The sequence below is a fragment of the Streptomyces albireticuli genome (assembly GCF_002192455.1).
In the GTDB taxonomy this organism is placed as follows: domain Bacteria; phylum Actinomycetota; class Actinomycetes; order Streptomycetales; family Streptomycetaceae; genus Streptomyces; species Streptomyces albireticuli_B.
In genome coordinates this window covers 3,451,950-3,563,874 of record NZ_CP021744.1, presented here as the reverse complement: position 1 = coordinate 3,563,874, position 111,925 = coordinate 3,451,950, and the positions used below count along the sequence as shown (strand labels likewise).

The following is a 111,925-nucleotide window of genomic DNA, read 5'->3' as shown; positions in this document are numbered from 1 at the left end:
CGGCACACCCAGCCATAACTCCACCGGGGTGCCGAGGGCCAGTTCCACGAACTCAGCGGCCGTAGCCGCCTCTTGCCCTGCAACAATGTGCTTCACGGTCGTACGCCTCTCATCCAGGCGGAAACGGCCCAGCGGCCCCGGTGTGTCAGCACCGGGGCCGCGCCGTTGAAGTCGGAACCTCCGGCTCCCCTCAACCCCGCCCGTACAGCCGCCGCGCGGTGCGCGGGCCGGACGGGCGGAGGAGGCAACCGGCCGCAGCACCCTGTGCCGCGGTCCCGTCGGGCATCACAGCCGGACCCGTGCTCGGGCGGCCGGTGATGGTGACGCGAAGGACGTCCTGCCGGGCCGGTCCAGCCCGGCAGGCGTCTCAGATCTTCGTCGGAACACTCTGTCCTCCCGATCGGGGAGCGGTCACGGGCTTCTCCGGTCGGCCGTTGCCACGGCTGGCCAGCCCCGAGCCCGGGAACGTCGGGTGCGTCATCGTCACTGCTCTGACGCGAGCAGGGCAGCGCGTATCAGGTGGCAACCAAGGGGTTGTCCTCCAGCAATGAAGGGATGATCCCCAGGGCTGTTCCCCAGAGCTGACACGCGGGCAGGACAGGTTCACCTGCCACGAAGTGGCTGCCGGCGGCCATCACCCGGGCCGCTGCGGGGACGGGGGCTCTCACCCCGTCGACTCGACACACTGTTCAGTTCTCAAGGCGCAGTCACTCCCCGGCAGCGTGGTAACCCCTGATCAAGGGGGCTCCCGTCCTCACGGGACTCGCCGGGCATCGGTGCAGGTCAGGAAGATATTTCGTCGGCTTGCGCCGTCCCGAACGAGACTGTGCTTGCCGATGAGACTGTTCTAGCATGACTGGCACAGCTGCAACAAGGGGTTGTGTCGGCAGTGCTAGTTGGATCAGCAAGAGGGCCGTTAGCATCGGGGCATGACGCCTACCGCTGACGACGCACGCCGGGTGAACGAGCAGATCGCGCACGCCCTTCGCGCCGAGATCGTCTCGGGCAAGCTGAGGCCGGGGGAGAAGCTCCCGGCGGTCCGTCAGATCGCCGCCCGCTTTCAGGTCGCTGTCGGAACGGCGAGCAAAGCCCTTCAGCTGCTTGTGAAGAGCGGGTTCATTCGGGCCGACTCCACCCGTGGCTACTTCGTGAGTGATCGACCTGAGGGAAGCGGTGGGCAGGGCCCTAGCTCAGAGTTCCTGACGATCATGCGTGAGATCGAGTCGCTTCGGGAGCACCTGTCTCGTTTGGACGACCGGCTTCAGCAGCTGGAGAGCGTGACGCGTTCAGGCTGACGAGCTGAGCGTCGAGGCGCCGTTCCAGCTCATGAACATCCTCCGAGAGTTGGCGCAAGGCCAGCGTCAGCTGATGCCGCTCAGCAGCTGTTAATCCCATCGCTCTTCCTCACCTGGCCGACGCCGATAGGTTGGGGCTTTCGCTATGCGTCGTTTGTAGCGAGGGCGCTTGCCTGGCTACCAGGTACGAGATGTGGCCGCCCCATGGCGGCCACATGGGCCACATGGGGAGGATGGATGGGACAGCGTCCAAACGAGTTAACGCCGCACGTGAGCCCCCTGCATGAACTCGGCTCCACCATGCGGTCGTGGCGTGTTCGGCGCGGTCTGTCTTTAGGGAGGCTGAAGGCCCGGATCAGGTATGACAGCAGCTACATGGCCCGTGTTGAGCGCGGAGATCAGGCGCCCTCGGAAGCTTTGGTGCAGGCATACGATCAAGAACTCGACGCCGGCGGTACCTTGATCGGGTTCTATCGGGGGATCCACGGCACGGGCGCCGCGGGCGGATTGTCGCGTGGCCATGTGGCCAAAGCGGGGCCTCATGTGGCTAAGGGGTCAACGGCCCTGGCTGATGTCACGGACGTCCAGGCAATGTCGGATGAGGAGGGGATGACCGTCCCCTGCCGTACGTCCGACGGAAGGATCATCTTCGTGTCTGTGCCTCGCAGGATCTTCCTGGGTGGGCTCGGCGCTGCGGCGGCGAGTATCGCGAGTGCCCCATTAGCGGAGGCTGGGGTTTCAACGTCGCGGATGCCCGCCATGGACCGGAACCCTGTCGAACATCTCCAGGACATCCGTCGCGTTCTCATCGACTCGGACAACTTGTTCGGCCCGCGCCAGCTGATCCCGAAGGTGCACGACCAGATCAACGCCATCACCGCGCTCCGAGAGGGCAAGCGCGGCGCAGACCGACGCAATCTGCTCCAGGTGCAGACGCAGTTCGCCGAGCTCTGCGGCTGGTTCCACCAAGACGCGGGGGACCATCGCGCCGCGCAGTACTGGACGGACCGGGCACTCCAGTGGTCGCACATGGCTGGTGATCCAGATCTCACGGTCTACATCCTGGCGCGCAAGAGCCAGCTCGCCGGCGACATGCGGGACGCGATCGAAGCGGTTGACGTGGCGGAGGCCGCAGAAGAGGCGGCGCGGCCAGGTACGAGGCTGGCTGCCGTGGCCGCAACGTACGCGGCGCACGGGCACGCGCTCCGTGGAGACACCCGGGAGTGCATGCGTTCGTACGACCGAGCCCGAGAGCTGTTGCACGGCGCGCACGGTGGCTCGGCTGGGAGCTGGGGCGTGTGGCTGGACGATGCATACATCGATGTGCAACGCGCCCGTAGCCTGTCGATCCTTGGTGACCACCACGCAGCTGCTGAAGGATTCCGAACGGCGATCACGGCTCTGCCTGCTGGCTACCACCGTGACCACGGCGTCTACCTTGCGAGGGAAGCCCTGGCTCACGCTGGAAGCCGGGACCCTGAGCAAGCTGCCACCACCGGACTTCAGGCTCTCGACATCGGCAATGAGACGGGCTCCGCGCGAATCTTGAGTGAGCTGGCGCGGCTTGAAACTGACCTGAACCGGTGGCGTACGGTCCCATCCGTGCGCGAGTTCCACGAGGCGCTCAACGCCTCTGTCCTTCACGAAGTATGACCTCTCACTCTGCCATTGCTGCTGCAACCAGGGAGACCACAGTGCCCCGCCCATACGTCTTGCTGAGCGTTGCCACCTCTGTCGACGGGTACATCGATGACGCGAGTCCCCAGCGTCTCCTGCTGAGCAACAGTGCCGACTTCGACAGAGTCGATCAGGTCCGCGCCGAATCCGACGCCATCCTCATCGGCGCCGGGACCATCCGGGCAGACAACCCTAGACTGCTGGTCAACAGCGACAAGCGTCGGGCCGACCGCGTTTCCCGGGGCCTCCCCGAATACCCGCTGAAGGTCACGATCTCCGGGAGTGGTGATCTCGACCCGGAAGCGAAGTTTTGGCATCACGGTGGGGCCAAGGTCGCCTACACCACCGACGAGGGTGAGAAACGGCTCGGCGCTCGGCTTGCTGGGCTCGCCGACGTCGTCTCCCTCGGGCCGGACATCGACTTCGGCATGCTCTTGGACGACCTGGGCGGGCGCGGCGTCAAGCAACTGATGGTGGAGGGCGGCGGCAGTATCCACACCGCGTTCCTCTCTCAGGGCCTGGCCGACGAGATCCATCTAGCCATTGCGCCTTTGCTCGTGGGTGACGCTGATGCTCCCCGGTTCCTCAGCCCGGCTTCCTACCCGGGCGGATCGACCCGCCGCATGGCGCTCGCTGAGGCGCGCACCATTGGTGATGTCGTCTTGCTGCGCTACCTTCCGAACCTGGTGAGCGCCCAGTGAGTACCGACACTGATCGCGTCTGGATGGCGGCCGCCATCGAACTTTCCCGCCGGTGCCCGCCAGCAGGAGGCGCGTATTCCGTGGGCGCTGTCATTGTTGGCGCAGACGGCAATGAGATCTCCTACGGCTACTCACGGGAGACGGATCTCCACGTCCACGCGGAAGAGTCCGCGTTGTCCAAGCTGTCGGGCAGCGACGCGCGACTCGTGAACGCCACGCTCTACAGCACGCTGGAACCCTGTTCGGAGCGCAAGTCGAGGCCCCTGACATGTACCCAGCTCGTACTCCGGTCGGGCATTCGTCGCGTTGTTATTGCCTGGCGAGAGCCGGATCTCTTCGTGGGCGACTGTGTCGGCGTGGAGGCCCTCCGTACCGCGGGGGTGGAGGTGGTGGAGCTCCCCGATATGGCGGAGGAAGCCCGCACGGTGAACGTCCACCTGTTGGGCTGATAAGACAAGCCGTTGGAGCAGCGCGCCACGTGGTGCACTGCTGAGGCCCTCGGGGGCATACTCGCGCGAGTATGCCCCCGAGGGACACTCCGATCGTGAGCCGAAGGACCACTGGGGCACCGTTGACCGATCAACGGAGCCTCATGGGCGCGTGTGGGTCTCAGTTGTGGTCTCACTTGCCATCTCGTCCGGGGGCGTTCGCCAGTGTCCACCATCGTCTGCGGCTCACGCTGACCAGCGGCGCAAGCCGTCCTGCGGATGTCCGTGGACGCCGGTGGAACGGGACCGGACAACTCGTAATGCGTAGGTCTCGGGTTCGAATCCCGAAGGCGGCTCAGGGAAAGGCCAGGTCACCTCCGGGTGACCTGGCCTTCTTTGTGTTCCCAGGGGCTGTGGCGGCTCCTCAAAGGGGACCTTCCGCGGCTCTCTTCGTGCGGTTCTCGCGGTGCGGCGCCGGTGCGGACGGGCGTAACCCCCCGGCGTCGGGGAAAAAGGGGCGGGCCGCGTTGCACGTTGGTGGGGGCTCGGGGCACTCATCAGTGAAGGCGGCGGGCAGCGGCCGTCGGGGGACGGGGGTCTCCTGGCGGGCGGTGCGGTCGGTCGCCCTTGCTGTGGTGGGTTGCTGCTCCGGAGAGGAAGGTCATGCGCGGACGGCCTCGGGGGTGGTTGCCTGCGTCGGCGGGCGCGGAGATCTGCGTGGGCCGGCGAAGTTCGAACGTGCTGACGGGGCGTTCGGGCCGATTTCCGACAGGGTTCCGAGTCGATCATAGATTTATGCGACGTACTGGATATGGTCGCGGTTCGCATCACACGATTGCCCTTCCTCGTGTCACTCCCCTGCATCAGCAGCGGCTGAGAATTGAGGAGGGATATCTCGTGCAGCATCGCAGGGGCCCCGACGGGAATGATTTCGACGCCTTCTTCCGGTCGGACTACCGGAAGCTGATCGGCTTTCTCAGGTTCATCGGTGCCACGCGGGAGGAAGCGGAGGATTCCGCTTCTGCCGCGATGATCAAGGCGCTGGAATGCTGGACCGGGATCGAGCACCCGCTCGCGTGGGTGCGCAAGACCGCCGAGCGGCACTACCTCCGGTCCGCCGCCCGTGATCTGGACGCACCGGCCCGGGCCCTCAGGGGCGGCTGGGCGGTCGGTGAGTCGCTGCCCGGCCCCGACTCCCCCTCGCGCCACGAGGAGGAGGAGGTCCTCGCGCTGATGAGCAATCTCGGATACAAGCAGCGTCAGGTCATTGCCTACACGTACGACGGATTCAGTCCTTCCGAGATCGCTGAGATCACGGGTGATATCGCGGCAACGGTACGGTCCAATCTGCGGTCGGCGAGAGAGAAGCTCTACCGCATTCTTCAGGAGAGCCGCGCCACAGCTGATAGGTACGGTGAGGAGGAGTAATGAGCGCACATGGCGACGAAGGTATCGTCGAGACGATCAATGATCTTATGACCGCGATCAATGGGCATGCCCTGGTATGCAGTCCGGACAATGCGGCGGCCGACAGGCGGCTGAGGGAGTTCAAGGATGCCTTCGACGCCGGGCTCGCGGCGGAGATCCCTGAGGAGTCGGTGGAGCGCAAGCTCATCGAGATCAAGGTCGAAGCCGCCCGCCGGGCCGTGGTCCGTGGCCACCCGGCGGGCAGCGCCGGTCTTCAGGAGTTCCTGAGCCTGGCCGCCCTGTCAGGCGGCCGGGCAGTGGATCCGGACACCGGCGACCCCGGGGCGGCGGCCGGGCGCGGCGGCCGCCGTCGCCGCCGCTGGTGGTGCCGTCTCGGGACGGGCTTCGTGCTGGTCGTGGCGCTCGCCCTGGCGCTGGTTTCCTTGCCGGACAACGGAGTGCCCCGGTGGGTCCAGACGCTCCTCCAGTCCGTCGGCGCCGGGATGATCGCCTCGACCGCCCTGTTCACGGCGATCCATCTGCGGGACCTCCGCGAGCATCGGCCGGACGGCCTCCAGCCCGACGCCCTGGCGTGCCTACGGCCGCAGGACGTCGAGGTCGCCGATCCGCCGGCCCCGATGAGCAGGAGCCGGCGCGCGCTGGACGTCGTCGTCGGTGCCGCCCTGCTGTGGCTCTCGCTGCCCATGCTGGCGTCCGTGACGCTGTGGATCCGCCTCACCTCGCACGGCCCGGCCCTCGTGCGGCATCCGAGGGTCGGGGCGGCCGGCCGGGTCTTCCGGCTGTACGACTTCCGGACCCGGGACGCGGCCGGGCGGCAGACCAAGGCGGGGGCGTTCCTGGAGGAGCTCGGCCTGGAGACGCTGCCCCGGCTGTGGAACCTCTTCCGGGGCGACGTCACCCTGCTGGGCCCACCGGCCGAGCATCCGGCGATGGCCGCCTCGTACCCGGAGCAATGCCGCTGGGTGTTCTCCTACCGGCCGGGAATCGCGGGCCCTTTGTGGGACGGATACGTGGGACCCGACGACGACCTGGAGCCCGGATCCGACGCCTGGCGGCACTATCTGGACGTCGTCGTACCGCAACGCGTCATGGTCGACCGGGGTTTCTACGATTCCCTCTCCGCCTGGGGCACCTTCCGGCTCCTCTGCGGAATGCTCTTCAGCTCCAATTCCTTCACGACGTACTCCGCGGGCGGACAGGAGGAGACCGCGGGCGGAACGGGGGCGGCGGTCGCCGAACCCGCCGCCGCCACTCCGCAGCCGCTCCGGGAGCCCTTGGAGAAGCGCTGCCTCGTCAGTCTCACGGTCTGGCAGTGAGAAGTGGGTATCGGGGCATTTCGATGGAGAAGCGGCCGGCGGGGAAACCGGACCACGTGGAATTCCGGTGGGGGATCGCCCACGGGATGCCGTACGCGATCCCCCGGAGAGCGAGCGGGGTCAGCGGGCGATGAGGAACACCGCCATGAGCAGCGCCACGACGACCAGCCCGAGCCCGCCGGCGACGCATGTGATCAATACGGACCCGGTGGCCACGTAGGCGCTGCTGACGCCCACGGTCACGGAACCGAAGGTCGCGCCGACCGAAGTGGGGGTGATTTTCGAGGGAGTGGACTTTCCGGTCGCACCACGCCGGTTCATTCCCATGAACAGCCTTTCCGTCGGGGGGCCCGGGCCCTGGCCGGCCCGGGCCCCCTCGTTTCCCTTTTCGTAGGTGAGTGCCGCGAGCGGGCGGATACGTGCGACCCCGCCCGCCCTCTCCGCGCCCCCTGCCGGACCACGGACCGGGGGAATGTGGGCGTCACCTCGGGAAGACCGAAAAGGCCCGGCCGCTAGGCCGTCGGCGCCGAAGCGCCCGGGAGGCTCCCGCCGGTGCCGCTCTCCTCGGCCGGCGCCGGTGACGCCTCCAGCGCGATCGCCGTGACCACCAGCCCCCGGTCGGCGAGCCAGCGGCCCGTGAAGCCGTCGAGGCGGCGGCCGCCGACCACCGGGCCGGGGACCAGGAGGCGGGCGGAGAAGGTCCCGGCGTCCGGGTCGGCCTCCAGCTCCGCCTCCACGAAGTCCAGCTCCCGGCCGGTGAGCGGGTACCAGGTCTTGAAGACGCTCTCCTTGGCGCTGAACAGCAGCCGGTCCCAGCTCACCTCGGGCCGCCGGGCGGCCAGGGCGCGCACCCAGGCGCGCTCGCCCGGCAGGGCGATGCTCTCCAGCACCCCCTCCGGCAAGGGGCCGTTGGGCTCGGCGTCTATGCCGATCGAGGTGGCGTCGGCCGCCCGGGCCACCACGGCCGCGCGGTAGCCCTCGCAGTGGGTCATGCTGCCCACCACCCCGTCCGGCCACTGCGGCGCGCCGCGCCGGCTGGGCAGCAGCGGGGCGGGCGGGTGCCCCAGCCGGCCGAGCGCCTTGCGCGCGCACAGCCGTACGGTCGTGAACTCGCGCTGCCGCTTGGGCACCGCGCGCGCCACGACCGCGGCCTCCTCGGGGAAGAGGGCGTCGGCCGCGCCGGCCGGGTCGGCGAAGGTCTCCTCCGTGACCACGGCGGCGGGCAGGATCCGCTCGATCACCGTGCCGCTCCCGGGGTCTCGCCGACCGGGCGGGGCAGGATCTGGCGCAGCGGGCGGCGTGGCGGCCGGGGCCGCCACTCGCGCGGGTAGCCGACCGAGACCTCCTCGAAGCGGACGCCGTCGTGCCAGGTGACGCGGGGGATGTGCAGATGGCCGTAGACCGCGGCGGCGGCGCGGAAGCGCACGTGCCAGTCGGCGGTCAGCTCGGTGCCGCACCACTGGGCGAAGTCGGGGTAGCGCAGGATCCGGGTGGGCTCGCGCACCAGCGGGAAGTGGTTGACGAGGATCGTGCGGTGGGCGGGGTCCACGGCGGCCAGGCGGCGCTCGGTGAGCTCGACCCGGGCGCGGCACCAGTCGTCCCGCGTGGGGTAGGGGTCCGGGAAGAGGAAGTGCTCGTCGGTGCAGACCACCCCGGCCTCGTAGGCCAGGCGCAGCGACTCCTCCTTGGTGTGCGCGCCGGGCACCCGGAACGAGTAGTCGTAGAGCACGAAGAGCGGGGCCACGGCCACCGGGCCGCCCTCGCCGTGCCAGACGGGGTAGGGGTCCTCGGGCGTGTCGATGCCGAGGCTGCGGCAGAGCTCCACCAGGTGCAGGTAGCGCTTCTCACCGCGCAGGTCCACCGGGTCCTTCGGGTGCGTCCACAGCTCGTGGTTGCCCGGTGCCCAGATCACCTTGGCGAAGCGCTCGCTGAGCAGGCGCAGCGCCCATTCGATGTCCGCGTACTGCTCGGCGACGTCGCCGGCCACGATCAGCCAGTCGTCCTCGGATTCCGGCCGCAGCGTCTCGACGAGATCGCGGTTCTCTTTGTAGACGACATGCAGATCGCTGATCGCGAGCAGTTTCCCGTTGGGCATCTGACGTCCTCCCCAGTCCGTACCTATATACGATCACACGCGCGGTGAAACCCCTAGCAGGCCCCGCGACATGACGACCTCCGGAACACCGGGCGTACGCGCCCCGGGGCCGTGGCTGTAAGCGGCGTCACGGTCCGGTAGTTGCCCACACCACGTTCCCGGGCGCGGCCGGTCAGTAGTGTCGACGGGCGCCCGGACGGGGGCGTTCGGCACGGGTGGACAGGAGAACGCATGAATCGGCAAGGGCGTATCGCCCCGACGTCCCGGTGGATCGCCGGAGGGGCCGCGCAGCAGGCCCCGCTGCGGCTGTACTGCTTCCCGCACGCCGGGGGGTCGGCCGCCGAGTACCTGCGCTGGGGCCGGCACATGCCCGGTGTGCAGGTGCACGCGATCCAGCTGCCGGGCCGGGCGACCCGCTTCGGTGAGCCCGCGGTGACCTCCATGGACGGTCTGGTCGGGGCGCTGGTGGAGGAGGAGTTCACCGGCCCGTACGCCTTCTTCGGGCACAGCATGGGCTCCCTCGTGGCGTACGAGCTGACGTGCGCGCTCCGGGACGCCGGGCGGCCGCTGCCGGAGCGGCTCGTCGTCTCCAGCGGGCCGGCGCCCGACGCGCCCCGGCGGCGTACCGGCGTGCACCGGCTGCCGGACGACGAGCTGCTGTCGGCGGTGAACGGGCGGCACAACGGCATCCCGCCGGAGGTGTTGGACCACCCCGAGCTGCGGGCGATGGCGACGGCGGGGCTGCGCGCCGACTACACGGTGCTGGAGGAGTACGAGTGGCGTGGCCACGCGCCGCTGCCCGTGCCGCTGACCGTGCTGGCGGGGGACGGCGAGACCGCCCTGGCCGAGGACGGCAGGCTGACCGGGTGGGCGCGGCACACGACGCGTGGCCCGGTGGAGGTGCGGACATTCTCCGGCGGGCACTTCTATCTGCGGGAGCAGGAGACGCAGGTCGTGCAGGAGACGCTGGCGGAGCTGCTGGGGGCGGGGGCCGTCTCGTAGCGGTCGGCACCCGTCCGCGGCGACGACAGTGACCGGTGCTGCGCATGCTCAGTTCCGGTGCGTTGTGCTGAGTGAGGCCGCGGACAGGTTGCCGCCGTTCAGGGAGATCATGCGACCGTCCGGAAGCCAAGTCAATCCTATGGGGAGGCTCGAACTCCCCAAGGAATGCCTTGTATGTTGGGCGGGTGACGCTTGATGACCTGAAGGTGTTCGTCATGGTGTGCGAGGCCCGCAACCTCAGTGCCGTGGCCCGCGAGATGAATTGCAGTCAGTCGGCCGTCAGTCAGCACGTCCGCCGCCTGGAGAAGGAGGTCGGCCTCACGCTGATGGAGCGTCAGTCCCGGGGCGTGGCGCCGACCGAGGCGGGCCGGATCCTCCAGCGCGCGGCCTCCGACGGGCTGACCGCGCTGGGGGAGGGCCTGCGGCTGCTGGAGGAGCTGCGGACCGGGCAGGGCGGCGGCGTCGTCATCGCCACGGGCGCCACGACCATCCGCAACTTCCTGGGCGCGGCCATAAAGGAGTTCTGCCGCGAGTACCCCGAGGTGGGGCTGGAGTTCCACACCGAGCGCTCCAGCCACCGCTGCCTGGAGGCGCTCCGGACCGGTGCCGTCGACCTGGCCTGGGTGACGATCACGGAGGAGGCGGCCGGCACCCAGGGCGTCGAGCAGCGCCCCGTCATCAGCCTGGAGTGGGTGCTGGCCGTACGGGCCGACGACCCGCTCGCGGCGGAGGCGGCCCTGGCGGCGGAGGACCTGGCCCGCACCCGGCTCATCAGGCCGCCGACGGGCACGAGTTCGGGCCGTCAGGTCGAGCACTATCTGGGCGCGCACGGCCTGCCGCCGCGCGCCACCACCACCCGGGCCACCGACTGGGACACCGCGCTGCTGCTCGCCGAGATGGGCCTGGGGCACGCGCTGATACCCGCGGTGCCGGGGCTGGTCGGGCAGTGCGCCGACAGCGTCCGGCTGATCCCGGTCGCCGGGATCCCGTCACTGGACGTGGGCTGGGCCGCCCGCCAGTGGTCGGCCCTCTCGCCCGCCGCCCGGCAGTTCGCCGACACCGTGGTCCGCCACGTCGCCCGCGACTGAGGCGTCCAGGGCGCACAGCGTCCCGTAGGCCGCCTGGACGAAGGGGGCCAGCGGCGTCGGCGAGGTGTTGGCGAGGGCCGCGACGGCGGTGCCGGAGCCGGGCAGGAAGCCCGCGAAGGCGGTGAAGCCGCGGGTGCCGCCCGAGTGGTGGAACAGCGGCCGGCCCGCGCGGGGGCGGAGGTTCCAGATCAGGCAGAGGCGGCGTCCCGTGCGGGGCAGCGCCAGCCGTGGCCGCTGGACGTCCTGGAGCGCGGCCCGCAGGCTCGGCGGGCCCGTGACCGGCGGGGTGAGCAGCGCCGCCAGCAGCCGGAGCAGGTCGCGGCCGCTGGTGCGCAGGGCCCCGGCGGCGGGCAGCGCGGGGATGAGCCAGGGCGGCCGGGGCCGCCCGCGCCAGTGGCCGGTCGCCTGGGGCCGCAGGGGGTCGCAGTCGGTGTCCGTCAGGCCGAGCGGTACGAGCACGCGCTCGGCGAGCAGCCCGGCGTAGTCGCCCTCCTCGGCCCCGCCGCCCGCCGCCCGGGCCAGCGCGTGGCCCAGCAGTCCGGCGCCGTAGTTGGAGTAGCGCACGTGGGTGCCGGGCGCGTGGTGCAGCCGGGTGCGGGGCAGCGCGGCCATGAGGTCGGCGGCGGAGAAGCCCGCGTAGGGGTTGCTGAACCAGGCGTGCCGCGCCGAGCGGGTGACGAGCCCCGGGGGCAGCCGTGGCAGCCCGGAGGTGTGGGTGGCCAGGTGCAGCAAGGTGATCGGCGGGCCGGGGACCCGCCGGGGCAGATAGCGGTCGACGGGGTCGTCGTAGCGGACCTCGCCCCGGGCGGCGAGCTCGGCGAGCAGCAGGGCCGTGTACGTCTTGGTGAGGGAGCCGGTCTCGAAGCGGGTGCCGGGGCCGGCGGCGCCCCGGCGGGCCACCAGCCGCTCGCCGCCGCGCACGGCCGCCACCGCCACGGCGTCCGCGCCGCGGGCGGCGGCGAGGAGGGGAGCCAGGAAGGACTCCAGCGGTGCGGACGTCACCGGCCCGCCGCCCGCGCGAGGGCGACGGAGCCCGCGACGGCGGTGACGACGACGGTGTGCTGGTGGTCCGTGAACCGCTCCTGCGGGTCGTCGTCCACCGGGTCGCCGTCGCGCGGCACGAGGCCGTCCTCGTGCTGGAGGGCCGCGACGGTCTCCCAGTCCTCGGGCCGGCAGTACGGCTCGTCCAGGGAGGCGCCGACGATGAGGAGTTCGACGACCAGGTCCCACTGCTGGACCTCGCGCCAGATGTCGATCCACACCGGCAGCCACGTCCGTACGTACGCGGTGAGGTCGGGCGGCAGGCCGTGCGGCAGGCGGCCCCAGTCGGTGAGGTGGAAGACCGTGTGGGTCATCGCGTAGGCGGTGATCCAGTTGATGGCCCAGGGCTCGGGGCGGGCGCCCAGCCAGGTGGCGCGGGCCAGCGCGTCCCAGTCCGGCTGACCGCCGGGTTCCCGGTCGAGCCCGACGACGCGGGCGGCGTTGGCGGCGGCGAGCCTGCGGTTGGGCAGCAGCTCCACGCCGTCCACCGAGCGCAGCCGCGCGCGGTGGGCCAGCAGCCGGTCCAGGTCCGCGTGGCGGTAGCCGCAGCGGACGAAGGGGCGTAGACCTCCAGCGGGTCGGTCATCAGGGTGTGGCGGAGCTGCCGCTCGTAGAGCATGTCGCCCTGGCGGAACTGGTCCCAGGTGAAGTCCATGAGGCTCTGGGCGGCCGCCAGCTGGCCGGGGCCCGCGACGCCGTCGCGCAGGAGCAGCGAGGCCGCGAGGGTGGTCTCGCCCAGGGGTTTGTAGACGCTGTCGGGGTCGGCGAGCTCCTCGGTGGTGCCGGGCGGCAGGGCGCCGAGGGCGCGGTTGGCGTGCAGCCAGGACAGGGCGCGGTCGGCCATGCTCCGGGCGGCCGCGGCCACCGGCTCGGGAACCGTCATGTCCGTACCGCCTCCGGGGGTCTCGCGGTGAGCAGGTGGTCCGTGACGGCCAGGTCCAGGGCCGTGCGGGGGCTCGCGCCGCCCAGGAGGCGGACGTGTTCGTGCACGGGCGCCGGGTCCAGCGGCAGGGCGACGCCTTCGTGGCCGAGCCAGGCGAGCCAGCGGACGAGCCTTACGGCCGTCGGGAAGTCGCGGCGCAGGACCGAGCGGGTGACGCCGCGGGCGAGCGGGAGCGCCGCGCCGCGGGCCACCTCGTGGACCGAGCCGTCGAGGCCGGGGGTGGCCAGCGTGGCGAGTTGGGCCATCCTTACGGACCAGCCCTGCCAGTCGGTGGTGTCGGCGAGGTCTTCCGCCGCCCCGGGCGGTGCCGTTGTCACCGACGGTGCGCCGTTCCCACCGAAACGGGCGAGGAGTTGGGCGGTGGCCCAGTCGCGCCAGGCGACGGTCCGCTCCTCCGGGCGTGCCGAAGGCCCGGCCGCCGGCGTCGGGAAGGCGTCGAAGGACCGGGCCACGGCGGCCGCGTCGTCGGCGTGGAAGGGGGCGCCGGCGATCAGGTGGGGGGAGAAGGTGTCCGCGCCCAGGACCCTTACGGCGGCGAGGGCCGCCAGGGCGTCGGGCGCGCTGTCGATGTGCCGGGCGACGAGAGCCGTGCCCCCGGCGCCGCGCAGGGCGCCGAGGACACGGTTCGCGAGTTCGTCTGTGGCCGCGGCGAAGTCCGCCCGGGTGGTCACTTGCCCTTCGGCTCCTTCGGCTCCTTGGGGGACATGAGGAGCAGCGCGAGGATGAAGCCCGCTGCCTCCGGTGCGGGAAGTGGCGGGTCGCTGACGGTGGCCTCCGGCTCCACCATCATCGAGCCGATCGCTGCCGCCTCGGCCGGGGTCGCGACGATCCGGGTCGTCTTCTGAGCGAGCATCACGCCTCCTTGAGGGGAAATGTCATCACTTGTGAGGTGATGCCGGTTTTGACTCTAGGGTCGGCTCCGGGGTCCCGCAGCTCGGGGGAGGGCGAACGGGGGACGCGGGCGTTCGAGCGCACTGAGGGCGCGAGGGGCGCGGGCACCGGAGAGCGCGCGGGCGCACAGCCGGGGGAGGCGGGCGCGGGGCGGCGCCCAACTGAGCGAGCAGTGCGGGGGGAATGGGAAATTAAAGGGGAAAAAGGGGCTGGAGAGCGGGATGCGGCGGGCGATTCATAGAAAAATCCATCATTTGGGTGAACTGTGAATGCTTGTGTGTGGCGTGCCGGAAGTTGCGGCATGGTCAGAAAATAGGCTGGCACGCCATCGGCGGGGCCCTGGGCTTGAGGGAGTGCTGCGATGACCACTTCGGACTCCGTTCGAACGTGTCCCTTCCGACATGACGAGGCCCTGGAGCCCGATCCGTTCATGACCCGGATGCGCACCGAAGCGCCCGTCACCCGCGTCCTCATGCCGTACGGCGAGGGCGACTGCTGGCTCGTCACGCGCTACGCGGACGTCCAGACGGTGACGTCGGACAAGCGCTTCAGCCGCGCCGCGCTGATCGGCCGGGACTTCCCGCGGATCACCCCCGCGCCCATCGCCCAGTCCGAGGCGATCAATCTCATGGACCCGCCCGCGCTCAACCGGGTCCGCAAGCTGATCATCAAGGCCTTCACCACCCCGAAGGTCGAGGCCCTGCGCCCCTGGACGCAGCGCACCACCGACGCCCTGCTGGACGAGATGGCCGCGCACGGCTCGCCGGCCGACGTGGCCGAGCACCTGGCCGGCCGCATCCCGCTGATGACGATCAGCGAGCTGCTGGACGTCCCCGAGGCGGACCGCCCGCAACTGCGCCGCTGGGCCATGGCGATGATGTCCATGAGCGCCGCCGACAGGGAGTCCGCGGCGGAGGCCAAGGCCGGGCTGCGCGGCTATTTCGACGAGCTGACCGCCGAGCGGCGCCGGAATCCGGGCGAGGACCTGATCAGCGCGCTCGCCACCGCCCGCATCGGCGACGAGGCGCTGGAGCCGGCCGAGTTGTCGGTACTGGCCATGCTGCTGGTCGTCACCGGCCACGACACCACCACGTACGACATCAGCAACATCGTCTACACCCTGCTGACGTACCCGGAGCACCTGGCCCAGCTGCGTGCCCGTCCCGACCTGCTGCCGCGGGCCATCGAGGAGCTGCTGCGCTACATCCCCTTCCGCCAGGGGGTCGGCATCCCCCGGGTGGCCCTGGAGGACGTCGACTTCGACGGCGTCACCGTGAAGGCCGGAGACACGGTCCACGTGTCGTACCTGACGGCCAACCGCGACGAGCTCGCCTACGACCGCCCGGACGACCTCGACTTCGAGCGCGCCGAACCGCTGCCCCACATGGCGTTCGGGTACGGCAGCCACCACTGCCTCGGGTCCCATCTGGCCCGCATGGTGCTCCAGGTCTCCATCGGTTCCCTGCTCCACCGATTCCCTGAACTGCGGCTCGCCGTACCGGTGGAGGAGGTGCGGTGGAACACCAACTCGATCTGGCGCTATCCGCTCACCCTGCCGGTCGCCTGGTAAGGAGTGCGTCATGGCAACTCTGTGCAGACCGGCCATCGCGGTCCCCGAGCACATCATCACCAGGGAGCAGACCCTGGAGCTCGCCCGCACCCTGCACGCCGACCATCCTCAGCTACCGCTCGCGCTGCGCCTGATCGCCAACACGGGTGTGGAGACCCGCCATCTGGTGCAGCCCATCGAGGACACCCTCAAGCACCCCGGCTTCACCGCCCGCAACGCCCGCTACGAGGCCGAGGCCAAGGCGCGCGTCCCCGAGGTGATCCTCCGGGCGCTGGACCACGCCGAACTCACCGCCCGCGACATCGACATGATCGCCTATGTCTCGTGCACGGGCTTCATGATGCCGTCGATGACCGCCTGGCTCATCAACACGATGGACTTCCGGCCCGAGACCCGGCAGTTGCCGATCGCCCAGCTCGGCTGTGCCGCGGGCGGCGCGGCGCTCAACCGCGCCCATGACTTCTGCAACGCCTACCCCGGGGCGAACGTGCTGATCGTGGCCTGTGAGTTCTGCTCGCTCTGCTATCAGCCCACCGACCTCGGCGTCGGCAACCTCCTCTCCAACGGCCTCTTCGGCGACGCCATCGCCTGCGCCGTGGTGCGCGGCGAGGGCGGCGTCGGGGTCCGGCTGGAGCAGAACGGCTCGCACCTGGTGCCCGACACCGAGGAGTGGATCTCGTACGGCATCCGGGACACCGGATTCCACTTCATGCTGGACAAGCGGGTGCCCGGCACGATGGCCATGCTCGCCCCGGCCATGCGCGCCATGGCCGAGCCTCACGACTGGGACGTCTCCGGGCTGGACTTCTACATCATCCACGCCGGCGGCCCCCGGATCCTGGACGACCTGTGCAAGTACCTGGACCTGCCACCGGAGATGTTCCGCTACAGCAGGGCCACGCTCACCGAGCGCGGCAACATCGCCAGCGCGGTCATCTTCGACGCGCTGGAGCGGCTGTTCCTGGACGGCGGAGCCGACCACGCGGCGCGCGGCGTCATCGCCGGCTTCGGGCCGGGCATCACGGCCGAGATCGCGCTGGGCACCTGGACCGAGCCCGGCAGGGCCGCCGGCCGCGGGGGCCTGCGGCCGGTGGGGCTGCCGGTCTGACGGAAAAGCGCGGACCACCGTAAGGGTGGCCCGCGCTTCATCTGCCGGGAGTGCCTAGAGGTCGAACTCCGCCGGGTCGATGCCCACCGCGAAGCACGCCTCGCGGACCACGGCCTGCTCCGTCTTGTCGAAGTCGCCGTCGGCGCCGCCGATCACAATGCCGATCTGAATGACCGCACGCGCCTCGGTGGGCTTCTTCTGCACCTTGCCGATGGTCTGAAGAATGCTGACCTTGCCGAAGTCGAAATCCGTCGACAGCTTCTGGCAGTAGTCGTTGAACCGCGCCTGAAGGTCGTCGGCGGGGAAGTTCTGGAGCACGTCGTTGGTGGCGATCAGCGAGGCCACGCGCCGCCGCTCCGAAGCGTCGATCGAACCGTCAGCGGCGGCCACCAGTGCGCACATTGCCATGCTCGCGTCACGGAATGCGCCGCTCTTCAGGTCGTTCTTCTTCGCCACCAGCTGACCCTGCATCGTCACCGCGGAGTCCTTGAGCCGGTCCCAGAGCGCCATCTGTGTATCTCCTCGTCAATCAGGGGTGCACAGACAGAACTGTTCCGAGCGGTAAAGAAGTTCCCAAAGGGGCAAAAAGGCGGCGGCGGACTTTCAGGAGCGGGTGGGGGAGGGGGTGTACGTGCGGTGCCCGGTGTACGTGCGGTGGGCGGTGTGCGTGCGGTACTTGGCGTACGCGCGGTGCGGGCCGTGCGGTCCGTGCCGGCTCAGGTGCGCAACTGCTCCAGGTGGAGCGGACGGATCTTGCCCTCCAATATCGCGCCCAGACCGACCACGGCGCACACGTCCGGGTTCTCCGCTATGCGGACCGTCATCCCCGTGGCGTCCGCGATCATGCGGTCCAGGCCCGGCAGCACCGCGCTGCCGCCCGCGAGCATCACCCCGCGCTCCACCAGGTCCGCCACCAGGTCCGGCTGGCAGGCGCGCAGCACCCGCCCGATCGCGTCGATCACCCCGGTCAGCGGCGTCTGGATGGCCTCGCGGACCTGGGCGGTGCTCACCATGACCGTACGGGACAGCCCGGTGGCCACGTCGCGGCCGCGGACCTCCGCGCCCTCCTCCACCGGATCCGCCGACAGCGCCAGGTGCAGCGGGTGCAGGCCCTGCGTCGGCAGCATCAGCTCGTGCCGGCTGCGCAGGTGCTGGACCACCGCGTAGTCGATGGCGTCCCCGCCGACCAGCACCTTCTCCGCCGCCACGATCGCGCCCAGGGACAACACCGCCACCTGCGTGGACGCCGCCCCGCACACCACGATCATCGTCGCCTCGGGCTGCTCCACGGGCAGCCCGCAGCCGACGGCCGCCGCGACGAGGGTGTCGACGAGCTCGACGCGCCGCGCGCCCAGCCCCGTCAGGGTCTCGATGGCCGCGCGCTGGGCGATCGGCTCGGCGTCGTGCGGCAGGCAGACGGCCGCGCGCAGCAGCGGCCCGCGCCGCCAGGCCCGGCGGATCTTGTGATGGACGAGGAAGCGCAGCATGCGCTGGGCCATCTCGATGTCGACGACGGTGCCGCCGGAGATGGGGCGTACGACCTGGATGTGGTGGGGTGTCCGGCCCGCCATGCCCTGGGCCATGGCACCGACCGCGATCAGGGAGCCCGTGCGGGTGTTGACGGCCGCGATGCTGGGTTCGTCCACGATCAGCCCGGTGTCCCTGACGTAGACGCGGGTCCGCGCGGCCCCGAGGTCGACGGCGACGGTGCAACGGCGCAGCTGGTCAAGACTGTAGGACAGCACGACGGGTCCTCCCCAGGGGGCCGGCGGAACGGGCCGTCCGGGTGTCGACGACCCACCGGCAATCCTGCGCGGCCCGGCGTGTCGCTGCCCGCTGAACTGGGCCGCATGGGGGAGGGGCAGTGACGTGCCGTCAGCGCGAGTCGGCGCGCGCCCGGCCGGGGGGCGTCCGCCGGGGTGGGCCGGGGCGCTCAGCCCTTGGCGTCGGCGTAGCACTCCACGACGGCCGTGGTGAAGGGGAAGCGGGCCGGGACATCGCCGAAGCAGACCAGGCCGGCGCGCTCGGAGGCGGTGCGGACGGCCGCGGTCACGACGGGCGCCTCCTCCTCCGGGCAGTGCACGATGACCTCGTCGTGCTGGAAGAAGACCAGCTCGGCGCGGAGGCCGGCGAGCTCCTGGCGCAGCGCGGCGAGCATCGCCAGCGCCCAGTCGGCGGCGCTGCCCTGGACGACGAAATTGCGGGTGAAGCGGCCCCGGGCGCGGCTCGCGGCGCCGCCGCCGTGGGCCCGCGGGTCGTCCGTGGTGTCCTCCTCCTGGGGGATGCCCGCCTCGTCGGGCGTCGCGGTGGAGGCGGGCGGGCAGGTGCGGCCGAGCCAGGTCCGGACGAGCCGGCCCTCCTCGCCCGCGCGGGCCGCCTCGTCGACCAGGGCGACGGCGGCGGGGAAGCGGCGCCGCAGGTCGGCGAGGTTCTTCAGGCCGTCGCCGGACGTCTGGCCGTAGACCGCGCCGAGCAGCGCGAGCTTGGCCTGCTCGCGGTCGCCCGAGAAGGCGCGGTCGGACAGGCTGGTGTAGAGGTCGCGGTCGTCGGCGGCGACCTCCATCAGGCCGGGGTCCCGGGAGACGGCGGCGAGGATCCGCGGCTCCATCTGGTCGGCGTCGGCGACGACGAGCCGCCACCCGGGGTCGGCGACGACCGCGCGCCGGACCACCCGGGGGATCTGGAGGGCGCCGCCGCCGTTGGTGGTCCAGCGGCCGGTGACCGAGCCGGCCGGGACGAACCCGGGGCGGAACCGCCCGTCCCGCACCCAGGTCTGGAGCCAGGACCAGCCGTGCGCGGTGTGCAGGCGGTACAGCTTCTTGTAGCGCAGCAGGGGCTCCACGGCCGGGTGGTCGAGCCGCTCCAGCTCCCAGGCGCGGGTGGAGGAGATCCGGATGCCCTGCCGGGCGAAGGCCTTGACGATGTCGGTCGCCAGATCGGGCCGGACGCGGACGTCCCCGCCGAAGGCCCGCGACACCTCCTCGGCCAGCTCCGTCAGCCGCCGGGGCTCCAGGCCGCCCGGATAGCGCTCGCCGAGCAGCTCCGTGAGCAGCTCGTGGTGCAGGTCGGCCCGCCAGGGCAGGCCCGCGCGGTTCATCTCGGCCGCGACCAGGGTGCCCGCCGACTCCAGCGCCATCAGCAGCCGCATCCGGCCCGGGTGCTCGGTGGCGTCCGCGCGGGCGAGCTGCCCGGCGTGCACCGCGACCAGGGCCTCCAGCGGGTCGGTGCCGGCCGGGAGCGGCACCGGGCCGGGCTCGAACAGCGACGGCTGGCCCCCGGCCGCCCGCGCGGGCGGATCGGCGGGCACGGCCAGGCCGTGCAGCCGCGCCCAGGCCGCCGCGAGCGACCGGGACTGGCCCGACTGGCCCTCGGCGTGGCCCATGAGCAGCGCCTCGGCGGCCTCCACGTCATGACAGCGGTCGACCCGGACGCCGGCCGCGAGCAGCCGGGGATACGCCTCCGCGGTGGACCGCCACACCCACCGCTCGGCCTCCGGCCGGGACCGCACGGCCTCGGCCAGGCCGGCCGCGGACTCCACCGGGCCGGCCGGTGCTCCCGAGGGGTCGACGGGGCGGAGACGGACACCCCCGTCGCCCGTCTCCGCCACCGCCCACCTCATGTCCGTGAGTCTGCCAGCGGGGTCTGACAACGGGCCCTGACCTCGGCTTCCGCCGCGCGCGGTGCCGCCGTCCGGCCTAGGGTGAAAGGTATGAGCGAGCCGACCGGCCGCCCGGCCTGGCAGGTCACCGCCGACGTCGAGGGCCGGCCCACGGACCGTGCCTGCGCCCACCTGGGCGAGGCACGCGAGGTGGCGCCGAGCACGACGGAGGGCTGTGAGGACTGCCTGCGCACCGGCGGCACCTGGGTCCATCTGCGCGAGTGCCTGACCTGCGGGCACATCGGCTGCTGCGACAGTTCGCCGAACCGGCACGCGGCGGGGCACGCGCGTGCGGAGCCCGGGCACGATCTCGCGCGGTCGTTCGAGCCCGGGGAGGACTGGGCTTGGTGTTACGCGGATCAGTTGCTGCTGCTGCCGACGCGGTAGGGGTGGGCGGGGGTGGGGGTTCTCCCCTACCCCCCTTCCCGTAACCGGGGGCTGCGCCCCCGGGCCCCCCTTTTCCGCGCTGCCGCGCGGTGTCCTCAAACGCCGGACGGGCTGAGACGCGGTGTCCTCGAACGCCGGACCGGCCGAGACGGGGGCCCACAAACGCCGGACGGGCTCGATCCGCCGAGGTCGCCCTCATCCGAAGGGCCGGGGCGGCCAGCGCAGAGCCCGTCCGGCGCCTCGGCGGCTACCAGCTGGACTTGCGCACCCCCGGCAGGTACCCCGCGTGGGCCTGTTCGCGGAGGTTGACCCGGGACAGCCCGAAGGAGCGGAAGTAGCCGCGTGGGCGGCCGTCCACCGCGTCCCGGTTGCGGATCCGGGTCGCGCTCGCGTCACGCGGCTGGCGCCGCAGCTCGCGCTGGGCGGCCAGGCGCTCCTCCTCCGGTGCCCGCTGATCGCGGACGACCGCCTTCAGCAGGGCGCGGCGGGCCGCGTAGCGGGCGACCGTCAGCCGCCGCTGCTCGTTCTTCGCGATCTTGCTCTTCTTCGCCATCAGACCTTCCCCCCTCGGGCACGGATGCGGGCCACGGCCGCCTCGACGCCGATCGTGTCGACCGTCTTGATCCCCTTCGCGCTCAGCGTCAGCCGCACATGGCGGCCCTCGCTCGCGAGCCAGTAGCGCTTGCGCTGGATGTTGGGGTCGAAGCGGCGGGAGGTGCGCCGGTGGGAGTGGGAGATGGTGTTGCCGAAGCCGGGCTTGCGGCCGGTGAGTTGACAGTGGGCGGACATGGTCAGACCTCCGGATCGGGGGCGGCCCTCACGAGCCTAATGAAAATGGAAACCATTTCTGTATAGTAGCCCCCATGGCCCGCAACGAGCTACGCCCCGTCATCAAGCTCCGGTCCACCGCGGGGACCGGCTACACCTACGTCACCCGAAAGAACCGCCGTAACGACCCCGACCGCATGGAACTGCGCAAGTACGACCCGGTCGCCGGCCGTCACGTCACCTTCCGAGAGGAGCGCTGAGCGCCATGCAGCCCGGCATCCACCCGCCCTACGGCCCGGTCGTCTTCCGTGACCGCGCCGCGAACTTCGCCTTCCTCACCCGTTCCACGGCCACCAGCGACAAGACCGTCGAGTGGGAGGACGGCAACACCTACCCGGTCGTCGACGTGGAGATCTCCTCGGCGAGCCATCCCTTCTACACGGGCACGGCCCGCGTCCTGGACACCGCCGGCCGGGTCGAGCGCTTCGAGCGCCGCTACGGCGGCCGCGGGACCCGCTGATGTCGTCCGGCCCGCTGTCCGTGGTGCTGGTGGGTGGTCTGCACGCGGACGCCCGCCGCGCCACGGTCGACCGGCTGCTGCACACCGTGCCGGGCAGCGTCGCCCTCCACCACGACCTGGCGACCGCCGCCGCCGGAACGGTTCGCCGGACCGTACGGGACCGCTCGGGCACCCTCGACGAGGGGGAGACGCCGCTGGTCAACGACTGCGCCTGCTGCGCCCTGCGCGAGGACCTGGTGCCCGAGCTGGAGCGGCTCGCCGTCGGCGGCGGGTGCCGGCTCGCCGTCGTCGAGCTGTGGGACTCCGTCGAGCCGAAGGCCATGGCCGAGGTCGTGGCCGCCCACGGCGGCGAGCGCGTACGGCTCACCGGGGTCGTCACGGCCGTGGACCCGGCCCTGGTGCTGCCCGCCCTCGGCTGCGGTGACGACCTCACCGAGGCCGGCCTTCAGGCCGCCGCCACCGACCGGCGGACGGTCGCGGACACCTTCGCCCGTCAGCTGGAGTACGCGAACGTGCTCGCGCTGGTGACGGACACCTCCGCCCCGCGCCCCGGTGCCCCGTCCGACGAGGAGCCCACCGCGTTCGGCACCCCCGTCGAGCCCGCCGACGCCGTCGACTTCGCCCTGCTCGACCAGCTCGTCCCCACCGCCCGCAGGATCCCGGCCGAGTCCGTCGACCTGGCCGCCGCGGCCGTCGCCGGGTTCGACGTGGAGGCGGCCGCCGACCGGCAGCACCCCGCCTGCGCGCTGCTGCCGCAGGAGGCCGACGCGGACGGCGTCACCACGCTCGTATGGAAGGAGCGCCGCCCCTTCCACCCCGGGCGGCTGTACGCGGCGCTGGAGGATCTCACCTGCGCCGCCGCCCGCAGCCGGGGCCGGTTCTGGCTCGCCGACCGGCCGGACACTCTGCTCGCCTGGGACGCGGCCGGCGGCGCCCTGTGCGTCGAGGGCGCCGGGCCCTGGCTGGCCGCCCTGCCGGACGCCGCCTGGGAGATGGAGCCCGCCTCCCGCCGGGTGGCCGCCGCGCTGGACTGGCACCCCGAGCACGGCGACCGGATCCAGCACCTCACCTTCACCTCGCCCGGTCTCGACCGCGAAGGGCTCCGCTCGCTGCTGGAGTCGTGCCTGCTGACCGACGCCGAATACGCGGCGGGCCCGGATGCCTGGCGCCTGCTCTCCACCGCTTTCGACGCACTTCTCGATCCCGTTTCCTGAAAGGACTTCTCCGTGCCCCGCCGCCCCGAACACCGCAAGAACCTCAAGCCCCGCCCGAATCCCCTGGAAACCGCGGGCATCACCTACATCGACTACAAAGACACCGATCTGCTGCGGAAGTTCATTTCGGACCGCGGGAAGATCCGTAGCCGCCGGGTGACCAGGGTCACCGCACAGCAGCAGCGACAGCTGGCGCGTGCGATCAAGAATGCCCGGGAGATGGCGCTCCTGCCGTATTCGGGCAACGGGAAGTAGGCGGGAAGTCTTCCGGTAGCGGCACCGGGAAGTAGTGGTGGGAACACCGAAAGTGCACGTGCATTCGCCCATGCAGAAGCACATGAACGCGGCTATGATCCGGAGTAGTTGTCATCCCCACCATTCGTGCCGGGGTGCCCCCTGCAATGCTCCGGGAGAGTCCTGTGCCTCACGCGTACAACGGCATGGCTGCCGCGGACCTCGACGGCGTCGTCTGGCGGAAGAGCCGGCACTCGAACTCGCAGGGTTCGTGCGTGGAGTTCGCGAAGCTGCCCGGCGGCGGGGTCGCCGTGCGCAATTCCCGTCATCCGGACGGCCCGGCCCTCGTCTACACCCCGGCGGAGATCGAGGCGATGCTGCTGGGCGTCAAGGACGGCGAGTTCGACTACCTGGTGAGCGACTGAGCCACCGGGCGGGAAGCTGAGCATCCTGTTCCGGACGATTTCCGGCGGTGCCGGGGAGTTCCGGACGGACGCGCCGTCAGTCCCGGGCGTCCGGCACCCGGAAGAGCGCCCATACGACCTTGCCGCGCAGCGCCCCGGCCAGCGGGTGCCAGCCCCAGGTGTCGCTGAAGGACTCCACCAGGAACAGCCCCCGCCCGCACTCGGCCCCGGCGTCCGCCTCGCCCGCGACGGGGCTCTCCTCGCTCGGGTCCCGCACGGCGCACACCAGCCGCGACGTCCAGCGCATCAGGTGCAGCCGCACCGGAGGCTCACCGGCCGTGCCTATGGGGTCGGCGGGAAGGGCGTACCGCATGGAGTTGGTGACCAATTCCGAGACCACGAGCGCGACATCGTCGAATAGCCCCGGGAGATCCCACTGCTGAAGCGTGGACCTGGTGAACCGCCGGGCGGTCCGGACCGCCTCGAAGCGGGGAGGAAGTGCACAGGAGGCCGAGTTGGAGACGGCGGAGGGGGCGATCGGTGGCAGCCCTCGCCACAGAGGTGAGAGCACGGTCGATCCTTCGGTACCCATCCGAGGCACTCCTGGCAATCGTGGACGTGACACGCACGTGTGCGTCCCCCATGGTTCCCAATGGAGGGGGCGGATGCAAGGGCAGATGCACGTGCACGTGGGGGTTTTGGGGGCGCACGATCCCGTTAGGGAGTAATTCTTCCTACGCCCTCCTGCGTACGTTGTCCGAACTGCACACGGCTGGGTAATCGGATGCACACTCAACGGAGCCCGAAGATGGCAGACTTCACGGCCGGGGGTAGCGGGGGTCGCCCCGGAAGGGTGCGGAAGCGGCACGACCGGTGCAGGAACCGGAAGAGGAGGAGTCGCAGAGATGGCCACGAGCGAGTCGAGCGGTTCTGTGGTGCGCCGCATACTCCTGGGCTCCCAGCTCAGGAGGCTGAGGGAGTCGCGGGGCATCACCCGCGAGGCGGCCGGCTACTCGATCCGGGCGTCCGAGTCCAAGATCAGCCGCATGGAGCTGGGGCGGGTGAGCTTCAAGGCCCGGGACGTCGAGGACCTGCTCACGCTCTACGGCGTCACGGACGAGCAGGAGCGCGAGGCGCTGCTGGGCCTGGCCCGTGAGGCCAATGTCGCCGGCTGGTGGCACAGCTACGGCGACGTGCTGCCCGGCTGGTTCCAGACCTATGTCGGCCTGGAGGGCGCCGCCTCGCACATCAACATCTACGAGGTGCAGTTCGTGCACGGCCTGCTCCAGACCGAGGGCTACGCCCAGGCCGTCGTGGTGCGCGGCCAGCCCACGGCCGAGGAGGCCGAGGTCGAGCGCCGGGTGTCGCTGCGCATGGAGCGCCAGAAGCTGCTGTTCTCGGAGCGCGCCCCGCATTTCCACGCGGTCCTCGACGAGGCCGCGCTGCACCGCCCGTACGGTGGCCGGGACGTGATGCGCGGGCAGCTGGAGCACCTGATCGACATTTCCGAGCAGGCCAATGTGACGCTCCAGGTGATGCCCTTCGCGCACGGCGGGCACGCGGGGGAGAGCGGCGCCTTCACGATGCTGCGCTTCCCCGAGTTCGACCTCTCCGACGTGGTGTATCTGGAGCAGCTCACCAGCGCGCTGTACCTGGACAAGCCCGACGAGGTCGCGCAGTACGGGAAGGCGATGGAGCGGCTGCACGAGGACAGCCTTCCGCCCGCCGGTTCACGGGACTTGCTGAGGCGCCTTCTTCAACTCGTCTGACACATCAGTACGATGACGTCCCATCAGGAGTCGCATACCGGTTCGGGCGCCATGAGCGCCCCCGTAATCTCCAGGCAGGGATGGCGCATGTCCTACTTCGACGAATTGGCTTTCCAGTACATCGACGGCGAATGGCGGGCCGGCACCGGCTCCTGGGACATCGTGGACTTCAACCCCTACGACGGGGAGAAGCTCGCCTCCATCACCGTGGCCGGGGTGACCGAGATCGACCAGGCGTACCGCGCCGCCGAGCGGGCCCAGCGGGAGTGGGGCGCCACCAGCCCGTACACCCGCCGGCTCGTCTTCGAGCGGGCGCTGCGCGTCGTCGACGACCGGGAGGCGGAGCTGTCCGCCGCGATCACGGCGGAGTGCGGCGGCACGGCCGTCAAGGCGGCCTTCGAGCTGCACCTGGTCCGGGAGTTCCTGCGCGAGGCGCTGCACCTCGCACTGCGGGCCGAGGGCCGCATCCTGCCCTCGCCCGACGACACCAAGGAGAACCGGCTCTACCGGCTGCCGGTCGGGGTCGTGGGCGTGATCAGTCCCTTCAACTTCCCCTTCCTGCTCTCCGTGAAGTCCGTCGCCCCGGCGCTCGCGCTGGGCAACGCCGTCGTCCTCAAGCCCCACCAGAACACGCCGATATGCGGCGGGGGCCTGGTCGCGAAGGTCTTCGAGGAGGCCGGGCTGCCCGCCGGGGTGCTCAACGTCGTCGTCACCGACATCGCGGAGATCGGCGACGCGCTGATCGAGCACCCGGTGCCGAAGGTGATCTCCTTCACCGGCTCCGACAAGGTCGGCCGCCATGTGGCCACCGTCGCCGCGTCCCACTTCAAGCGCGTCATCCTGGAGCTGGGTGGCAACAGCGCCCTGATCGTCCTGGACGACGCCGACATCGACTACGCCGTCGACGCGGCCGTCTTCAGCCGTTTCATCCACCAGGGCCAGGTCTGCATGGCGGCCAACCGGGTGCTGGTGGACCGGTCGGTCGAGCGGGAGTTCACGGAGAAGTTCGTCGCCAAGGTCAGGACGCTCAAGGTCGGCGACCCGGGCGACCCGGCGACCCACATCGGCCCGCTGATCCACGCCGGCCAGGCCGACGCCATCAACGCCCTGGTGGAGCAGACCATCGCCGACGGCGCCACCGCGCTGCTGAGGGGCGGCACGGACGGCACGCTCGTCGAGCCCACGGTGCTGACCGGTCTGCCGGCCGACTCGCCGGTCCTGTGTCAGGAGATCTTCGGCCCGGTCGCCCTGATCGTCCCCTTCGACGGGGAGGAGGAGGCGATCAGGATCGCCAACGCCACGCCGTACGGGCTGAGCGGGGCCGTCCACACCGGGGACGTCGAGCGCGGCGTGCGCGTCGCCAAGCGGATCGAGACCGGCATGATCCACGTCAACGACAGCACCGTGCACGACGAGGCGATCGTGCCGTTCGGCGGTGAGAAGCACTCGGGCGTGGGGCGGCTCAACGGCGAGTCCATGGTCGACGCCTTCACCACCACCAAGTGGATATCCATCCAGCACGGGCGCAGCAGATTCCCCTTCTGATCCCCTCCCCACCCCTGTCGCCCTCGGGCACGCCGGTCCCGGAGGGGGTGCCCGGGGAAATCCAGGTGCTTGAGGGCGCGTCAGGACGTATATAGGACGGGAACTGTCCTCATGGGGTCCTAGCCTGTGGTCCACGAGGCCGACGCACCACGAAAGGCGGATCCCATGGTGACGCACGTGATCGAGAAGAACCCCTCCGACGAGCGCGGCACGCTGCTGGCGTTCGTGGAGGCCCAGCGCGGCGGCCTGCGCAGGGCGCTGCTCGGGGTGACGGACGAGGAGGCGGCGCGGCGTACGTCCGCCAGCGAGCTCACGCTCGGCGGCCTCCTCAAGCACGTCGCGGAGACCGAGGACACCTGGGTGCGGCGGGCCCGGGGCGTGGACCCGGAGATCCCCCGCGACCCGTCGAACTGGGGAGACAGCTTCCGGATCCTGGAGGGCGAGAGCGTCGCCGGCGTGCTCGCCTACTGGGAGCGCGTCGCCGCCGAGACCGAGCGGTTCATCCGCGAGGTCCCCAGCCTGGACGACACCTTCCCGCTGCCGGAAGCCCCCTGGTTCCCGCCGTCCACCCGGGTGTCGATGCGCTGGCTGCTGCTGCACCTGGTCGAGGAGATCGCCCGGCACGCCGGGCACGCGGACATCATCCGCGAGTCCCTCGACGGGAAGACGGCGTTCACGCTCGTGGCGGAGGCCGCGGAGGCCGCGGAGGCCGCGGAGGCCGCGGAGGAGGCGGCGGCGCGGGCGGAGTGACGCCCTCCCCCTCCGCCGGGCCCCGCGCCGCCTAGTCTGGGCCGCGGAAGCGCGGCCGGAGCGGCGCGGAGCGGTGGAATGAGGAGACGATGTCGGCGATCCGGCTGCTGGTCCTGGGGGCGGTGCGGCGGCACGGGCGCGCGCACGGCTACCAGGTGCGCCACGACCTGGAGGACTGGGGCGCGCACGAGTGGTCCAACGCCAAGCCCGGCTCGATCTACCACGCGCTCAAGACCATGGCGAAGCAAGGACTGCTCGTCGCCCACGACGTCGCGCCGAGCGAGGCCGGCGGCCCGCCGCGCACGGAGTACGAGCTGACGGCCGAGGGCGGGGCCGAGTACTTCCGGCTGCTGCGGGAGGCCCTCTCCTCCCACGACCAGAAGGTCGACGTCCTTACGGCGGGCGTCGGCTTCCTCGTCGACCTGCCGCGCGCCGAGGCCGTCGCCCTGCTGGAGCGGCGCGTCGAGGCGCTGCGCGCGTGGCGCGAGGAGATCCGCCGTAACTGGACTCCCTCCGAGGGGGAGGACTGGGGACACATCGCCGAGATCATGGGGATGTGGGCGCACACCGCGGAGAGCGGGGAGGCGTGGACCCGGGGCCTGATCGGGCGGCTCAAGGACGGGGCGTACGTGATGGCGGGGGAGGAGCCGGAGCGATCCGGGGAACCCGGCCCGTCCGGGGCTTGAGGGCGTCCCCGAAGGGGCGGGGAGAGACCCGCGCCGAAGGCCTCAGTGGTGGAACGCCGACGCCTTCGACTCCGGTCTCCGCAGCGGCCCCGGCTGCTCCCGCAGCTCCGGCAGCAGCGCCCGCAGGTCCTCCAGGAACAGGTCCGCCAGATCGTGCGAGAACCCGTTCCGGCAGACGATCCGCGGCACCGACAGGTCCTCCCGGTTCGGCGGGAACGTGTAGGCGGGCACGAGCCAGCCCCGCTCGCGCAGGCGCCGAGAGACGTCGAAGACGTCGAAGGAGCCGATGCCCTCGGCCGTGGTGAAGGCGAAGACGGGCAGCTCGTCGCCGCGCGTCAGCAGGCGGAAGTCGCCCGTCTCCGCGATGTGCCGCGAGAGCCGGCACGCGACCTCCTGGGCGTCGCGGCGGTGGGGCGGGCCAGGAGGCCCCGGCCCGCCCCATCGCCGTTCGTCACGCCCGGGGCGAGATCACGACGGCCGTGCCGTAGGCGCAGACCTCCGTGCCCACGTCCGCCGCCTCCGTCACGTCGAAGCGGAACATCAGGACCGCGTTGGCGCCGCGCGCCTTCGCCTGCTCGACGAGGCGCTCCATCGCCTGGTTGCGGGTCTCGACCAGCGTCTTGGTCAGGCCCTTGAGCTCGCCGCCGATCAGCGACTTCAGGCCCGCGCCGATCTGGCTGCCGACGTGCCGGGAGCGCACTGTCAGCCCGAAGACCTCGCCGATCACCCTGTCGACGCGGAAGCCCGGTACGTCGTTGGTCGTGACCACGATTACATCCGACTGTGACTGGCCGCCGCCGTACTCCTCGATGCCCATCGCATCCACCTCCGTGTGTGCAGTTTTGTCGGTTGTTGTCCGGGACGCATGCGGGGCTGCGCCGGTTGAGTGGGAACTGGAGTACGAATCGAAAGGGGCTCTGGAACCAGGGGCACGGCGGGCACGTTGATAACTTGGGGCCGCACACCACCCCACCCCGCCTGTGCCCGCGGGCCTCGCACGAGCCTGCGCCCACGACTCAGGAGCCACCTACCCGTGACCCCCATGACCACCCTCGCGCTCGGCCCGCAGTGGCTGGACGCGAACTATCTGATCGAGCAATTCGGTCTGATCGGCGTCCTGGCCATCGTCTTCGCGGAGTCCGGCCTTCTGATCGGCTTCTTCCTGCCGGGCGACTCGCTGCTCTTCACCACCGGCCTGCTGGTCACCACCAACCAGATCGACAAGCCGCTGTGGCTCGTCGCCACGCTGGTCGTGCTCGCCGCCGTCCTCGGCGACCAGGCCGGCTATCTCTTCGGCCGTAAGGTCGGACCCGCCCTCTTCAAGCGACCGGACTCCCGCCTCTTCAAGCAGGAGAACGTCGAGAAGGCGCACGAGTTCTTCGAGAAGTACGGGCCGAAGTCGCTGGTCCTGGCCCGGTTCGTGCCGATCATCCGCACCTTCACGCCGATCATCGCCGGCGTGAGCCGGATGAACTACCGCTCGTTCCTGACCTTCAACATCATCGGCGGCATCCTCTGGGGCGCCGGCGTGACGCTGCTGGGCGCCGCCCTCGGCAAGGTCGACTTCGTCAACAAGCACATCGAGCTGATCCTCGTCGCCATCGTGCTGATCTCGGTGGTGCCCGTCGCCATCGAGCTGCTGCGGGCCCGCGCCAAGGGCAAGAAGACCCCGGCCGCCCCGGGCGGTCCCGGCGAGGGCCGCCCGCCGGTCCAGCGCGGGCGGCACGCCAAGCGCTGAGCTGCTCCGATCCCCGGAGCCCCTGGCCTCCCGCCGCCCGCGAAAGTGTGCCCAGGACCACGCTGGGCACACGAGCCACTGATCAGGCATGGTGGCCATAGCAGGGCGGCAGGAGGCGTAAGAGGAGTCGCGTGGTGGCGGATCGCAAGAGGGGCGGCAGGTCCGCGGACGCGGATCAGGTCGAGGACCGGAAGCCGCAGTCCGACGAGGCGCACAGCGCCTTCACCCCGCCGCTCGGGGTCCCGCTCCCGCCACCGCCCGAGGACGACCACCCGACCTCCGAGTTCGCCGTTCCCGAGGGCATCGCCCCGGAGTCCGGCACGGAACCGGAGGGCTCGGCCTTCACGCTCCCGCCGGGCACCGTCGCCCCCACCGCCCCGCAGGCCGTCGTCTACCCCGCCTTCACCCCGCCGCACGGCATACCCAGGGTCAGCCTGACCAAGGAGGCGCCCTGGCAGGACCGGATGCGCACGATGCTGCGGATGCCGGTCGGCGAGCGGCCCGCCCCCGAGCGGGCCGAGAAGCAGGACGAGCCGGGGCCGCCCGTCCCGCGCGTGCTCGACCTCACCCTGCGCATCGGCGAGCTGCTGCTCGCGGGCGGCGAGGGCGCCGAGGACGTCGAGGCGGCCATGTTCGGCGTCGCGCACGCCTACGGGCTCGACCGCTGCGAGCCGACCGTCACGTTCACCCTGCTGACCGTCAGCTACCAGCCGTCCCTCGTCGACGACCCCGTCACCGCCAACCGCACGGTCCGCCGGCGCGGCACCGACTACACCCGGCTCTCGGCCGTCTTCCGGCTCGTCCACGACATCACCTCCCGGGGCCTGACCCTGGAGGAGGCGTACGGCCGCCTCGCCGAGATCCGCCGCAACCGCCACCCCTACCCGGGCTGGGCGCTGACCGCCGCCTCCGGGCTGCTCGCCGGCGCGGCGAGCATGCTCGTCGGCGGCGGGCTGCTGGTCTTCGTGGCGGCCGCCGTGGGCGCGATGTGCGGCGACCGGCTGGCCTGGCTGGCCTCGGGGCGCGGACTGCCGGAGTTCTACCAGTTCGTGGCGGCCGCGATGCCGCCCGCCGCGATGGGCGTGGCGCTCAGCGCCAGCCACGCGCACGTCCAGGCGTCCGCGGTGATCACCGGCGGGCTGTTCGCGCTGATCCCCGGGCGGGCGCTGGTGTCGGGCGTGCAGGACGGCCTGACCGGCTACTACATCACCGCCGCGGCCCGGCTGCTGGAAGTCGGCTATCTCATCGCCGGCATCGTCTGCGGCGTGCTGATCGTCCTCTACGGGGGCGTGCACATCGGCGGCGGCACCCTCAACCCGGAGGCGGCCCTGGAGCGGCAGGAACGGCCGGTCCTCCAGATCATCGCGGCGATGCTGCTGGTCTTCGCGTTCGCCGTGCTGCTCCAGCAGGAGCGGCACACGGTGTGGGCGGCGACGCTCAACGGCGGCGTCGCCTGGGTGATCTACGCGGCGCTCGCGGACACCGCGAAACTCGACCCCGTGCCCGCCACGGCCATCGCCGCCGGGCTCGTCGGCCTCTTCGGCCAGCTGCTCTCCCGCTACCGGTACGCGTCCGCGCTGCCGTACGTCACGGCGGCGATCGGGCCGCTGCTGCCCGGTAGCGCCACGTACTTCGCGCTGCTGAACTTCGCGAAGAACGAGATGAACGCGGGCATCTCCAGCCTCACGAAGGCGGCGGCCCTCGCGCTGGCGATCGCGATCGGGGTGAACCTGGGCTCCGAGGCGGCCCGGCTGTTCATCAAGGTGCCGGGCGGTGCGGGGACGCGTCGCGCGGCGAAGCGGACGCGAGGCTTCTGACCTCGCGTCCGGTCACGGGCGGGCCGGCGGAACCGGCCCGTCCGGGGCGGAGCCCCGCGCGGCCGTGCCGCACGGGATCCGCCGGAGCGAGCCGTCAGGCTCAGTGGTGGGCGCCGCCCGCGGCCTCAAGGCGCTTGTAGGACGCCTCGATCTCCGCCTCGGCCTCCGCGCGGCCGACCCAGTCCGCGCCCTCGACCGACTTGCCCGGCTCCAGGTCCTTGTAGACCTCGAAGAAGTGCTGGATCTCCAGGCGGTCGAACTCCGACACGTGGTGGATGTCGCGCAGGTGCTCCACGCGCGGGTCGTTCGCCGGGACGCACAGCAGCTTGTCGTCGCCGCCGGCCTCGTCCGTCATGCGGAACATGCCGATGGCGCGGCACTTGATGAGGCAGCCCGGGAACGTCGGCTCGTCCAGGATGACGAGGGCGTCCAGCGGGTCGCCGTCCTCGCCGAGGGTGTTCTCGACGAAGCCGTAGTCGGCCGGGTAGCTGGTCGAGGTGAAGAGTCGACGGTCCAGGCGGATGCGACCCGTCTCGTGGTCCACCTCGTACTTGTTCCGCGAACCCTTCGGGATCTCGATGGTGACGTCGAACTCCACGGGTGGCTCCTCCATGATCAACACATACGTCTGGTGGTTAAGTGTCTCTCACGCGGGTGTGTGGTGGCGAAAGGGGCTGGTCCGACGTGCCTGAGGCCAGGTCGTGGCAGATCGGGTGGTGGCGTGACGCCCCGCCTGTACAACGCCGGACCGTGCGATTCGTCGCGGTTTCCGCCTTGGCCGGGCTGGTGGCCGCCGGAGGCGCCGTGGGCGCCGCGGGCCCGTGGGAGGGCGGCCGGCGCGTCGCCGAGCGGGACCGCGCGGCGGCGGGCGCGGACCGTCCGGACGGCCGGGGCGAGGCCCGACCGGACGGGCCCGGACGCCTGGCCGCGCCCCCCGTCCTGCTGGGCGCCGGCGGGCGCGGCGCCGCCCGTGAGGCCGGCCCGGCCGGCCTCGCCGCCGCGCTCGAACCGCTCCTGAAGGACCCCGCGCTGGGCGACCGGCACTCGGCCGCCGTCTACGACGCCGCCACCGGCAAGCGGCTCCACGGCTCTGACGAGGGCGCCGGCCGGACCCCCGCCTCCACGATCAAGCTGGCCACCGCGGCGGCGGCGCTCTCGGCCCTCGGCCCGGACCACCGCGTCGACACCACGGTCGTGACCGACGGCGACGACGGGATCGTGCTCGTCGGCGGGGGAGACCCCACCCTCACGGCGCGCGACGACGCCGGTTCCGGCCCGCAGCGGCCCGCGAGCCTGAAGGAGCTGGCCCGGAGCACCGCCCGGGCGCTCAAGGCGCGCGACAAGGACCGGGTCCGGGTCGGCTACGACACCTCCCGCTACGCCGGCCCCGCCCTCCACCCCATCGGCACCGACGAGAACCTCGCGCCCGTCAGCGCCCTGATGGTCGACGAGGGCCGCCTCGACGGCTCCGACCGCGGCACGGCCGAGCGCTCCACGGACCCGGCCGCCGACGCGGCGGAGAAGTTCGCCGGCCTGCTGCGCGACGAAGGCGTCGGCACCGAGGGCGGCGTGACGTCCCGCCGGGCCGGCGACCGGGCGGAGCGCCTCGCCGCGGTGTCCTCGCCGACCGTGGCCGCGCTCGTCGAGCGGACCCTCACCTACAGCGACAACGACATCGCCGAGGCACTGGCCCGGCAGACCGCGCTCGCCTCGGGGCAGGAGGCGAGCTTCGAAGGCGCGGCAAGGGCGGTCACCGCGCGCCTGGACGCGCTGGGGCTGCCCGGCGCCAAGATCGCCGACGGCAGCGGCCTGGACCGCGCCGACCAGGTCTCCGCGGACCTCCTCGCCCGGCTGCTCGTACGCGCCGCCGAGCCCGGCCGCCCGGGGCTGCGCCCGCTCCTCACGGGCCTGCCGGTGGCGGGCTTCACCGGCACCCTGCGCGGCCGGTACGGGCACGAGGCGGCGGGCCGCGGCCTCGTCCGGGCCAAGACCGGCACGCTGACGGGCGTGAACACGCTGGCCGGGACCGTGGTCGACGCCGAGGGCCGGGTCGTGACGTTCGCGTTCATGGCCTCCGGCACCGGCGACGCGGACGCCGCGCAGCGGGCCCTGGACCGGCTGGCCGCCAAGGTGGCGGACTGCGGCTGCCGGAGCTGACCGGCCCCGCCGGTTGTCCACAGGCCGCCGGACCGCGCTACCCCGAGCGGAGCGGTGCACGTACCGTGAAGCCATGACGAGCATCGGTGGTGCGGAGATGGTCGACTGGAAGCTCGCGGTGGCGACTGCGACCCGGCTCGTACGGCCGGGGCCCGAAGTCGGCCGTGACGAGGCGCGGGAGGTCGTCGCCGAGCTGCGGCGGCACGCGAAGACGTCGGAGGAGCACGTCCGGGCGTTCACCCGGATGGCACCGCCGCCGGGGGACCCGGACGATCCGGCGGTGCGCGACACCCCGGTGCTGGTGGTGGACCGGGCCGGGTGGATCAAGGCGAACGTCGCCGGTTTCCGGGCTGTTCTCGGCCCGCTGCTGGAGAAGATGCAGGACCGGCGGGGCAATGTGCCCGGCGGCGCGGTGCTGGGTGCCGTCGGCGGCAAGGTGACCGGTGTGGAGCTGGGCATGCTGCTGTCGTTCCTCGCCTCCCGCGTGCTGGGCCAGTACGAGACGTTCGCGCCCGCCACGGGCGACCTGCCGGGGGCGGCGAACGGCGGCCGGCTGCTGCTCGTGGCGCCGAACATCGTCCACGTCGAGCGGGAGCTGGAGGTGGATCCGCACGACTTCCGGCTGTGGGTGTGCCTGCACGAGGAGACGCACCGGACGCAGTTCACGGCCGTGCCCTGGCTGCGCGACCACATCGAGGGCGAGATCCAGGCGTTCCTCGGCGAGACCGAGGTCGACCCGGCGACACTGCTGGGGCGTGTCCGCGAGGCCGCGCAGTCGCTGGCGGGCGGCCGCCCGGCCGACGAGGAGGCCGGTGAGGCCGAGGAGCGGGGCGGCCGGAGCATCGTCGACCTGGTCCAGACGCCCGCCCAGCGGGAGATCCTGGGCCGGCTGACGGCGGTGATGTCCCTGCTGGAGGGGCACGCCGACTACGTGATGGACGGTGTGGGCCCGCGGGTGGTGCCCTCGGTCGCCGAGATCCGGGAGAAGTTCCAGCAGCGGCGGGCGAACGGCGCGGGGCGGCTGGACGCGGCGCTGCGCAGGCTGCTGGGCCTGGACGCCAAGCTGCGGCAGTACCGTGACGGTGAGCGTTTCGTACGGGCGGTCGTGGACGCGGTGGGCATGGACGGCTTCAACCGCGTGTGGACCTCCCCGAACACACTCCCGACCAAGGCGGAGATCGCCAAACCGGCGGACTGGGTCACGAGGGTGCACGGCAGGTCCGAGCAGTGAAGCGGAAGCTCCTCCTCCGGGTAGAAGGACTCCGTAATCACCCTTCCGAGGGACCGTGAGCCAGGGGTGGGCGTGCGATGCTCGGGTAATGGCTCGCTTCTGTCACCATCGACGCACACAGCGTGACTGAGGCCATCGAAGCTCGAGCAGCTCCGAACGATCTCCATATGGAACGATTGGACACACGGACATGGGTCCACATCCCGCGGTCGCCGCGATACGCCTGGCGGTCCGCCGCGTACTCCACGACGTCCTCACCCCCACCTCACCCGCATCCGTACCCCCCGCTCCCTCGGACCGGCCGCCGCTGGTCCTGGTGGCCTGCTCCGGCGGCGCCGACTCCATGGCGCTGGCCTCCGCCCTGGCCTTCGAGGCCCCCAGGCTCGGCATCCGGGCCGGCGGGGTCACCGTCGACCACGGCCTCCAGCACGGTTCCGACATCCGCGCCGCCGAGGTCGTCAGCCGGCTGGCCGCCTTCGACCTCGACCCCGTCGAGGCCGTCACGGTGACGGTCGGCCGGGACGGCGGCCCCGAGGCCGCCGCCCGCGACGCCCGCTACGCCGCGCTGGACGCCGCCGCCGAGCGGCACGGCGCCGCCGCGGTCCTCCTCGGCCACACCCGGGACGACCAGGCCGAGACGGTCCTCCTCGGCCTCGCTCGCGGCTCCGGCATCCGCTCGCTGTCCGGCATGGCCGTGGCATCCGGCGTCGACGGCCGCTACCGCAGGCCCTTCCTGGGCCTCGACCGCCAGACCGCCCGCAAGGCCTGCATGGTGCAGTCCCTGCCCGTCTGGGACGACCCGCACAACGCCGACCCGGCCTACACCCGCTCCCGGGTCCGCCACGAGGCCCTCCCCGTCCTGGAGAAGGCGCTCGGCAAGGGCGTCGTCGAGGCCCTCGCCCGCACGGCCCAGCTCTCCCGCGACGACGCGGACGCCCTCGACGGCTGGGCCGCCGCCGTGGAGCCGTCCGTGCGCGACGACACCGGCGCCCTGGAGGCCGCGAAGCTCTTCGCGCTGCCCCCCGCGGTCCGCCGCCGGGTGCTGCGCCGCGCGGCCATCTCGGCGGGCTCTCCCGCCGGTTCGCTCTTCGCCCGGCACATCGAGGAAGTCGACCGGCTGATCACCGGTTGGCGCGGCCAAGGAGCCATCAACCTCCCCGGGCGGGTCGCGGTCCGCAGGCAGGGTGGCAGACTGGTGCTCCGGCAGGGCTGATTCGAACGAGTGCGGATGAGCCTTGGCTCGCCTCGAATCAAAGCCGGATGAGCCGTAACCAAACGAGAGTGACGCGGGTGGACGACAAGGACATGGGCACCGACCTCAAGTCGGTGCTCATCACCAAGGAAGAGATCGACGCGAAGCTGGCGGAGCTGGCCGCGAAGATCGACGCGGAGTACGCGGGCAAGGACCTGCTCATCGTCGGCGTCCTGAAGGGCGCCGTGATGGTGATGGCGGACCTGGCGCGTGCGCTGTCCACCCCCCTCACGATGGACTGGATGGCGGTGTCCTCGTACGGCGCGGGCACCCAGTCCTCCGGGGTGGTGCGCATCCTGAAGGACCTCGACACCGACATCAAGGGCAAGCACGTCCTGATCGTCGAGGACATCATCGACTCCGGCCTCACGCTGTCGTGGCTGCTGTCGAACCTGGGCTCGCGCGAGCCCGCCTCCCTCAATGTCGTGACGCTCCTGCGCAAGCCGGAGGCGGCCAAGGTCGCGATCGACGTGAAGTGGGTCGGCTTCGACATCCCCAACGAGTTCGTGGTCGGCTACGGCCTGGACTTCGCCGAGAAGTACCGCAACCTGCCCTTCGTGGGCACGCTCGCGCCGCACGTCTACGGCGGCTAGGGTCCACGGCCCGGACGGGCCGCTCCGGCGGGCGGGAACCGAACAGCGGTTTCCGCCGTTGGAGCAGGGGAAGGCGGGTTGGTTGACCGTCTGCGGCAGCGTCGGGTGACAATGCTGGGGTACCGTCCGAAGGTCAGTCTTTTCAAGCATTCTGTTTTCGAGCACCGCAAGGTCGAGCAGAACACCGTACGCACAGGCACCCCCCGAGGGGCAGCCGTGCCTCACTGTGGCAGGAGGGACGGGGCGCCCGCGCCCCGTATGGATGGACGTGAAGCGCTACTTCCGTGGGCCGGTCATGTGGATCGTGCTGGCCGTCCTCGCCGTGGTCGTGTTGATGCAGGTCGTCGGCTCGTCCGGCGGCTACAAGTCGGTGGACACCAGCCAGGTCGTGCAGGCGATCGCCAAGGACCAGGTGAAATCGGCCGAGCTGACGACCGGCGACGAGAACAAGATCAAGGTCGAGCTCAAGGACGGCCAGAAGGTCAAGGGCAGCAGTAAGGTCCAGGCCAACTACATCGACGTCCAGGGCGTCGACCTGGCCAAGACCCTTCAGGCCAACTCCGAGAAGAACATGATCCCGGAGGGCTACAACGTCTCGACGTCCAAGCAGAACCCCTTCATCGGGGTGCTGCTCTCGTTGCTGCCGTTCGTCCTCATCGTCGTGGTCTTCCTGTTCCTGATGAACCAGATGCAGGGCGGCGGCTCCCGGGTCATGAACTTCGGGAAGTCCAAGGCCAAGCTGATCACCAAGGACACCCCCAAGACGACCTTCGCCGACGTGGCCGGGTCGGACGAGGCGGTCGAGGAGCTCCACGAGATCAAGGAGTTCCTCCAGGAGCCGGCGAAGTTCCAGGCCGTCGGCGCCAAGATCCCCAAGGGTGTGCTGCTCTACGGCCCGCCCGGTACGGGCAAGACCCTGCTCGCGCGCGCCGTCGCCGGCGAGGCGGGCGTGCCCTTCTACTCGATCTCCGGCTCCGACTTCGTCGAGATGTTCGTGGGTGTCGGCGCCTCGCGCGTCCGTGACCTCTTCGAGCAGGCCAAGGCCAACGCCCCGGCCATCGTCTTCGTCGACGAGATCGACGCCGTCGGCCGGCACCGCGGCGCGGGCCTCGGCGGCGGTCACGACGAGCGCGAGCAGACCCTCAACCAGCTCCTGGTCGAGATGGACGGCTTCGACGTGAAGGGCGGCGTCATCCTGATCGCCGCCACCAACCGCCCGGACATCCTCGACCCCGCGCTGCTGCGCCCGGGCCGCTTCGACCGGCAGATCGCCGTCGACCGCCCCGACATGCAGGGCCGTCTGGAGATCCTCAAGGTCCACCAGAAGGGCAAGCCGGTCGCCCCGGACGTCGACCTTTCGGCCGTCGCCCGCCGCACCCCCGGCTTCACCGGTGCCGATCTCTCCAACGTGCTGAACGAGGCCGCGCTCCTCACGGCCCGCAGCGACAAGAAGCTGATCGACAACCACTCCCTGGACGAGGCGATCGACCGCGTCGTGGCCGGCCCGCAGAAGCGGACCCGGATCATGAGCGACAAGGAAAAGAAGATCACCGCGTACCACGAGGGCGGTCACGCCCTGGTCGCGGCGGCCTCGCCGAACTCCGACCCGGTCCACAAGATCACGATCCTGTCCCGCGGTCGCGCGCTCGGCTACACCATGGTCCTGCCCGACGAGGACAAGTACTCCACCACGCGCAACGAGATGCTCGACCAGCTGGCGTACATGCTGGGCGGCCGCGCGGCCGAGGAGCTCGTCTTCCACGACCCGACCACCGGTGCGGCCAACGACATCGAGAAGGCCACCGCCACGGCCCGCGCGATGGTCACGCAGTACGGCATGACCGAGCGGCTCGGCGCGATCAAGTTCGGCTCGGACAACAGCGAGCCGTTCCTGGGCCGCGAGATGTCGCACCAGCGCGACTACTCGGAAGAGGTCGCGGGCCTGGTCGACGAAGAGGTCAAGAAGCTCATCGAGACCGCGCACAACGAGGCGTGGGAGATCCTCGTCGAGAACCGCGACGTCCTCGACAACCTGGTTCTGGCCCTCCTGGAGAAGGAGACGCTGAACAAGGAGGAGATCGCCGAGGTCTTCAAGCACATCGTGAAGCGCCCGGCCCGCCCGGCGTGGACCGGTTCCTCGCGCCGTACGCCGTCCACCCGCCCGCCGGTGCTCTCCCCCAAGGAGCTCGCGCCGAGCAACGGCGGCCAGACCGTCGAGTCCGTCGACCTCCCCGACGACTCGCGGCCGGAGGCCTGAGCACCCCAGAGCTCGATCCGGACCCCGCCGGGGACCGGAATGGATGCCGCGTCCCCCAGGTTATTAGCCTTGGGGGCGCGGCATTCCGCATGTCCGGCGGCCGCCGGCTGAACGTACGAGAGAACGAGGCAACCCCATGACCGACCCGGTGACGCTGGACGCCGAGAACTCCATCGGTGAATTCGACGAGAAGCGTGCCGAGAACGCCGTCCGCGAGCTGCTGATCGCGGTCGGTGAGGACCCGGACCGCGAGGGCCTGCGCGAGACGCCCGCCCGGGTGGCGCGGGCGTACAAGGAGATATTCGCGGGCCTGTGGCAGGAGCCGGAGGACGTGCTGACCACCACGTTCGACCTCGGCCACGACGAGATGGTGCTCGTCCGCGACATCGAGGTGTACAGCACCTGTGAGCACCACCTGGTGCCGTTCCACGGCGTGGCGCACGTCGGCTACATCCCGTCGACGAGCGGGAAGATCACGGGGCTGTCGAAGCTGGCCCGGCTGGTCGACGTCTACGCCCGGCGCCCGCAGGTGCAGGAGCGGCTCACGACGCAGATCGCCGATTCGCTGATGGAGATACTGGAGCCGCGCGGCGTCGTCGTGGTCGTCGAGTGCGAGCACATGTGCATGTCCATGCGCGGTATCCGTAAGCCCGGTGCCAAGACGCTGACGTCGGCGGTGCGGGGCCAGCTGCGTGACCCCGCTACCCGGGCCGAGGCGATGAGCCTGATCATGGCCCGCTGAGCGGGCCGGGCGCCCTAGGCGCTCAGGCGGCTGCCCATCCACTGGAGGGTGGGGTTCAGCTCACGGCGCCACGTGTTGAAGTTGTGGCCGCCGCTGTCGAGGATGATCGAGGAGACCCGGGCGGAGCCCTTGGCCTCCTCGATGAACTTCAGGGTGTCCTTGTAGTTGTGCTCGCCCTGCTTGCTGCTGGTCACCAGCACCGAGATGGGCGGGGTCTTCTCGTGCTTGAGGCGCCACATCACGTCGTTCTCGTTCTCCAGCTTCTTGCTGCCGCCGAAGAGGGAACCGGTCGTGGGGTCCTGGAGGGCCTTGTAGTAGCCGGAGAGCGAGGCCGCGGCGCCGTAGGCGTCGGGGTGGCGCATGGCGATCTTCAGTGCGCAGTAGCCGCCGGTGGAGTTGCCGATGATGCCCCAGTTCTCGGCCTTGTCACCGACGCGGTAGCGCTGGGATATCGCCTTGCGGATGTCCTTGGCGAAGAAGGTCTCGGCCTGGGGGCCGTTGGGTATGTCGATGCATTCGGTGTCGCGCTGGCCCACGACGGACGGGCGCAGCATCACCAGGATGGTCGGCTGCATCTTCTTGGCCTTGGCGAGCTTGTGCGCGCGGACCGGGTAGTCGAGGCCCTTGATCAGGGCCTCGGAGGTGCCGGGGAAGCCGGTCAGCACGACGGAGGCGGGAAAGTTCTTCTGCGCGTACTCCGGCTGGAAGTACTCCGGCGGCAGGTAGACGTACGCCGGGCCGTTGATCTTCGAATCGACGCCCGCGACCATGATCTTCTCGATCTTGCCGCCGACCCGGGGCACGTCACCGCGCGGGACCTTCACCGCCTGGGTGCTCACGACCTGCACCCGCTTGCCGCTGGCGCTGTGGTCGACGACGACGCCCTCCGACTTCACCTGGCCGAAGAGGTCCGCCCAGGAGCCGTAGAAGCCGAAGGACTGGTTGGCCCAGAGGCCGATCGCCGCGAACAGCGTGAGCTGGGTGGCGAACATCATGCCGATCCGTCCGAGGACGGACCCGATACTCTTCTTGCCCAGGCGGGGCCAGAGCCAAATGGTCAGAGCGAAGAGCACTACCGCCGCCGCTATGGCAAGCAGCAGAACCGCCATGCTGGTGAGACCCATGAGGTGCTTTCTGCCGAGCGACCCGGCAGAGGGTCGCGGAATGGTTACTTCTTTCCGGGCTCGGCCCCCGGCGGAACCTCAACCCCGAAACCGTCGTCCTACAGGGCGCACATTGTCCGGGCGCTGCCGCCAGATGGCGCAGGACCACTCGACAGGACGACGGGAAGAGATGTCTGTCAGGGTAGATGGCAAAAAGTCCGATGGGGTTCCCGAGGGGACCAAGCGACTGTCGAGGCTTGCGCGCATCCTCAAGGGGCCACGGCCTGAGCACGTGCCCGCGGTCGTGGGTACGGTCGCGGCCGTCATCGGCCTGCTCGACATCCTGGCGGGGGTCGTCCCCCGGTGGCGCTGGAGCCGCGTCCACAGCTTCGCCGAGGTCCTGCCCGGTTCGGTGACCCAGCTGGCGGCCGCCGGCTCGATCATCGTGGGCATCCTGCTCCTGATGCTGGCCCACGGCCTCAAGCGGGCCAAGCAGCAGGCCTGGCTCGCCGCCGTCGTGCTGCTGCCGATAGGCGCGGCCGCCCAGCTCATCTACCGCCACTCCTACCCCGGCGCCGGCCTGTCCCTGCTGGTCTTCGCCTACCTGGTGTGGCACCGCAAGGCGTTCTTCGCGCTGCCCGACCCGCGCAGCCGCTGGAAGGCGCTGGCCAACTTCGTCCTCATGGGCGCGGCCAGCTTCGGCCTCGGCTGGGTGATCGTCGGCTCGCACCCCAAGCAGATGATCGGTGACCCGCCGGTCCTGGAGCAGATCGAGCACGTGATCTGGGGCCTCTTCGGCTTCGAGGGTTCGATCCGCTACACCGGCGGCGTCGACTACACCGTCGGCTACTCCCTGGGCGCCCTCGGTCTGCTGACCGTCGCCACCACCGCCTTCCTCGCCTTCCGCCCGGCCTACCCGGCCGCGGTCCTGACCGAGGAGGACGAGGACCGGCTGCGCGAGCTGCTGGACAAGCACGGTGCCCGCGACTCGCTCGGCCACTTCGCGCTGCGCCGTGACAAGAGCGTCGTCTTCTCCCCGTCGGGCAAGGCCGCCGTCTCCTACCGCGTCGTCTCCGGCGTGATGCTCGCCAGCGGTGACCCGATCGGTGACGTCGAGGCGTGGCCCGGCGCGATCGAGAAGTTCATGGAGCTCGCCAAGCGCCACTCCTGGACCCCGGCGGTCGCCGGGTGCAGCGAGACCGGTGGCGAGGTCTGGACCCGTGAGACCGGTCTGGACGCCCTGGAGATGGGCGACGAGGCCATCGTGGACGTCGCGGACTTCTCCCTCACCGGCCGCTCCATGCGCAACGTCCGCCAGATGGTCAAGCGCATCGAGCGCAACGGCTACAGCACCAAGGTGCGCCGCGTCGGCGACCTGGGCCCCGAGGAGCTGGAGGCCGTCCAGAAGGCCGCCAACGCCTGGCGCGACACCGAGGACGAGCGCGGCTTCTCCATGGCCCTGGGCCGCATCGGCGACCCCAAGGACCTGGACGCCATCATCGCGACCGCCCACAAGGACCCGGAGGAGGGCGAGGACTGCCCGTTCGGCGACCTCCGCGCCATGCAGCACTACGTGCCGTGGGGCCCGGACGGCAGCTCGCTGGAGCTGATGCGCCGCGACCGCAGCGCGGACCCGGGCATGAACGAGCTCCTGATCGTGGCCTTCCTCCAGTCCGCGCCGGAGCTGAAGATCAAGCGCCTGTCGCTGAACTTCGCGTTCTTCCGCTCCGCCCTGGAGCGCGGCGGCAAGCTGGGCGCCGGCCCGGTCGTCCGGATCCAGCGCACCGTGCTGGTCTTCCTCTCGCGCTGGTTCCAGATCGAGTCGCTCTACAAGTTCAACGAGAAGTTCCGGCCGCGCTGGGAGCCGCGCTTCGTGGTCTTCCCGAACAGCCGGGACCTGCCGCGCATCGGCTTCGCGATGATGCAGGCCGAGGGCTTCCTGGAGCTGCCGCGCCTGCTGCGCCGCCGCCCGGCCGAGCCCAAGCACTCCGTGCACGACGAGGACACCGTCTCCGCCTCGGAGGTCACCCGCGCGGCCTGACCGTGTCAGTGGCCCGAAGGCCCCGCCCCGAGCGCCCCCCGGCGCCGAGGCCGGGGCCTTCGGCGTTTTCCGGCCCGGGCACCGGTCGCGACCGGATCCGGCCTCCGGGCGGGCGGCGCACCCTTGGCGGCACGCCCTAGGCTTGTCGGCATGAGTACGTTGCGCGGTCGATTCGGGCCCGTCGGTCTGCCGGAGTGGGACCGCTGTGCGGTGATGGGCGTGGTCAATGTCACGCCTGATTCGTTCTCCGACGGCGGTCGCTGGTTCGACACCGAGGTGGCGGTCAAGCGAGGTCTGGACCTGGTGGCCCAGGGCGCCGATCTGGTCGACGTGGGCGGCGAGTCCACCCGGCCGGGCGCACCCCGGGTGGACGAGCGCGAGGAGCTGCGCCGGGTGATCCCGGTGGTCAGGGGGCTGGCGGGCGAGGGCGTGGTGGTCTCCGTGGACACCATGCGCGCCGCGGTCGCGGAGGCGGCCGTCGAGGCCGGCGCGGTGCTGGTCAACGATGTGAGCGGGGGCCTGGCGGACCCCGCGATGGTGCCGGTGGTGGCCACGGCCGGGGTGCCGTTCGTGGTGATGCACTGGCGGGGGTTCAGCGCGGACATGAACAGCCGGGCGGTCTACGGCGACGTGGTCGGCGAGGTCCTCGACGAGCTGCGGCAGCGGCTGGACGCGGTGGTCGAGGGCGGGGTGTCCCCGGACCGGCTGGTGGTCGACCCGGGCCTCGGCTTCGCGAAGAACGCCGACCACGACCTGGCGCTGGTGGCCGGGCTGGACCGGCTGGGCCGGGAGCTGGGCCGCCCGATGCTGGTGGCGGCGTCCCGCAAGCGGTTCCTGGGCCGGGTGCTGGCCGGGTACGAGGGCAGCCCGCCACCGGCCCGGGAGCGGGACGCGGCGACGGCGGCCGTCACGGCGATCGCGGCCCGCGAGGGCGCCTGGGCCGTCCGGGTGCACGAGGTCCGGGCGAGCGCGGACGCGGTGAAGGTGGTGCGGGCCGTGGAGGAAGCGGCGGCACAGGCGGCCGGGGCCGGAGCCGGCGCCGGGGAGGCCGTGTGAGCGCCGCTCGTACGGACAGCGAGCGGGTCGAGCTGGCGAACACCGCCCTCTACGAGGCGGTGGAGCGCGGCGACACCTCGGCCATGGGTGACCTGTGGCTGGACGATCCGGACGTCGTGGTGTCGTGCGTGCACCCCGGATGGCCGGTGCTGCGCGGACGGAGCGAGGTGCTCCGCTCGTATGCGCTGATCATGGCGAGCACGGACTACATCCAGTTCTTCCTGACGGACGTCGAGGTGTCCGTGACCGGTGACACGGCGCTGGTGACGTGCACGGAGAACATCCTCAGCGGCGGCCCGGCGGAGTCGGAGGGCGAGCTGGGGCCGCTGGTGGGCCAGCTGGTCGTGGCGACGAACGTCTTCCGGCGGGTCGGCGAGGAGTGGAAGGTGTGGTCGCACCACGGCTCGCCGGTGCTCGCGGGCCGCGAGGACGAGGACGGGCCGGAGGAGGGGGAGGACGAGGGGGCGTAGCGGGGTGGCGCGCCTGCGGCGGGCCTTTTCCCCTACCCGCCCCTTCCCGAATGTCCTCAAGCGCCGGACGGGCTGATTTGTCGCCCGGAACCGGGCGAATCCAGCCCGGCCGGCGCTTGAGGCCACCGCGCGTCAGCGCGGAACCGGGGGCCCGGGGGCTTGCCCCCGTTCGGGAAGGGGCGGGTAGGGGAAAAATCACCGCCCATGCCCAGGCGTAACCCGTCCTCCGGCGGGTATGCGCGGCCAAAATCCCCGCCCCTACCCGCCGCGTGAGATTCCTTGCCCCAGACGCCCGAGCTGTCATCGAATATCCGTAAACACACCCGATGTCCCCAGATATCTCCAGCACCCTCGGCGTCCATGTGCGAGCGGTGTCGGCGCTCGCAGGTAGATTCGAAGTGGGTACCCCGGCCGACGGCGGGGGACGGGCGACGCGCCGGCCGGTCCGGAGCGCACTCGCCGTACCGACGACCAGCAGGAGTGATTCGTGTGGATCGTGTCGCGCTGCGCGGCTTGAAGGCTCGCGGGCACCACGGGGTGTTCCCCCGGGAGCGCGAGGAGGGCCAGACCTTCATCGTGGACCTGGTGCTGAGCCTGGACACCCGGCCCGCCGCGGCCGACGACGACCTCGCGAAGACCGTGCACTACGGCATCGTGGCGGAGGAGGTCGTCGACATCGTCCAGGGCGAGCCCGTCGACCTGATCGAGACCCTCGCCGAGCGGATCGCCGAGCAGTGTCTGAAGCACGACGCGGTGCGGGAGGTCGAGGTGGTCGTGCACAAGCCCGACGCCCCGATCACCGTGCCTTTCGACGATGTGACGATCACTATTACCCGGAGCCGAGTATGAGCAGCAGCGACCCGACCGTGCAGCCGGTGCCCGCCTCCGTGGTGGCGCAGGTGGACGCGGCCGATGTGACCCTGAGCAACCCCAAACGGGCCGTGATCTCCCTGGGCAGCAATCTCGGCAACCGCCTGGAGACCCTCCAGGGCGCCATCGACGCGCTGGAGGACACGCCGGGCCTGCGGGTCAAGGCCGTCTCCCCGGTCTACGAGACGGAGCCGTGGGGCGTCGAGCCGGGCACCCAGCCCGCCTATTTCAACGCCGTGGTGCTGGTGAAGACCACCCTCCCGCCGGACTCGCTGCTGGAGCGCGGGCACGCGATCGAGGAGGCCTTCGAGCGGGTGCGGGACGAGCGCTGGGGCCCCCGGACGCTCGATGTCGACATCGTCGCCTACCAGGACGTGGTCTCGGACGACCCGGTGCTGACCCTGCCGCACCCGCGGGCGCACGAGCGCGCCTTCGTGCTGGCGCCGTGGCACGACGTGGACCCGGAGGCCGTGGTCCCGGGCCGGGGCGCGGTCGTCGAACTGCTGGCCGCGGTGGGTCTCGACAGTGTGGCCCCGCGGGTGGACCTGGAACTCCGGCTCCCGGAGTAGGCGTTGGTCCCATGGAATTCCGGCGCGCCCCGGTGCGCCGACGGACGGATGAGACGAGGGGCGACGGCTCGGTGAAGCAACTTCGGATCGGGGTGCTGGTCGGACTGTTCGCCGCGGCCGGGATCGTGTCCTGGGCGGGCGCCCGGCTGTGGGACTCCCTCGGCACGCTGCCGAGCGTCCCGGTGGCGGCGCCCATCGTGCTCGCGGTCATCGCCGCGGTCCTCGTGGCCACGGCCTTCCCGCTGCGCTCCCGGCTGCGCGCCCAGCGCGAGCGCCGCCCCGGCGCGAAGGGCGTCGACCCGCTGCTGGCCGCCCGCGCGGTCGTCTTCGGCCAGGCGAGCGCGCTGGTCGCGGCGCTGGTCGCCGGGATGTACGGCGGGGTCGGCGTCTTCCTGCTCATCGACGGCGTGGACACCACGGTCCGTCGTGACCAGGTGATCTACGCCGGGGCGTCGGTGCTGGCGGGCGCCTGTGTGGTCGCCGCCGCGTTCTTCCTGGAGCGCGTGTGCAAGCTGCCCGAGGACGACGACGAGAACCACGGCGGCCCGGGCGCGGCACCGGCGTAGCCGCGAGCACGGACCGGGCCTCGGACCCCGGACGGGCCGGATCCACCGGCCCGTCCGGGGTTCACGCGTTTCCGGGCGCCCGGCCGTGCCCGTACGCGTTCCTACGCGTCCGCGACGGTCTCCACCTCGACCTCCGTGCGCGCGGCGCCCACCGCGTCCGCGGCCGTCGAGCGCCGCAGCGCCTCGTGCAGGCGGGCCGGGGTGAGGACGCCCAGGAAGTGGTCCGCGTCGGCCCCGTCCAGGACGGCGATCCAGCCCGCGTCGTGCTGGAGCATGGTGCTGAACGCCTGCTTGAGCGAGGCGCCCACCGGCAGCCAGGCGTCCATGTGACGGGCGTGGTCGCGGACCGTCCCCTCGCCCTTCCGCGGGCCGCCGGCGGTGCTCGCGCCGGTGAGGGCGTCCGCGGAGACCCAGCCGTGGAGGTGCTCGGCGTCGTCCAGGACGACGGCCCAGCGGGCGCCCTCCGCGGCGAGCCGGGCCGCGGCGCGGCCCACGGTGTCGTCGAGGTGGACGACCGGCGGCTGTTCGAGGTCGCCGGGCTCGATGGAGGTGACCGAGAGCCGCTTCAGGCCCCGGTCGGCCCCGACGAAGTCGGCGACGTACGGCGTGGCCGGGGAGCCCAGCACCGCCGCCGGCGGGTCGAACTGCTCGATGCGCCCCTCGCCGTAGACCGCGATGCGGTCCCCGAGGCGGACGGCCTCCTCGATGTCGTGCGTGACGAAGAGGACGGTCTTGCGGACCTGGGACTGGAGCCGCAGGAATTCGTTCTGGAGGCGCTCGCGGACCACCGGGTCGACCGCGCCGAAGGGCTCGTCCATCAGCAGCACGGGCGGGTCGGCGGCCAGCGCCCGGGCCACCCCGACGCGCTGGCGCTGACCGCCGGAGAGCTGGTCGGGGTAGCGGTCGCCGTAGACGGAGGGGTCGAGTCCGACGAGGTCGAGGAGCTCGGCCGCGCGGGCGCGGGCCTTCTTCCGCTGCCAGCCCAGCAGGTGCGGGACGGTCGCGGTGTTGTCCAGCACCGTCTTGTGCGGGAAGAGGCCGACCTGCTGGATGACGTAGCCGATGCGGCGGCGCAGCTCGACCGGGTCGACCGTGGCGATGTCCTCGCCGTCGAGGAAGATCCGGCCGTCGGAGGGTTCGATCAGCCGGTTGACCATCTTCATCGTGGTGGTCTTGCCACAGCCCGAGGGCCCGACGAGCGTGACCAGCTCGCCCTCCGCCACCTCGAAGGACAGGTCGTCGACGGCGGTGGTGCCGTCGGCGTAGCGCTTGGTGACGTGCTCGAAGCGGATCATGGCTCCCCATTCTTGCCGTTCTGCCTGCGGACATTGTGGCCGTTGTGTGGCGACGGACTCGAATGTCAGTGCCCGGGGTTAGGGTCGCCAGTAACCGACGGTCAAGGCCCAGGGGGAGGTGAGAGCGTATGGCGGAGCAGAGCTGTCTGGTCGACAACGACTGGATCTGCGGCGAATATCTGAGCACCCGCGGCCAGGAGCTGGTGGACGCCACGCTCCAGCACATCGGCATCACGCTCGCGTCGGTCGCGATCGGGCTGCTCGTCGCGTTCCCGCTGGCACTGCTGGCCCGCGCCCGGCGGGGCGTGCGCGGCCCGGTGCTCGGGCTGACCACGGTGTTCTACGCGATCCCGTCGCTCGCCATGTTCTCGCTGCTGGTGCCGGTCCTCGGTCTGTCGGTGTCCGTCGTGGTCACGGGCCTGGTGCTGTATTCCCTCACCATCCTCGTGCGGAACATCCTGGCCGGCCTGGCCGCGGTGCCCGAGGAAGCCCGGGAGGCGGCCCGCGGCATGGGGTACGGGCCGGTGCGGCTGCTGTTCGGGGTCGAACTCCCGCTGGCGCTGCCCGCCCTGATGGCCGGTCTGCGGATCGCCACCGTCTCCACCGTCTCGCTCACCACCATCGGCGCCATCATCGGCTACGGCGGCCTGGGCAATCTCGTCCTGAGCGGCCTGCGCAGCTATTTCAAGGCGCAGGTGCTCACTGCCTCCGTGCTGTGCGTGCTGCTGGCGGTCGTCGCCGACGTCGTCCTGCTGCTCGTCCAGCGGCTGCTGACGCCCTGGACGCGGACCCGGCGAAGGCGCGCGCCGCGCGCGGGAGCGGCGAAGACCCCGGCCGGGCAGGCGGTGGCCTGATGGACGTCGTCGAGCGGACGTGGACGTGGCTGGCCACCGGCGCCCACTGGACCGGTGGGGACGGTGTCTGGCACCGCCTCGACCAGCACCTCTACCTCACGGCCGTGAGCCTGCTGATCTCCTGCGCGGTCGCGCTGCCCGTCGCCGTGGTCCTCGGCCACCTGGGCCGAGGCGGCGCGCTGGCGGTGAACCTCTCCAACGTGGGCCGGGCGGTGCCCACGTTCGCGGTGCTCGTGCTGTTGCTGCTCAGTCCGCTGGGGCAGTACGGCTCCTGGCCGACCGTCATAGCGCTGGTGCTCTTCGCGATCCCGCCGGTGCTGACCAACGCCTATGTGGGCATGCGCGAGGTCGACCGGGACATGGTCGAGGCCGCGCGGGGTATGGGCATGACCGGCCCTCAGGTGGTCGCCCGGGTGGAGCTGCCGCTCGCCTTCCCGCTGATCATGACGGGCGTGCGGTCCGCCGCGGTGCAGATCGTGGCCACGGCCACGCTCGCCGCGCTGGCCGGCGGCGGTGGCCTCGGCCGGGTCATCACGGCCGGCTTCCGGCTCACCGACACCGCGCAGGTGGTGGCCGGGGCGCTGCTGGTGGCCGTGTTCGCGCTGCTGGTGGAGGGCGTCTTCGTCCTGCTGGCGCGGCTGCTGGACCCGGTGCGCCGCCGTGCGGGGCGGACGGCGGGAAAAGTGGCGCCCACCCCCGTTTCCGACGTCTGATCAAGGGGCGCCCCGGACCGCCGGACGTGCCACCGAAATGAACGGAGTTCCCATGAGCTGGACCCCGCGTCGCGCACGGACCGGCCGTGCCCTGCTGGCGGCGGGCGCCGTCGCCGCCCTGACCGCCGGCCTCGCCGCCTGCGGAGGCGACAGCCTGGAGAAGTCCGGCGGGGGCGACGGCTCCGCGAAGCCGGGCCAGGGCTCGCTGGTGATCGGCTCGGCTTCCTTCACCGAGTCCAAGGTGCTCGCGGAGATATACGCGGGCCTGTTGAAGGACGCCGGATATTCGGTGTCGATCAAGACCGTGGACGCCCGTGAGCTGTATGAACCGGCGCTGGAGAAGGGCGAGATCGATGTCGTCCCGGAGTATGCGGCGACGCTCGCCGAATTCCTGAACAAGAAGCAGAACGGCAAGGACACGCCGCCGGTCGCCTCCGCCGATGCCGACGCCACGGTGAAGGCGCTCCGGAAACTCGCCGAGCCGCGCGGTCTCAAGGTGCTCGACCCCGGTCGCGCCGTCGATCAGAACGCCTTCGCCGTGACCAAGGAGTTCGCGGAGAAACACCAGCTCAAGACGCTTTCTGATCTTGGAAAGTCGAAGCAGCCGATCAAGCTCGCGGCGGGCGACGAATGCCCCCAGCGGCCGTTCTGCCAGCCCGGTCTGGAGAAGACCTACGGCATCGACGTCACGGGCATCGACCCGCTGGAGGTCGGCAGCACGCAGGCCAAGCAGGCGGTCAAGCAGGGCAAGGACCAGCTGCTGCTGACCACGACCACGGACGCGACGCTCGAACAGTTCGGCCTCGTCCTGCTGGAGGACGACAAGAAGCTCCAGAACTCCGACAACGTCCTGCCCGTGGTGAATGCGAAGAAGGCGGGTTCGCAGAAGATCACGGACGCTCTCGCCAAGCTCACCAGGGTGTTGACCACGGAAGATCTCACGGAACTCAACAAGAAGGTGGACGCGCGCCGGCTCAAGCCCGCCGATGTCGCCGCCGGATACCTCAAGGACAAGGGACTGTTGACGAAGTAGAGGTAACAGGGACGGCAGAGGGAGTAGCGGCGTAGGGGAGAAGTAAGATCAAGGGAAGAGTTTGGTGGTGGAGTCACACTCCCGAGGCGACGCACGGTAAGTTTCAGGCCATGCCACGAGGACGCCACCGCCATTCGCCGCCCCTGCACAGGCTTCTTCCCCCATCGACGGTCGCCGCGACATCGGTCGCCGCTGCCGCCGGTGCCTGGGTGGTAGGTGAAACGGTCGTCATCCGGGGCCTCGCCGCGGCGGCGGCTGCCGCCGCGGTGGTCGGCGCCGTGCTGATGCGCCGTTGGGACCGCTCCGCCGGAAAGCGGGTCGCCCAGCTCACCGCCGCCCGGGTGCGGGACGAGTGGAAGACCGAGGAGCGCATAGCCGAGCTCGAGTCGGAGCTGGAGGAGGTCCGCGCGATCCGGGCCAAGCTGGAGGGCAAGCTGCGCGGCAAGCGCTCCGAGCTCGCCCGGCTCCGCACCGAACACGCCGATCTGCTGCGCCGCTACGCCACGGCCGAGACCGAGCGGGCCAGCGCGCTGGAGGGCCGCCGGGTCGCCCGGGGCTCCGTGCCCCGGCCCGCGAAGGCCCTGGAGTCCACCGCGCCCGCGGGCACGCCCGGCTCGATCGTCGCCGCGGCCGCCTACCGCAAGGCCGCCGAGGCCCTCCGCGACCTGGAGCGCAACGCCGCGCTCCAGCAGGCGGAGGCGGACGCGGAGGCCGCGGAGGAAGCGGGCGAGGACGCCGAGGACGCGCTCGCCGAGGACGTGCTTGCCGAGGACGGCGCGGCCACCGCGACGGCCGACGCCACCGCCGGGACCCCGGCGGCGGACGCCGCGAAGCCGGCCGGGACGGACAAGGCGGCGGGAACGGCCAAGGAGACGGCCAAGGGGATGGACAAGGCGCCCAGGGCCATCGGCCCCGCCGCCGCCCCGGCCGGCCCGAAGGCCGTCCTGCCGCAGCAGCCCGCCGCCGCGCGGCGCCCCGCGTCCCGTGCCCAGGGCGGCTTCGACTTCTTCGGCACCCAGCAGCCCCTGCCCCCGCGCCCCGTCGAGGAGACCGACCTCGCGGACGTCGTCGGCGAGGAGGCCCTCGCCGAGGTCGAGGCCGGTGCCGACGGCGAGGCCGAGGGCGACGTCATCGACCTGACCGCGCACGACGAGACCGAGCAGATAGACATCGCGGAGCTGCGCACCGCCATCTCCTGACGGAGCCTCGCGGCGCGGCCCGCACCGGAAACGGCCCCCGGCGGATCTCCGCCGGGGGCCGTCGTCGTGCGCGGGCGAGTCAGGCCCCTCAGGTCACCCGCCGGCCCCGCCGGTCACTTGTCGATGTCGCCGACGACGAAGAACAGCGAACCCAGGATCGCCACCATGTCGGCGACCAGCGTCCCCGGCAGCAGCTCGGTCAGCGCCTGGATGTTGTTGAAGGACGCCGACCGCAGCTTCAGCCGGTACGGCGTCTTGTCGCCCTTGGAGACCAGGTAGTAGCCGTTGAGCCCCAGCGGGTTCTCGGTCCACGCGTACGTCGCGCCCTCCGGAGCCTTCAGCACCTTCGGCAGCCGCTGGTTGATCGGGCCGGGCGCGAGCTCCCCGATCCGCTCCAGACACGCCTCCGCCAGCTCCAGGGAGTTGTGCGTCTGCTCCAGCAGGCACTCGAAGCGGGCCAGGCAGTCCCCGTCCTCGCGGGTGACGACCCGCAGGGTGTCCTGGAGCTCGCCGTACGCGAGGTACGGCTCGTCGCGGCGGAGGTCGAAGTCGACGCCGGACGCGCGGGCGATGGGCCCGCTGACCCCGTACGCGTGCACGGCGTCCCGCGAGAGCACGCCGACGCCGCGGGTACGGCCCCGGAAGATCTCGTTGCCGAGGACCAGCCGGTCGTAGACGTCCATCCGGGAGCGGACCTGGGCCACCGCGTGCCGGGCCCGGCCGAGCCAGCCGGCCGGCAGGTCCTCCTTCAGGCCGCCGACGCGGTTGAACATGTAGTGCATCCGGCCGCCGGAGACCTCCTCCATCACCGCCTGGAGCTCCTCGCGCTCGTGGAACGCGTGGAAGACGGGGGTGATGCCGCCCAGCTCCAGGGGGTAGGAGCCGAGGAACATCAGATGGTTGAGCACCCGGTTGAGCTCGGCCAGCAGCGTCCGCGTCCACACGGCACGCTCCGGCACCTCCATGCCGAGCATCCGCTCCACGGCGAGGACGACGCCCAGCTCGTTGGAGAACGCCGACAGCCAGTCGTGGCGGTTGGCCAGCATGATGATCTGCCGGTAGTCGCGCGCCTCGAAGAGCTTCTCCGCGCCGCGGTGCATATAGCCGACGACCGGCTCGGCGCGCTGGATCCGCTCGCCGTCCAGGACCAGCCGCAGCCGCAGCACGCCGTGCGTGGACGGATGCTGCGGCCCGATGTTGAGCACCATGTCGGTGCTCTCCGCCGCGCCGCCCACGCCGACGGTCGTCTCGGAGAGACCCGTGCGGCCGGGGATACCGGTGGAACCAGGGGAACCAGGAGGAGGGGCCATGGGGAGTAGTTTGTCAGCCCTCCGCCCCGGGGTGGTCGCCGCCGGTCCGCAGCAGGTCCGCGCAGGCGCCGCCGACCGGCTGGAGCAGCCAGCCGAACCCGCCCAGCCCCGCCGGGGCCGTCAGCTCCGCCGCCTCGCCGGCCGCCCCCAGGGCCCGTACGTACGCCGCCGGGTCCGAGGAGGCCAGGGACAGCGGCGGCCGGGCGCCGTCGACGCCGAGCGCGCGCAGCGCCACGCGCTGGGTGAGCAGGGAGCCGCCGCGCCGGACGCACGCGTCCAGGGCGACATGGGCGGTGATGTCGCACGAGCCGTCCGGCACCGGCCGCACCTCGCGGCCCTCGCGGAAGCCGGCGAGCGTCCCGAAGGGCGGCCGGGCGTCGCGCCGGTGCGCGTAGTCGACGGCGACGGCCAGCCCCGCCCGCAGGCTGCCCACGGCCCGCGCCCAGGCGGCGTCCCGCGGCCGGCCGATCTCGGCGCGGCTGCCGGGGGGCGCCCCCTCCAGCGGCCACCAGCGGGCGAGCCACTCGGCGTCCTCGCCCGACACCGGCTCGCCGAGCAGCTCCTCGCCGTCCTCCTGGACGAGCACCTGGCGGGCGGTGCCGTCCGCGTCGGCCTCGGCGACGTCCACCGGGACGTTGTCGAGCCACTCGTTGGCGAAGAGCAGCCCTTCGACGCCGTCCGGGACGTCACTCAGCCAGGTGATGCGCGCGTCCAGCCCCGGCGGGCGCGCGGCCCGTTCCACGGCGTACGGGCGCAGCCGCGCGCCCAGCCCGGCCGGCACCCGCGCCAGCACCCCGGTCAGCAGCTCGCCCCGGCCCGCCCCGACGTCGGTGAACGCCAGCTCCGCCGGGTGCCCCAGCGCGTCGTCGACCCGGCGCAGCAGCTCGGCGACGGCCCCGGCGTACAGCGGGGAGGCGTGCACAGAGGTACGGAAGTGCCCGGCGGGGCCCTCCGGGCGCCGGTAGAAGCCGTTCGGGCCGTACAGCGCGACCTCGGTGGCGGCCCGCCACGTTCGTGTTCCGCTTGCCATACGCACACGCTATGCGCCCTTCGTGGGCACACCGCCTCCACCTTGGGGAGTAGGCGGGGCGTCGCCGGATCGATCGTCCGATTGACCCCAGCACGTACGCGACGTGCCTACGCTGGGTGACGTGCAGCGCCTCTACGACTTCCTCCGCAGGCACCCGACGGGTGTGGACAGCTTCTGGGCCGTGTTGCTGTTCGGCCTCAGCGGCGTGGTGATCGCCGAGGAGGGCGGCAGAGGCGCCATCGGCGACCTGGGCGTCGCGGCGTTGCTGTGCCTGGTGGTCGCTCTGCGGCGGCGCTCCCCGGTGAAGATGCTGCTGCTGGCGACGGCGGCCGGGGTGGCGCAGCTGATCCTCGACTCACCGCAGCAGCTGGCCGACTTCGCGATGCTGGTGATCATCTACACCGTCGCCTCGGGACCGGTCCGCTGGGCGTCGCGGTTCGCCCTGATCGGCGGACTGCTCGCACCGCTCATCGCCAACCTCCGCTGGAGCGATTCCGGGCGCGGGATCAACCAGGAGATCATCGGCACGGTCTTCATGACCGTCCCGTTCGCGCTCGCCTGGGTCCTCGGCGACTCGATGCGCACCCGCCGCGCGTACTGGGCGCAGCTGGAGGAGCGCACCGGCCGCCTGGAGAAGGAGCGCGAGCAGCAGGCGAAGATGGCGGTGACGGCGGAGCGGGCGCGCATCGCGCGGGAGCTGCACGACGTCGTCGCGCACAACGTCTCGGTGATGGTGGTGCAGGCGGACGGCGCCGCGTACGTCCTGGACGCCTCGCCCGAGCAGGCCAAGCAGGCCCTGGAGACGATCTCCGGCACCGGCCGCCAGGCGCTGGCCGAGATGCGCCGGCTGCTGGGGGTGCTGCGCACGGAGGAGGGCGCCGAGGGCGGCGAGTACGTCCCGCAGCCCGACGTGGAGCAGATCGGCGACCTGGTGGAGGAGGTGCGCGGGGCCGGACTGCCGGTGGACTTCCAGGTGGAGGGGGCGCCCCGGCCGCTGCCGAGCGGTGTGGAGCTGACCGCGTACCGCATCGTCCAGGAGGCCCTCACCAACACCCGCAAGCACGGCGGTCCGGACGCCGGCGCCAGCGTCCGGCTGACGTTCTTCGACGACGGGCTGGGCCTGCTGGTCGAGGACGACGGCCGGGGCGCGCAGCACGAGCTGTACGAGTCGGGCGGCGCGGACGGCATGGGCCACGGCCTGATCGGCATGCGCGAGCGCGTCGGGATGGTCGGGGGCACGCTGGACGCGGGGCCGCGGCCCGGGGGCGGTTTCCGGATCAGCGTGCTGCTGCCGATCAAGCCGGGCGGCCGCTGACGGGGTCGTCCGGCCCCGCGGCGGACCGTCGCCCCGGCGTCGCCCCGGCCGCTGTCCCGACCCGCTTCCCCGCCACTGAGCGGACCGTTCCGTTCCAGTGCCCGACGACCGCCTACGATCCGAACAGCCACGATCCGCACTGCCAGATCCGCACAGCCACGATCCGACCGCTAGAGAGGGACGACCGCATGTCGATCCGCGTGATGCTCGTCGACGACCAGGTGCTCCTGCGCACCGGGTTCCGCATGGTGCTGGCCGCCCAGCCGGACATGGAGGTCGTCGCCGAGGCCGGGGACGGCGCGGAGGCCCTGGAGGTGCTGGCCGGTACGGAGGTGGACGTCGTCCTGATGGACGTGCGCATGCCGAGGCTGGACGGGGTGGAGGCGACCCGGCGCATCTGTCTCCAGGAGAACGCCCCGAAGGTGCTGATCCTGACCACCTTCGACCTCGACGAGTACGCCTTCTCCGCGCTGAAGGTCGGGGCCAGCGGCTTCATGCTCAAGGACGTGCCCCCGGCCGAGCTGCTGGGCGCGATCCGGGCCGTGCACAGCGGCGACGCGGTGGTGGCGCCCAGCACGACGCGCCGCCTGCTGGATCGTTTCACCCCCATGCTGCCCAGCACCACGAAGGAACCGGCGAGCGCCGAGCTGGCCCGGCTGACCGGGCGGGAGCGCGAGGTCATGCTGCTGGTGGCGCAGGGGCTGTCCAACGGTGAGATCGCGGCCCGGCTGGTGCTGTCGGAGGCCACGGTCAAGACCCACGTGGGGCGGATCCTCACCAAGCTGGGGCTGCGGGACCGGGTGCAGGTGGTCGTGCTCGCGTACGAGAGCGGCCTGGTCCGCGCGGGGGGCGGGGCGGGGCAGTGAGCGACGCGTAAGGGGCGCGGGGCGAGTGGTCCGGGTGCGGCGGGTCCCTCCGGCGGTCCTTCCCCGGCCCCGCCCCTTCCCGTAACCGGGGGCTCCGCCCCCGGGCCCCCTTTTCCGCGCTGACGCGCGGTGTCCTCAAGCGCTGGACGGGCTGAAATCAGCCCGTCCAGCGTTTGAGCCCCGGGTCGGCGAGCGTCACCGCAGCACCGTCTCCAGGAAGTCGCTCCCGATCCGCGCCACCACCGTCAGGTCCAGCTGGTGCAGCACGTACCGCCCCCGCCGCCGTGTGCTCAGCAGCCCCGCCTTCTTCAGCACGGCTATGTGCCGGGACACCTCCGGCGGCGTCAGGTCGTAGGCGGTGGCCAGCTCGCCCGTGGTGTGCGGGCCGCGGGCCAGGGTGCGGCACAGCCGCATCCGCACCGGGTGGGCGAGCGCCTCCATGCGCTGCTGGACCAGGCGCGGGGCGCTGACCTGGGGGAGGTCGGGGCCGGCGATCGGATACTGCACCACCGGCCGCCAGCCGGGGCGGTAGACGAGGAGCAGGTGCGGCCAGCCGAAGGCCGTCGGCAGGAACGTCACCGAGTCGCCGTAGGCTCTGGTCCAGCCGTTGGCCAGCTTGTCGATGACGATGCGGGATCCGTCCTCGGCGAGCGACACGGCGGGGGAGACGGCCGTGAGGGCCTCCGCGAGCCCCTTGCGGTGCAGCAGGTCCGCCTTGTGCCGGGCGTCGGCGGCGAGCTGCACCCGGACGCGCTGCCAGTTGTCGGCGAAGAACGCCTCCTCGCAGTCCTCGAAGAGGCGGCGCAGCCAGGCCCGCAGCGCCGTCGGGTCCTTCAGCATCCGCTCGGTGAACTCCGCCTGGCGCGGTCCCCGGGCGGCGGACAGCTCCCGGACCCGCGCCCGCTGCCGGGGATCGACCAGCGGCGAGGGGGCGGGCCGGCCGTAGTCGCCCGAGCAGGTGATCTCGAAGGCGGCGGAGACGAAGGTGTCGTCGTCCATCCGGTCGAGGTCGTCGAGCTCCTCGGCGAGCGTGGCCCGCGGGACCGCGGGCAGCAGGATGTCCGCGCGCATCGAGCGCCACAGGAAGTCGGCCTCGGTCAGCCGGTCGGCCAGGTCCGGCTTGAGGGCGGAGGCGGTCGCCGTGGCCCAGCCGTGCAGCCCGGGGTGGTGGGCCGGCTCGGACAGCGCGTGCAGCATCGCGCCCAGCTCGGCCAGCGGCGACAGGTGGAAGCCGACGCGCTCGTGCGGCAGGCCGGTGATGTCGATGTCCACGCTCATGGCCTCATCCTCGCTTCCTTTCCGCAGGTCGGGAGGTCATTTGACGGTCCTCGTCAATCGACGGGGCGGCCGGGCCGAAGGCGGCGCAAGGTGGGCCGCATGGACGCCACACAGCAGCACCTCCTCGATCTCTACCGCGCCGCACAGCACGGGGACCCCGCCCCGCCCGCCCCGGGAACGGGGGAGCGGGCCCTCGCCCGTGAGGTACGCACCTGGTGGGACTTCCGGGCCGTCGTCGACCGGCGGGCCGCCGAGCGCCGGGCCCGCCGACGCGCGCTCCTCGCCTTCCTGCGGCCGGGTGCCACCGCCGCCCGTACCTCCACGACCCCGGCGGCCCCCATGACCCCGGCGACTCCCGCGCCGCGGCCCACCGCCCCACTCCCGACGTGCTCCACTCCGCCCATGCGTCGAGCATGACGCCTCCGGCGGGCCGCCCCCGGGTTTTCCACAGGTGGGTCCGGGTCCGCTTCCCCGGGTTTTCCACAGGGCTGGGGACGTCCAGAAGCGGTCTTCTTCCACTCGCGTAGCATGACGAGGGAATCGTCCGGTACCCCCCGCGGACTGGAACGGAAGGCCATCGCCGCGTGAACGCACATCCCCTCCCGGAGCACCCGAGCCCCCAGGACCGACCCGCCAGGCTCACCGTCGGCGTCGTCGGCGCGGGCCGTGTCGGCCCCTCGCTCGCCGCCGCGCTCAAGCTGGCCGGGCACCGCCCGGTCGCCGCCTCCGGAGTCTCGGACGCCTCGGTGCGCCGGGCCGCCGCCCTGCTCCCCGACGTCCCGCTCGTCCCGCCCGCCGAAGTGCTCGCCCGCGCCGAGCTCGTCCTCCTCACCGTCCCCGACGACGTCCTGCCCGGCCTCGTCACGGGGCTCGCCGAGACCGGCGCCGTCCGCCCCGGCCAGCTCCTCGTGCACACCTCCGGCCGGCACGGCACGGCCGTCCTCGACCCGGCGCGCCGGGCCGGCGCCCTGCCGCTCGCCCTGCACCCGGCCATGACCTTCACGGGCACCCCGGTCGACGTCGAGCGGCTGGCCGGCTGCTCCTTCGGAGTCACCGCCCCCGACCAGCTGCGGCTCGCCGCGGAGGCCCTGGTCATCGAGATGGGCGGCGAGCCCGAGTGGGTGGCGGAGGAGGCCCGCCCGCTCTACCACGCGGGCCTCGCCATGAGCTCCAACCACCTGATCACCCTGGTCGCCCAGGCCATGGAGCTGCTGCGGACCGCCGGGGTCTCGGCCCCCGACCGCATGCTCGGCCCCCTCCTCGGCGCCGCGCTCGACAACGTCCTGCGCTCCGGCGACGCCGCCCTCACCGGCCCGGTGGCGCGCGGTGACGCGGGCACCGTGGCCGCGCACATCGCGGAGCTGCGCGTCCACGCCCCCCAGGCCGTCGCCGGATACCTGGCCATGGCCCGTACGACCGCGGACCGCGCCCTCGCGCACGGCCTGCTCAAGCCCGAACTGGCGGAGGACCTGCTCGGCGTCCTCGCGGACGGAGGCACCGCATGACCACTCAGCTCCCGCGCACCGCGGAGGAGCTCCAGGCCCTCCCGCGCGACGAAGGCCGACGGGCCGTCGTGATGACGATGGGCGCCCTCCACGAGGGTCACGCCACCCTGATCCGCACCGCCCGCCGGCTGGTCGGGCCCGAGGGCCAGGTCGTCGTCACGGTCTTCGTCAATCCGCTCCAGTTCGGCGCCGGCGAGGACCTCGACCGCTATCCGCGCACCCTCGACGCCGATGTCGAGCTCGCCGAGGCGTCCGGCGCCGACGCCGTCTTCGCCCCGTCGGCCGACGAGGTCTACCCCGGCGGCGAGCCCCAGGTCCGGATCACCGCCGGGCCCATGGGCGAGCGGTTGGAGGGCGCCGCGCGCCCCGGCCACTTCGACGGCATGCTCACCGTCGTCGCCAAGCTCCTCCACCTCACCCGGCCGGACGTCGCGCTCTTCGGGCAGAAGGACGCCCAGCAGCTCGCGCTGATCCGCCGCATGGTCCGCGACCTCAACTTCCCGGTCGAGGTCGTCGGCGTCCCCACGGTCAGACAGGGCGACAACATCGCCCTCTCCAGCCGCAACCGCTATCTCTCCGAGGCCGACCGGGCCACCGCGCTGGAGATCTCCCGCGCCCTGTTCACGGCCGCGACGGCGGAGGAGCTCGGCGCCGGGGCCGTCCGCCGCTCCGCCCAGGTGATCCTCGACGCCGCCGCGGACATGGAGCCCCCGCTCGTCCTCGACTACGTGGCCCTCGTCGACCCCGCCGACTTCACCGAGGTCCCCGACGACCACACCGGCGAGGCCGTCCTCGCGGTCGCCGCCCGGGTCGGCACCACACGCCTCATCGACAACATCCCCCTGACCTTCGGAGGCCGGCGATGACCGGGATACGCCTGCACGCGCCGCACCCCGGCTGGGCGACCCGGGCCGACGTCGTCGTCATCGGCTCCGGCGTCGCCGGCCTGACCGTCGCGCTGCGCTGTGCCGCCGCCGGCCGTAAGGTCACCGTCGTCACCAAGGCCCGCCTGGACGACGGCTCCACCCGCTGGGCCCAGGGCGGCATAGCGGCGGCGCTCGGCGAGGGCGACACCCCCGGGCAGCACCTCGACGACACCCTCGTCGCCGGTGCCGGCCTCTGCTCCGAGGAGGCCGTCCGCGCCCTGGTCACCGAGGGCCCCGACGCCGTGCGCCGGCTCATCGCCACCGGTGCCCGCTTCGACGCCGACGCCGACACCGGCGAGATCCTGCTGACCCGCGAGGGCGGCCACCACCGCCGCCGGATCGCCCACGCCGGCGGCGACGCCACCGGCGCCGAGATCTCCCGGGCGCTCGTCGAGGCCGTCCGCGACGCCGGCATCGAGACCATCGAGCACGCCCTCGTCCTCGACCTCCTCAAGGACGACGAGGGCCGCGCCGCCGGCGTCACCCTGCACGTCATGGGCGAGGGCCGGGTCGACGGCGTCGGCGCCGTCCACGCCAAGGCCGTCGTCCTGGCCACCGGCGGCATGGGCCAGGTGTTCTCCGCGACCACCAACCCCGCCGTGTCCACCGGCGACGGCGTCGCCCTGGCCCTGCGCGCCGGGGCGGAGGTCTCCGACCTGGAGTTCGTCCAGTTCCACCCCACCGTCCTGTGGCTCGGCCCCGACGTCGAGGGCCAGCAGCCCCTGGTCTCCGAGGCGGTCCGCGGCGAGGGCGCCCACCTCGTCGACGCCGACGGCCACCGCTTCATGGTCGGCGCCCACGAGCTCGCCGAGCTCGCCCCCCGCGACATCGTCGCCAAGGGCATCATGCGGCGGATGCGGGAGACCGGCGCCGCGCACATGTACCTCGACGGCCGGCACTTCGGCGCCGAGATGTGGGCGAGCCGCTTCCCCACCATCCTCGCCGCCTGCCGCGCCCACGGCATCGACCCGGTGACGGAGCCCGTCCCCGTCGCGCCCGCCGCCCACTACGCCTCCGGCGGCGTCCGCACGGACCTGCGCGGCCGCACCACCATCGAGGGCCTCTACGCCTGCGGCGAGGTCGCCTGCACCGGCGTCCACGGCGCGAACCGGCTCGCCTCGAACTCCCTGCTCGAAGGCCTGGTCTTCGCCGAGCGCATCGCGGCGGACATCGCCGCCCTCCGGCACGCGCCCGGCCCGCACCCCGTGGCGGCCGAGGACGGGCTGCCCGGCACCCCCGCCGCGGCGGAGACCGCCGGACACCTCGTACCGCCCAAGGCGCGCCTGGAGATCCAGCGCGTCATGACGGCGGGCGCCGGCGTCCTCCGCTCGGCCGAGAGCCTCCGGCGCGCCGCCGCCGAGCTGGACCGCATCGACACCGAGCGGGCGAGCACCCTGGAAGCGCCCGGCACCGAGAGCTGGGAGGCCACCAACCTCCTCCTCGTCGCCCGCGTCCTCGTCGCCGCCGCCCTGCGCCGCGAGGAGACCCGCGGCTGCCACTGGCGCGAGGACTTCCCCGACCGCGACGACACCGCCTGGCGCCACCACCTCCGGGTGACCCTCCGTCCGGACCGCACGCTCGCCGTCTCCCGCACGGACTCGGCCGCATTCCCGCCCGTCATCCCCTCCGCCCCCAAGGAGACCAGCGTGAGCACCCCCGAAGACCTCGCCCTGCACCGGATCGCCCTGCCCGGAGAGGAACCCGTCGTGGCCACGGCCGGCGGCTGCGGTGACGGCTGCGGCTGCGGCGAGACCTTCATGGAGGACGCCATGGAGTGCGGGCTCGACCCCGCCCTCGCCGCACTCCTCACCGAGGCCGGCCTGAACCCCCTCCAGGTCGAGGACCTCGCCCACCTCGCGATCGAGGAGGACCTCGACGGCGGCGAGGACGTCACCACCGTCGCCACCATCCCCGAGGACGCCGTCGCCACCGGCGACTTCACCGCCCGCGAGGACGGCACCGTCGCCGGGCTGCGCGTCGCCGAGGCGATCCTCTCCGTCGTCTGCACCGACGAGTTCGAGGTCGAGCGGCACGTCGAGGACGGCGACCGCGTCACGGCCGGCCAGAAGCTGCTCTCCGTGCGGACCCTCACCCGCGACCTGCTCACGGCCGAGCGCAGCGCCCTCAACATCCTCTGCCACCTCTCCGGCATCGCCACCGCCACCCGCGAGTGGAGCGACATCCTCAAGGGCACCAAGGCCGCCGTCCGCGACACCCGCAAGACCACGGTCGGCCTGCGCGCCCTGGAGAAGTACGCCGTGCGCTGCGGCGGCGGCGTCAACCACCGGATGTCCCTGTCGGACGCCGCGCTCGTCAAGGACAACCACGTCGTCGCCGCGGGCGGGGTGGCCGAGGCATTCCGGGCCGTCCGCGCCCGGTTCCCGGACGTTCCCGTCGAGATCGAGGTGGACCGGCTCGACCAGATCCCGCCGGTGCTCGCCGAGGGCGCCGACCTGATCCTGCTCGACAACTTCACCCCCGAGCAGACCCGCGAGGCCGTCGAGCTCGTCGCGGGCCGGGCGATGCTGGAGTCCTCCGGCCGCCTGACCCTGGTCAACGCCCGCGCCTACGCCGAGGCCGGCGTCGACTACCTCGCGGTCGGCGCGCTCACCCACTCCTCCCCGATCCTCGACATCGGCCTGGATCTCCGGGAGGAGGGCGCCTGATGCTGCTCACCATCGATGTCGGCAACACCCACACCGTCCTCGGCCTGTTCGACGGCGAGGACATCGTCGAGCACTGGCGAGTGTCCACCGACGCCCGCCGCACCGCCGACGAACTGGCCGTCCTGCTCCAGGGCCTGATGGGCATGCACCCGCTGCTCGGCGAGGAGCTGGGTGACGGCATCGACGGCATCGCCATCTGCTCCACGGTCCCCTCGGTCCTGCACGAGCTCCGCGAGGTCACCCGCCGCTATTACGGCGACGTCCCCGCGGTCCTGGTCGAGCCGGGCGTCAAGACCGGCGTGCCGATCCTCATGGACAACCCCAAGGAGGTCGGCGCCGACCGCATCGTCAACGCCGTCGCGGCCGTCGAGCTCTACGGCGGCCCCTGCGTCGTCGTCGACTTCGGCACGGCCACCACCTTCGACGCCGTCAGCGCCCGTGGCGAGTACGCGGGCGGGGTGATCGCCCCGGGCATCGAGATCTCCGTCGAGGCGCTGGGCGTCAAGGGCGCCCAGCTCCGCAAGATCGAGCTGGCCCGCCCGCGCAGCGTCATCGGCAAGAACACCGTCGAGGCCATGCAGTCCGGGATCCTCTACGGCTTCGCGGGCCAGGTCGACGGCGTCGTCAACCGCATGGCGCGCGAGCTCGCCGACGACCCCGACGACGTCACGGTCATCGCCACCGGCGGCCTGTCGCCGCTGGTCCTCGGCGAGGCCTCGGTGATCGACGAGCACGAGCCGTGGCTCACGCTCATCGGCCTGCGCCTGGTCTACGAGCGCAACGTCGCCCGGTCCTGACGGGTCCCGGCCGGTCCTGACGGCCCCCGGCCGGCCCCTGACCGGGTCCCGGGCGGCACCGCGCGCCCGCGGCCCGGGAATTCGGCGGGCCCGGGCGCAACCAACCCCCCGCTCCGACTGTCCTGTCAGCTGCGGAGCATGATCGTGTACATGATGGGCGTGGGGTTCATGGGCAGAAGACGGACAGTGCGGCGGGCGGCCGTCTCCATCGCCGTGCCGGGAGCGGTCGGGCTGGCCCTGGCCGCCGCCCCGGCGTGGGCCGGCGCGCCGCCGCACGCCGACTACCAGGCCGTCGCCCAGCCCGTCGTGGGCCGGGTCGGCGAGACCGTCGAGGTCGAGCTCGGCGTCCGGAACGGCGGCCCCGGCCCGGCCGGCCGGCACGGCGGCCACGGCGCGGGCACGTACGAGGTGACGGCCCCCGAGGGCACCACGGTCACCGCGACGCCCCCGCCGGGCGCCGACGGCAGGCAGCCCTGCGTCGCGACGCCCTCGCCCGGCACCGGCCCCGTCCGCTACCGCTGCGTGATCGGTGACGACTTCCCGGCCGGCGACCGCGAGACGCTCCGCTTCCGGGTCCGCATCGACAAGAAGGTCGAAGGCGCCGAGGGACGGGTGCGCGTCCTCGACCACGACGGCTCGGACGCCCCCGACCCGGATCCGGACAACGACACCGCGCCCATCCGCGTGGAGGTCGTGGGCCGCGGGCCCCTGGCCCCCGCCGAGCCCGACACCAACAGCACCCTGCTGCTCGCCACCACCTCCGGCACCGCGCTCTCGGCCGGCGCCATCGCCCTGGGCGTCCGCCGCAAACAGCGCTGACCGGCCTTTCGCGCGCCCCCTTCCCGGCGCCGCCACGCCCGGCTTCCCTGCGGTGCCACGCCCGGAAACGGCAGCTCAGCGAAATTTGTCCGCTTAGCACTTAAAGTCGGCCCATGCCCACGCCCTATGGATCCCGCGGCGGCATGGCGTTCAGCGCGGACGAACTGCGCGTGCTGCGCCGAGCCCTCGCCATCGCCCTTCACCCCGAGTCCGTCCCCCGGCACTCCGGCCCCGAGCGCGACGAAGAGGTGCGCGAGTGCCTCCGGCTCGCGGAGGCCGTGGACGAGGCCGCGCGCGAGGGCGGCAGGCTGCGCGCCTTCCTCCTCGCCGACCTCGCCCGCTACCGCGCCGCCCTGCCCGGTGCCGTCGTCGGCTACGCGGAGCGGCTCCAGGACGCCCTCAAGGCGGGCTACCGGCCCGGAGCGGACGACCTGGCCGCCCTCCGCCGCCTGTGCGCGGCGCCCGCCGGCCGCGAGGAGGCCGGCCGCCGCCGCGCCCTGCTGGCCCGCTGCGAGCGCCTGGCCGAGCAGGACGTACGGGCCCGGCTCGCGGACCGCGCGACCGCCCCCGACGGGCCGCTGCCGGGCCGTGGCCGGCTGCTGGCCCTGCCCGGCGGCCGCGCGTCCGGCGGTACGGGGGCCGAGGGGGCCGAGCCGAAGCCGAAACCCGCCCCGGATCCGGCCCCGAAGCCGGATCCGAAGGCCCCGAAAGGGCCGGCGGCCCCCGGGCGCCCCATTCCCACCCCCGGCGAGGTGTTCCCGCCCCGGCGCAAGGCGACGCCGCCCGGCGCGGTGCGGGGACCCGAGGCCAGACCCGCCTGACGCGCGCGTAATCTGGACGGGTCGCTCACAAGCCGCGCAATACCGACCCAGAAGGAGCCGACGGCCATGGATTATGTCGCCGCACTGGTGCCGCCCGTGGTGATGGCGGTCGCATTCACCGCCCTGGTCGTGACGATCGTCAAGAGTCAGGGTGGTGCGAACAAGGGCAAGGAAGACGCTCTCGTCGACGCCGCCCTCGCCCGCGCCGAGAGTGCCCGACAGCCCAAGGCCGGCGAAGCCTGAGGTGTCGCCGGGACGCGCGCGGCCCTGAGGCCGCGGCACGTCCCCCCGGGCGTACGGACCGAGAGCGCAATTCTCGGCCGTGCGCCCTTTTTGCTGCCGCTATGCCGCCCCGATAAACCGGCATTCTAGACATCTCCCACTATTATTCGCGTGTGGTTCGACGCCTGGGTGATCTGGAAGACGCCGTCATGACGCGCGTGTGGGACTGGAACCGGCCGGTCACTGTTCGAGAAGTGCTGGAAGACCTTCAACAGGAACGGTCCATCGCGTACACGACCGTGATGACCGTAATGGACAACCTGTATCAGAAGGGCTGGCTGCGCCGGGAAGCGGAAGGCCGCGCCTATCGATATGAGGCGGTCTCCAACCGGGCCGCCTACTCGGCCGCACTGATGAACGAAGCGTGGTCCCTCAGCGACAACCCCGCGGCCGCTCTCGTGGCCTTCTTCGGCATGATGTCGGCCGAACAACGCGAAGCCCTGCGTGACGCGATCCGGGTGGTGCAACTCGACGGGCCCGGGGAGCCGGGCGGCCCTCCGGGGCGATAGCGTCCCGCCATGCCCGCACTATCTAATGTCGTCACCGTCCGCCGCGCTCGGACCAGCGATGTTCCCGCGCTCCGCCGCATCCTCAACACGTACGTTCGCGAGCGCATCCTCCTCGACAAAGCCACCGTCACGCTTTACGAGGACATCCAGGAGTTCTGGGTGGCGGAGCGGGACGCGGACGGCACCGTCATCGCCTGCGGCGCACTCCATGTGATGTGGGAAGACCTCGCGGAGGTGCGCACTCTCGCCGTGGACCCGGCCGCCCGGGGCGCGGGCGTCGGCCACTCGGTACTGGACAAGCTGCTCCAGACGGCGCGCTGGCTCGGCGTCCGGCGCATTTTCTGCCTCACCTTCGAAGTGGACTTCTTCGCGAAGCACGGCTTCGTGGAGATCGGTGAGACGCCGGTGGACGGTGATGTCTACAGCGAGCTGCTGCGTTCCTATGACGAGGGCGTTGCCGAGTTCCTGGGTCTCGAACGGGTGAAGCCGAACACCCTTGGCAACAGCCGGATGCTTCTGCATCTGTGATCGCGACCCCTATCGCGGTCCCTATGTCCGAATCGCGCCCCTATCACATGCCTCCGGAAGGGATGGTTCCCACGCGGAAGGCGGGCTGAACCTTCCCGGGGGGTTTGTGTTTTTCCGGCAAAGGCGGTTTGCTATTCCTCCGTAATCCCATTTTCCACTGAAAGGATTCCCCGTGGCACAGAAGGTTCAGGTCCTTCTTGTCGATGACCTCGACGGTGGCGAGGCGGACGAGACCGTGACGTTCGCGCTCGACGGCAAGACCTACGAGATCGACCTCACGACGGCCAACGCGGACAAGCTGCGCGGCCTGCTGGAGCCGTACACCAAGAGCGGTCGTCGCACGGGTGGCCGCGCCGCGGCCGGCCGCAGCAAGGTGCGCGCCGGTGCCACGGGTGGCAGCCCCGACACCGCGAAGATCCGCGCGTGGGCCAAGAAGAACGGCTACAACGTCAACGACCGCGGCCGCGTCCCCGCCGACATCCGTGAGGCGTACGAGAAGGCCAACGGCTGATCTCCCGTCGGCCGGCGTGTGCGCGCCTCCCCGGCGCGCAGCAAACGGGCCCGGTGGCACTCCGTGGCCGCCGCGCTCACGAGCCGTACGAGATCGGGGGCGCCCCCCTCGCCCCCGAGTCCGGTCACCGGAAGCGTCGGCTCGACTTCGCGCCCCGGCTCGGGAGGCCGTACCCATACGGCCCTCCCCGCGCCGAGCGCCCCGAGGTGTCCGCGGCCCCCGCGGTCCCCGGCGGAGCGCGGCAAGGGCGCGACGATCCGGCCGCCCGCACCCAGAGCGGTCAGATCCAGGGCCACCCCGCCCCACTCCAGCCAGTCGAGCAGCCCGGGCAGCTCGTCCGCGCTGCCCGCGGCGATCAGGAAGCGCAGCCTGCGCGCCCGGCCGTCGAGCGCGACCGGCCCGGTCCGCCCGACGCGCCGCAGCACGGCGAAACCGGCGTCCACGGGTAGGTCCAGGGCGTCGAACCGCACCCCGGTGAGCAGGGACAGAGGCGCCTGGGAGCAGGGACCCGCGGTCGGCCACCGCAGCCCGTGCTCGTACCACCGGCGCGCCTGGCACCATGGACACGGGGGAACACAGGGGCCCGGGAGGGTTGCGGTCATACGCGGTGCAACTGTGAAACTCCCAAGAGGTTACGCAGGGTTGATAGTTGGGCACGCTCCGTATAAGGAGTGAGGGGCGCGCGGGGGCTCCAGGTGGCGCGGGGGTGTTCGCCCGTAGCGGATGGAGGGTGTTCGCGCCGCATGGATTGTCAATGCTTGCGGGTAGGACATTCCCAGTGGGAAGAGGCGGTATAGCAGCGCGCGGAGCGCACCACCCGGGCCGCGGGCGGGCGTGTCGGGCCGAGCGGGCGTTCGCCATGGGCGTAGTGGTGGTGGGCGTATATCCCTGGCCTGCGGGAACATCGTCTCCCACCATCGGGTTGGAGGAGTTGTCGGCTGTTCGGCAGCAGGTTTCTCCCGCCACCGCGGGGGTGATCCGGACGGATGTCGGCAGTTGGAATGAGCTGTCCCGTCCCACGGGACTAGCATGCGGAAGGACAGGGAGGGGACCGACCCCTAACTGCCTGACCGCTCTGAGGAGCGATTAACGATGTTCGAGAGGTTCACCGACCGCGCGCGGCGGGTTGTCGTCCTGGCTCAGGAAGAAGCCCGGATGCTCAACCACAACTACATCGGCACCGAGCACATTCTCCTGGGCCTGATCCATGAGGGTGAGGGTGTCGCCGCTAAGGCCCTGGAGAGCCTCGGGATTTCGCTCGAGGCGGTCCGCCAGCAGGTGGAGGAGATCATCGGTCAGGGCCAGCAGGCCCCGTCCGGGCACATTCCCTTCACTCCCCGTGCCAAGAAGGTCCTGGAGCTTTCGCTCCGCGAGGCCCTCCAGCTCGGCCACAACTACATCGGTACGGAGCACATCCTGCTCGGCCTGATCCGCGAGGGCGAGGGCGTCGCCGCCCAGGTCCTGGTCAAGCTGGGCGCCGATCTGAACCGGGTGCGGCAGCAGGTCATCCAGCTGCTCTCCGGCTACCAGGGCAAGGAGGCCGCCACCGCCGGCGGCCCGGCCGAGGGCACCCCCTCGACCTCGCTCGTCCTGGACCAGTTCGGCCGCAACCTCACGCAGGCCGCCCGTGAGTCCAAGCTCGACCCGGTCATCGGGCGCGAGAAGGAGATCGAGCGGGTCATGCAGGTGCTGTCCCGCCGTACCAAGAACAACCCGGTCCTCATCGGCGAGCCCGGCGTCGGCAAGACCGCCGTCGTCGAGGGACTGGCCCAGGCCATCGTCAAGGGCGAGGTGCCCGAGACCCTCAAGGACAAGCACCTCTACACCCTCGACCTCGGCGCCCTGGTCGCCGGCTCCCGCTACCGCGGTGACTTCGAGGAGCGCCTGAAGAAGGTCCTCAAGGAGATCCGCACCCGCGGCGACATCATCCTGTTCATCGACGAGCTCCACACCCTGGTGGGTGCGGGCGCCGCCGAGGGCGCGATCGACGCCGCGAGCATCCTCAAGCCCATGCTGGCCCGAGGCGAGCTCCAGACCATCGGCGCCACCACGCTGGACGAGTACCGCAAGCACCTGGAGAAGGACGCCGCCCTCGAGCGCCGCTTCCAGCCCATCCAGGTCGCCGAGCCCTCGCTGCCGCACACCATCGAGATCCTCAAGGGTCTCCGCGACCGTTACGAGGCGCACCACCGCGTCTCCATCACGGACGAGGCCCTGGTCCAGGCCGCCCAGCTGGCCGACCGCTACATCTCCGACCGCTTCCTGCCGGACAAGGCGATCGACCTGATCGACGAGGCCGGCTCCCGGATGCGCATCCGCCGGATGACCGCGCCGCCGGACCTCCGCGAGTTCGACGAGAAGATCGCCGACGTGCGCCGGGACAAGGAGTCCGCGATCGACTCGCAGGACTTCGAGAAGGCCGCCTCGCTGCGCGACAAGGAGAAGCAGCTCCTCGCCGCCAAGGCCAAGCGCGAGAAGGAGTGGAAGGCCGGCGACATGGACGTCGTCGCCGAGGTCGACGGCGACCTGATCGCCGAGGTCCTCGCGACGGCGACCGGCATCCCGGTCTTCAAGCTGACGGAGGAGGAGTCCTCCCGCCTGCTGCGCATGGAGGACGAGCTGCACAAGCGCGTCATCGGCCAGAAGGACGCCATCAAGGCGCTCTCCCAGGCCATCCGGCGCACGCGTGCGGGCCTCAAGGACCCGAAGCGCCCCGGCGGCTCCTTCATCTTCGCCGGCCCGTCCGGTGTCGGTAAGACGGAGCTGTCCAAGACGCTCGCCGAATTCCTCTTCGGCGACGAGGACGCCCTGATCTCCCTCGACATGTCGGAGTTCAGCGAGAAGCACACCGTCTCGCGTCTCTTCGGCTCCCCGCCCGGATACGTGGGCTACGAAGAGGGCGGCCAGCTCACCGAGAAGGTGCGCCGCAAGCCGTTCTCCGTCGTCCTCTTCGACGAGGTCGAGAAGGCCCACCCGGACATCTTCAACTCGCTGCTCCAGATCCTGGAGGACGGTCGCCTGACCGATTCCCAGGGCCGGGTGGTCGACTTCAAGAACACCGTCATCATCATGACGACCAACCTCGGCACCCGGGACATCTCCAAGGGCTTCAACCTGGGCTTCGCCGCCCAGGGCGACGTCAAGACCGGGTACGAGCGGATGAAGGCCAAGGTCAACGAAGAGCTCAAGCAGCACTTCCGCCCCGAGTTCCTCAACCGCGTCGATGACACGGTCGTCTTCCACCAGCTCACCGAGGAAGACATCATCCAGATCGTCGACCTCATGATCGCCAAGGTGGACGAGCGGCTGAAGGACCGCGACATGGGCATCGAGCTGAGCTCGGAAGCCAAGTCGCTCCTCGCCAAGCGTGGCTACGACCCGATCCTGGGCGCCCGCCCGCTGCGCCGCACGATCCAGCGCGAGATCGAGGACATCCTCTCGGAGAAGATCCTCTTCGGCGAGCTGCGCTCGGGCCACATCGTGGTCGTGGGCATCGAGGGTGAGGGTGAGGAGAAGAAGTTCACCTTCCGCGGCGAGGAGAAGTCGGCTCTGCCGGACACCCCGCCGATCGAGTCCACCGCCGGTGGCGCGGGCCCGAACCTGTCGAAGGACGCCTAAGCGGCGATCGGGTCCGTCAAGGACCCCGGGTCGGCCCCGGAACCGTTCACCGGTTCCGGGGCCGACCCTTTTCCGTGCCCGGGAAGGGCCGCGGTCCGGGAAGGGCCGCGCCGCAGGGGCGGCGGCCCGTCCCGCCGCCGGGGTCGCCGGGTGGCCCCGGGCCGGGTCACCGCCCCGTGGAGCCGAAGCGCGAGACGCCGCCCGGGCGCTCGTTCCCCACGCGCACGCCGCCGCCCGTGCGGGCGTCCTTCGGGGTGAGGGTGAAGGCGACCCGGTGGGTCCGGGTGGAGCCGCGGGAGGCCTCGGCGTCCGCGCTGATCACCCAGGCCTTCACCCCGCCCTTGCCCGTCGCGTCCCGGCGGATCTCGACGGTGAACTCCATGGAGATCTCGCCGACGTCGAAGACGATCTCCTCGCCCTGACCGCGGGCCGCGGCGGTGGTGAGGCCCTCGCGGACCGCCTGGACGGCGTCCGCCAGCTCGATGTCCTCAAGGTGGGAGAAGCGGGAATCGTTGCCCATCGCGGCGGCCCCCCGGCTGCGTGCGTCCGTACGTCTGCTGACGGGAGCGTACCGCCGGGGGCGGGCCCTTGGTCCCGGAACGGGTAAGGCCGAAAGTCCATTCGCGGTGATACGGCCCATAGGGCGTGGGTCACATACTACGGCGAATAGCAGAGCAATTGCCCTCCGGATGGTCTTGAAAAGGCTCCGCAGGCCCGTGTGCCGGGCCCGAAATGCCCCTCGGTAAGGGTGCCGGTCACCCCGTCCTCACTACTGCATTCGCTAGTAGAGGCCGTCCTTGGCAGGACGGTGGATGCGGGTTACCAAGGTATGGCGATCCCGGTTCGCGGCAGTTCGCAGCCGGGACCCATTCCTGCCTGGAGGTATTTGTTTATGTCGAAGCTCGCCACTTTCCGTAATTCCGGCACGTCCGTTCTCCGTACCCGTGCCGCCGTCGTGGCCGCCGGCCTCGGAGCCTCGCTCGCGCTCGGAACCGGTGTGGCGCTGGCGGCTGACACCACCTCGCAGGCGCAGCTCCCCGCCTTCGCGTCCGTCGCGGCGCTGGACGACGCCCTGCACGCCCAGGCCGACACGCAGCTGAAGGCCGCGGCCAAGGACAAGGCCGCGCAGGAGCAGGCCAAGAAGGACGCCGAGAAGCGCGCCGCGGACGCCCGCAGCGCCGCCGAGGCCAGCCGCAAGCGCGTGGACGCCTGGGTCTCGCCCGTCGAGGGCTACCAGGTCGGCCAGCCCTTCGGTAAGTCCGGCGCCATGTGGACCAGCAAGCACAGCGGCCAGGACCTGGTCGTGAACACCGGCACGTCCGTGAAGGCCGTGCACGGCGGTACGGTCGTCAAGGCCGGCCCCAACGGCGGCGGCGACGGTCCCGCGTACGGCAACGCCATCGTGATCAAGCACGACGACAACACGTACTCGCAGTACGCCCACCTCTCGCTGGTGAAGGTCTCGGTCGGCCAGACCGTGACCACCGGCCAGGAGATCGGTCTGTCGGGCTCCACCGGCAACTCTTCCGGCCCCCACCTGCACTTCGAGATCCGCACGACCCCGAACTACGGCACCGCCGTCGAGCCGGTCGGCTTCCTGAAGGCCCACGGCGAGACCCTCTGACGGTCCTGACGTCCCCGGCGCCCTGACGCCGGACCCACCACGTCGGTCACGAGCCGGCGCACCGTCTCCGCGCGGTGCGCCGGCTTCGTCGTGCCCGGGGAGCGGGCGGCGCGGGCCGTGCCTACGGTGGTCGTGAGGCGGTACGAACGCCCGGCCGTACGAAACCCGGGAGCGCGCCATGATCAAGGGCATCGCCATCACCACCGTCTGGGTCCTCGACCAGGACCGGGCGAAGGACTTCTACACCGAGAAGCTCGGTCTGGAGGTCCGCACCGACATGACCATGGGGGGCGACAAGGGCATGCGCTGGCTGACGGTCGGCGCCCGGAGCCAGCCGGACGTCGAGCTCACCCTGATGGTCCCCGGCCCGCCCGGACTGGACCCGGAGTCGGCCGAGGCCGTGCGGACGCTGATCGAAAAAGGGGCGCTGGGGGCCGGGGTGCTGAGCACGGACGACGTCCGGCGGGATTACGAGACGCTCCGGGAAAAGGGCGTGGAATTCCTTCAGGAACCGCAGGAGCGGCCTTACGGGACCGAGGCGATTCTGCGGGACGACTCGGGGAACTGGTTTTCCCTGACCGAGCGGAATGAGCGGCTGGATCTCGCGAAGGACTGGGGGGAGTGCGTGGACCCGATGTAAGGGCGGGGCGGCCGTCGCGCGGGGCTATTTCAGTCCGGCACCCGGATGATCGGGAAACTCCCCGTGCTCGTCGGCGCCGATTCCGGCAGCCACAGCACCGCGATCGCGCCCGTACCGCCCTCGGCCTCCGGATCCGCGTTGCGGAACGTGAGGCGCGCCCCCAGGACGCGGGCCTGGCCGGCCGCGATGGTCAGGCCCAGGCCGTGGCCCTTGCCCGCGCGGTCCTTGCTGCCCGTGCGGAAGCGGCTCGGGCCCTTCTCCAGGAGCTCCTCCGGGAACCCCGGGCCGTGGTCGCGCACGCGCAGCACCCGCCCCTCGACCGTGACCTCGAAGGGGCCCCGGCCGTGCTTGGCGGCGTTGGCGAGGAGATTGCCGAGGATGCGCTCCAGGCGGCGCGGGTCGGTGGAGACGTAGGCGTCGCGGACGACCTTGACCCGGGCCTCGGGCTCCACGATCCGCACCCGGCGCACCACGAACTCCCCGAGCCGGATGTCCTGCATCTCGGCGCGCTCCGCGAAGCCGTCCAGCCGGGCGACCTCCAGCACGTCCTCGACCAGGGTGCGCATCGCCTGCGCCCGGTCCCGCACGAGCTCGGTGGGGCGGCCGGGCGGCAGCAGCTCGGCGGCGGTGAGCAGGCCGGTGACGGGCGTACGCAGCTCGTGGGCGATGTCGGCGGTGACCCGCCGCTCGGCCTCCAGACGGTCCTGGAGCGCCTCGGCCATGCCGTCGACGGCACGCGCCAGGTCGTCCGTCTCGTCGCGCACCCGGCCGCCGATGGCCTCGCGCACCCGCACCTCGGGGTCGCCGTCGGCGACCTTGCGGGCGGCGGTGGCGGCCTTGCGCAGCCGCCGGGAGAGCTGGCCGCCGATGAGGATGCCCAGGGCGGTGCCGCCGAGCACCACGGAGACCGACCCGATGATCAGCACCCGGTCCAGGGTGTCGATGATCGAGAAGCGGTCCTTGAACTTGGTGTGGATCGAGAGGATCTTGCCGTTGCGCAGCGGCACCGAGGCCCAGACCTCCGGGGTGCCGTTGCCGGCGGAGTCCTGGAGGTAGGTGGCGCGCAGCCCCACCGCGGCCGCGTCCCGCAGCTGGCCCGGCAGCGCGGGGTCGTCGACCTTGGCGTGGAGCATCAGCCGGCCGGTGTTCTCGTAGTACCTCTGGGCGATCTGGACGCGCTCGTCCATCACGTCCCGGCTGTTGTCGAGCATCGACAGCCGGGCCGCGTTGTGCACGACGAGGCTGAGCGCGACGGCCACGAGCGCGCTGACCCCGGCGATGGCCAGGCTGACCTTCCAGCGCAGGCCCGAGCGGAGGGCGAGCTTCACCACGACGGGGTCCGGTGGGTCACCATCGGGTGCTCAGCCTCTGAGCTTGTAGCCGAAGCCACGGACCGTCTCGATCCGGTCCTGGCCGATCTTGCCGCGCAGCCGCTGCACATGGACGTCCACCACCCGGGTGTCGCCGCCCCAGCCGTAGTCCCAGACCCGCTCCAGCAGCCGGTCGCGGGAGAGCACGGTGCCGGGCGCCGCCGAGAACTCCAGCAGCAGCCGCATCTCGGTGGGCGTGAGGGCGACGGGCTCGCCCGCCTTGCGGACCTCCATGCCCTCCGTGTCGACCTCCAGGTCACCGAAGCGCAGCACGCCGCCCGCGAGCGGCTCCGGCTGCTCGGTGCCCGCCGTGCCGTTCGGGCCGCTGGCGTGGCCGAAGCGGCGCAGCACGGCCCTTATCCGGGCGACGAGCACGGCGCCGTCGAAGGGCTTGGTCACATAGTCGTCCGCCCCGGCCTCCAGGCCGAGCACGACGTCGATGCTGTCCGCGCGCGCGGACAGCATGATCACGGGGACGGTCGACTCGTCACGGATCCGGCGGCAGAGGCTGACGCCGTCCAGGCCGGGCACCATGACGTCGAGGAGCGCGATGTCGGGCTTACGGGCGCGGAATCTCTCCAGCCCCAGCAGCCCGTCCGGCACCGCGGTCACCTCGAAGCCGTCGCGCTCCAGTGCCAGCTGGGTCGCCTCGCGAATGACGTCGTCGTCCTCGACGAAGAGCACATGGGTATCGGCCACGCCGCTCTCAGCCCTCCGTTCCCACGCTCGGGAGTTCCTTGTCGTTGTTACCGACCTTGCTGAAGTCGGTATGGGTGCGACCGGTCTCCCGGAACTCGTTCCCCGACCAGTGGTACGTCATGACATCCCTGCCCGACGCGCAGCACGCCGCGTCACCCGGACCGTAGACCTCCCGGGTGACCTGGAGGTCACGGCGGTCGATGTCGGCGTAGACGGGCGGCTGCTCGGCCGAGAACACGTTCACGTACGAGTCGCCCTTCGCACGGTACACATAGGAACCGACGCCGATGGAATCCGCGCAGGTCATGACGTTGATCACCACGTCGTTGCGGGAGCCGTCGGTCAACTGCCCGTAGATCACGTCCACCGGGTAGTTGTTCTTCGTGCAGGGCTTGAGGTTCTTCTTGACCTGATCGCTGACCTTCGGATCACTCTTGATCAGCTTGATGGCGTCGACCTTCTCGTGCGTGGGCACGGCCGACGCCGAGGGCACCCGGCTGGGCTTCGCCGCGGACTGGGTCTGCGCGGTGCCCTCCTTGCGGACGCCCTCGCTGCCCGCGTCGCACCCGGCAAGCAGAAGACCGGCGGCAGCGGCCAACGCTGTGGCCGTGCCGCCGGTGATCAGTGCCGGCCGTGCGGGAGCCGCCTTTCTCAGGCTGCGCACCGTTCCTGCCCCCGCTCGTTGCGCTCCAGGGCGTGGAAGTCCAGGTCGCGGCTCTCCAGCTCCTGACGCAGCCGGGCGAGCGCCCTGTGCAGCGTGCTCTTGACCGTGCCCGTCGACATGCCGAGCGCCTCCGCGGTCTCCTCGGTGCTCATCTGCTCCCAGTGTCGCAGCACGACGACGCTGCGCTGCTTGGGTGCCAGGACTCCGAGGATGTCCATCAGCAGGGCGCGATCGGCGTGCTGCTCCGTGCCGTCCTCGACGCTCGCGTCGGGGAGCTGCTCGGTGGGGACCTCGTCCAGCTTGCGGGCGCGCCACCACTCCGTACGAGTGTTGATCATGACACGCCGGAGGTAGGCGTCGGCCAGCGACTTGTCCGCTATGCCGTCCCAGCGGCCGTACGTGCGCACCAGCGCCGTCTGGAGGAGGTCCTGCGCGTCGATGGGGTCGGGCACGAGGCGGCGGGCGCTGCGCAGGAGGGCGTCCTGACGGTTGCGCACGTACTCTTCGAAGTCCAGAACCTTGCCGCTGCTGGCCATCGTGCAGCCTCCATTCCGCTTGCGTTCCCCGCGTCACGCTGGTGGTCCTCCAGCACGGGTAGGACGCTACGGAGGCGCTGTTGCGACGCCATGTGCAGCAGCCCTTCGGCTGATACACAGCTGTCCATAGGTTGTGTAACAGCGGAACGTTAAAGACGAAGAAATGGGGCGCAAAGGGGGCTCCGCGCCTTCACTTCGTCACCGTGATGTGTGCGGCGGTGTGACGGCCGTGTGTGCGCCGGTGTCACTGCGCCGGGGGTGCCGGGGTGCTGAGCGGCAGCTGGTACCAGCCGCCGGCCAGCGGCTCCACCAGGCCGTCCGCCACCAGCCCGTCCAGCGCGCGGGCCCGCTGCACCGGCTCGTCCCACACCGTGTCCAGCACCGCCTGCGGCACGGGGTCGATCGCCTCCCGCAGCACGGCCAGCAGCTTGCCGCGCACCTGCCGGTCCGTGCCCGCGTAGCTCTGGGTCCGGCGCGGCGGACCGTCGTGCTCCGGCGAGCCCGCCGCCCGCCACGCGCACCGGTCCGCGATCGGGCAGCGGGCGCAGTCCGGGGTGCGGGCCGTGCACACCAGCGCGCCCAGCTCCATGGTCGCCGCGGCCCAGCGGGCGGCCACCGGCTCGCTGTCGGGCAGCAGCGCGCGGGCCAGCTTCCGCTCGGCGGCGGTCGTCGCGTTCGGCGGGTACTGGGCGCCGCTCACGGCCCGGGCGAAGACCCGGCGGACGTTGGTGTCGAGGACGGCGTGCCGCTGCCCGTACGCGAAGGACGCCACGGCCGCCGCCGTGTACTCGCCGACGCCGGGCAGCGCCAGCAGCCGGGCGTGGTCGTGCGGCACCTCGCCGCCGTGCAGCTCCGTGATCGCCGACGCGGCGGCGTGCAGCCGCAGCGCACGCCGCGGATAGCCGAGCCGGCCCCACGCGCGGACCGCCTCGCCGGGCGGCTCGGCGGCCAGGTCGGCCGGGCGCGGCCAGCGGGCCAGCCACTGCTCGTACACCGGCAGCACCCGGCTGACCGGCGTCTGCTGGAGCATGAACTCGCTGACCATCACCCCCCACGGCCCCGCCTCCGGGCGGCGCCAGGGGAGATCACGGGCATGGGCGCCGAACCAGTCGATGACGGGGTCGTGGAGGAGGGCCGGCGTCTCGGGCGGTGCAGTCATGGCAGTCATGGCGTCATCGATCCTGACACGGACCCGCACACCGGTGAAACGCGCCGGGCCCCGTGGGGCGGACTTTCGCCGGGCCCGGGCCGGGCGACCGAGGGCTCCCGCCGACCCGGCCCACGCACTGGCTCCCCCCGCCCGACCTGCATCTTTCTCTCGAACACCTGACTTTCGTCAGAGGCGCCGCGGCCCCGTCCGCTTGTACCGTCGGCCCGGTGAGACGCACCGTCACCCCGCGCGCGGCCCTGCCCGACGCCCTGCTGTGGGCGGCCCTCGCCGCGCCCGCGCCCGCGCTGGGGCCGCTCGGCCTGAACGAGCCCCGGCCCTGGTGGCAGCACGCGGCCGGCTGCGCCGTGCTCGCGCTCGCCGTCGCGCTCTCCCGGCCCCGGCCCGTCCTGGCCCTGCTGCTGGTGGCCGGCCTCGGCCTCGCGCTCTCGCCGTCGCTGTTCACACTGGCCTACGGGCCCGCCCTGGCCGTCCTCGCCTACCTTCTCGGCCGCCGCGCCGAAGGGCCCCGCCCGGCGCTGTACGCCTTCGCGGGCCTCGCCGCCGCGGGCACACCGCTCGTCGCCCTGCGGGGCGTCGACCCGGTCGTCGAATGGCTGGTTCTGATCGGCACCCTGCTCTTCGGCGCCGTCTTCCCCTGGCTGATCGGCCGCTACGGGCGCCAGCACCGCGCCCTGGTCGCCGCGGGCTGGAGCCGCGCCGCGCAGCTGGAGCGCGAGCAGGAGATCGTCGCCGACCGGGCCCGGCTGCGGGAGCGCGCCCGCATCGCCCAGGACATGCACGACTCCCTCGGCCACGAGCTCAGCCTCGTCGCGCTGCGCGCCGGAGCCCTCCAGGTGGCGCCCGGCCTCGCCCCGGAGCACCGGGCGGCGGCCGCCGAGCTGCGTGGCGCGGCCGCCGACGCGACCGACCGGCTCCGCGAGATCATCGGCATCCTCCGGGACCCGTCGCCGCCCCCGCTCACCCCCGCCGACGAGACGGTCGCGGCACTCGTCGCGCGGGCGGCCGCCTCGGGCCTGCCCGTGCGCCTGCGCGCCCCGCGCGAGGAAGCGCGAGGGGCGGCCTCCATGGCGGCCCGCGCCGCCTACCGGGTCGTCCAGGAGGCGCTGACCAACGCCGCCAAGCACGCGCCCGGCGCCGAGGTCACCGTGGACGTCGAGGAGCGCCCGGGGGAGACCGTGGTGACGGTGGCCAACGGCTCGGCCCCGGGCGACGGCCCCGGCCGCGCCCGGCCGCCCGTCACGGCGCCGCACGGCGGCACCGGCCTGCTCGGGCTGCGTGAGCGGGTCGCGCTGGCCGGAGGCGACTTCACGGCGGGCCCGCGCGACGGGGGCTTCCGGGTCCGCGCGAGGCTCCCGCACACGGCGGCGGCAGCCGGGGCCGACAGCCCGGTGACCCGCGCGCGGGGTGCTCGTACGCCCGTACGTGGCGGTTCCGTGCCCGACGGCTCCGCGCTCGACGGCTCCGTAGTCGACGGTCTCGTACCCGACGGCCCCGTACCCGACCGCTCGGGCGCCCACCCGCACCTACCGCCCGGGACGCCGCTCTCCGGGGCCACCCCGCCCGACGCCTTCGCCCGCGCGCGACGGGCCACCCGCCGCGGGATCGTCATGCCGTTCGCCGTGGCCGGCGCGGGCGCCACCGTCTTCGTGACCGCCGCCTTCGGCTGGTACGCCTACGTGGAGGCGCACTCGGTGCTCACGCCCGCCGGCTACGCGGGGCTGCGCGTCGGCACCCCGTACGCCGCCGTCGCGCCCGTACTGCCGGACCGCGAGGTCGCCGACCCGCCCTCCGACCGGGCCCCGGCGCCGCCCACGGGTGCGGACTGCCGCTACTACCGGGCCTCCGGCGAGCTCTTCGTCAGCGTCGACCACTACAGGCTCTGCTTCCGCGACGACCGCCTCGTGGCGAAGGTCCGCGTTCCCAGGGCCGGCACACCCCACACCGTGGACCAGGAGGAAAGAGAGTGATCAGGGTTCTCCTCGCGGACGACGAGGCGATGATCCGGGCGGGCGTACGGGCCGTCCTCGCGGCCGACCCCGCCGTCGAGGTGGTCGCCGAGGCCGCCGACGGCCGGCAGGCCGTGGAGGCGGCCCGCGCGCACCGCCCCGACGTGGCGCTGCTGGACATCCGCATGCCCGTCATGGACGGCCTCGCCGCCTGCGAGGAGATCCGGCGCACCGTCCCCGGCACGGCGGTCGCGATCCTCACCACCTTCTCCGAGGACGCCTATGTCTCCCGCGCCCTCGGCGGCGGCGCCACCGGCTTCCTCCTCAAGTCCGGCGACCCGTACGAGCTGATGGCGGGCGTACGCGCCGTGGCCGACGGCGCCGCCTACCTCTCCCCGAAGGTCGCCCGGCACGTCATCGCCGAGCTCGGCGGCGAGCGCCTGACGCGCGGCACCGCCGCCCGTGCCCGCACCGCCGGGCTCACCGCCCGCGAGCGCGAGGTCCTCGCCCTGCTCGGCGAGGGCCTCTCCAACGCCGGGATAGCCCGCCGCCTGCACCTCGTCGAGGGCACGGTCAAGGGCTACGTCAGCGCCGTCCTGGACCACCTGGAGGTCGGGAACCGTGTGCAGGCCGCGATCCTCGCGTACGAGGCCGGACTGGTGACCGGAGCGTGAGCGGGGTGGAATGGGGCCCATGAGCGAGACGGAGAGCAGAGTGCCGCGTGAGATCCTCGCCGCCCTCGACGCGCACACGACCATGACCCTGGCCTACGTGGACGAGGACGGGCCGCAGGCGTGCGCCGTGCTCTACGCGGTCGCGGAGCCGGGACCCGGGCCCGGCGGCGAAGGTGAGGACGAGACGGGGGGCGTGCACCCCGAGGGTCCCGCCCTGCTCTTCGTCACCTCGGCCACCACCCGCCACGGCCGCGCGCTCCTCGCCGGCGACGGGCGGGCCGCCTTCACCGCCCAGCGGGAAGGCCAGGTGTGGACCGCCCTGACGGGCATGCAGGGCCGGGGCGCGTGCCGCCGCCTGGAGGGCGCGGAGCGCGAGGCGCACTGGCGCGCGTACGCCACGCGCTTCCCCTACGTGGAGCGCAACGACCGCCTCCGCCAGGCCATGGAGCGCACGGACCTGTGGGAACTGCGCCCCGACTGGCTGCGGCTGATCGACAACGGCCAGGGTTTCGGCCACAAGACGGAGTGGACCCGGCCCTGACCGGCCGGCGGAGGGCGGGTCCCCGGCAGGACCCCGCCCTCACGCCCGTACGAGCATCCGCAGCCGCCCCGCGCGCGCCCGCTCGACCAGCGCCGTGCCGCGTCCCACGAGCAGCCGGGCGCCCAGCAGCGCGACGGCCGTGCCCAGCAGCAGGCCCACCGCCACGTCGTGCGGGTAGTGGACACCGAGGAAGACACGGGAGAAGGCGACCAGCAGGGCCAGCGGCAGCACCAGCCACGCCACCAGCCGCCGGGCCAGCGCGGCCCCGGCCGCGAGCGCCGCGGCGAGCGTGGCGTGGTTGCTCGGGAAGGACCAGTCGCCCGGCGGCGGGCAGGGCGCGAGCGAGGTGACCGCGCCCGCCACCGCCCGGCACGGCCGGTCCTCCTCGACGACGCTCTTGACGGCCTCGCTGACGCCGTACGCCAGCGCCGTGGTGACCGGCGCCAGCAGCGCCAGCGCGACCTGGCGGGCGCCGCCCCTGCGGGCCCGCCACCAGACGGCGACCGCCACCGCCATCAGCAGCAACAGCCCGGCCTCCGTCCCCACTTCCGCGAGGTCCTGCACCCAGCCGGGCGTGGAGTGGGCGAAGTCGGTGATGTCGACGTAGAGATCGTTGTCCATGGGCACAGGACCGTACGGACCGTCACCTCCTCGCCACACCGGGCGATAGGCATACGACAACCCTGACTTTCGTCAGGTGCCGACAACGGAACGGCCCTTCCATGCGGGCAGATGATGAGAAAAGTAGGCACCCATGCGGCGGGTATGGGCTGGTGCCCCGGCCGATCTCTCGTAGAGTCTTCGCGTGGGATCACTGCGCAATCCGATCGGGCCGCTTCCCTCCTCCATCTATTGGCGGCGGAGGGCAGTTGCGCTTGGCCTGCTCGGCCTCATCGTCCTGGTGGTGTTGTGGATGGTCACCCTTGGGGGTGATAACGGTTCCGACGGCGACCAGGGCAAGGGCTCGAACGGCAAGGGGCCGGCCGACAGCACCATCACGCCCGGCCCGACGCCCTCGGGCCCGCACATCAGTCAACGACCCGGTGGCCGGGGCGACTCGGGCGGTGGCTCCGGCGGCACCGGTGGGTCCAGTGGGACCGGTGGTTCCGGTGGTGACCACGCGGGCGGCGGGACGGGTGGCGGTGGCGCGGGTTCCGGCGGCTCCGGCGGTGGCGGTGTCCTCGGCAGTGGTGACGGCAAGACCGTCCCGGCCGGCTCGTCCGTGCCCGACTGCGCGTCAGGTGCGGTGCGGCTGACGGTCCGCAGCGTCAAGGACGCCTACGGCCCGGACGAGAAGCCCAAGTTCGAGATCGTGGTGAAGAACACCGGCGGCGGCGCCTGCAAGGTGAACTTCGGCGCGCCCGCGGCGTTCATGAGAATCACCAGCGGTGACGACCACGTCTGGTCCTCCGACGACTGCGCCCGCGGCGCGGGCGCCCTGCTCGTCGAGCTGCCCGGCTCGGGCGAGACCAAGCGCACGGTGGAGTGGGACCGCAAGCGCACCGCCCCGCAGTGCGCGACGCCGACCGGCGACGCCGTGGCCGGCTCCGGCACCTACCGGGTCGAGGTCAAGGTGGCGGGCGTCACCGAGCGGCTGGAGTTCAAGCTGGAGAAGGCGTGACGGGTGTGACGGGGCCGGACGGGCCCTGACCCGGAAACGCGTGAGGCGGCCCGATGGGCCGCCTCAGTCGTATGCCGCTGTCGTACGCCGCGCCTCGTGCCTACGGGCTTGACGCGTACCGCTCCACCTACGGGTTACACGTACCGTTCCAGGATCGAGGACTCCGCGAGGCGCGAGAGGCCCTCGCGGACCGAGCGGGCCCGGGCCTCGCCCACGCCGTCGACGGTCTGGAGGTCGTCGACGCTCGCGGCGAGCAGCTTCTGGAGACCGCCGAAGTGGTCCACCAGCCGGTCGATGATCGCACCGGGCAGCCGCGGCACCTTCGCCAGCAGGCGGTACCCGCGCGGCGAGACCGCGGAGTCCAGCGTCTCCGGGGAGCCGCTGTAGCCCAGGGCGCGCGCCACGATGGGCAGTTCGAGCAGCTCGGGGTGGGTGAGGGCGTCCAGCTCGGACAGGGCCTCGGCCACCGTGCGGGTGCGCTTGGCGGTCGGCTCGGGGACGTAGTCCCGCACGACCAGGTCGCGCTCCGGCTCGACGCCGGCGATCAGCTCGTCCAGCTGGAGGGAGAGCAGGCGGCCGTCGGTGCCGAGCTCGACGACGTACTCCGCGATCTCCGTGGCGATCCGGCGGACCAGCTCCAGGCGCTGGCAGACGGCCGTCACATCGCGGACCGTGACCAGGTCCTCGATCTCCAGCGCGGAGAGCGTGCCCGCGACCTCGTCCAGCCGGAGCTTGTAGCGCTCCAGGGTGGCCAGCGCCTGGTTGGCGCGGGAGAGGATGGCGCCCGACTCCTCCAGGACGCGCCGCTCGCCGCCCACGTAGAGCGCGATCAGCCGCATCGACTGGCTGACCGAGACGACGGGGAACCCGCACTGGATGGACACGCGCTGCGCCGTCCGGTGGCGGGTGCCGGTCTCCTCGGTCGGGATCGAGGCGTCCGGCAGGAGCTGGACGCCCGCCCGCACGATCTTGGTGATGTCCTTGTCGAGGATCAGCGCGCCGTCCAGCTTGCACAGTTCGCGCAGCCGGGTGGCGGTGAACTCCACATCGAGGACGAAACCGCCCGTACACATGGATTCGACGGTCTTGTCCATGCCCAGGACGATGAGACCGCCGGTATTGCCGCGAAGAATGCGCTCCAGGCCGTCGCGCAGGGCCGTGCCGGGCGCGACGGCGCTCAGCGAGGCGCGCATCAGCCCGTCGACGCCGGAGCCACCGGAGCCACCCCCGGCCCTGCCGGGGCCCGATGCCCGGTCGTTGGCTGCCACTGCACTCCTCCGGTCGCAAGGTCAACGGTGCCGCAGGCCGCCCTGCTGTCCGTACGTACGGGCGAGACCAGGGCAAAGTCTACTGGCGTATTCCGGCGCCCAGCCTATTAAAGAGGGCTCCCTTCCGGTTCAGAGAGGGCTCTCCTCGGCCGGTGCGTCCGCCCCGGCTTTGCGCCGGTTCTCCCGGGGTACCCGCTTGGGAAGCACTCGAAGCGCCTCGCCTATGTCGGCCACCTCCAGGACGCGCATCCCGCTGGGCACCTTCCCGGGGTCCCCCGGCACCAGCGCGTGCGTGAACCCCAGCCGGGCCGCCTCCGCCAGCCGCCGCTGCACGCCCGTGACCCGCCGGACCTCGCCCGCGAGCCCGACCTCGCCGATGGCCACCAGGTTCTTCGGCAGCGGGGTGTCGCTGGCGGCGCTGGCCAGGGCGAGCGCCACGGCCAGGTCGGCGGCCGGCTCGGACAGCTTCACACCGCCCACCGTGGCGCTGTAGATGTCGCGCTTGCCGAGGGCGCTGATCTTGCCGCGCTGCTCCAGGACGGCGAGCATCATCGACACCCGGGACGTCTCCAGGCCGGAGGTGGTGCGGCGGGGCGAGGGGATCTGCGAGTCGACCGTGAGCGCCTGCACCTCGGCCACCAGGGGGCGGCGGCCCTCCAGGGTCACCGTGAGGCAGGTGCCGGGCACCGGCTCGTCGCGCCGGGTCAGGAACAGGCCGCTGGGGTCCGTCAGTCCGACGATGCCCTCGTCGTGCAGCTCGAAGCAGCCGACCTCGTCCGTCGCGCCGTAGCGGTTCTTCACGCCGCGCACCAGGCGCAGCCGGGCGTGCCGGTCGCCCTCGAAGCTCAGCACCACGTCGACCAGGTGCTCCAGCAGACGGGGACCCGCGATGGCGCCGTCCTTGGTGACGTGGCCGACCAGGAGCGTCGCCATGCCGCGCTCCTTGGAGGCGCGGATCAGGGCGCCCGCGACCTCGCGCACCTGGGCCATGCCGCCGGGCGCGCCGTCGATCTCCGGGGAGGCCACCGTCTGCACCGAGTCCATGATCAGCAGGGACGGCTTGACGGAGTCGAGGTGTCCGAGGACGGCGGACAGGTCGGTCTCGGCGGCGAGGTAGAGGTGGTCGGAGAGCGCCCCGATGCGGTCGGCGCGCATCCTGACCTGGCTCGCGGACTCCTCGCCCGTCACATAGAGCGTGCGGTGCTCGTCGGAGGCGGCCTTGGCGGCCACGTCCAGCAGGAGTGTCGACTTGCCGACGCCGGGCTCGCCCGCGAGCAGCACGACGGCTCCGGGCACCAGGCCGCCGCCCAGCACGCGGTCCAGCTCGGCCACGCCGGTGCTGCGGGCGGTGGCCTGCCGGCCGTCCACCTGCGCGATGGGGAGCGCGGCCGAGGTGACCCGGCCGGGCGCGGTCGTACGGACGGCGGGCGCGCCGGACTCCTCGACCGTGCCCCACGCCTGGCACTCGGGGCAGCGGCCGAGCCACTTGGCGGTGGTCCAGCCGCACTCGGTGCAGCGGTAGGAGGGCCGGTCCTTGGCGGACGAGCGGGTACGGGCAGCCATGGGGGTCACCGTAGCGGTGGGCACTGACATGGCGGGCCGGGCGTCCGTACGGGCCGGCGTCCGTACGGCCCGGGGCGCGGCGGGCTGGGCGACCCGGTGGGGATCGGTGGGGAGTGACGGGGACCGCCCGGGAGCCGATGGGACACCGGTGAGGCTGCGGCGGGAATCGGCGAGAAGCGGCGGGAATCGGTGGGAGGCGAAGCGGGACCACGTGCCGGGGCCGGACAGGCGGCCGGCAGTGGTGGCGGCCGCCTCCAGCGGATCCGAGGGCGGCAGCGGCGCGGTCCGTGCCGCGCGGCCGGCGGGCGCCGCGGGCGCCCGGGAGCCGCCCTCGCGCACGACCGTCCGCATCGCCTCGGCGGCCTGGTAGGCCCCTCCCGCGGGCCCCGGCAAGCCCCCGGACCAGGCAACTCCTCGGAGCGCCCGGCAGGGCACCCGTGGCGCGCCCGGTTCCACGTCAGGACCGGGCACATCCGGAACGAAGCCCTCCTGTCCCCTTTTGAGCGAGAAGACCACCCGAACGGGTTAATCCTGCGTCCGCAGCGCGAGCGGGCCCCCCTCGCCCGCCTACCGTCGCCGGGATGATGACCAGGAGGCCCGAGCACCCTACGCACGCCACCGGCGCGCACCGTGCCCAGCGCGGTGCGCCGCGCGCCGCCCGCACGGACCAGGAAACGCTCGTCCAGCGGCCGCCTGTCCCGTTCGAGCCCCATGTCGACGGCCTGTTCACCTACTGCCTGTCCGTGCTGTGCGAGCACGACGCCGCGATCGCCGCCCTCGGCGAGGTCCTCGCCCTCGCCGAGCGGCGCGCCGACCGCTCCCCGGCGGGCGCCGACCTGCTCCGCTCCTGGCTCTACGCCCTCGCCCGCTGGGCCTGTCTGCGCCGTCTCATGGCCCAGGGCGCCAAGGCCGGCGGACCACCGGCCGCCGCCTCCGCCGCCGTGCCCGCCGGCACCCCCGGGGACCGCCGCGAGGAGCTCGCCCTGCTCGCCTGGCCCGAGGCCGCGGGGACCACCGCCGAGCAGCGCGAGGCCCTGGAGCTGGCCGTCCGGCACGGCCTCTCGCCCCAGGAGGTCGCCGCCGTCCTCAGACTGGAGCCCGACGCCGCCCGGGGCCTGCTCTCCAGCGCGGCCTGCGAGGTCGAGCGCACCCGGACGGCACTGGCCGTCGTGGAGTCGGGCCACTGCCCGGTCGTCTCCCGCTTCTCCGGCGACTCCCAGGTCCTGCTGGGCGCGGCCCTCCGCCGCGAGCTCGTGCGCCATGTCGACGACTGCGCCGACTGCCGCCGCACCGCCGAGCGCGCCACCGCCGGCGAACCCTGGCCCGGCACGGCCGCGTCGTCCGCCGCCCTGCCCGTCGTCGAGGCACCCGTGGCCGCCGTGCACGCCGCCGTGCTGGACGCCCTGGCCGCCTACCGGCAGCGCGGCTCCGCCGCCCCGCCCACCCCGCGCTTCGACCGCCGGGGCTTCCCCCAGGACCCCAAGGACCGGGTCGCCCGGCGCGGGCGGCTGCGCAGCAGAGCTCTCACGACCACGGTCGTCGCGACCGTCGTCGCCGCGCCCGTACTGGCCCTGTGGGCCGCCTACCGGGGCGCGCCGGAGACCGGGGAGAGCCAGGAACCCGCCTCGGTCTCCGCCGAGGAGACCGGCGGCACGGCCCAGTACCCCTTCGACGGGACGGGCCCGGCCCGGAAGACCTTCGACTCGCGGCCGCTGGCCGGACCCCGGGCGGCCGACGTCTCCGTCTCCGTGATCGGGCCGGACGGCAGACCCGTGCCCGCCCCACCCTCCGGCAGCGCCTCGCCCCCGGCCGGGGCGAGCACCGCCCCGCTGCCCGGCGGCCCGCCACCCCCGCCGGTGCCGGGCCCCGGCAGGCTGACGATCGAGGCGCAGCCCAGCGGCACCACCACACTCATCACCCTCAGGGCGAGCGGCGGCGAGCCGGTGGTCTGGTCGATGACGACCGACGCGCCCTGGCTGCGCCTGAGCCGCACCGGCGGCGTGCTGCGCCCCGGGCAGTCCCTTACGGTCGTCGTCACCGTCGACCACGCGAGCGAGCCCGTCGGCCGCTGGAGCGCCCGGGTGGCCGTGGCGCCGGGCGGCGGGTTGGTCACGATCGAGGGCCAGGGCAGGGCCCCGGAGCCCTCCCCGAGCCCACCGCGCCCGTCACCGCCCCCGCCGGACCCGGCACCACCGGCACCGGGGCCGACCCCGGCGTCGTGACGGGGGCGGGGCGGCGTCGGTAGGCCCGTAGCCCTGGCAGGGACGGCGCGGCAGGTCCGTAGCCCCTGGCAGGACGGTCGAGGCAGGTCCCGACCGGACGCGGGGCGTCCCGGCCCACGCAGCGCCGACGTGGGACGGTTCAGCGCCCGTCCGCTCCCGCACCCGGGAAGCCGCCGCGCGTCCGCCCGAGGCCGGACCGCGTCAGCGCGCGTCCGCCGGATGCGGTGCCATCGGCAGCAGCGAGGCCATCCGCTCCTCGCAGAGCTCGACCAGGCGGGCGTACGCCTCCTTGCCCATGAGCTCCGTGAGCTCCGGCCGGTACGTGACGTAGACCGGGTCACCCGCGCCGTGCGCGGACGTCGCCGACGTGCACCACCAGTGCAGGTCGTGCCCGCCCGGACCCCACCCGCGGCGGTCGTACTCACCGATGGAGACCTGGAGGACCCGCGTGTCGTCCGGCCGGTCGATCCAGTCGTACGTGCGGCGCACCGGCAGCTGCCAGCAGACGTCGGGCTTCGTCTCCAGCGGCTCCCGGCCCTCCTTCAGCGCCAGGATGTGCAGCGAGCAGCCCGCGCCGCCCGCGAAGCCCGGCCGGTTCTGGAAGATGCACGAGCCCTGCCAGCGGCGCGTCTGCCGCTCGCCGTCCTCGTCGAGCTGCGTCCAGCCGCTGTCCGCCCCCACCTCGTGGAACTGCCACATCTCCGGGGTGAGGCGCGCCACGTACCCCGCGACCCGCCGCTCGTCGTCCTCGTCCGAGAAGTGCGCGCCCAGCGTGCAGCAGCCGTCGTCGGCGCGGCCCGCCTGGATGCCCTGGCAGCCGCTGCCGAAGATGCAGCTCCAGCGGGACGTGAGCCAGGTCAGGTCGCAGCGGAAGACCTGCTCGTCGTCGGCGGGGTCGGGGAACTCGACCCAGGCACGGGCGAAGTCGAGCCCGACCTCGTCCGGGACCGCGGCGCCCACCGGCGCCCGCTTCCCGGCGACCTGGTCACTGGAGATCTCGACGGCCTTCTCGCGCTTTTTGCCCGGCTTCGCCTTCTTCGTCTTTGCCACCCCTCAAGCCTATGCGCCCCCGGACGCCGCAGTAGCGTTCAGGCCATGAGACTCGGTGTCCTTGACGTGGGTTCGAATTCCGTCCATCTGCTGGTCGTGGACGCGCACCCCGGGGCCTGCCCGCTGCCCGCCCACTCCCACAAGGCCGAATTGCGCCTCGCGGAGCTCCTCGACGACGGCGGCGCGATCGGCGACGCGGGCATAGACCGCCTCGTGGCCGTCGTCCAGGACGCCCTCCAGGCCGCCGAGGACAAGGGCTGCGAGGACGTCCTCCCCTTCGCCACCTCCGCCGTCCGCGAGGCCTCCAACGCCGACACCGTCCTGGCCCGGGTCCGTAAGGAGACCGGCGTCACCCTCACCGTCCTGAGCGGCGAGGAGGAGGCGCGGCTGACGTTCCTGGCCGCCCGGCGGTGGTTCGGCTGGTCGGCGGGCAAGCTCCTCGTCCTCGACATCGGCGGCGGCTCCCTGGAGATCGCCTACGGCCTCGACGAGGAACCCGACGCGGCCGCCTCGCTGCCCCTGGGCGCCGGCCGGCTCACCTCCGGCTGGCTCCCCGCCGACCCGCCCGACCCCACCGACGTGCGGGCCCTGCGCCGGCACGTTCGGGCGCAGATCGCCCGGATCGTCGGCGACTTCGCCCGGCTCGGCGCCCCCGACCGCACGGTGGCCACTTCCAAGACCTTCAAACAGCTCGCCCGGATCGCCGGCGCCCCCCGCTCCGTCGAGGGCGTCTACGCCTCGCGCTCGCTCACCCGCAAGGCCCTGGAGGAGTGGGTGCCCAGGCTCGCCGCGATGACCGTCGAGCGGCGCACCGCGCTGCCCGGCGTGTCCGCCGGCCGCGCGCCCCAGCTGCTGGCCGGCGCGCTCGTCGCCGAGGCGGCGATGGACCTCTTCGGCATCGACGAGCTGGACATCTGTCCCTGGGCGCTGCGCGAGGGCGTCATCCTGCGCAGGCTCGACCACCTGCCCACGGACTAGCCGGACGGCGCCGCCGCACGCCCCGCGGCCGCGCCCTGGGCCACCTTTCCCGGGCCCCGGGTCATCCCGGACGCCTTCGTGAACCGCCCCCGGACCGCCTTACGGCCGACCGGTAGCGGTTCCGCCACATGGGAGCCACCCGCCACGCCGCGCGGAAGGCGGTCGTACGCTGTCCCTCGTGACAGAGCCAGTGGTGCGCATCCCGGATGCGAAGGTCGCCCTGTCCACCGCCTCGGTCTACCCGGAGTCGACGGCGGCGGCCTTCGAGATCGCCGCGCGCCTGGGCTACGACGGCGTCGAGGTCATGGTGTGGACCGACCCCGTCAGCCAGGACATCGAGGCGCTCCGCCGCCTGTCCGACTACCACCAGGTGCCGATCCTCGCCGTGCACGCGCCCTGCCTGCTGATCACCCAGCGGGTCTGGTCCACGGACCCCTGGGTCAAGCTCCAGCGCGCCCGCGCGGCCGCCGAGAAGCTCGGCGCCAGCACCGTCGTCGTCCACCCGCCCTTCCGCTGGCAGCGGGGGTACGCGCGGGAGTTCGTCCGCGGCCTGTGGCGGATGGCCGACGAGACGGACGTCCGGTTCGCCGTCGAGAACATGTACCCCTGGCGCTACCGCGACCGCGAGATGCTCGCCTACGCCCCCGACTGGGACGTCACCAAGGACGACTACCGCCACTTCACCGTCGACCTCTCGCACACGGCGACCGCCCGCACGGACGCCCTCCAGATGATCGACCGGATGGGCGACCGGCTCGCCCACATCCACCTCGCCGACGGCAACGGCTCCGCCAAGGACGAGCACCTCGTGCCCGGCCGGGGCAAGCAGCCCTGCGCCGAGCTGCTGGAGCGCCTCGCGGTCAGCGGCTTCGACGGCCACGTCGTCATCGAGGTCAACACCCGCCGCGCCATGTCCTCCGCCGAGCGCGAGGCCGACCTCGCCGAGGCCCTCGCCTTCACCCGTCTGCACCTCGCCTCCCCGACCGGCGTGCCGCGCGCATGACGGCCGCCCCCGCCGCCGGCGCCCCGAAGAAGCGCGGCCGCCCCGCCCGTACGGACACGGGCGGGCCCGGCGCCCGTGAGCGCATCCTTACGGCGGCCCGCGCGGAGTTCGCCGAGCGCGGCTACGACAAGGCGTCCATCCGCGCCATCGCCAGGGGCGCGGACGTCGACCCGGCGCTCGTCCACCACTACTACGGCCCCAAGGAGAAGATCTTCGCCGCCGCCGTCGAGACGGACTTCGCGCCCGCGCTCGAAGGGGCCGACATCTTCCGTAAGGGCGACCGCGACACGCTGGGCGAGCGGCTCACCCGCTTCACCCTCGGCATCTGGGAGAACCCGGACACCCGCGAACCCCTCCTCGCGATCGTCCGCTCCGCCGTCGCCAACGAGACCGCCGCCACGGTCTTCCGCGAGCTCGTCACCACCCGGCTCATGGCCCGCATCGCCGACGAACTCGACCTCCCCGACCCCCGGCTGCGCTCCGAGCTGGCCGCGGCGCATCTGGTCGGCGTCGCGATGCTGCGCCATGTCATCAAGGTCGAGCCGCTGGCTTCGGCGGACCTGGAGGAGGTCGTCGCGATAGTGGCACCGGCGGTGCAGCGGCATCTGGCGGGGGCGGAGTCTGCCCCACCCCGCCCCTTCCCGTAACCGGGGGCGAGCCCCCGGGCCCCCTTTTCCGCGCTCCGCGCGGTGGCCTCCAAGTCCGGCCGGGCTGGATTTCGCCCGGTTCCGGGCAACGAATCAGCCCGTCTGGGGCCCCTCCCAGCGGTAGCTGGGGGAGTTCGAGGACCGGGGTCCGGGGCGGAGCTCCGCACGCGGCGGAGCCGCACATCGGATGCAGCGGGAAGGGGCGGGGTGGGGAAAACCCCGCCTACGGCCGCCCCCACCCGTCTCACATCGCGGAAATTCCGTCCACCCCCTGAGTCACGGGCGTAGGCTCGAAAGACGCCATACACGGCGCCGACACACTTCGAGGAGTCGAGCAGGATGCCCGAGCTGAGGTCCCGCACCGTCACCCACGGCCGCAACATGGCGGGCGCCCGCGCCCTGATGCGCGCCTCGGGCGTAGCGAGCGGTGACATCGGCAAGCCGATCATCGCGGTCGCCAACTCCTTCACCGAGTTCGTCCCCGGCCACACCCACCTCGCACCGGTCGGCCGGATCGTCTCCGACGCGATCCTCGCGGCGGGCGCCGTGCCCCGCGAGTTCAACACCATCGCGGTCGACGACGGCATCGCCATGGGCCACGCCGGCATGCTCTACAGCCTGCCCTCCCGCGACCTGATCGCCGACTCCGTCGAGTACATGGTCGAGGCCCACTGCGCCGACGCCCTGATCTGCATCTCCAACTGCGACAAGATCACCCCGGGCATGCTGATGGCCGCCCTGCGCCTCAACATCCCCGTCGTCTTCGTCTCCGGCGGCCCGATGGAGGCCGGCCAGGCCACCCTCGTCGACGGCACCGTCCGCAAGCTCGACCTGATCAACGCCATCGTGGACGCGGTCGACGAGAACGTCTCGGACGAGGACGTCCTGCGCATCGAGGAGAACGCCTGCCCGACCTGCGGCTCCTGCTCCGGCATGTTCACGGCCAACTCCATGAACTGCCTGACCGAGGCCATCGGCCTCTCCCTGCCGGGCAACGGCTCCGTCCTCGCCACCCACACCGCCCGCAAGGCGCTGTACGAGAACGCGGCCCGCACGGTCGTCGAGATCACCAAGCGCTATTACGAGCAGGACGACGACTCGGTCCTGCCGCGCAACATCGCCACCCGCGCCGCCTTCGACAACGCCATGGCCCTCGACATCGCCATGGGCGGCTCGACCAACACGATCCTGCACCTCCTCGCCGCCGCCCAGGAGGCCGGGCTCGACTACGACCTCAAGGACATCGACGCGGTCTCGCGCCGGGTCCCCTGCCTCGCCAAGGTCGCGCCCAACGTCGCCCCCGGCGGCACGTACTACATGGAGGACGTGCACCGCGCCGGCGGCATCCCCGCGATCCTCGGCGAGCTCTACCGCGCCGGGCTGCTCGACGAGGACGTGCACACCGTCCACTCGTCCGGCATCAAGGACTGGCTCGGCACCTGGGACGTGCGCGGCGGCTCGCCGTCGGCCGAGGCCGTCGAGCTGTGGCACGCGGCGCCCGGCTGCGTCCGCTCCGCCACCGCCTTCTCGCAGTCCGAGCGCTGGGACTCCCTGGACACCGACGCCGCCGGCGGCTGCATCCGCGACGCGGCCCACGCCTACTCCAAGGACGGCGGCCTCGCCGTCCTCAAGGGCAATCTGGCGGTCGACGGCTGCGTCGTGAAGACGGCCGGTGTCGACGAGTCGATCTGGACCTTCGAGGGCCCGGCCGTCGTCTGCGAGTCGCAGGAGGACGCCGTCGACAAGATCCTCCGCAAGGAGATCAAGGAGGGCGACGTCGTCGTCATCCGCTACGAGGGCCCCAAGGGTGGCCCCGGCATGCAGGAGATGCTCTACCCGACGTCCTTCCTCAAGGGCCGCGGCCTCGGCAAGTCCTGCGCCCTGGTCACCGACGGCCGCTTCTCCGGCGGCACCTCGGGCCTCTCCATCGGCCACGCCTCGCCCGAGGCGGCCTCCGGCGGCGCGATCGCGCTGGTCCACGACGGCGACCGGATCCGTATCGACATCCCGGCCCGCTCCATCGAGCTCCTCGTCCCCGACGAGGAGCTGGCGGCCCGCCGCGAGGCGCTCGGCGGCAGGTACGCCCCGCGCGACCGCGACCGCAAGGTCTCGGCGGCGCTGCGGGCCTACGCCGCGATGGCGACCAGCGCGGACAAGGGCGCGGTGCGCGACGTCAGCCTCCTGGAAGGCTGACGGGAGGACGCTTCCCGGGGGAGCGGCCGGCCGGTCCGTACGGGCCCGGGGCCGGCTCCCCCCGCGTCAGCGCCAGCCGGCCGGATCGTGGTCGCTCACCGCGAACACGGTCCCGTCCGGCGCCGCCCCGAACACCTTCCCGTCCGCCGCGACCGGCGCCGGCAGCAGATCGAGATAGCCCCGGCCCGCCTTGGTCAGCCGGGGCGCCGTCTGCCCGAGCAGCGCGCCCCGGCCCGCGTCCACGGCCAGCAGCCGGCCGTCGGCGGCGGAGAAGTACAGCCGCCGGTCGGTGGCGACGAGCGCCGAGCCGTTCGCCACGGCCGTGTCCAGCCGCCACAGCTGCCCCGGCCCCTTCGCCCCACCGGCCCCCTTGGTAGTGCCCACCGCCGTCAGCCCACCGTCCGTGGACAGCAGGTAGACCGAGTCGCCGTACGCGACGGCACTCGTGGCGTTCAGCGGCGTGCCCAGCGGGACCCGCCGCTCGCTCCGGTCGGCCGGGTCGTACCGGACCACGGCCGAGACGCGGTTGTCGGAGTCGGCGGCCGTCAGGTACAGCGCGTCGCGCGGGCCCGCCCCGACGGTGGTGAGATCCCCGTCAGCCGTCCGCTGCCACAGCGTCGTGCCGCGCCGCGCGTCGAGGGCGAGCACCTGGGTCCGGTGCCCGCCGCCACCGCCCACCGGGGAGACGGCGTAGGCGGTCCCACCGCCGAAGGAGGAGAAGACGGGCCTGGCGTGCCCGGACAGGCGGTGGCTCCACAGCTGCCGGTCGGTGGCGCCGTCCACGGCGGTCACCGTGCCGTCGGCGGACACCAGGAGCACGGTGTCGCCCGCGTGGTAGACCCGCCCGCCGTACACCGCGACGTTCCGCGTCCAGCGCGGCTCGCCCGTCGCCGGGTCGAGCGCCGTGAGCCGGCTGCCGTCCGGCGTCGTGACGTGCACCAGGCCGCCCGACATGACGGGGGCGGGCGGCGCGAGCCCGTCGCCGGCCGGCGCGGCGCCCTGACCGGACTTCCCGTCCTCGACCGGCCGCCGCCAGGCGACCTTGCCGCCGGCCGCGTCGATACGGGCCGCCTGCACCCCGGGCGCCGAGCAGTACAGCGCGGCCTCCCCGTACGCGCAGAACCCGGCCCGCACCCGGCCGTCGCCCGAGGCGTCCCCGGGGACGGACGTCGCCCACGGCTTCCAGTCCGCGCCCGCCGCGGTGGGACGCGTCTGGAGCGGCCGGTCCGGATCGTCGGTCCCGCGCAGCAGCCAGTACCCGCCCCCGCCCAGGGCGGAGAGGACGACGGCCGCGGCGACGATCCAGGGCGCGCGGCGGCGCCGGGGGCGGCCGGTGGCCGGTGCGGGCCCGGAGACATCCGGGCGCGGGTCGGGGGCGGTGCGTATGTGGGTGCGCTCGGAGTCCCGCGATGCGGGAGAGACGGAGGAGGGAGGGAGAAGGGAGGTGTGGGGGAACGTATCGGCACCGGCGGTGTCGCCGTGGTCGGCGTGCGGCAGCCGCGCCATGATCGCGTCCGGCGTGGGCCGCTGCTCCGGATCCTTCGCCAGGCAGGCGCGGATGAGCGGCACGAGGTCCTCGGGCACCCCGGTCAGATCCGGCTCGTTGTGCACCACCTGGTACGCCACGATGTACGGACTCTCCGACTCGAACGGCCCGCGCCCCGTCGCCGCGTGCACCAGCAGCGACGCCAGCGCGAAGACGTCCGCCGCCGGCCCCACCTCACGCGGCCGCTGGAACTGCTCGGGCGCCATGAAAGGCGGAGTGCCGATCAGCTTCCCGGTCTCGGTGCGCAGCTCGCTGTCGTACGGGCGGGAGATGCCGAAGTCGATGACCTTCGGGCCGTCCTCGGCGAGCAGGACGTTGCTCGGCTTGAGGTCGCGGTGCACCACGCCCGCCCGGTGGATGTCCCGAAGGGCCTCGGCCAGGCCCGCCGCCAGCCGCCGCACCTCGTCCCCCTTGAGAGGGCCGCTCCGCTTGACCCGCTCGGAGAGGGTGGGGCCGGGAATGTAGAGCGTCGCCATCCAGGGCCGCTCGCCGTCCGGATCCGCGTCCACGACGGAGGCGGTGAATGCCCCGCTGACCCGCCGGGCGGCCGCGACCTCCTGCCGGAAACGCGCCCTGAACTCGGGGTCCACCGCGTATTCGGCGTGTACGACCTTGACCGCGAGCCGTAGTCCGGAAGCGGAGCGCGCCAGGTGGACCACGCCCATGCCGCCGGAGCCGAGCCGCCCTTCCAGCCGGTACTGACCGGCATACCCCGGATCCTCCGCTTCCGGGCCCGCCCCGGTCCTGCGCAGCGGCGGCATTCCCCCACCCCCGTGTGTTTTCGGCCGCGTGCGGCGGCTTCCGGAGCCTAATCGATGGGCTTGTCGAAACCGGGGAGGCATGCCGCGCCTTGCTAGCCTGCACATGACATCGACCAAACGCGGGGGAGGGCCTGATGGCCGTCGGCGAGATCAACGAGTCCAGCGAGTCCAACGGGGCGGCAGAGGCGGCCGGGAGCGGCGAGGCACAGCAGCCCGCGGCCCTGTCCGTGCAGTCCGCCGGCACCATCTACTACCCGGTCGCGCCGGGCGTCCAGGTCAACGTCCGCCGCGGCCCGAACACCGGCAGCCAGATCGTCAAGGTGCTCGGCGAGAACTCCCGGGTGGCCATCCGCTGCCAGACCCGCGGCGAGACGGTCTCCGGCCCGTACGGCACCACCGACGTCTGGGACAGCATCGCGCCCGGTCAGTACGTGTCGGACGCGTACGTGAAGACCGGCAGCGACGGCTTCGTGGCCATCCGCTGTTCCTGAGGCACCGAACGGCGCACCCGGCGGTCCGGGGCCGGTGGCGATAATCGACGTATGAGCGATGAGCACGAGGCGGCCGGGCCGCAGCCGGAACCGATCAGGTTCTTCGGCACGACCTGGGTGAACCACGACGGCGGATACGCGCTGCGCCGCGTCGGCGCGGGCCTCGGCGCACTGGCCGCCGCCGCGGCCGGCGCGTTCGTCCTGCGCTTCGGCTACGAGGGCCTGGCGGTCGCCGAGGTCGGCAGCCTCGTCAACATGCTCGTGGTCGTGGCCTTCGCCGTATGCAGCGCGCTGGCCTTCCGCCGCACCTGGGAGCGTTTCACCGGCCGCTCGGCCGGCCCGGCGGACCCCGCGGCCGAGCGGTCGACGCAGAGCATGATGATGATCGGCTTCATCGGATCCCTGCTCGCGTACGCCCTCCGCACCCTCACCGAGGCCCCCGGCGAGAAGCTGCGCCGGGAGGAGTACGAGGAGGCCGCCGCCCGCTACGAGCGCCGCCGCACCACCCGTACGGGGAACCCGGCCGCGAAGGCGCAGGCCAAGGGCAAGGCCCGGGGCAAGGGGAAGCGCCGCTAGACAGCGGCGGGAGCCGAGGGGTGCGAAGCACCCCTGAGACTCGTGTAGTGTTCTCCGAGTTGCCACGGCGTCCGCGAGGACGACGAGGCGGCCACTCACGCCACACCGGTGGCAATCTCTACTGCACGGCCCTTGAACGGGATGGATTTCGGCGTGTCCGGAATTCGGAACGGACTCCGATTAGGAGTCGCGGGGGAAATCCGCTAAAGTAGTGATCACGCCGGAAGGCGCGAAACACCCCGCTCCAACAGGGGGCCGGAAACGGAATTCAGACCGGAAACGGACTGAGAAACGGATCTGGTAAGGTTGGAAACAACGAAGGGAAGCGCCCGGAGGAAAGCCCGAGAGGGTGAGTACAAAGGAAGCGTCCGTTCCTTGAGAACTCAACAGCGTGCCAAAAGTCAACGCCAGACTATAAAATACCCCGTCCTCGACCGTTCGGTCGGGACGCGGTTCCTTTGAAAAGTCCTGTGAGCCTTTCGGGGCTGGCAGGCAACAACACAGCGAGGACGCTGTGCACGACTGGACTTATTCCGTCCGGTTGTGCCGCTCTCGTGTGTGTGTACCGGATTACCGGTAAACATTCACGGAGAGTTTGATCCTGGCTCAGGACGAACGCTGGCGGCGTGCTTAACACATGCAAGTCGAACGATGAAGCCCTTCGGGGTGGATTAGTGGCGAACGGGTGAGTAACACGTGGGCAATCTGCCCTGCACTCTGGGACAAGCCCTGGAAACGGGGTCTAATACCGGATAATACCTGCCGAGGCATCTCGGTGGGTTGAAAGCTCCGGCGGTGCAGGATGAGCCCGCGGCCTATCAGCTTGTTGGTGGGGTGATGGCCTACCAAGGCGACGACGGGTAGCCGGCCTGAGAGGGCGACCGGCCACACTGGGACTGAGACACGGCCCAGACTCCTACGGGAGGCAGCAGTGGGGAATATTGCACAATGGGCGAAAGCCTGATGCAGCGACGCCGCGTGAGGGATGACGGCCTTCGGGTTGTAAACCTCTTTCAGCAGGGAAGAAGCGAAAGTGACGGTACCTGCAGAAGAAGCGCCGGCTAACTACGTGCCAGCAGCCGCGGTAATACGTAGGGCGCAAGCGTTGTCCGGAATTATTGGGCGTAAAGAGCTCGTAGGCGGCTTGTTGCGTCGGATGTGAAAGCCCGGGGCTTAACCCCGGGTCTGCATTCGATACGGGCAGGCTAGAGTGTGGTAGGGGAGATCGGAATTCCTGGTGTAGCGGTGAAATGCGCAGATATCAGGAGGAACACCGGTGGCGAAGGCGGATCTCTGGGCCATTACTGACGCTGAGGAGCGAAAGCGTGGGGAGCGAACAGGATTAGATACCCTGGTAGTCCACGCCGTAAACGTTGGGAACTAGGTGTTGGCGACATTCCACGTCGTCGGTGCCGCAGCTAACGCATTAAGTTCCCCGCCTGGGGAGTACGGCCGCAAGGCTAAAACTCAAAGGAATTGACGGGGGCCCGCACAAGCAGCGGAGCATGTGGCTTAATTCGACGCAACGCGAAGAACCTTACCAAGGCTTGACATATACCGGAAACGGCCAGAGATGGTCGCCCCCTTGTGGTCGGTATACAGGTGGTGCATGGCTGTCGTCAGCTCGTGTCGTGAGATGTTGGGTTAAGTCCCGCAACGAGCGCAACCCTTGTTCTGTGTTGCCAGCATGCCCTTCGGGGTGATGGGGACTCACAGGAGACTGCCGGGGTCAACTCGGAGGAAGGTGGGGACGACGTCAAGTCATCATGCCCCTTATGTCTTGGGCTGCACACGTGCTACAATGGCCGGTACAATGAGCTGCGATACCGTGAGGTGGAGCGAATCTCAAAAAGCCGGTCTCAGTTCGGATTGGGGTCTGCAACTCGACCCCATGAAGTTGGAGTTGCTAGTAATCGCAGATCAGCATTGCTGCGGTGAATACGTTCCCGGGCCTTGTACACACCGCCCGTCACGTCACGAAAGTCGGTAACACCCGAAGCCGGTGGCCCAACCCTTGTGGAGGGAGCCGTCGAAGGTGGGACTGGCGATTGGGACGAAGTCGTAACAAGGTAGCCGTACCGGAAGGTGCGGCTGGATCACCTCCTTTCTAAGGAGCATATAGCCGACTGCGAGCGAATGACTCGCACGGTTGCTCATGGGTGGAACGTTGACTATTCGGCACGATCCGGTGGGATCACTAGTACTGCTTCGGCGTGGAACGTGAATTTCATCTGGGTCGGGCCGGGCACGCTGTTGGGTGTCTGAGGGTACGGACTTCGGTCTGAACCTTCTAACGCCGGCCCCGGTGAACTCCACTGCAAGGTGGGGGTGACGGGTGGCTGGTCGTTGCTTGAGAACTGCACAGTGGACGCGAGCATCTGTGGCCAAGTTTTTAAGGGCGCACGGTGGATGCCTTGGCACCAGGAACCGATGAAGGACGTGGGAGGCCACGATAGGCCCCGGGGAGCTGTCAACCAAGCTTTGATCCGGGGGTGTCCGAATGGGGAAACCCGGCAGTCGTCATGGGCTGTCACCCGCTGCTGAACACATAGGCAGTGTGGAGGGAACGCGGGGAAGTGAAACATCTCAGTACCCGCAGGAAGAGAAAACAACCGTGATTCCGGGAGTAGTGGCGAGCGAAACCGGATGAGGCCAAACCGTATGTGTGTGATACCCGGCAGGGGTTGCGCATGCGGGGTTGTGGGATCTCTTTTTCATAGTCTGCCGGCTGTGAGACGAGTCAGAAACCGTTGGTGTAGGCGAAGGACATGCGAAAGGTCCGGCGTAGAGGGTAAGACCCCCGTAGCTGAAACATCAACGGCTCGTTTAAGAGACACCCAAGTAGCACGGGGCCCGAGAAATCCCGTGTGAATCTGGCGGGACCACCCGTTAAGCCTAAATATTCCCTGGTGACCGATAGCGGATAGTACCGTGAGGGAATGGTGAAAAGTACCGCGGGAGCGGAGTGAAATAGTACCTGAAACCGTGTGCCTACAAGCCGTGGGAGCGTCGCGCATCGAGCTTGCTCGGTGCGTCGTGACTGCGTGCCTTTTGAAGAATGAGCCTGCGAGTTTGCGGTGTGTTGCGAGGTTAACCCGTGTGGGGAAGCCGTAGCGAAAGCGAGTCCGAATAGGGCGATTGAGTAGCGCGCCCAAGACCCGAAGCGGAGTGATCTAGCCATGGGCAGGTTGAAGCGGAGGTAAGACTTCGTGGAGGACCGAACCCACCAGGGTTGAAAACCTGGGGGATGACCTGTGGTTAGGGGTGAAAGGCCAATCAAACTCCGTGATAGCTGGTTCTCCCCGAAATGCATTTAGGTGCAGCGTCGTGTGTTTCTTGCCGGAGGTAGAGCACTGGATAGGCGATGGGCCCTACCGGGTTACTGACCTTAGCCAAACTCCGAATGCCGGTAAGTGAGAGCGCGGCAGTGAGACTGTGGGGGATAAGCTCCATGGTCGAGAGGGAAACAGCCCAGAGCATCGACTAAGGCCCCTAAGCGTACGCTAAGTGGGAAAGGATGTGGAGTCGCAGAGACAACCAGGAGGTTGGCTTAGAAGCAGCCACCCTTGAAAGAGTGCGTAATAGCTCACTGGTCAAGTGATTCCGCGCCGACAATGTAGCGGGGCTCAAGCGTACCGCCGAAGTCGTGTCATTCCAGCACATACCCCCAACGGGGGCTGGGATGGGTAGGGGAGCGTCGTGTGCCGGGTGAAGCAGCCGCGGAAGCGAGTTGTGGACGGTTCACGAGTGAGAATGCAGGCATGAGTAGCGATACACACGTGGGAAACGTGTGCGCCGATTGACTAAGGGTTCCTGGGTCAAGCTGATCTGCCCAGGGTAAGTCGGGACCTAAGGCGAGGCCGACAGGCGTAGTCGATGGACAACCGGTTGATATTCCGGTACCCGCTTTGAAACGCCCAATATCGAATCAGGCGATGCTAAGTCCGTGAAGCCGCCCCGATCTCTTCGGAGTTGAGGGGAGTGGTGGAGCCGACGAACCAGACTTGTAGTAGGTAAGCGATGGGGTGACGCAGGAAGGTAGTCCAGCCCGGGCGGTGGTTGTCCCGGGGTAAGGGTGTAGGGCGCTGTCTAGGCAAATCCGGACAGCATGAAGCCTGAGACCTGATGCCGAGCCGATTGTGGTGAAGTGGATGATCCTATGCTGTCGAGAAAAGCCTCTAGCGAGTTTCATGGCGGCCCGTACCCTAAACCGACTCAGGTGGTCAGGTAGAGAATACCGAGGCGTTCGGGTGAACTATGGTTAAGGAACTCGGCAAAATGCCCCCGTAACTTCGGGAGAAGGGGGGCCATGTCCGGTGATGGAATTTACTTCCTGAGCTGGGTGTGGCCGCAGAGACCAGCGAGAAGCGACTGTTTACTAAAAACACAGGTCCGTGCGAAGCCGTAAGGCGATGTATACGGACTGACGCCTGCCCGGTGCTGGAACGTTAAGGGGACCGGTTAGCTTGGATTCGTCCAGGCGAAGCTGAGAACTTAAGCGCCAGTAAACGGCGGTGGTAACTATAACCATCCTAAGGTAGCGAAATTCCTTGTCGGGTAAGTTCCGACCTGCACGAATGGCGTAACGACTTCTCGACTGTCTCAACCATAGGCCCGGTGAAATTGCACTACGAGTAAAGATGCTCGTTTCGCGCAGCAGGACGGAAAGACCCCGGGACCTTTACTATAGCTTGATATTGGTGTTCGGTTCGGCTTGTGTAGGATAGGTGGGAGACTGTGAAGCATGCACGCCAGTGTGTGTGGAGTCGTCGTTGAAATACCACTCTGGTCGTGCTGGATGTCTAACCTGGGTCCGTGATCCGGATCAGGGACAGTGTCTGGTGGGTAGTTTAACTGGGGCGGTTGCCTCCTAAAGAGTAACGGAGGCGCCCAAAGGTTCCCTCAGCCTGGTTGGCAATCAGGTGTTGAGTGTAAGTGCACAAGGGAGCTTGACTGTGAGACCGACGGGTCGAGCAGGGACGAAAGTCGGGACTAGTGATCCGGCGGTGGCTTGTGGAAGCGCCGTCGCTCAACGGATAAAAGGTACCCCGGGGATAACAGGCTGATCTTCCCCAAGAGTCCATATCGACGGGATGGTTTGGCACCTCGATGTCGGCTCGTCGCATCCTGGGGCTGGAGTCGGTCCCAAGGGTTGGGCTGTTCGCCCATTAAAGCGGTACGCGAGCTGGGTTTAGAACGTCGTGAGACAGTTCGGTCCCTATCCGCTGTGCGCGTAGGAGTCTTGAGAAGGGCTGTCCCTAGTACGAGAGGACCGGGACGGACGAACCTCTGGTGTGCCAGTTGTCCTGCCAAGGGCATGGCTGGTTGGCTACGTTCGGAAAGGATAACCGCTGAAAGCATCTAAGCGGGAAGCCTGCTTCGAGATGAGGACTCCCTCCTCCTTTGAGAGGGTAAGGCTCCCAGTAGACGACTGGGTTGATAGGCCAGGTGTGGAAGACCGGTAACGGTTGGAGCTGACTGGTACTAATAGGCCGAGGGCTTGTCCTCAGTTGCTCGCGTCCACTGTGTAGGTTCTGAAGTAACGACCCGTGTCGATATCCGGTTTCGTTAATTTCATAGAGTTTCGGTGGTCATAGCGTTAGGGAAACGCCCGGTTACATTCCGAACCCGGAAGCTAAGCCTTTCAGCGCCGATGGTACTGCATGGGGGACCGTGTGGGAGAGTAGGACGCCGCCGAACAATTTTTAGCCTCAGGCCCCGAGTTTTCACTCGGGGCCTGAGGCATTTTTGCGTTCACAACCTTTTTCTTATGCGCTGCGGTCCAGCATTTCTTTTCGCACCGATCCCAGGAGCGGCTCCCCGCGCATCAGCCGGCCGATTTCTTCCACCGCGTACGCGCCCAGCCGTCGCGCCTCGCTTCCCTGGGCGCCGGCGATATGCGGGGTCACCAGCACATGGGGCATACGCAGCAGCGGGTGTTCCGTCGGCAGGGGTTCGGGGTCGGTGACGTCGAGCACTGCGCTCAGCCGGCCCGAGGCGCATTCGCGGGTGAGGGCGTCCGTGTCGACCAGCGCACCCCGTGCCGTATTCACGATCGTGGCACCGTCGGGGAGAAGGGCCAGGCGCCGCGCGTCGAGCAGATGACGCGTCTCGGGCGTCTGCGGCGCGTGCACCGTGACGATCCCGGCCCTTCGGCACAGCGAGTCCAGGTCCACCGGCTCGGCGCCCAGGAGCTCCGCCTCCGCCCCCGGCACGTACGGGTCGTGGAGCAGCAGCCGGTATCCCGCGTCGGAAGCGCGCAGGCCGGCCAGGACCCGGCGGCCGATGCGGGAGGCGCCGATGACGCCGATCGTCCGCCCGTCGGCCCCCTGCCGGTCCCGGAACGCGGGCCAGCCTCCTCCGTACGACGCCGCGGCCGCCAGCGAGCCCTTCGCCGCCAAGGCGAGGGCGGCGAGGGTGAAATCGGCGACCGGGCCCGCGTTGGCGTCCGCCGCCGACGAGACGACGATGCCGCGCTCCCATACCGCCGCCGACACCAGCCCCTTCACCGAGCCCGCCGCGTGCACGACCGCTCGTAGCCGCGGGGCGGCGCGCAGCACGTCCTCCGTCAGCGGTGGACACCCCCAGCCCGTGAGGAGGATGTCGGCGCGCGCGAGCGCCTCGCGCGCCTCCGGTGTGGTGAGCGCGCCGGTCAGTACGCCGGGAAGCGGAGCCGCGAGTCGAGCGAGGCGGGTGCGCAGGTCCGGCGGGAGGACCGCCTCGGCCTCGTCCGCCCCCATGGCCGTCACCACCACGGCCCCCGCCCGCTCAGCGCTCACGGGCTGCCCCATGCCCGTACCCCGGCCGGGGAAAACCCGTCGAGCTGCTCTTCGCCCGCCCCCGCGGGCTGAACCGCTAGCCGACCAGGGCCCGGTGGGGCCAGCGGGCGCGGGCCTGTTCCTCGGAGCGCATCAGCGCGTAGGTCGGGAGGCCGTGCTCGGCACCCGTCGTGAGCAGCTCCGGGAGGGCGGGGATCGGGGCGACGGCGGCGACGTCGTCCAGCACGAGCGTGAGTGGTGGGTCGAGCCGACCGGAAGATGACCGTGCGGCCATGCCCCGGCCGTGCTCGACCACGCTCGCGGCGAGTGCGGTCAGCAGAGGCATCGCACCCGGGCGTGCCCGGGGATCCTCAATCGCCTCACCCACCACGTAGAGCGTTCCCCCTTCGGCGACGAATGATTCCCACGCGAGCGAATCGGCTCGATTTGGGTTGCAGGCGTCACGAATGTGGAGGGATGACAGCGAGTTGAGTGCGCGGGAGGTCAACTCCTGTGCCATGTCCTTACGTTCCGGATGGCCTGTGAGCGCGGACTCCAACTCACCGGCGGCGCCGCCCGCCGCCTTGGGATGCGTCCGGAGGATCCGTACGGGCTCGTGGGCCGTGTTCCCCTGTGCCCAGCGGTGCACATGGCGGAACGGCCGGCCGCCCACGGCGGCGGCGTGCAGCCAGCAGCGGAGGAGCGTCTCCGCGGTGTCGGCGGTGGCGGAGTCCAGGGCGCTCAGGGGGCGCACGGGGGCGAGGAGCGCGGTGGCGCGCGCCGCCGCCGTCTCGCGGGTGCCGCAGCCGGCGGTGGGGCTCCAGCGGAGGCGGTCGGGGGTGTCGAGGAGGTGCCCGGGGTCGAAGACGTGGACCGGGCCGAGCTTCGCCCGCGCGTCCTTGGTCTCCGCCCAGAGCCCGGGGTCGGCGGTGGTGACGAGAACCGGCCCGGCCGCTTCGCGTACGAGCCGGGCGGCGACGCCCTGGCGGTCGGCGCCGTAGAGGACACGGGAGGTGACGGCGGACGCGGCAGCGGCCCCGCTGGACGAGGCCGGCGTGCCGCCACCGGCCGCCGTGGGCGCGGTGGGCCGTTCGACGGGCTGCGAGGCCGCTGAGGGCTGCGCGGGCAGGGCGACGGGGGCAAGCGGAAGAGTAGAGGCGGCGGGGGCGTCGGAGGAGGCGCTGAGGGCTGCCGGGGCGCCGACGGTCGTCGCTCCGGACCCGGCGGTACCGCTGCCGACTCCGGCCGCCCCGGCACGTGCCTCGCCGACCCCGACCCCGGCTGTCCCGGCCTCCGTCCCGATCTCCCTGGCCGTCCCGGCGCCACCTGTCCCCCGGTCGCAGGAACGCTCGCTTCCACCCCTGCCGGAGCCTCCGTGGCCGCCGCCGGTGCCTCCGCCTGCGACCCTGTCGCCGTCCGCGCGTTCCGGGCGCGCCGCCCTCCGGCCCGTAGCTCCTCCCTGCGCCGGGCGCGGACCGCCCGCCAGCGGGCCAGTGTGCCGATGACGAACACACCGAACACGATCAGCACCAGCGACTCGCCGATGAGGAGGCCCCAGAAGAGCCCGTACCCCGAAAGGGCGTCGGCCGGGGTGTCCGGCCAGGCGGCGGGCAGGTCGCTCGGTCTCGTCAGCAGGTGCCGCAGGGCCATGGGCGTGCGGGGGAGGCTGACGCCCTCCGGCCAGGAGCCGTGCGCGAAGAGGGCCGCGAGCCCGGTCGTCACCCACACGAGCAGCGTCAGACTCAGCAATAACGCGATCACACCGACCAGCAGGCCGTCCGGAACGCCGCCTTCCGAGCGGCGGCCGTGCGTGGATCCCGGTCCGGCCACGGTCAGGCCACCGTCGACTCGGAGGAACCGTAGGCCTCGTCGGCCAGTTGGGCCTCGATCGCCGCCGAGGCCCGCTCGGCGGCCGCGGCCTCCGCGGCGAGCTCGCGGGCCGGGTCGCCGTCCTCGGTCATGGCGCGGTCGGTGTAGACCAGCGGCCGCTCGGCCTCGGTGATGAGGTGCTTGACGACCTGGACGTTGCCGTTGACGTCCCAGACGGCGATGCCCGGCGTCAGCGTCGGGATGATCTCCACGGCCCAGCGCGGCAGGCCCAGCACCTGGCCCGTGGCGCGCGCCTCGTCGGCCTTCTGGGCGTAGATGGTCCGGGTCGAGGCCATCTTGAGGATCGCGGCCGCCTCCCGGGCCGCCGCGCCGTCCACGACGTCGGAGAGGTGGTGGACGACGGCCACGAACGAGAGGCCGAGCCGGCGCCCGAACTTCAGCAACCGCTGGAAGAGCTGGGCGACGAACGGCGAGTTGATGATGTGCCAGGCCTCCTCGACCAGGAAGATCCGTTTCTTCCGGTCGGGGCGGATCCAGGTGTGCTCCAGCCAGACGCCGACGATCGCCATCAGGATGGGCATGGCGATGGAGTTGCGGTCGATGTGCGAGAGGTCGAAGACGATCAGGGGTGCGTCGAGGTCGATGCCCGCCGTCGTCGGCCCGTCGAACATGCCCCGGAGGTCGCCGTCCACGAGCCGGTCGAGGACCAGCGCGACGTCGAGGCCCCAGGCCCGGACGTCGTCTATGTCGACATTCATCGTCTCCGCGGACTCGGCCTCCGGGTGCCGCAGCTGCTCCACGATGTCGGTCAGCACGGGCTGCCGGTCGCGGATCGAGTCGTTGACGTACGCGTGGGCGACCTTGAGGGCGAAGCCGGCGCGCTCGTCGAGCCCGCGGCCGGTGGCGACCTCGATGATCGTCCGGAGGAGGGCGAGCTGGCCGGTCGTGGTGATCGCCGGGTCGAGCGGGTTGAGCCGGATACCGCCGTGCAGGGCGGCGGCCGGGTCGAGCCGGATGGGGGTTATTCCCAGCTCCTGCGCGATGAGGTTCCACTCGCCGACGCCGTCCTCGCCCTGGGCGTCGAGGACGACGACCTGCCGGTCGCGGAAGCGCAGCTGGCGCAGGACGTACGTCTTCTCCAGCGCCGACTTGCCGTTGCCGGACTCGCCGAGGACGAGCCAGTGCGGGGCCGGGAGCTGCTGTCCGTACAGCTGGAAGGGGTCGTAGATGTACCCCTTGCCGGAGTACACCTCGCGGCCGATGATCACGCCGGAGTCGCCGAGGCCCGGGGCCGCGGTGGGCAGGTAGACGGCCTGCGCCTGACCGGTGGAGGTGCGCACCGGGAGCCGGGTGGTCTCCACCTTCCCGAACAGGAAGCTCGTGAAGGCCTCGGTCACTGTGGCGAGCGGGTCGAGCACGGCGATTGCCCCTATCGTCGGATGCCGGTCGCGAACGGCAGCGTGTTGACGAAGGCCCGGTGGTGCTCGCGGTCGCACCACTCCAGCTTCAGATAGCTCTTGCCGGCCGAGGCTCTTATCGTCCGCTTGTCACGCGCGAGCGCCTCCGGCGAGCGCGAGGACACGGTGATGTACCCGACGAGGTTGACGCCCGCCGCACCGCTGGCGAGGTCCTCGCCGCGCTGGTCGACGCGGGAGTGGTGGGCGACGTCACGGGGGTCGACGACCCGGTTCATCTTGGCGGCGCGGGAGGCGTCCGCGTCGTCGTTCGTCTTCTCGGTGAGCATCCGCTCGATGGCGACGTCGGTCGGCTCCAGGTCCATGCAGACCGCGACCGTCCGGATGACGTCGGGGGTGTGGACGAGCAGGGGCGCGAGGAAGTTGACCCCCACGGGTGTCATCGGCCACTCCTTCACCCACGCGGTGGCGTGACACCAGGGTGCCCGTGTTGACGACTCGCGCGTCTTGGCCTGGAGGTAGGTCGGCTCCATGGCGTCCAGCTCGGCCGGCCACGCGTTGCGCTGGGTCATCGCCTGGATGTGGTCGATGGGGTGGTCCGGGTCGTACATGGAGTGCACCAGGGACGCCAGGCGCCCCTGGCCGAGCGGCTGCCGGACCCGGATGTCGGCCTCGGCGAGCCGGGCGCAGATGTCGGTCAGCTCGCGGGCCATGACGACGGCGAGGCCGCCGTCCCGGTCCAGCCGCCGGCTGCCGCGCTCGTGCCGGGAGGCGCGCGCGATGGCCTGTGCCTCGGAGGCCAGTTCCCGGGTGTAGTGCATGCAGGCGACGAGGTAGGCGCGGTGCTGCTCGGAGGAGGTCGACACCATCGACTGGAGCTGCTCGTACGAGTCCTGGAGCCACTTGGGGGAGTTGACGTTCCCGCGCCGCTCGACGTCCTTGGCGTGCGCGTCGGGGTCGGCGGGCAGCGTGCGGGCCAGTATCTGCAACCGCGTCACATAGCCGTCGCCGTTGGCCACATGCTTGAGCAGCGTCCCGAAGCGGTCGACCAGGGCCTCCTGGTCCTCCGAGTCGCGCAGGCCGACACCCGGCCCCTCGATCTCGATCGCGGCGGTGACCGTGCGGCGGTCGGCGTGCAGCAGCACCGCGATCTCGTCCGGGCCGAACGGCGCGGCCAGCCAGTTGATCCGGCCGATGCCGGGCGGCGGGCCGACATCGAACTCCCGCCCGTCCAGGCGGGTGCCGGCCTCGGCCGCGCCCGAGCGGTACGTCGTACCCCGGCGCAGGGTCCGCTTGTACGTGCGGTTGATCTCAAACCATTTGTAGAAGGTGCGGTGCTTGTACGGCACGTAGACGGCCGCCAGCGCCAGCGTCGGGAACCCGGTGAGGGCGAGGATCCGCAGCGGGAGGATCGGCACCAGGAGGCCGCTCATCATGCCCAGGAACGCTCCGGCGATGATCAGCGCGATCTCGCCGGTCTCCCGGTTCTTGCCGACGACCGCGTTGGGACGAGCGCGGCCGATCAGATATGTACGGCGGGCCGCGATCGGCTGGGACGGTGCCTGAATCGTCAACTCCGCTCACCTCCTGGCGTATTGCTGCGGTTCTGCGCGCGGTTCGCCGAGGCACCGGAGGAGGCGCTTCCGCTGCCGTTCCCCTCCGGGCGGGCGGGCGCGCGGGTGCTGTGGGCGGCGACGCCGCCGGAGACGGAGTTGGCGGGACGGGCCTGCTGGCCGCCGTTGCCACCGCCCCCGGAGCCGCGGGCGCTGTGCGTGGTGATGCCCTGCTTGACCAGGGCGGCGGGCGAGGAGATCACGGCGGCGGCCTGGCGGGACGCCGCGTCCTTGCTCGCACCGCGGGTGCTGACGATCTCGTCGCCGAAGCCGGGGACGAAGCGATAGATCATCGCACTGGCGAAGATGGCGAGAATGATGATGGCGAGCCCGGACACGACCGCGGAGAAGGAGTTGGGCCCCTTCCCGGAGGACAGCGCTCCGGCCAGGCCCAGCACCACCACGATGATCGGCTTGACCAGGATCACCGCGATCATGATGCCCGCCCAGCGGCGGACGTGGCCCCACATGTTCTTGTCGACCAGCCCCGCGTAGACGGCGGTGCCGAGCAGGGCCCCGACGTAGAGCAGGGCGGCCCGGATGACCAGCTCCAGCCACAGGACGCCGGCGGCCAGTACGGAGACGAGGGACACCACGATCAGCATGATCGGGCCGCCGCCGATGCCGTCGCCCTTCTTGAGCGCGTCGGCGAAGCCGCCGAAGAAGGCGTCGTTGTTCGCGTTCGTACCCGCGGAGATCACTTCGGTCACGGCGTCCGTGGCGGACACCAGGGTGTAGAGGATCAGCGGGGTGAACGCGGACGCGAGCACCGTCAGCCACAGGAACCCCACGGCCTCCGTGAACGCCTCGGTGAACGGCACGCCCCGCACGGCCCTCTTGGCCACGGCGAGCAGCCACAGGACGAGCGTGAGGATGGTGGAGGCGGCGAAGACGACGGCGTACTGACGGAGGAAGGTGGCGTTGGTGAAGTCGACGTTGCCGGTGGCCTGTACGGCCTCGGAGAGCTTCCGGATGATCCAGGAGGCGGCGTCGGCGCATCCCTTACCGAGGGAGGCCAGGGGGTCGAGGGGGGTTTGGGCGTCGGGGGCGGTGGGGGTGCTGTCTGTGGTCTTCTTGTCGTCGCCCTTGCCCTCGCAGTAACTCTTGGCCAGGCCCACGATGAGGTCGCAGGCGTTGGTGCCCTTACTGGGCACGTTGGACGCGGGGTTGCTGCTGCTCGGTGACGGTGTCGGGGAAGGAGTCGGACTCGGGGCGGCTGCCGCCCGTGAGGCCAGGGCCAGCACGGCTACCTGGAGCGAGACGAGTGCCGCTGAGAGCGAGAGGCCACGGCGACGGCGGCTACCTGGCATAAGTGAACCCTCCGTATCCGCTGACCGCGTTGTTGATCTCGTCGGCGGTCGACGCCTGTACGTCACCGCCGACAGGTGCCGGACCCTGCTTCTGGCTTGAGGACGAGACCTTCCAGTCGTTGTCCACCCAGCGGAGCTTCTGCGTGAGGGTGAACCACGTCTGGGTGACGGGCCTGGTCGACCCCTCCCCGGCGAGCCCCACCAGACCCGTGCACCACACCTCGACCGTGGCCTCGTCGTCCTTGTACGCGGTGGTCTTGGAACCCACAGGCACGGTGCGCGAGATGAAGGTCTGGCCCTTCGGAGCCGTCCCGTCGGGCTTGAGTCCGAGATTCTTGAAGAACCCCTCGGTGTAGGCCTTGTCCAGTTCCTTCTCAAGGGCGGGCGCGGTGTCGGGGGTGTGGACGGCGCTCACGATCGCGTGACGGCTGTCCGCTTTGAACATCCCGTCACCCCCCAGCGCCACCGCGAAGTTCGCCGCCGCCGACTGCGCCCCCTGCTCCGTGTGGGCGAAACCCGAGGCGATTCCGGCGGTCTTGCCGCCGACCGGCTTGGTGCCGGTAGGCCCCGTCGGCTGCGCACTCGCCGTTCTCCCGCCGCCCTTCTCCGACTCGTCCGAAGCGGAATCCCCGCCACCTCTGTTCGCGAACGCGATCGCCGCGATGAGGAGGACCACGACTCCCACGACCGTCACCAGATTCCGGCTGGACAGCCCCGTACGCCCGCCCCCGCGGCCGCCGCGCCCCCCGCGCCGGGCCGGCGCGTACGGGTCGCCCTCGCCCTCCGGGAGGCGGGTGCGCGTCAGGTGACGGTCGCCGTAGTCGCGGTAGTCACCGCCTGACCGGCCGGAGTCCTGGCCGTTGCCGCCGTAGCCGTCGTCGCCGAGGCTCATCGCCCGCACGTCCCCTCATACGTCGTCGCGTCTGTGGCACCCGCATATGACGGTAGCGGCGGGAAGGGAATCCGGGGGGAGGAGTACGAGGGGGTGTGAGGGGGCATCAGGTGGCAGCCTCGGTGCGGGGGGACTCGGGGACGAGAGGGTCTGCGCGGGGACGATGCGCGGGTGGAGCGGGCGGAACGCGGAGCGGAGGAGCGGTCGGGAGGGGGCGCGCGGCCGGCCGGGGCCGGTGGGCGGTCCTCGGTCGGTGCGGGTCAGACGGCCATGCCGTAGACGATGGTGAAGAGCGTGCCCAGCGAGCCGATGATGAAGACTCCGGTCAGACCGGCCACGATCAGGCCCTTGCCCTGCTCCGCGCTGAATGTGTCACGCAGCGCCGTCGCGCCGATCCGCTGCTTCGCCGCGCCCCAGATCGCGATGGCGAGGCAGAGCAGGATGGCCACGGCCATCACGACCTCGACCATGATCCGGGCCTCTTGGCCGAGATTGCCGAACGGCCCCCAGTTGGGGGCGATTCCACCGATGATGGTGTTGATGTCACCTTTTCCAGCCGCCAGAATCATTTGTAACTCACCGCCCCTTTATGGGTAGTTGTGTCACGCCCCTGCCGCGCGGCAAAGGTCGGGACCTATCTTCGCCGACGAAGCCGCCTCAGCATGTCGACTTGGCGTCATTTTTTGGCGGAACCCGTACGCATCGGGGTCGCTACCGGTCTGACCTGCGACGCGAGGCGTTGTCAGTGCGGAGTCCTATGGTGACTCTGTGTATCACGCGGGTGGACGCCGAGCAATGAGTGAGGGGTGGGGAGGGCGCGGGGATGTTCAAACGACTATGTGTTCGGTCGGTACGCTGGGGCCTGCGCCGCCCGGGAGACCACCGGGCCTCGTGGCTCTGGGGCCGTGTGGGGCGCGTCGGGGGCGTCGAGATCAAGGGTGATGCGGGTGCTGGTTGCCGATCGGTACCGGCTGGGGGAGCTTCTCGGCCGCGGCGGCATGGGCGAAGTCTGGCAGGCGCGGGACGAGGTGCTGGGCCGTCAGGTGGCGGTGAAGCTCCTCCTGGACGGCGACGGCGACGAGTCCGCGGCCGGCCGATTCCGGCTGGAGGCCCAGACCGCGGCCCGGCTGAATCACCCTCAGGTGGTCGCGGTCTACGACTTCGGCGCGTGGGACGGGCGCTTCTATCTGGTCATGGAGCTGGTCCGGGGTCCGAGCCTGGCGCAGGAGCTGTCCTCGCGCGGCCCCCTCGACCCGGCCCGCGTCGCCACCATCGCCGCGCAGGCCGCTTCCGGCCTGGCGGCGGCCCACCGGCAGGGTGTGGTGCACCGGGACGTCAAGCCCGGGAACCTGATGCTGGACGCCGACGGCACACTGAAGATCGGCGACTTCGGGATCGCCCGCTTCGTCGACGAGACCTCGGCCAATCTGACCCGGGTGGGCCAGATCGTCGGCACCAGCACCTACCT

The 111,925-nt window shown here is 71.5% G+C and carries 105 protein-coding genes, 3 rRNA genes and 3 pseudogenes (2 of these 111 only partly in view); 70 read left to right on the top strand and 41 right to left on the bottom strand.

The features are described from left to right. Positions 1-48, bottom strand: the beginning of a protein-coding gene (locus SMD11_RS15170; RefSeq protein ID WP_418952444.1) for a hypothetical protein. It extends 192 nt beyond the left edge of the window; 48 of the gene's 240 nt are visible here — the first part of the coding sequence; it begins with the start codon at positions 46-48; its stop codon lies off the left edge, out of view. Between the two features lie 911 nt (positions 49-959). On the opposite strand from SMD11_RS15170, the gene SMD11_RS15165 reads away from it, so the two are divergent. The 6 genes from SMD11_RS15165 (at position 960) to SMD11_RS15140 (ending at position 6,845) form a co-directional block, all read left to right on the top strand. Beyond that, complete coding sequence (locus SMD11_RS15165) at positions 960-1,295, top strand: GntR family transcriptional regulator (RefSeq protein ID WP_234366047.1); 336 nt, start codon at positions 960-962, stop codon at positions 1,293-1,295. A gap of 237 nt (positions 1,296-1,532) precedes the next feature. After that, complete coding sequence (locus SMD11_RS15160; protein ID WP_234366046.1) at positions 1,533-2,948, top strand: helix-turn-helix domain-containing protein; 1,416 nt, start codon at positions 1,533-1,535, stop codon at positions 2,946-2,948. Between the two features lie 41 nt (positions 2,949-2,989). Continuing rightward, positions 2,990-3,673, top strand: coding sequence for a RibD family protein (locus SMD11_RS37075; RefSeq protein WP_324614743.1), 684 nt, complete (start codon positions 2,990-2,992; stop codon positions 3,671-3,673). Beyond that, the gene (locus tag SMD11_RS37070; RefSeq protein WP_324614742.1) at positions 3,670-4,122 is read left to right on the top strand and encodes a deaminase; all 453 of its coding nucleotides are present in this window, start codon (positions 3,670-3,672) and stop codon (positions 4,120-4,122) included. The genes SMD11_RS37075 and SMD11_RS37070 overlap by 4 nt, the downstream gene beginning before the upstream one ends. A gap of 876 nt (positions 4,123-4,998) precedes the next feature. Continuing rightward, positions 4,999-5,529 (top strand): RNA polymerase sigma factor, encoded by a 531-nt coding sequence (locus tag SMD11_RS15145; protein ID WP_087926973.1) that lies wholly within the window; start codon positions 4,999-5,001, stop codon positions 5,527-5,529. Continuing rightward, positions 5,529-6,845: a sugar transferase gene (locus SMD11_RS15140; protein ID WP_087926972.1), complete on the top strand. Its 1,317-nt coding sequence runs from the start codon at positions 5,529-5,531 to the stop codon at positions 6,843-6,845. The genes SMD11_RS15145 and SMD11_RS15140 overlap by 1 nt, the downstream gene beginning before the upstream one ends. 120 nt (positions 6,846-6,965) lie before the next feature. Here the strand turns inward: SMD11_RS15140 and SMD11_RS36840 are convergent, their stop codons facing one another. The 3 genes from SMD11_RS36840 to SMD11_RS15125 all read right to left on the bottom strand — a co-directional run bounded on the left by SMD11_RS36840 (position 6,966) and on the right by SMD11_RS15125 (position 8,940). After that, a complete protein-coding gene (locus SMD11_RS36840) occupies positions 6,966-7,088 on the bottom strand; it encodes a hypothetical protein (RefSeq protein ID WP_267896828.1) in 123 nt (40 codons plus the stop codon). 269 nt (positions 7,089-7,357) lie between these two features. After that, complete coding sequence (locus SMD11_RS15130) at positions 7,358-8,086, bottom strand: 4'-phosphopantetheinyl transferase family protein (RefSeq protein WP_087926970.1); 729 nt, start codon at positions 8,084-8,086, stop codon at positions 7,358-7,360. Then, a complete protein-coding gene (locus SMD11_RS15125; protein ID WP_087926969.1) occupies positions 8,083-8,940 on the bottom strand; it encodes a metallophosphoesterase family protein in 858 nt (285 codons plus the stop codon). Before SMD11_RS15125 ends, SMD11_RS15130 begins: the two co-directional genes overlap by 4 nt. A 231-nt stretch (positions 8,941-9,171) precedes the next feature. Between SMD11_RS15125 and SMD11_RS15120 the strand changes: the two genes are divergently transcribed. Together SMD11_RS15120 and SMD11_RS15115 are read left to right on the top strand one after the other, a co-directional pair. Then, entirely contained in the window at positions 9,172-9,942 is a 771-nt protein-coding gene (locus SMD11_RS15120) for a thioesterase II family protein (RefSeq protein WP_087926968.1), read from the top strand. 185 nt (positions 9,943-10,127) lie between these two features. Then, the gene (locus SMD11_RS15115; RefSeq protein WP_087926967.1) at positions 10,128-11,030 is read left to right on the top strand and encodes a LysR family transcriptional regulator; all 903 of its coding nucleotides are present in this window, start codon (positions 10,128-10,130) and stop codon (positions 11,028-11,030) included. Here the strand turns inward: SMD11_RS15115 and SMD11_RS15110 are convergent. The 4 genes and pseudogenes from SMD11_RS15110 to SMD11_RS15095 all read right to left on the bottom strand — a co-directional run bounded on the left by SMD11_RS15110 (position 10,932) and on the right by SMD11_RS15095 (position 13,867). Then, positions 10,932-12,032, bottom strand: a complete 1,101-nt coding sequence (locus SMD11_RS15110; protein ID WP_087926966.1) for a serine hydrolase domain-containing protein — start codon at positions 12,030-12,032, stop codon at positions 10,932-10,934. The genes SMD11_RS15115 and SMD11_RS15110 overlap by 99 nt on opposite strands. Next, positions 12,029-12,954 (bottom strand): annotated as a pseudogene (locus tag SMD11_RS15105) (DUF6895 family protein). The gene SMD11_RS15110 and the pseudogene SMD11_RS15105 overlap by 4 nt, the downstream one beginning before the upstream one ends. Then, positions 12,951-13,685: a hypothetical protein gene (locus tag SMD11_RS15100; protein WP_087926965.1), complete on the bottom strand. Its 735-nt coding sequence runs from the start codon at positions 13,683-13,685 to the stop codon at positions 12,951-12,953. The pseudogene SMD11_RS15105 and the gene SMD11_RS15100 overlap by 4 nt, the downstream one beginning before the upstream one ends. Next, positions 13,682-13,867 carry a hypothetical protein gene (locus tag SMD11_RS15095; protein ID WP_087926964.1) on the bottom strand — a complete coding sequence of 62 codons (186 nt, stop codon included), beginning with the start codon at positions 13,865-13,867 and terminating at the stop codon, positions 13,682-13,684. Before SMD11_RS15095 ends, SMD11_RS15100 begins: the two co-directional genes overlap by 4 nt. Positions 13,868-14,266: 399 nt before the next feature. Here SMD11_RS15095 and SMD11_RS15090 point away from each other — a divergent pair, with 399 nt between their 5' ends. Then, positions 14,267-15,475 (top strand): cytochrome P450, encoded by a 1,209-nt coding sequence (locus tag SMD11_RS15090; protein ID WP_087926963.1) that lies wholly within the window; start codon positions 14,267-14,269, stop codon positions 15,473-15,475. Positions 15,476-15,485: 10 nt separating this feature from the next. Further along, entirely contained in the window at positions 15,486-16,583 is a 1,098-nt protein-coding gene (locus SMD11_RS15085) for a type III polyketide synthase (RefSeq protein WP_087926962.1), read from the top strand. A gap of 54 nt (positions 16,584-16,637) precedes the next feature. On the opposite strand, the gene SMD11_RS15080 is transcribed toward SMD11_RS15085, so the two are convergent. From SMD11_RS15080 to SMD11_RS15070, 3 genes are all read right to left on the bottom strand, one after another. Then, positions 16,638-17,093, bottom strand: a complete 456-nt coding sequence (locus tag SMD11_RS15080) for a tellurite resistance TerB family protein (protein ID WP_087926961.1) — start codon at positions 17,091-17,093, stop codon at positions 16,638-16,640. A gap of 206 nt (positions 17,094-17,299) precedes the next feature. Continuing rightward, the gene (locus tag SMD11_RS15075) at positions 17,300-18,325 is read right to left on the bottom strand and encodes a rod shape-determining protein (RefSeq protein WP_087930517.1); all 1,026 of its coding nucleotides are present in this window, start codon (positions 18,323-18,325) and stop codon (positions 17,300-17,302) included. A gap of 191 nt (positions 18,326-18,516) precedes the next feature. Next, positions 18,517-20,202: a bifunctional 3'-5' exonuclease/DNA polymerase gene (locus SMD11_RS15070; RefSeq protein ID WP_087926960.1), complete on the bottom strand. Its 1,686-nt coding sequence runs from the start codon at positions 20,200-20,202 to the stop codon at positions 18,517-18,519. 90 nt (positions 20,203-20,292) lie between these two features. Between SMD11_RS15070 and SMD11_RS15065 the strand changes: the two genes are divergently transcribed. Then, a complete protein-coding gene (locus SMD11_RS15065; protein WP_087926959.1) occupies positions 20,293-20,628 on the top strand; it encodes a UBP-type zinc finger domain-containing protein in 336 nt (111 codons plus the stop codon). Between the two features lie 247 nt (positions 20,629-20,875). On the opposite strand, the gene rpsN is transcribed toward SMD11_RS15065, so the two are convergent. Together rpsN and rpmB are read right to left on the bottom strand one after the other, a co-directional pair. Continuing rightward, positions 20,876-21,181, bottom strand: coding sequence for a 30S ribosomal protein S14 (gene rpsN / locus SMD11_RS15060; protein ID WP_087926958.1), 306 nt, complete (start codon positions 21,179-21,181; stop codon positions 20,876-20,878). Beyond that, entirely contained in the window at positions 21,181-21,417 is a 237-nt protein-coding gene (rpmB, locus tag SMD11_RS15055; RefSeq protein ID WP_087926957.1) for a 50S ribosomal protein L28, read from the bottom strand. The genes rpsN and rpmB overlap by 1 nt, the downstream gene beginning before the upstream one ends. A gap of 74 nt (positions 21,418-21,491) precedes the next feature. Here rpmB and rpmG point away from each other — a divergent pair, with 74 nt between their 5' ends. The 5 genes from rpmG (at position 21,492) to SMD11_RS15030 (ending at position 23,789) form a co-directional block, all read left to right on the top strand. Further along, complete coding sequence (rpmG, locus tag SMD11_RS15050) at positions 21,492-21,656, top strand: 50S ribosomal protein L33 (RefSeq protein ID WP_087926956.1); 165 nt, start codon at positions 21,492-21,494, stop codon at positions 21,654-21,656. 5 nt (positions 21,657-21,661) lie between these two features. Further along, positions 21,662-21,916, top strand: coding sequence for a type B 50S ribosomal protein L31 (locus tag SMD11_RS15045; RefSeq protein WP_087926955.1), 255 nt, complete (start codon positions 21,662-21,664; stop codon positions 21,914-21,916). Further along, complete coding sequence (locus tag SMD11_RS15040) at positions 21,916-23,130, top strand: CobW family GTP-binding protein (protein WP_087926954.1); 1,215 nt, start codon at positions 21,916-21,918, stop codon at positions 23,128-23,130. The genes SMD11_RS15045 and SMD11_RS15040 overlap by 1 nt, the downstream gene beginning before the upstream one ends. Positions 23,131-23,142: 12 nt before the next feature. Then, the gene (gene rpsR, locus SMD11_RS15035; RefSeq protein WP_087926953.1) at positions 23,143-23,385 is read left to right on the top strand and encodes a 30S ribosomal protein S18; all 243 of its coding nucleotides are present in this window, start codon (positions 23,143-23,145) and stop codon (positions 23,383-23,385) included. 164 nt (positions 23,386-23,549) lie between these two features. After that, on the top strand, positions 23,550-23,789 hold the full coding sequence (locus SMD11_RS15030; RefSeq protein WP_087926952.1) for a DUF397 domain-containing protein: 240 nt from the start codon (positions 23,550-23,552) through the stop codon (positions 23,787-23,789). Between the two features lie 76 nt (positions 23,790-23,865). Here the strand turns inward: SMD11_RS15030 and SMD11_RS15025 are convergent, their stop codons facing one another. Next, a complete protein-coding gene (locus tag SMD11_RS15025; RefSeq protein ID WP_199843883.1) occupies positions 23,866-24,360 on the bottom strand; it encodes an ATP-binding protein in 495 nt (164 codons plus the stop codon). A 313-nt stretch (positions 24,361-24,673) separates the two neighbouring features. On the opposite strand from SMD11_RS15025, the gene SMD11_RS15020 reads away from it, so the two are divergent. The 4 genes from SMD11_RS15020 (at position 24,674) to SMD11_RS15005 (ending at position 28,518) form a co-directional block, all read left to right on the top strand. Beyond that, positions 24,674-25,537 carry a helix-turn-helix domain-containing protein gene (locus SMD11_RS15020; protein WP_087926951.1) on the top strand — a complete coding sequence of 288 codons (864 nt, stop codon included), beginning with the start codon at positions 24,674-24,676 and terminating at the stop codon, positions 25,535-25,537. An 87-nt stretch (positions 25,538-25,624) separates the two neighbouring features. Beyond that, positions 25,625-27,082 (top strand): aldehyde dehydrogenase family protein, encoded by a 1,458-nt coding sequence (locus tag SMD11_RS15015; RefSeq protein ID WP_087926950.1) that lies wholly within the window; start codon positions 25,625-25,627, stop codon positions 27,080-27,082. 165 nt (positions 27,083-27,247) lie between these two features. Next, positions 27,248-27,832 (top strand): DinB family protein, encoded by a 585-nt coding sequence (locus SMD11_RS15010; RefSeq protein WP_087926949.1) that lies wholly within the window; start codon positions 27,248-27,250, stop codon positions 27,830-27,832. An 89-nt stretch (positions 27,833-27,921) separates the two neighbouring features. Then, entirely contained in the window at positions 27,922-28,518 is a 597-nt protein-coding gene (locus tag SMD11_RS15005) for a PadR family transcriptional regulator (RefSeq protein WP_087926948.1), read from the top strand. Positions 28,519-28,560: 42 nt separating this feature from the next. On the opposite strand, the pseudogene SMD11_RS15000 reads toward SMD11_RS15005, so the two are convergent. After that, positions 28,561-28,917 (bottom strand): annotated as a pseudogene (locus tag SMD11_RS15000) (glutamate decarboxylase); the annotation flags it as partial. Between the two features lie 52 nt (positions 28,918-28,969). Continuing rightward, positions 28,970-29,335 carry a YbjQ family protein gene (locus SMD11_RS14995; protein WP_087926947.1) on the bottom strand — a complete coding sequence of 122 codons (366 nt, stop codon included), beginning with the start codon at positions 29,333-29,335 and terminating at the stop codon, positions 28,970-28,972. A 225-nt stretch (positions 29,336-29,560) separates the two neighbouring features. Between SMD11_RS14995 and SMD11_RS14990 the strand changes: the two genes are divergently transcribed. Together SMD11_RS14990 and SMD11_RS14985 are read left to right on the top strand one after the other, a co-directional pair. Then, positions 29,561-30,256 carry a DedA family protein gene (locus tag SMD11_RS14990; RefSeq protein ID WP_087926946.1) on the top strand — a complete coding sequence of 232 codons (696 nt, stop codon included), beginning with the start codon at positions 29,561-29,563 and terminating at the stop codon, positions 30,254-30,256. A gap of 134 nt (positions 30,257-30,390) precedes the next feature. Beyond that, positions 30,391-32,073: a threonine/serine ThrE exporter family protein gene (locus SMD11_RS14985; RefSeq protein WP_418952443.1), complete on the top strand. Its 1,683-nt coding sequence runs from the start codon at positions 30,391-30,393 to the stop codon at positions 32,071-32,073. 100 nt (positions 32,074-32,173) lie between these two features. On the opposite strand, the gene SMD11_RS14980 is transcribed toward SMD11_RS14985, so the two are convergent. Beyond that, positions 32,174-32,671: an inorganic diphosphatase gene (locus tag SMD11_RS14980; RefSeq protein ID WP_087926944.1), complete on the bottom strand. Its 498-nt coding sequence runs from the start codon at positions 32,669-32,671 to the stop codon at positions 32,174-32,176. Between the two features lie 152 nt (positions 32,672-32,823). Here SMD11_RS14980 and dacB point away from each other — a divergent pair, with 152 nt between their 5' ends. The 6 genes from dacB (at position 32,824) to folE (ending at position 40,305) form a co-directional block, all read left to right on the top strand. After that, a complete protein-coding gene (gene dacB, locus SMD11_RS14975) occupies positions 32,824-34,230 on the top strand; it encodes a D-alanyl-D-alanine carboxypeptidase/D-alanyl-D-alanine-endopeptidase (protein WP_324614741.1) in 1,407 nt (468 codons plus the stop codon). Between the two features lie 73 nt (positions 34,231-34,303). Further along, the gene (locus SMD11_RS14970; RefSeq protein ID WP_087926942.1) at positions 34,304-35,461 is read left to right on the top strand and encodes a zinc-dependent metalloprotease; all 1,158 of its coding nucleotides are present in this window, start codon (positions 34,304-34,306) and stop codon (positions 35,459-35,461) included. 190 nt (positions 35,462-35,651) lie between these two features. Beyond that, positions 35,652-36,674 (top strand): tRNA lysidine(34) synthetase TilS, encoded by a 1,023-nt coding sequence (tilS, locus tag SMD11_RS14965; RefSeq protein WP_087926941.1) that lies wholly within the window; start codon positions 35,652-35,654, stop codon positions 36,672-36,674. A gap of 92 nt (positions 36,675-36,766) precedes the next feature. Further along, positions 36,767-37,306, top strand: a complete 540-nt coding sequence (hpt, locus tag SMD11_RS14960) for a hypoxanthine phosphoribosyltransferase (protein ID WP_087930515.1) — start codon at positions 36,767-36,769, stop codon at positions 37,304-37,306. 262 nt (positions 37,307-37,568) lie between these two features. Then, positions 37,569-39,563, top strand: a complete 1,995-nt coding sequence (ftsH, locus tag SMD11_RS14955) for an ATP-dependent zinc metalloprotease FtsH (protein ID WP_087926940.1) — start codon at positions 37,569-37,571, stop codon at positions 39,561-39,563. A gap of 136 nt (positions 39,564-39,699) precedes the next feature. Continuing rightward, positions 39,700-40,305, top strand: a complete 606-nt coding sequence (gene folE, locus SMD11_RS14950) for a GTP cyclohydrolase I FolE (RefSeq protein WP_087926939.1) — start codon at positions 39,700-39,702, stop codon at positions 40,303-40,305. A 14-nt stretch (positions 40,306-40,319) separates the two neighbouring features. Here folE and SMD11_RS14945 read toward each other — a convergent pair whose 3' ends face one another. After that, the gene (locus tag SMD11_RS14945; RefSeq protein ID WP_087926938.1) at positions 40,320-41,429 is read right to left on the bottom strand and encodes an alpha/beta hydrolase; all 1,110 of its coding nucleotides are present in this window, start codon (positions 41,427-41,429) and stop codon (positions 40,320-40,322) included. Between the two features lie 169 nt (positions 41,430-41,598). Between SMD11_RS14945 and SMD11_RS14940 the strand changes: the two genes are divergently transcribed. From SMD11_RS14940 to SMD11_RS14915, 6 genes are all read left to right on the top strand, one after another. Then, positions 41,599-43,449: a phosphatidylglycerol lysyltransferase domain-containing protein gene (locus tag SMD11_RS14940; RefSeq protein ID WP_087926937.1), complete on the top strand. Its 1,851-nt coding sequence runs from the start codon at positions 41,599-41,601 to the stop codon at positions 43,447-43,449. A gap of 150 nt (positions 43,450-43,599) precedes the next feature. Further along, positions 43,600-44,505 carry a dihydropteroate synthase gene (gene folP / locus SMD11_RS14935; protein WP_087926936.1) on the top strand — a complete coding sequence of 302 codons (906 nt, stop codon included), beginning with the start codon at positions 43,600-43,602 and terminating at the stop codon, positions 44,503-44,505. After that, on the top strand, positions 44,502-44,975 hold the full coding sequence (locus SMD11_RS14930; protein WP_087926935.1) for a nuclear transport factor 2 family protein: 474 nt from the start codon (positions 44,502-44,504) through the stop codon (positions 44,973-44,975). Before folP ends, SMD11_RS14930 begins: the two co-directional genes overlap by 4 nt. 489 nt (positions 44,976-45,464) lie before the next feature. Further along, positions 45,465-45,824, top strand: a complete 360-nt coding sequence (gene folB, locus SMD11_RS14925) for a dihydroneopterin aldolase (protein WP_087926934.1) — start codon at positions 45,465-45,467, stop codon at positions 45,822-45,824. After that, positions 45,821-46,414 (top strand): 2-amino-4-hydroxy-6-hydroxymethyldihydropteridine diphosphokinase, encoded by a 594-nt coding sequence (folK, locus tag SMD11_RS14920; RefSeq protein ID WP_087926933.1) that lies wholly within the window; start codon positions 45,821-45,823, stop codon positions 46,412-46,414. Before folB ends, folK begins: the two co-directional genes overlap by 4 nt. Before the next feature lie 71 nt (positions 46,415-46,485). Further along, positions 46,486-46,980: a DUF3180 domain-containing protein gene (locus SMD11_RS14915; RefSeq protein ID WP_087930514.1), complete on the top strand. Its 495-nt coding sequence runs from the start codon at positions 46,486-46,488 to the stop codon at positions 46,978-46,980. A 101-nt stretch (positions 46,981-47,081) separates the two neighbouring features. On the opposite strand, the gene SMD11_RS14910 is transcribed toward SMD11_RS14915, so the two are convergent. Continuing rightward, positions 47,082-48,275 (bottom strand): ABC transporter ATP-binding protein, encoded by a 1,194-nt coding sequence (locus SMD11_RS14910; RefSeq protein ID WP_087926932.1) that lies wholly within the window; start codon positions 48,273-48,275, stop codon positions 47,082-47,084. A 128-nt stretch (positions 48,276-48,403) separates the two neighbouring features. On the opposite strand from SMD11_RS14910, the gene SMD11_RS14905 reads away from it, so the two are divergent. From SMD11_RS14905 to SMD11_RS14890, 4 genes are all read left to right on the top strand, one after another. Then, complete coding sequence (locus SMD11_RS14905; RefSeq protein ID WP_087926931.1) at positions 48,404-49,129, top strand: ABC transporter permease; 726 nt, start codon at positions 48,404-48,406, stop codon at positions 49,127-49,129. Next, the gene (locus SMD11_RS14900; protein WP_087926930.1) at positions 49,129-49,842 is read left to right on the top strand and encodes an ABC transporter permease; all 714 of its coding nucleotides are present in this window, start codon (positions 49,129-49,131) and stop codon (positions 49,840-49,842) included. Before SMD11_RS14905 ends, SMD11_RS14900 begins: the two co-directional genes overlap by 1 nt. A gap of 52 nt (positions 49,843-49,894) precedes the next feature. Further along, positions 49,895-50,875 carry an ABC transporter substrate-binding protein gene (locus tag SMD11_RS14895; RefSeq protein WP_087926929.1) on the top strand — a complete coding sequence of 327 codons (981 nt, stop codon included), beginning with the start codon at positions 49,895-49,897 and terminating at the stop codon, positions 50,873-50,875. Positions 50,876-50,985: 110 nt separating this feature from the next. Continuing rightward, complete coding sequence (locus SMD11_RS14890; protein WP_087926928.1) at positions 50,986-52,074, top strand: hypothetical protein; 1,089 nt, start codon at positions 50,986-50,988, stop codon at positions 52,072-52,074. Between the two features lie 113 nt (positions 52,075-52,187). On the opposite strand, the gene SMD11_RS14885 is transcribed toward SMD11_RS14890, so the two are convergent. Both SMD11_RS14885 and SMD11_RS14880 read right to left on the bottom strand, forming a co-directional pair. Further along, positions 52,188-53,384: an NADH-quinone oxidoreductase subunit D gene (locus SMD11_RS14885; RefSeq protein ID WP_087926927.1), complete on the bottom strand. Its 1,197-nt coding sequence runs from the start codon at positions 53,382-53,384 to the stop codon at positions 52,188-52,190. A gap of 13 nt (positions 53,385-53,397) precedes the next feature. Further along, complete coding sequence (locus SMD11_RS14880; protein ID WP_087926926.1) at positions 53,398-54,414, bottom strand: SAM-dependent methyltransferase; 1,017 nt, start codon at positions 54,412-54,414, stop codon at positions 53,398-53,400. 121 nt (positions 54,415-54,535) lie between these two features. Between SMD11_RS14880 and SMD11_RS14875 the strand changes: the two genes are divergently transcribed. Further along, positions 54,536-55,729 (top strand): sensor histidine kinase, encoded by a 1,194-nt coding sequence (locus SMD11_RS14875; RefSeq protein WP_087930513.1) that lies wholly within the window; start codon positions 54,536-54,538, stop codon positions 55,727-55,729. 188 nt (positions 55,730-55,917) lie between these two features. Next, positions 55,918-56,595, top strand: coding sequence for a response regulator (locus tag SMD11_RS14870; RefSeq protein WP_087926925.1), 678 nt, complete (start codon positions 55,918-55,920; stop codon positions 56,593-56,595). A 195-nt stretch (positions 56,596-56,790) separates the two neighbouring features. Here SMD11_RS14870 and SMD11_RS14865 read toward each other — a convergent pair whose 3' ends face one another. Beyond that, entirely contained in the window at positions 56,791-57,873 is a 1,083-nt protein-coding gene (locus SMD11_RS14865; RefSeq protein ID WP_087926924.1) for a DUF5937 family protein, read from the bottom strand. Between the two features lie 99 nt (positions 57,874-57,972). Between SMD11_RS14865 and SMD11_RS35885 the strand changes: the two genes are divergently transcribed. The 12 genes and pseudogenes from SMD11_RS35885 (at position 57,973) to SMD11_RS14815 (ending at position 67,237) form a co-directional block, all read left to right on the top strand. Further along, complete coding sequence (locus SMD11_RS35885) at positions 57,973-58,290, top strand: hypothetical protein (RefSeq protein WP_199843882.1); 318 nt, start codon at positions 57,973-57,975, stop codon at positions 58,288-58,290. A gap of 167 nt (positions 58,291-58,457) precedes the next feature. Next, positions 58,458-59,378, top strand: coding sequence for a Rossmann-like and DUF2520 domain-containing protein (locus tag SMD11_RS14855; protein ID WP_087926923.1), 921 nt, complete (start codon positions 58,458-58,460; stop codon positions 59,376-59,378). After that, positions 59,375-60,244: a pantoate--beta-alanine ligase gene (gene panC, locus SMD11_RS14850; protein WP_087926922.1), complete on the top strand. Its 870-nt coding sequence runs from the start codon at positions 59,375-59,377 to the stop codon at positions 60,242-60,244. Before SMD11_RS14855 ends, panC begins: the two co-directional genes overlap by 4 nt. Next, positions 60,241-61,882, top strand: a pseudogene (locus SMD11_RS36410) (L-aspartate oxidase); the annotation flags it as partial. The gene panC and the pseudogene SMD11_RS36410, both read left to right, overlap by 4 nt. Before the next feature lie 179 nt (positions 61,883-62,061). Then, positions 62,062-62,970, top strand: coding sequence for a carboxylating nicotinate-nucleotide diphosphorylase (nadC, locus tag SMD11_RS36405; protein WP_324614804.1), 909 nt, complete (start codon positions 62,062-62,064; stop codon positions 62,968-62,970). Further along, on the top strand, positions 62,970-63,767 hold the full coding sequence (locus SMD11_RS14840; RefSeq protein ID WP_087926920.1) for a type III pantothenate kinase: 798 nt from the start codon (positions 62,970-62,972) through the stop codon (positions 63,765-63,767). Before nadC ends, SMD11_RS14840 begins: the two co-directional genes overlap by 1 nt. A gap of 138 nt (positions 63,768-63,905) precedes the next feature. Then, positions 63,906-64,586 carry a hypothetical protein gene (locus tag SMD11_RS14835; RefSeq protein ID WP_087926919.1) on the top strand — a complete coding sequence of 227 codons (681 nt, stop codon included), beginning with the start codon at positions 63,906-63,908 and terminating at the stop codon, positions 64,584-64,586. Between the two features lie 113 nt (positions 64,587-64,699). Continuing rightward, a complete protein-coding gene (locus SMD11_RS14830; protein ID WP_087926918.1) occupies positions 64,700-65,407 on the top strand; it encodes a hypothetical protein in 708 nt (235 codons plus the stop codon). 66 nt (positions 65,408-65,473) lie between these two features. Then, a complete protein-coding gene (locus SMD11_RS35880) occupies positions 65,474-65,650 on the top strand; it encodes a hypothetical protein (RefSeq protein ID WP_199843881.1) in 177 nt (58 codons plus the stop codon). Positions 65,651-65,802: 152 nt separating this feature from the next. Further along, positions 65,803-66,198 (top strand): BlaI/MecI/CopY family transcriptional regulator, encoded by a 396-nt coding sequence (locus SMD11_RS14825; RefSeq protein WP_087926917.1) that lies wholly within the window; start codon positions 65,803-65,805, stop codon positions 66,196-66,198. Between the two features lie 9 nt (positions 66,199-66,207). Next, positions 66,208-66,726 carry an amino-acid N-acetyltransferase gene (locus SMD11_RS14820; RefSeq protein WP_087926916.1) on the top strand — a complete coding sequence of 173 codons (519 nt, stop codon included), beginning with the start codon at positions 66,208-66,210 and terminating at the stop codon, positions 66,724-66,726. A 172-nt stretch (positions 66,727-66,898) separates the two neighbouring features. Continuing rightward, the gene (locus tag SMD11_RS14815; RefSeq protein ID WP_087926915.1) at positions 66,899-67,237 is read left to right on the top strand and encodes a histone-like nucleoid-structuring protein Lsr2; all 339 of its coding nucleotides are present in this window, start codon (positions 66,899-66,901) and stop codon (positions 67,235-67,237) included. Here SMD11_RS14815 and SMD11_RS14810 read toward each other — a convergent pair. Next, positions 67,168-67,839: an SCO3374 family protein gene (locus tag SMD11_RS14810; protein ID WP_234366044.1), complete on the bottom strand. Its 672-nt coding sequence runs from the start codon at positions 67,837-67,839 to the stop codon at positions 67,168-67,170. The genes SMD11_RS14815 and SMD11_RS14810 overlap by 70 nt on opposite strands. 490 nt (positions 67,840-68,329) lie before the next feature. Between SMD11_RS14810 and SMD11_RS14800 the strand changes: the two genes are divergently transcribed. Further along, positions 68,330-70,855, top strand: a complete 2,526-nt coding sequence (locus tag SMD11_RS14800) for an ATP-dependent Clp protease ATP-binding subunit (RefSeq protein ID WP_087926914.1) — start codon at positions 68,330-68,332, stop codon at positions 70,853-70,855. 166 nt (positions 70,856-71,021) lie between these two features. Here SMD11_RS14800 and SMD11_RS14795 read toward each other — a convergent pair whose 3' ends face one another. Further along, positions 71,022-71,375, bottom strand: coding sequence for a trypco2 family protein (locus tag SMD11_RS14795; protein ID WP_087926913.1), 354 nt, complete (start codon positions 71,373-71,375; stop codon positions 71,022-71,024). Between the two features lie 372 nt (positions 71,376-71,747). Between SMD11_RS14795 and SMD11_RS14790 the strand changes: the two genes are divergently transcribed. Next, positions 71,748-72,479 carry a M23 family metallopeptidase gene (locus SMD11_RS14790; RefSeq protein WP_087926912.1) on the top strand — a complete coding sequence of 244 codons (732 nt, stop codon included), beginning with the start codon at positions 71,748-71,750 and terminating at the stop codon, positions 72,477-72,479. Between the two features lie 178 nt (positions 72,480-72,657). Beyond that, positions 72,658-73,119 (top strand): VOC family protein, encoded by a 462-nt coding sequence (locus tag SMD11_RS14785; RefSeq protein WP_087926911.1) that lies wholly within the window; start codon positions 72,658-72,660, stop codon positions 73,117-73,119. 29 nt (positions 73,120-73,148) lie between these two features. Here SMD11_RS14785 and cseC read toward each other — a convergent pair whose 3' ends face one another. From cseC to SMD11_RS14760, 5 genes are all read right to left on the bottom strand, one after another. Continuing rightward, the gene (gene cseC / locus SMD11_RS14780; RefSeq protein ID WP_087926910.1) at positions 73,149-74,450 is read right to left on the bottom strand and encodes a two-component system sensor histidine kinase CseC; all 1,302 of its coding nucleotides are present in this window, start codon (positions 74,448-74,450) and stop codon (positions 73,149-73,151) included. Between the two features lie 30 nt (positions 74,451-74,480). Further along, the gene (gene cseB / locus SMD11_RS14775; protein WP_087926909.1) at positions 74,481-75,188 is read right to left on the bottom strand and encodes a two-component system response regulator CseB; all 708 of its coding nucleotides are present in this window, start codon (positions 75,186-75,188) and stop codon (positions 74,481-74,483) included. A gap of 7 nt (positions 75,189-75,195) precedes the next feature. Further along, the gene (locus tag SMD11_RS14770; protein ID WP_234366043.1) at positions 75,196-75,852 is read right to left on the bottom strand and encodes an LppP/LprE family lipoprotein; all 657 of its coding nucleotides are present in this window, start codon (positions 75,850-75,852) and stop codon (positions 75,196-75,198) included. Further along, on the bottom strand, positions 75,840-76,388 hold the full coding sequence (locus SMD11_RS14765) for a SigE family RNA polymerase sigma factor (protein ID WP_087926908.1): 549 nt from the start codon (positions 76,386-76,388) through the stop codon (positions 75,840-75,842). Before SMD11_RS14765 ends, SMD11_RS14770 begins: the two co-directional genes overlap by 13 nt. Positions 76,389-76,632: 244 nt before the next feature. Next, complete coding sequence (locus tag SMD11_RS14760) at positions 76,633-77,556, bottom strand: A/G-specific adenine glycosylase (RefSeq protein WP_087926907.1); 924 nt, start codon at positions 77,554-77,556, stop codon at positions 76,633-76,635. 209 nt (positions 77,557-77,765) lie between these two features. Between SMD11_RS14760 and SMD11_RS14755 the strand changes: the two genes are divergently transcribed. Genes SMD11_RS14755 through SMD11_RS14745 form a run of 3 tightly spaced genes read left to right on the top strand, consistent with a single transcriptional unit; the run spans position 77,766 to position 80,720 of the window. Continuing rightward, positions 77,766-79,526, top strand: a complete 1,761-nt coding sequence (locus SMD11_RS14755) for a sensor histidine kinase (protein ID WP_234366042.1) — start codon at positions 77,766-77,768, stop codon at positions 79,524-79,526. Next, positions 79,523-80,179 (top strand): response regulator, encoded by a 657-nt coding sequence (locus SMD11_RS14750; protein WP_087926906.1) that lies wholly within the window; start codon positions 79,523-79,525, stop codon positions 80,177-80,179. Before SMD11_RS14755 ends, SMD11_RS14750 begins: the two co-directional genes overlap by 4 nt. Positions 80,180-80,198: 19 nt before the next feature. Continuing rightward, positions 80,199-80,720, top strand: coding sequence for a pyridoxamine 5'-phosphate oxidase (locus SMD11_RS14745; protein ID WP_087926905.1), 522 nt, complete (start codon positions 80,199-80,201; stop codon positions 80,718-80,720). Between the two features lie 39 nt (positions 80,721-80,759). On the opposite strand, the gene SMD11_RS14740 is transcribed toward SMD11_RS14745, so the two are convergent. Beyond that, positions 80,760-81,341, bottom strand: a complete 582-nt coding sequence (locus tag SMD11_RS14740; protein WP_087926904.1) for a phosphatase PAP2 family protein — start codon at positions 81,339-81,341, stop codon at positions 80,760-80,762. A 292-nt stretch (positions 81,342-81,633) separates the two neighbouring features. Between SMD11_RS14740 and SMD11_RS14735 the strand changes: the two genes are divergently transcribed. Beyond that, positions 81,634-82,341, top strand: a complete 708-nt coding sequence (locus SMD11_RS14735) for a hypothetical protein (protein ID WP_324614738.1) — start codon at positions 81,634-81,636, stop codon at positions 82,339-82,341. Positions 82,342-82,475: 134 nt separating this feature from the next. Here the strand turns inward: SMD11_RS14735 and disA are convergent, their stop codons facing one another. Further along, complete coding sequence (disA, locus tag SMD11_RS14730) at positions 82,476-83,609, bottom strand: DNA integrity scanning diadenylate cyclase DisA (protein WP_087926902.1); 1,134 nt, start codon at positions 83,607-83,609, stop codon at positions 82,476-82,478. 129 nt (positions 83,610-83,738) lie between these two features. After that, positions 83,739-85,172 (bottom strand): DNA repair protein RadA, encoded by a 1,434-nt coding sequence (gene radA / locus SMD11_RS14725; protein WP_087926901.1) that lies wholly within the window; start codon positions 85,170-85,172, stop codon positions 83,739-83,741. Positions 85,173-85,753: 581 nt separating this feature from the next. Here radA and SMD11_RS14720 point away from each other — a divergent pair. Then, positions 85,754-87,394, top strand: a complete 1,641-nt coding sequence (locus SMD11_RS14720; RefSeq protein WP_234366041.1) for a BACON domain-containing protein — start codon at positions 85,754-85,756, stop codon at positions 87,392-87,394. 201 nt (positions 87,395-87,595) lie between these two features. Here the strand turns inward: SMD11_RS14720 and SMD11_RS14715 are convergent, their stop codons facing one another. After that, the gene (locus tag SMD11_RS14715) at positions 87,596-88,390 is read right to left on the bottom strand and encodes a hypothetical protein (RefSeq protein ID WP_418952526.1); all 795 of its coding nucleotides are present in this window, start codon (positions 88,388-88,390) and stop codon (positions 87,596-87,598) included. 99 nt (positions 88,391-88,489) lie between these two features. On the opposite strand from SMD11_RS14715, the gene SMD11_RS14710 reads away from it, so the two are divergent. The 4 genes from SMD11_RS14710 (at position 88,490) to ilvD (ending at position 93,265) form a co-directional block, all read left to right on the top strand. Further along, positions 88,490-89,422 carry a Ppx/GppA phosphatase family protein gene (locus tag SMD11_RS14710; protein ID WP_087926898.1) on the top strand — a complete coding sequence of 311 codons (933 nt, stop codon included), beginning with the start codon at positions 88,490-88,492 and terminating at the stop codon, positions 89,420-89,422. A gap of 178 nt (positions 89,423-89,600) precedes the next feature. Beyond that, complete coding sequence (locus SMD11_RS14705) at positions 89,601-90,425, top strand: sugar phosphate isomerase/epimerase family protein (RefSeq protein WP_087926897.1); 825 nt, start codon at positions 89,601-89,603, stop codon at positions 90,423-90,425. Further along, positions 90,422-91,072: a TetR family transcriptional regulator gene (locus SMD11_RS14700; RefSeq protein ID WP_087926896.1), complete on the top strand. Its 651-nt coding sequence runs from the start codon at positions 90,422-90,424 to the stop codon at positions 91,070-91,072. The genes SMD11_RS14705 and SMD11_RS14700 overlap by 4 nt, the downstream gene beginning before the upstream one ends. Before the next feature lie 339 nt (positions 91,073-91,411). Next, positions 91,412-93,265: a dihydroxy-acid dehydratase gene (gene ilvD, locus SMD11_RS14695; protein WP_087926895.1), complete on the top strand. Its 1,854-nt coding sequence runs from the start codon at positions 91,412-91,414 to the stop codon at positions 93,263-93,265. 66 nt (positions 93,266-93,331) lie between these two features. Here the strand turns inward: ilvD and SMD11_RS14690 are convergent, their stop codons facing one another. Continuing rightward, positions 93,332-95,572 (bottom strand): serine/threonine-protein kinase, encoded by a 2,241-nt coding sequence (locus tag SMD11_RS14690; protein ID WP_087926894.1) that lies wholly within the window; start codon positions 95,570-95,572, stop codon positions 93,332-93,334. A 134-nt stretch (positions 95,573-95,706) separates the two neighbouring features. Between SMD11_RS14690 and SMD11_RS14685 the strand changes: the two genes are divergently transcribed. The 5 genes from SMD11_RS14685 to rrf all read left to right on the top strand — a co-directional run bounded on the left by SMD11_RS14685 (position 95,707) and on the right by rrf (position 102,339). Continuing rightward, positions 95,707-96,063 (top strand): SH3 domain-containing protein, encoded by a 357-nt coding sequence (locus SMD11_RS14685; protein ID WP_234366040.1) that lies wholly within the window; start codon positions 95,707-95,709, stop codon positions 96,061-96,063. 51 nt (positions 96,064-96,114) lie between these two features. Then, positions 96,115-96,639 (top strand): hypothetical protein, encoded by a 525-nt coding sequence (locus tag SMD11_RS14680; protein WP_087926893.1) that lies wholly within the window; start codon positions 96,115-96,117, stop codon positions 96,637-96,639. A gap of 583 nt (positions 96,640-97,222) precedes the next feature. Beyond that, a 16S ribosomal RNA gene (locus SMD11_RS14670) occupies positions 97,223-98,746 on the top strand. A gap of 275 nt (positions 98,747-99,021) precedes the next feature. Continuing rightward, positions 99,022-102,147: ribosomal RNA gene (locus SMD11_RS14665) — 23S ribosomal RNA — on the top strand. A 75-nt stretch (positions 102,148-102,222) separates the two neighbouring features. Next, positions 102,223-102,339, top strand: a 5S ribosomal RNA gene (gene rrf, locus SMD11_RS14660). Together the 16S, 23S and 5S rRNA genes form the textbook arrangement of a ribosomal RNA operon. A 68-nt stretch (positions 102,340-102,407) precedes the next feature. Here the strand turns inward: rrf and SMD11_RS14655 are convergent. The 7 genes from SMD11_RS14655 to SMD11_RS14625 all read right to left on the bottom strand — a co-directional run bounded on the left by SMD11_RS14655 (position 102,408) and on the right by SMD11_RS14625 (position 111,026). After that, entirely contained in the window at positions 102,408-103,379 is a 972-nt protein-coding gene (locus SMD11_RS14655) for a hydroxyacid dehydrogenase (RefSeq protein WP_087930509.1), read from the bottom strand. A 115-nt stretch (positions 103,380-103,494) separates the two neighbouring features. Then, entirely contained in the window at positions 103,495-104,151 is a 657-nt protein-coding gene (locus SMD11_RS37325) for a TraM recognition domain-containing protein (protein ID WP_418952442.1), read from the bottom strand. 1,078 nt (positions 104,152-105,229) lie between these two features. Further along, positions 105,230-106,645: an ATP-binding protein gene (locus SMD11_RS14645; protein WP_087926891.1), complete on the bottom strand. Its 1,416-nt coding sequence runs from the start codon at positions 106,643-106,645 to the stop codon at positions 105,230-105,232. An 11-nt stretch (positions 106,646-106,656) separates the two neighbouring features. After that, positions 106,657-108,210 carry an SCO6880 family protein gene (locus tag SMD11_RS14640; protein WP_087930507.1) on the bottom strand — a complete coding sequence of 518 codons (1,554 nt, stop codon included), beginning with the start codon at positions 108,208-108,210 and terminating at the stop codon, positions 106,657-106,659. Between the two features lie 2 nt (positions 108,211-108,212). Then, positions 108,213-109,565 (bottom strand): hypothetical protein, encoded by a 1,353-nt coding sequence (locus SMD11_RS14635; RefSeq protein ID WP_087926890.1) that lies wholly within the window; start codon positions 109,563-109,565, stop codon positions 108,213-108,215. Further along, positions 109,555-110,457 (bottom strand): hypothetical protein, encoded by a 903-nt coding sequence (locus SMD11_RS14630; RefSeq protein WP_087930508.1) that lies wholly within the window; start codon positions 110,455-110,457, stop codon positions 109,555-109,557. Before SMD11_RS14630 ends, SMD11_RS14635 begins: the two co-directional genes overlap by 11 nt. 260 nt (positions 110,458-110,717) lie before the next feature. After that, entirely contained in the window at positions 110,718-111,026 is a 309-nt protein-coding gene (locus tag SMD11_RS14625) for a hypothetical protein (RefSeq protein WP_087926889.1), read from the bottom strand. A gap of 378 nt (positions 111,027-111,404) precedes the next feature. Between SMD11_RS14625 and SMD11_RS14620 the strand changes: the two genes are divergently transcribed. Further along, positions 111,405-111,925 carry the 5' portion of a serine/threonine-protein kinase gene (locus SMD11_RS14620; RefSeq protein ID WP_234366039.1) on the top strand. The gene runs 979 nt beyond the window's last position, so 521 of the gene's 1,500 nt are visible here — the first part of the coding sequence; it begins with the start codon at positions 111,405-111,407; its stop codon lies off the right edge, out of view.

What these genes read in the sequence shown, in the direction of transcription:
- SMD11_RS15160 (WP_234366046.1), top strand. Translation starts at nt 1,533, where the DNA reads ATGGGACAGCGTCCAAACGAGTTAACGCCGCACGTGAGCCCCCTGCAT.
- SMD11_RS15140 (WP_087926972.1), top strand. Translation starts at nt 5,529, where the DNA reads ATGAGCGCACATGGCGACGAAGGTATCGTCGAGACGATCAATGATCTT.
- SMD11_RS15125 (WP_087926969.1), bottom strand. Translation starts at nt 8,940, where the DNA reads ATGCCCAACGGGAAACTGCTCGCGATCAGCGATCTGCATGTCGTCTAC.
- SMD11_RS15120 (WP_087926968.1), top strand. Translation starts at nt 9,172, where the DNA reads ATGAATCGGCAAGGGCGTATCGCCCCGACGTCCCGGTGGATCGCCGGA.
- SMD11_RS15095 (WP_087926964.1), bottom strand. Translation starts at nt 13,867, where the DNA reads ATGCTCGCTCAGAAGACGACCCGGATCGTCGCGACCCCGGCCGAGGCG.
- SMD11_RS15090 (WP_087926963.1), top strand. Translation starts at nt 14,267, where the DNA reads ATGACCACTTCGGACTCCGTTCGAACGTGTCCCTTCCGACATGACGAG.
- SMD11_RS15085 (WP_087926962.1), top strand. Translation starts at nt 15,486, where the DNA reads ATGGCAACTCTGTGCAGACCGGCCATCGCGGTCCCCGAGCACATCATC.
- SMD11_RS15080 (WP_087926961.1), bottom strand. Translation starts at nt 17,093, where the DNA reads ATGGCGCTCTGGGACCGGCTCAAGGACTCCGCGGTGACGATGCAGGGT.
- SMD11_RS15070 (WP_087926960.1), bottom strand. Translation starts at nt 20,202, where the DNA reads ATGAGGTGGGCGGTGGCGGAGACGGGCGACGGGGGTGTCCGTCTCCGC.
- SMD11_RS15065 (WP_087926959.1), top strand. Translation starts at nt 20,293, where the DNA reads ATGAGCGAGCCGACCGGCCGCCCGGCCTGGCAGGTCACCGCCGACGTC.
- rpsN (WP_087926958.1), bottom strand. Translation starts at nt 21,181, where the DNA reads ATGGCGAAGAAGAGCAAGATCGCGAAGAACGAGCAGCGGCGGCTGACG.
- rpmB (WP_087926957.1), bottom strand. Translation starts at nt 21,417, where the DNA reads ATGTCCGCCCACTGTCAACTCACCGGCCGCAAGCCCGGCTTCGGCAAC.
- rpmG (WP_087926956.1), top strand. Translation starts at nt 21,492, where the DNA reads ATGGCCCGCAACGAGCTACGCCCCGTCATCAAGCTCCGGTCCACCGCG.
- SMD11_RS15045 (WP_087926955.1), top strand. Translation starts at nt 21,662, where the DNA reads ATGCAGCCCGGCATCCACCCGCCCTACGGCCCGGTCGTCTTCCGTGAC.
- SMD11_RS15040 (WP_087926954.1), top strand. Translation starts at nt 21,916, where the DNA reads ATGTCGTCCGGCCCGCTGTCCGTGGTGCTGGTGGGTGGTCTGCACGCG.
- SMD11_RS15025 (WP_199843883.1), bottom strand. Translation starts at nt 24,360, where the DNA reads ATGGGTACCGAAGGATCGACCGTGCTCTCACCTCTGTGGCGAGGGCTG.
- SMD11_RS15020 (WP_087926951.1), top strand. Translation starts at nt 24,674, where the DNA reads ATGGCCACGAGCGAGTCGAGCGGTTCTGTGGTGCGCCGCATACTCCTG.
- SMD11_RS15015 (WP_087926950.1), top strand. Translation starts at nt 25,625, where the DNA reads ATGTCCTACTTCGACGAATTGGCTTTCCAGTACATCGACGGCGAATGG.
- SMD11_RS15010 (WP_087926949.1), top strand. Translation starts at nt 27,248, where the DNA reads ATGGTGACGCACGTGATCGAGAAGAACCCCTCCGACGAGCGCGGCACG.
- SMD11_RS15005 (WP_087926948.1), top strand. Translation starts at nt 27,922, where the DNA reads ATGTCGGCGATCCGGCTGCTGGTCCTGGGGGCGGTGCGGCGGCACGGG.
- SMD11_RS14995 (WP_087926947.1), bottom strand. Translation starts at nt 29,335, where the DNA reads ATGGGCATCGAGGAGTACGGCGGCGGCCAGTCACAGTCGGATGTAATC.
- SMD11_RS14990 (WP_087926946.1), top strand. Translation starts at nt 29,561, where the DNA reads ATGACCACCCTCGCGCTCGGCCCGCAGTGGCTGGACGCGAACTATCTG.
- SMD11_RS14970 (WP_087926942.1), top strand. Translation starts at nt 34,304, where the DNA reads ATGACGAGCATCGGTGGTGCGGAGATGGTCGACTGGAAGCTCGCGGTG.
- tilS (WP_087926941.1), top strand. Translation starts at nt 35,652, where the DNA reads ATGGGTCCACATCCCGCGGTCGCCGCGATACGCCTGGCGGTCCGCCGC.
- hpt (WP_087930515.1), top strand. Translation starts at nt 36,767, where the DNA reads ATGGGCACCGACCTCAAGTCGGTGCTCATCACCAAGGAAGAGATCGAC.
- ftsH (WP_087926940.1), top strand. Translation starts at nt 37,569, where the DNA reads ATGGACGTGAAGCGCTACTTCCGTGGGCCGGTCATGTGGATCGTGCTG.
- folE (WP_087926939.1), top strand. Translation starts at nt 39,700, where the DNA reads ATGACCGACCCGGTGACGCTGGACGCCGAGAACTCCATCGGTGAATTC.
- SMD11_RS14945 (WP_087926938.1), bottom strand. Translation starts at nt 41,429, where the DNA reads ATGGGTCTCACCAGCATGGCGGTTCTGCTGCTTGCCATAGCGGCGGCG.
- SMD11_RS14940 (WP_087926937.1), top strand. Translation starts at nt 41,599, where the DNA reads ATGTCTGTCAGGGTAGATGGCAAAAAGTCCGATGGGGTTCCCGAGGGG.
- folP (WP_087926936.1), top strand. Translation starts at nt 43,600, where the DNA reads ATGAGTACGTTGCGCGGTCGATTCGGGCCCGTCGGTCTGCCGGAGTGG.
- folK (WP_087926933.1), top strand. Translation starts at nt 45,821, where the DNA reads ATGAGCAGCAGCGACCCGACCGTGCAGCCGGTGCCCGCCTCCGTGGTG.
- SMD11_RS14910 (WP_087926932.1), bottom strand. Translation starts at nt 48,275, where the DNA reads ATGATCCGCTTCGAGCACGTCACCAAGCGCTACGCCGACGGCACCACC.
- SMD11_RS14905 (WP_087926931.1), top strand. Translation starts at nt 48,404, where the DNA reads ATGGCGGAGCAGAGCTGTCTGGTCGACAACGACTGGATCTGCGGCGAA.
- SMD11_RS14900 (WP_087926930.1), top strand. Translation starts at nt 49,129, where the DNA reads ATGGACGTCGTCGAGCGGACGTGGACGTGGCTGGCCACCGGCGCCCAC.
- SMD11_RS14895 (WP_087926929.1), top strand. Translation starts at nt 49,895, where the DNA reads ATGAGCTGGACCCCGCGTCGCGCACGGACCGGCCGTGCCCTGCTGGCG.
- SMD11_RS14890 (WP_087926928.1), top strand. Translation starts at nt 50,986, where the DNA reads ATGCCACGAGGACGCCACCGCCATTCGCCGCCCCTGCACAGGCTTCTT.
- SMD11_RS14885 (WP_087926927.1), bottom strand. Translation starts at nt 53,384, where the DNA reads ATGGCCCCTCCTCCTGGTTCCCCTGGTTCCACCGGTATCCCCGGCCGC.
- SMD11_RS14880 (WP_087926926.1), bottom strand. Translation starts at nt 54,414, where the DNA reads ATGGCAAGCGGAACACGAACGTGGCGGGCCGCCACCGAGGTCGCGCTG.
- SMD11_RS14870 (WP_087926925.1), top strand. Translation starts at nt 55,918, where the DNA reads ATGTCGATCCGCGTGATGCTCGTCGACGACCAGGTGCTCCTGCGCACC.
- SMD11_RS14865 (WP_087926924.1), bottom strand. Translation starts at nt 57,873, where the DNA reads ATGAGCGTGGACATCGACATCACCGGCCTGCCGCACGAGCGCGTCGGC.
- SMD11_RS35885 (WP_199843882.1), top strand. Translation starts at nt 57,973, where the DNA reads ATGGACGCCACACAGCAGCACCTCCTCGATCTCTACCGCGCCGCACAG.
- panC (WP_087926922.1), top strand. Translation starts at nt 59,375, where the DNA reads ATGACCACTCAGCTCCCGCGCACCGCGGAGGAGCTCCAGGCCCTCCCG.
- nadC (WP_324614804.1), top strand. Translation starts at nt 62,062, where the DNA reads ATGGAGGACGCCATGGAGTGCGGGCTCGACCCCGCCCTCGCCGCACTC.
- SMD11_RS14840 (WP_087926920.1), top strand. Translation starts at nt 62,970, where the DNA reads ATGCTGCTCACCATCGATGTCGGCAACACCCACACCGTCCTCGGCCTG.
- SMD11_RS14835 (WP_087926919.1), top strand. Translation starts at nt 63,906, where the DNA reads ATGATCGTGTACATGATGGGCGTGGGGTTCATGGGCAGAAGACGGACA.
- SMD11_RS14830 (WP_087926918.1), top strand. Translation starts at nt 64,700, where the DNA reads ATGCCCACGCCCTATGGATCCCGCGGCGGCATGGCGTTCAGCGCGGAC.
- SMD11_RS35880 (WP_199843881.1), top strand. Translation starts at nt 65,474, where the DNA reads ATGGATTATGTCGCCGCACTGGTGCCGCCCGTGGTGATGGCGGTCGCA.
- SMD11_RS14820 (WP_087926916.1), top strand. Translation starts at nt 66,208, where the DNA reads ATGCCCGCACTATCTAATGTCGTCACCGTCCGCCGCGCTCGGACCAGC.
- SMD11_RS14810 (WP_234366044.1), bottom strand. Translation starts at nt 67,839, where the DNA reads ATGACCGCAACCCTCCCGGGCCCCTGTGTTCCCCCGTGTCCATGGTGC.
- SMD11_RS14800 (WP_087926914.1), top strand. Translation starts at nt 68,330, where the DNA reads ATGTTCGAGAGGTTCACCGACCGCGCGCGGCGGGTTGTCGTCCTGGCT.
- SMD11_RS14795 (WP_087926913.1), bottom strand. Translation starts at nt 71,375, where the DNA reads ATGGGCAACGATTCCCGCTTCTCCCACCTTGAGGACATCGAGCTGGCG.
- SMD11_RS14790 (WP_087926912.1), top strand. Translation starts at nt 71,748, where the DNA reads ATGTCGAAGCTCGCCACTTTCCGTAATTCCGGCACGTCCGTTCTCCGT.
- SMD11_RS14785 (WP_087926911.1), top strand. Translation starts at nt 72,658, where the DNA reads ATGATCAAGGGCATCGCCATCACCACCGTCTGGGTCCTCGACCAGGAC.
- SMD11_RS14765 (WP_087926908.1), bottom strand. Translation starts at nt 76,388, where the DNA reads ATGGCCAGCAGCGGCAAGGTTCTGGACTTCGAAGAGTACGTGCGCAAC.
- SMD11_RS14760 (WP_087926907.1), bottom strand. Translation starts at nt 77,556, where the DNA reads ATGACTGCCATGACTGCACCGCCCGAGACGCCGGCCCTCCTCCACGAC.
- SMD11_RS14745 (WP_087926905.1), top strand. Translation starts at nt 80,199, where the DNA reads ATGAGCGAGACGGAGAGCAGAGTGCCGCGTGAGATCCTCGCCGCCCTC.
- SMD11_RS14740 (WP_087926904.1), bottom strand. Translation starts at nt 81,341, where the DNA reads ATGGACAACGATCTCTACGTCGACATCACCGACTTCGCCCACTCCACG.
- SMD11_RS14735 (WP_324614738.1), top strand. Translation starts at nt 81,634, where the DNA reads ATGGTCACCCTTGGGGGTGATAACGGTTCCGACGGCGACCAGGGCAAG.
- radA (WP_087926901.1), bottom strand. Translation starts at nt 85,172, where the DNA reads ATGGCTGCCCGTACCCGCTCGTCCGCCAAGGACCGGCCCTCCTACCGC.
- SMD11_RS14720 (WP_234366041.1), top strand. Translation starts at nt 85,754, where the DNA reads ATGATGACCAGGAGGCCCGAGCACCCTACGCACGCCACCGGCGCGCAC.
- SMD11_RS14710 (WP_087926898.1), top strand. Translation starts at nt 88,490, where the DNA reads ATGAGACTCGGTGTCCTTGACGTGGGTTCGAATTCCGTCCATCTGCTG.
- SMD11_RS14700 (WP_087926896.1), top strand. Translation starts at nt 90,422, where the DNA reads ATGACGGCCGCCCCCGCCGCCGGCGCCCCGAAGAAGCGCGGCCGCCCC.
- ilvD (WP_087926895.1), top strand. Translation starts at nt 91,412, where the DNA reads ATGCCCGAGCTGAGGTCCCGCACCGTCACCCACGGCCGCAACATGGCG.
- SMD11_RS14690 (WP_087926894.1), bottom strand. Translation starts at nt 95,572, where the DNA reads ATGCCGCCGCTGCGCAGGACCGGGGCGGGCCCGGAAGCGGAGGATCCG.
- SMD11_RS14685 (WP_234366040.1), top strand. Translation starts at nt 95,707, where the DNA reads ATGGCCGTCGGCGAGATCAACGAGTCCAGCGAGTCCAACGGGGCGGCA.
- SMD11_RS14680 (WP_087926893.1), top strand. Translation starts at nt 96,115, where the DNA reads ATGAGCGATGAGCACGAGGCGGCCGGGCCGCAGCCGGAACCGATCAGG.
- SMD11_RS14655 (WP_087930509.1), bottom strand. Translation starts at nt 103,379, where the DNA reads ATGGGGGCGGACGAGGCCGAGGCGGTCCTCCCGCCGGACCTGCGCACC.
- SMD11_RS14635 (WP_087926890.1), bottom strand. Translation starts at nt 109,565, where the DNA reads ATGCCAGGTAGCCGCCGTCGCCGTGGCCTCTCGCTCTCAGCGGCACTC.
- SMD11_RS14630 (WP_087930508.1), bottom strand. Translation starts at nt 110,457, where the DNA reads ATGAGCCTCGGCGACGACGGCTACGGCGGCAACGGCCAGGACTCCGGC.
- SMD11_RS14625 (WP_087926889.1), bottom strand. Translation starts at nt 111,026, where the DNA reads ATGATTCTGGCGGCTGGAAAAGGTGACATCAACACCATCATCGGTGGA.